Here is a 95,286-nt window from a genome sequence, read left to right as displayed (position 1 = left end):
CCACACCCCCGCAATCGCTATTTCTGCGGGTCTGGTGGGCTCTTATTTGTTTAAACTACACCGCCCCTGGCCGGCTGGCCGGAATCGTTTTACACACGATGCCTGCCAGCCGTCCAGGGAGACCTCCGATCCGTTGTTCAAGTAGTGACGGAGAGCGCTGGCTGTGGTGTCGACGAACGCGTTGGGTACGGCGCTGGCATCGACCCACCGGACCTGGGAGTGCTTGCGGGGTTCGCGGTTTTCGGGTTCGCCGGTCCATTCGTGGGCGGCAAAGACGACGGTGAGGAAGCCGTTGGGGGCTTCGACGCCCCAGGCGCCGTGGATGATGTGGGCGACCTTGAGGGACTCGGGCTTCACCGTGAGGCCGGTCTCCTCGTAGAGCTCGCGGACCGCGGTTTCGGTGATGGGCTCGCCCGGCTCGCTCTTGCCGACCGGGAGGTCCCACATTCCCTGGGCGAACTTGGCGTTCTCGCTGCGTTGGAGAAGGACTACGCGGTTGGTGGCCTTGTCGTGGACGATGACGGCGGCGACCAGCAGGGTCATCGATTCGAGTGCCGGCTTGAGGGCCTTCGGCTGGTCGTCAGTCTGCTGGGCCACGGTGTTCCCTTCGTCGGGCGGGTTGTTGGGCATGTTAGGCGAGGGCTTCGCGGGCGCGGCGGGCGAGATCGGCGGCGCCGGGCACTTTGCGACGCTGGTAGACCGCGAGGGTGGAGCGGATCGAGGTGATCGCCTTGCGGGTGCGGTCGGAGGTCATGCCTTCCATGAGGACCAGGGCCTGGGTCCAGGCGGCGACGGCCTCGTCGGCGCGGGCCTGAGCGGCGAGGCTGTCTCCGAGGTCGGCGTGGGTTAGGGCGTGGACGCGCTTGTACTTCACAGGGTCCCAGCGGGTGAGCGCGTCCCGGTGCTGTTGCTCGGTGCCGATGTGGTCGGCGAGGTCGGTCAGCGTGCGGGCGGTGTGGCTGGCCACGGTGCCGGCGGCGGGGCCGCTCACGCGGGAGTAGCTGGGCTGGGGGCCATCGTCCCGGAGAAGGGCGTCTTCGGCAGCGAGTAGGGCGCGCGCGGCCAAGGAGTGCTCGTCGGTGGCGGCGTAGGCGCGGGCGTGGGTGATGTGGAGCAGGGCCTCGGTCTGGCCGTCGACGTGGCCGAGACCTGCGCGTAGGGCGCCTTCGACGAGGTCGACGCAGTGATGGGGCTGCTTGAGGCTGAGGGCCTGGTGGGCGAGGGCGCGCATCATCCAGGCGGCGTGGCCGTGGGGGTCGGCTTCGCAGGCGAGCTTGTAGCCGACCTGGTAGTAGCGCTGGGCGGCGCCTTCCTGGCCGAGGTCGTGGTGCTTCCATCCTGCGAGGTAGGCAAGTTCGGCGACGGCGCCGAACGCGGCTCGGCGTAAGCCTTCGCTGGGGAAACGTCCACGCAGCATGGGGGCGGCGGTGTCGGCGAGGTACGCGGTGACGGTGGTCAGGCCGTGCCCGCCGCCGAGGCGCTCGTCGGCCGCGCTGAAGGCCGCGGTGATCTGGCGTACGACGTCCACATCCTCCGCCCCCACCAGGGACGTGCCGGTGCGGGCACGGAGCATGCGGGCAGCGGCTTCGTGGTCGTATCCGAGCGGCATGGCGACGCCGGCGGTGGTGAAGGCCGCGATGGCGAGGAAGCGGCGGCGCTCGACGTCGGCGCGGCCCAGGTCGGAAGCCGCGAGGACGGGGTCGGATTCCGCCGGCGCTTCGTCATCGCTGGCCTGGAGTCCGATCTCGGTCTGGGTAATCGTGCGCCCCGCTCGACGGGACAGCGCTTCGGCGAGGTACTGGCCTACTCGGCCCGACGGGGCACGGGTGCCGTTCACCCAGTGGGAGATAGCCGACTTGTTGGTCTGGAGCATCTCGCCGTTCTCGGCGGCGATGCGCCGCACGTCTCGGGCGAGCGCCTCGTAAGTGCAATCGGCCGCGTTGATGACGTCGCGCAGACGAGTGTTGGGATCTCTCTGCGCCGCCAAGATCGCCTCCACTCCGGAGCTGTAAACCGCGTATACCGCTTCAACTGCCTTCCACCGTACCCACTGAGCGTGACCAACGGTTCACTTATCAGCAGCCGCCCGGAACGGCCCGACCGTGATCCAGGCTCCCCCTTGGTCCGGGCGGCACCCCGAAGTTCCGTACGCCCACACCAGGCTCGGGCATTCCTGTGCCCGGACCCGGCCGATCAGAGACGGAGACACGGTGACCACCATCGACACCACGGCCATCACGGTCGAGCTGCCCGAGGCGTTCGACCCGCGCTGGAGCCGCCTGCCCGGCTTCCTGGTCGACGGCCGGCACATCACGATCGACCCGGCCGAGTACTTCTTCCGCTTCGAGTCGAACACCTGGCTCGTCGCTGACTGGGAGCTGGTCAAGGCCCAGCTCCTGGGACTGGACGAGACGACCGAGAGCGCGGTCGAGCAGCTCGCGCTCGACTTCATCAAGCAGCACAGCGAGTCCACGTCCGACGCGGCCCGCGTCCTGGCCACCGCGTACGAGGTGTACGCGTACCTCTTCCGCGAGGAGCACCTGGCCAGCCTCGGCCTGCCGCAGATCACCGTCGACCACCTGCGCATGCTGCGCGAAGCGGCCACGCTGATGGCGCTCAACAAGGTGGAGCTGGACGGGCACATCTCCAACGTCGGCCCGTGCTGGTTCTTCCCCGCCGCCACGTCCGTCGTCTTCGACCTGGACGACGAGACGGGCGGAATGCTGGACGAGGTCTACCACGGCGGCTGGTTCAACGAGCACCGACGGATCGAGTCCATCAAGGCCCACGCCGCGCTCGGCGGCCGACTCGTGCACGGATGCCAGTCCGTGCCGGACCAGTCCGGTGGCGTGGTCGCGCCCTACGGTGCCTCGATGGCCAACTTCCGTGATGACCTGGCCCAGTTCAAGGCGGGCTGGATCGAGCAGGTCTACGCCCACCGCGTGACCGAAGACGAGTAGCCCTGCCCCCAGTACGGCTCCGGGGCGGGCCAGCTCGCGCGCGCCCGCCCCGGAGTCCACCAGCCCCTGGAGACCTCATGGACCAGAGCCTGTCCGCCACCCTGCTCGCCGACTTGTGCGCTCTCGTCGGCAAGCCCCTCCCCGAACGTACCGAGATTCGCGTCTGGGGCATGTCCGGCGTCGAACGCGTCGCCTTCCCCGACAGCACCACGGCCGTCTTCAAATACGCCAAGGAACCCTTCGACCGCGAGGCCCAGGCCCTGCGATTGGCCTACCAGCGACGGCTCCCGGTCCCCGCGCTCCACGCAACCGCCATGCAGGACAAGTGGCTCGGGATGCTCATGGACGACCTCGGCACCCCCGTACGGGACGCAGACGACCTCGACGGCGTCGCCGCCGCCGTGATGCTCCATGCCGCCCGCCCGGCGGGCGGTCTGCCCCTCCTCGACGGTGCCAGCCTCGCAGCCCTGCCCGGCCGAGCCCTCGATCACCTCCAGCGGCTGCGAAAAGCCGACCGATGGACGGACTGCGACGACATCGAGACCGCGCTGGGGAAGATCTCCGCAGCGGCCGAGACCCGCGTCCAGGGGGCGACGCTCGACCCGTTCGGCTGGGTCCACTCCGAGTTCCACCCCACGAGCGTCCACATCGGGGAACACGGCTGGCACCTCCTCGACTTCGCACGCGCCTTCACCGGACCCGGCCTTATCGACCTCGCCTCCTACCACGGCACCACCGACGTACCGAGCCCCTTCCGCATGCGGATGCTCCTGGAGCAATACGTCACCGCAGGCGGTCATGAGGACGCCCTCGCCGCCCGGGGCGGCCTGACCGCCGAGGCGTGGGCCTTGGGCTGGCACCGCATGTGGGCCGTGGAGTGGTTCATGGAACAGGCCATCCGCTGGATCAACGACCCGGCCAAGGACCCCGCGTACATCCCCGTCGTCCGCCGCCACCTCAATGACGTGGTCCGACTCCTGGAGGTCTAGGTGCTCGCCCAGGTCTCCCCCTGGTACGCCCACGCAGCCCAGCGCACAGCCGCCGCTCCCGCGCACGCCCTCACCGCACCGACCCGGATGGAATGGAGCACCCACGCCGGCATCGGTCCCGGCGCCGAGATCCTGGGACGGAACCTGTGCGGAAAACGCGTCCTGGAGCTGGGCTGCGGCCCCGGCCACAACGTGGCCCACCTCGCGAAGCACCACCAGGCCCGCGTCACCGGCGTGGACCTGGTCGGTCTCCAGGTACGCCGCGCCCGCTCCCACTACGGCCACATCGACGGCGCCACGTTCGCTGCCGGCCACGCACTGCACCACCTGCAGGCCACCGGCCAGACCTTCGACGCGATCTACTCCGTCTTCGGCGCCGTCGGCCTCGTCGCCCCCGAGCTGCTCCTTGCCGCCATTTCACGACGCCTGAAACCGGGCGGTGTGCTGGCCTTCTCCGTCCCTCACCCGGCACGGGCCGGAAGACATCCATCCACGGACGACTGTCCGCGTGAGGACTACGTCACCATGCCTGACCGCACCCGACTGCCCCTCGCTCGATGGGAGTTCGACGCCCGCCGCTGGGGAGCCCACCTCTCCCGGACCGGCCTGCGCATCACATCGGCGCTGGAGCTGCGGCACCCGCGTCGCGACCCGTGGCCCACCACGCTCCTGATCACCGCCTGTAAACGCTGACCGATGGAGGCAACGATGCCCCTGCCCTACCTACTCCTGGACATCGACGGCGTCCTGATCCCGTTCCCGGCCGCCGGCGGCAGCACCCCGCCCACCCACGTCCGCCACACCGTCCTGCCCACCGGCCGGCACCTCGACGACCCCGTGCCCATCTGGCTCGACCCGAGCCAGGGCGGCATTCTCACCGACCTCCTGACCAGCGGACTCGTCACCCCCGTGTGGTGCACGAGCTGGCGCAGGGACGCCACCACGATCATCGGCCCTCTCCTGGGGCTGCCCGACTTCCCTTACATCGACCTGCCTCGCCCTCAGATCACCACCAGCCACCCCGACGGCTACCTCTGGAAACGAGACCACGTCGACGTCTGGCTGGCAGACGCCCCCGCCGTCTGGATGGACGACGACTTCACCGGCCTCGACCATGACTGGGCGATGGAGCGCACTACGAAGGGAACAGCTACCCTCCTCATTCAGCCCGACCCGCACCTCGGTCTACAGCCCGAGCACCTGACTGAGGTCACGAGGTGGCTCACACAGGTACCCACAGCTCGCGCAGCCTGACGACCGATGCCCTCGCCGCCACGGACGGGGAGGGAAAGCGAGTCTCGTTGTTGGGGAGTTCTTCCCCCGAAGGCCGGTCAAGGCCCCCCCTGCACCGGCCGGGATAGCGTCCTCGGATGAATCTTCATCTCATCAACGATGTGCCCGACGGTCTGACCCGACGAGCGCGAACCTTTGTCGGCACGCATGGCGTCAAAGTAGACGTTCGCCCCGTTGAGGGGCACCGGGAGTGGTGGCTCGAACGAGACGTTCCACCAGCGGTGATTGATCGGATGGCCTCCTACCAGAACCGATGGGGCGGTCTGCTCCTGCCACCCGCACCGAAGTACGACGGAGGCCCGAAGTACTTCGATCCGGACTCGCCGGAGGAGGGCTCCGCAGGATGGTGGTTCGAAGCCGGAATGCAGCGGACCGCGGTCCCCTACTCGTTCATGATCAGTCCGTCCGGCGAGTTCGGCATTCAGGCAGAAGAGTGGGCGCCCCTCCACGCAACCATCGAGGGTTGGGTGGAGTCGGTGGCCCTGGCCCACCACGCGTCCGGGTGGGCGAAACAGGTCACCAAGCTCGTCGGAGATGACGTCTCCAGCATCGACTTGACGGGTTACGTGCAAGTACGCGAGGTGACGGGCCTGACGGACACCTGGTGGCGAGGGCAAGATACGTTGATCGCTCTCTACAGCGGTGAGGCCGCTGCGCTGAACTTCCCCAGAGGCCGCACTGCCGTGATCTACTCCGGCCTCGACGATTGGGGGCTGCGAGGAGGTGTGGATGACGACGGCTGACGTGCCGTCCACCTCATCTCGGTTGCGGTTTAAGCGAGGTAGGCACGGTGTCCGTCAAGAGGCGATCGATAGTCTCTTCGTGTGACCGCCAACGAAGATCGCCAGTTTCCCGACGCCCTTGCCGCTGCGATGGCAGTTCGGATTGAGTGCATCGGCGAGGACGGGGTCGACTTCGAGCCCTATGAGTACTTCCTGTCTGCCGATGAGACCACTGACTGGTTTCGCGCGTGGACAGGCAACACCGAGGTGAACGGAGCCGAGTTCCGTGTCTTCGGCCAGGACGGCACCGGCGGTTACGCGGCGTTCTGGCTGGTTCGGCCGGGTAGGGGGCTCGCACAGCAGCCCATCGTTTTCCTGGGCTCCGAAGGGGAGACAGGCGTCGTCGCCAGCAACCTGGCTGCCTTCCTGTGGCTTCTGGCTGACGGCTTCGGCCCGTGGGAGGCTGCCACTTCGGACGAGCCCGAGCCCGATTGGGCTCCCCAGGTCAATCGTGACCTGGCGGCTGTTGCGGAGCGTTTTGCTCCGGGCCACCGTGCATCGGCCGCAGCGATCATCGCTCAGGCCGCGCACGAGTTCCCTGACTTCGAGGACACCATCGAGAAGCACTGCCGTTGAACCCGAACCGATGCCCCTGCCGCGATGGCCAGCGAGGGCATCAGGTCGGCGTCAGCGGCGTCGACCGCGGTCTTCAGCCCTCCTCGCTACTGGGGCGGCCGAAGTGACTTGCGCGGAAGGAACCAATGACGCCTGCTTGAAGGTGCTTCGGCTGCGAGCCGCCTGTGTCCGTCGATTCGGCTGGGCGGTGACACGCCAGTTCAGGACCTCGGCGGGGTGCTCGGCGCTGTCGAGTTCCCGCTCGGTGCCCACCTCAGCCAGGAGGCGGCCGGCGTTGTGGCCCTCGGCTTCGGCACGGGCGAGGGTCGTGGTCAGCGCAGGCCAGGAAGGGTCGGCCATGATGCGGTCGGCGTGGTCGGGGAGGGTCGCGCGCAGGTCCTGCTCGAAGCGGCGGGAGGTCTCGGCTCGTGGGGCGCGGCGGGTCAGGTCTGCCAGGACGGGTGTGGCGGCCTGCTGGTAGCCGGCTTGGAGGTGGCGGAAGGCTTCGTCGGCTGCTGCCGCTTGCTGTTGGTGGCCGCGCTGCTCGTGCCACTTGGCGGCGGCGCGGGCCAAGTGCACGGTGGCGAAGAGCAGGGCGATGGCGAGTCCGCCGGGTTCGTTAGAGGTGTAGGCGAGTTCCTTGGCGGCTTGGCGTAGTGCGGTGGCTGCTTGGTGGTCGGCGCGGGTGGCGGAGCGACGGGCGCGGTTGAAGGCCGAGGCGGCTGCGCGCAGCTCCGTGCGGTGCGGGCCGGGTGTGGCGGTGGCGATGTTGTAGAGGACGTCGCCGAAGTCGGCGAGGTGGGCCTGGGCGGCGGCATCGTCGTCGGAGTCGAGGACGGTGTGCGCCGTCTGCATCACGGCGATGGTGTGCTGCCAGGGCTCGGCGGGATCTGCCGCGAACCTAGGGCGGTCGACGACCTCCTGGTCGGGGAGACGCTCGCGGAGGCGGTTGATGGAGAGGTCGGGGGCGAGTTTCGAGCCGCCGTACCAGACGGGCTCGCCGGCGCTGTTGGTGTCGCCGGGTGCGGCGAGGCTGTAGCCGATCACGTCGCCGCTCTCGGGGCCGAGGCGTGTCTTGATTTTAACGACTTGGTACGCGATAGCCGGGGCCGTCAGAGCGATTCGATGGGCCTTGGCGATCCTGCGAGACTGCTGGCATGACTGGCACGATCGTGGTCGGCGACTATGACCCCCGATGGCCCGAGCGGTTTGAGGACCTGCGGGAGCGGCTTGCACCTCACGTCGCGGACCTGGCTGTATCCATCGAGCATGTCGGAAGCACAGCCGTGCCCGGATGTGCTGCCAAGCCGATCATCGACCTCGACATTGTGGTGGCCGAGGACGCCACCATGCCTGCGCTGATCTCCCGGCTTTCCGAGCAGGGCTACCGGCACGAAGGCGATTTGGGGATTCCGGGGCGGGAGGCCTTTCAAGCCCCTCCTGCGGCTCCCGAACATCACCTGTACAGCGTGGTCGCAGGCTCCAGACCCCACCTTGATCACGTCTTGCTCCGTGACTACCTACGTCAGCGGCCCGATGAAGTCCGGCGCTACAGCGCGTTGAAGGTGGCCCTCGCACAGCGGTTCCGTGCCGACAGCCAGGGCAGGCGGGACTACTCGAGGGCGAAGAGCGCTCTGGTAGAGGAACTGGTCGCGAAGTCCTACGTCGCTCGGGCCGCCGGAGAACCGTGACGTGACGGTGGCCGCACGGGTTGGTGATGTCGTGATGCATTACCGAGCCCGTGCGGCCTTGTCTCATCCTGCCTTCTGCGGCCTTGAGCGTGCACATCTGGGCGTTCTGATCGAGGAGTTGGCCGACCCCTGGCTGGGGCGGTGCGAGTCCGAGTTGCGTGAGCGTCGTGGCGGAGAGCGCAAGCGGGCCGCCGGAGCCGGGCCGGATCACAAGCTGGTCTTCACCGACAGGGTCCTGGTCACCGTGGTCCACCTGCGTCTGCAGCTGCCGCATGCAGCTCTGGCCGGGCTCTACGGTGTCTCCCGCCCAACCGTCACCCGCGCCATCCACGAGATCCGCCCGCTGCTGGCTGTCCGCGGCTTCGCCGTCCCCGACCGGCCCGGCATCCGCCTGCGCACCCTGGCCGATGTCTTCGCCTACGCCGAGGCCGAGGGTGTCGAGCTGCGCATCGACGGCACCGAGACCCAGGTCCGCCGCCCCCAGGCCGGCCGCCCCGGCCGCAAGGCGTTCGTATCCGGCAAGAAGAAGCAGAACACCGCCAAGACCACCACCATCAGCGACGGCTCGGGACGCCTACTGTGGTCCGGGGCCGACCGGCCCGGCAGAATGCACGACCAGACCGCGATGCGCACCGAAGGCATCGCCGAGCAGCTGTGTCTGCATCCGCAGGTCAAGGCGAAGGTCGACGAGGGATACAGAGGCCTGGCCAACGACTTCCCCAACCAGGTCCAGGCACCGCCACGCAAGCCGAAGGACAAAGTGCCGCTGGGCGAGAACTACGCCTGGCGCGAGGCGCGCCGACGGCAATCCTCCGCGCGGATCTGCGTGGAGCACACCATCGGCGAGGAGAAGAAGTGGCGGCCGCTCCAGCGGTACCTCGGCCGGCGCGATTCCTACGCCGAAACCCACGCCGCCATCGCCGGACTGGTCTCCGACCGCGCGGCCCGCAGGCCCACCCGGCGGCACACGAGCACCGAACTCGTGCTCGCCTGGAAGGCCGCCTGCTGATCACCCACCAGCCGACCCGCCAGGCCAGCACGCCCCGACCTCAATCGCGTACCGAGTCGTAATCCCGAGGGACTGCAGCACGGTGAAGTAGTCGGCCTCGGTGTGTACGGCGGCGGCGACCGCGTACGCCCGCTCGCGCAGCCACTGCCGTGCGGTAACGGTCTGGCCTTGGCGCGCGGCCTTGGCGCGTTCGGCGCCGGTGGGGGTGCGGGGGGCCGTGAGATCGCCGGACTTCAGGCGGCGTAGGAAGAACTCGGTCTCGATCCTGCGGCACTCGGCCTGGGCCCGTCGGCCGTCCTGGTGGGTGCGTGGGCGGCGTCCGTCGGCGCGGACGGTGGTGGCCATGATGTGGATGTGGTCGTCGGCGTGGCGTACCGCGATCCATCGGCATGCCCTCTCGTCGCCGTCGGGGGCGATGCCCGTGGCGTGCACGACGCGGCGGGCGACCTCGGCCCACTCGGTGTCTGTGAGGTAGCGGTCGCCGGGGGCGGTGCGGACCGGGCAGTGCCAGACGTGCTGCGGTGGCTTCTTGCCGCCCAGCTCGCGGGTGCGGAGGTCGACGTGGTGGTCGAGTCGCCTGGCGAGCTGGGAGTAGGTGGCTGCCGGGTCGCGGCCGGGGTCGGGAGCGCCGGTCATGTCCCAGGCGGCGACGATGTGGGGGTTGGTGTGCTCGTCGCGGCGCCCAGGGCCGAAGAGGTAGGCGATCAGTCCGCGGCTGTCGGAGCCGGTGGAGACGTCAGGAACCATGAGCCGTGCCGTTCGTCAGGAGCTGGTCGATGAGGTGGAAGCTGCTCCGTACTGCTTGCTCGACACGGTCGAGAACCGCCTCGGCGCGCTCGGGCGCGGTTCCTCGGTTGATGGCTGCGGTGATCTGGTTGAGGTTGCCGCCGATGCGGTTCAGCGCGACGGTGTGCGCCTCGACGGCCTCGATCAGCGGGCGGAGAGGATCGTCCTCCGGGCTGCCGACCATCCCCGCTTTGCCCTGCGCGACGGCCAGGGCCGCGTCTCCGACGAATCCGGCGAACCTCTGACCGCGCTGGTGAGCGGCGGCGCTGATCACCTGGACCGCGGTGCGCGTGAAGCGGATGGTCTTCTCCTGGTCGCGCTTCTCCACGGTGCGCTTGCGGTTCAGCTGCGCGGGCAGGGCGGGGGCGTCGAGATCCCGCCAGGAGGGCTGCTCGACGAGCGGTTGGGCATCGGTAGGCGTACGGGGAGGAGCGGAGTCGGCTGCGGGCCGGAAGGAGTCCTCGGCCACCCCCTGCTCCGGCTCGGGCGCCCCCTGGCGCTCGGCCTTGTCCTCCGCCACCCCTGAGGCGGGGGCAAGCGCGGACGAAGCCTCGTTAGAGGCTCGTTCGCTCCAGCTTGCTGCTGGTCGTCGGGTGAGCCTGAACAACTTCCTGCGGCGGCGGGAGGTGGTGTCGTCGGTGCTTGATTCGGGCATGGTGGTGCTCCGTCAGTAGTGGGGTGGGGCTTCGTCGCATCCGTCGCATCCGTCGCGTGGCTGGTCAGCGCAGGTACGGAGAGGGCCGCAGGTACGGATCGATCCGTAACGGCGAGGAGATCCGTCCCCGCGCTGACCTGCGCGGGGACGGATGCGACGGATCGATGCGGACCTGGAGTCAGCGAGCGGGCCTGGGGCCTGCGGTCCCGCTCGGCGGCCCTGTGGGCAGCGTCCCGGACGGAGGGGCGGGTGGCCTGCCCGGGGTCGGACGTGCCGGGACCCCGGCGGTGGGTACCGATGGGGCGGGGGCAGGGCAGTAGCGAGCCCATGCGTCCACGAACTGGTTACGGGCGTACGCCTTGGCCTGCCGGCCGTTCTCGAACCGGTAGTTAGCCGGGCTGATACCGAAATCGCGCAGCAGATTCGCCAGGTGGTAGGCGTTCAACCCCTTCGTGCCGTACTCCGCCCACGGGGCCTCGGCGTCCTGGATGAGCACGGCGAGCAGGTCCTGGCTGCGCAGAGCCTCCCGACCGCCCTCCTGGTCGAAGACGCGGCGGATGTCACGCAGCAGCCGCGTCTTCAGCGTTGTCTGCTCGTCCTGGACCACCTCGTTGCGCGTCATCGCCAGACAGGCGGCACGTGCTTGCGCGGGCCAGTGACCGCCGGCGAGGTCGGCGACGATGACGAGCGGCTCCCATGTGTCGGCGGCGCGGTCCTCGACGGGCATCTCCGGCACCGAGCCCGCGACGGTGCCGCGCAACGGGATCAGCCAGTCGGCCAGCCGGTCGCGCAGCGCGTGGAGTTCCGGTACGGAGTAGCGCGATCGGAACGGGGTGATCCGCTCGCCCGGCTTGCGCTTCTGCATGCGGATGACGATCGCGCGGTCCATGATCGTGTCCGGCAGGTCACCGATACCGGCCAGCGCCGCCATCGCGAAGGTGGGGAACGCGGTCGGCTTGTGCTCCGGCCCGGAGATCCGCCAGGCGGGCCGGTTGCGCTGGTGCCCGGCGTTCAGCAGGCCGCGCAGGTCTTCTTTGTCGCCCGCTTTGGGGCCGAAGATGGTGTCGGCCTCGTCCACCAGCAGCGTCGGCGGGTTCTTGCCGATGACGCGGAAGGCGACCGCGGGGGAGGTGTTCACCGTCATCATCGGCTGGTGGACGGTCTCGTAGAGGACATCCAGGAGACGGGACTTGCCGCACCCCTTGGTCGGCCCGACCACCGCCAGCCGTGGCGCGTGCTGGAGGCCGGGTTGGATGTGGGAGGCCGCGACCCAGAGGGTGACGGCGGTCAGGGCCTCGTCGCTCGGAAGAACGACGTACCGCCCGATCGCTGCACGGAGGTCGTCCAGCAGCGCGCTGCCTTCGCCTGCGGCCCCGCCGCCGTCTTGGGCTTCTGGTCCGCCTGGAGCAGGATCGCCTGCGCTGTCCGACGCGGTCGTCGGGGCACTGACCTCGGCAGGTCGCGAATCGCGCGAACTCCGGTGCGGAGCATCGGCGGTCGGGCCTCCGATGTCGGGGCGTGCTTCCCGGTCGCGAGGCAGGCCCTGGCCCGGGACCGCGATCGGTGGCCAGGCAACACCGGATGCCTTCGAGGTGGCGGGGGACGTAGGGTCCTTCATAGACGTTCCTCTCGGGTGGAGGACGAGACAGGCAAGGTCTCGCCCTCCACCGGTTCGTTCGTTCAGGGGTGGGCGACGTGCAGGGGAATCTCCGGCCCTCGGCGTAGGCGCGCCGAGGGCCGTTCCCTTGTCTGAGCGGGCCGGTGACTCATGAGGCCAGGCCCCAGTCGCCCCCGCCGTCGATCAGCGCGCGCTCGTAACGCAGCAGTTCGGCCTCGGGGTAGAGGACTCGCTTGCCGACCTTGATGCCGCGGGGTCCCTTCTGGAGATGGCGCCAGTAACGGACGGTGCTCTCGGCGGTGCGGTAGCGCTCGGCGACCTCGGCAATGGTCAGGCATCGCATGCGTTCCCATTCGGCTAGGCGGCGATTCGATCTGCATAAGGAGTACCTCACGATCGGCGGTTAGCCAAACCGGGAAGCCCATGTTTCAATTCGGATAGCGATGGTCGCGATGGAGGTTCGATGGGCGACGACATGACGGGGGGCGGCGAGGTGCCGCTGCTCTACAGCGAGGGCAACGTGGCGGGCCGCGTGGCACTGGAGCGCGAGGTCAGAGGGTGGAGCACGACCGAGCTGGCCGAGCGGGTGACCAGAGCGGGCGTGAAGATGAACCAGACGGCCGTGTGGCGCATCGAGAACGGGTCGCCCCGCCGCCGGATCAATCTCGATGAAGCGCTCGCCTTCTCCCGCGTCTTCGAACTCCCCCTCGAAGAGCTGATGTCCCCGCCCCTCGAAGGGCTCGACATCGACAGCCGACGGCTCGTCCAGGAAGCCGTCGAAGCGTTCTACGAAGCTCGCGACGCCCGCGACCGCCTGCACCGCGCCGTGGTCGCCGTCGCCGGCCACATCAAGGCCCACCCCGACAGCTCGCGCGCGATCAACGAGCAATGCCTCCGCCTCATGGGCGACGAGCGGGACGCCCGTGTCCTCAGCGGCGACATCGAGGACGGCGGCCACTACTGAAAACCAGCACCAAGGAGAAGCCACTTGGCGAACATCCAGAAGCGCCCCAACCGCAAATGGCGTGCCCGATACCGCGACCTCGACGGCAAGGAACACGCCCGCCACTTCGACCGCAAGATCGACGCCCAGCGCTGGCTCGACGAAGTCACGACCAGCGTGGTCACCGGTCAATACGTCGACCCGCGCTCGGCAAAGAAGCCCTTCAAGGAGTACGCGGAGGAGTGGCGGGCCAGCCAGCCGCACCGGCCGTCGACGGCCAAGGCCGTAGCCCAGCACCTGCGTTGCTACACCTACCCCGTCTGGGAGAAGCGGGCACTCGGCGCGATCAAGCCTGGTGACGTGCAGAGCTGGATCACCAGCCTGACGACCACCCACAAGCTCGCCGCGAGCACGTCCCGCACCGTCTTCAACACGGTCAACGCCGTCTTCCGGGCAGCAGTCCGCGACTGCATGATTCCGCACAACCCCTGCACCGACGCGAAGCTGCCCACAGTCCCGAGGAAAAAGGTCGTACCCCTGGCCGTCGAGCAGGTGCGGACGCTGGCCGAGGAGATACCCGGACGCTACAAGGGCCTGGTCCTACTGGGCGCTTGCACAGGGCTCCGCCCCGGCGAACTCTTCGGCCTCCAGCTCCGGCACGTGGACCTGCTGCACGCCACCGTCTCGGTCGAGCAGCAGGTCCAGCAGACCGCCAAGCACGGCGTGTACGTCTGCCCGCCCAAGACCGCTCGATCACACCACACGGTCCCGCTCCCCCGCATAGCGGTGGATGCGATGAAGGCCCACCTGCGGGACTTCCCCGCCGATGGGCCCGAGAGTTGGATCTTCACGGCGCCGCAGGGCGGGCCCGTGGTCTACACGCACTTCATGGACGGGTCCTGGCGGCCCGCCTGCGCGAAGGCCGGCATACCGAAGGGCACCGGACCCCACGCCCTCCGGCACCACTACGCCAGCCTGCTGATCAAGCACGGCGAGTCCGTGAAGACGGTCTCCGAACGCCTCGGCCACACCAACGCGGCCATGACGCTGAACATCTACACCCACCTGTGGCCCGACTCCGAAGAGCGGACCCGGGCTGCGGTCGACAAGGCGTATGCGGACCGCCCTGCCGACGGCGAGGCGCCTGCCGCCGAAGCGGTGTAGCGGCTACCCCCGCCGCTGGCTGGAGCCGTTGGCGTACGGCAACAGGGCCGGCCGGTCGATGAGACTGCCAGGGCTCCGGCGCCTCTAGTAGTACTCCCGGATGTATCCCAGTGCCCTCCCAAAGACATCTTGGTCGCGGATCTTGAACTTGATATAGAGCGCCTTGCGGAGTGCCTGCTGGACGAGGCGATCGCCCTCGTTAGTGCCCTGCCAACCGTCAAAGCGGACGGTACGGACGACGGAGTCGACCTCGTCGACGACCTTCTCAGCAATGATCGGGGCCCCCTCGCCTTTGAGCGACTCGAAGAGTTCGGTCAACGCAGCCTTTCCGCGCTCCTCGCGGGGCACCTCGGCAGCGGCCTTCTCCGCTGCGACCGTGTCCCGCGCCAGCGCGAAAAGCTCTTTGAGGAAATCCAGTGATGCCTGCTGAGAGTGGGCGTACTTCTCCCGCAGAGCATTCAACCGCTGGCCGAGCTCGATAAAGGCTGGGTTACCGACGTGCTTGGCAATGCGGGCGGTGATCCACTTCTCGACCTCACCGGGGTCGATGTCCTTGCGGTTTCCGGTCATCAGGTCCTCGATCACCTGCGCATCGAGGACGATGGTCTCCAGGTCGGTGCGGGGGACCTCGACGGCAACGTGCTCGTTTATGAGCTCAAGGGTCTTGGCGCCCAGTGTGTGCCAGACCAGCCGGCCGGTGACGTCGGTGGGTTGTACAGACTGGTAGACGTCGGTCAGCCAGCGGTAATCCGACTCATGCTCGGACAGGATCGGGTCCGGGGAGAGGGTCTCCCACAGCTGGGCGACGACGCTGTACGCGGCTCCGAAGGCATCGCGGGACTCGTCGGAGTCGATCGCGGTCTGTGCCTGGATCAGCCCCTCGTAGCCGCCGACGGTGCGGTCGACGCCCGTGAAGAACGCCAGAGCAGCCTCGATCGCCAGCCCGAGCTGGTCGCGGAGGACCGCGATGTTGGAGATGACCTGCTGGACGGACTTGTCGTCGAACTCGAAGGCCTTGGCGACGTCGTCGAAGATGCCGAGGTAGTCCACTATCAGGCCGTGGGTCTTCGCGGGCGGGTAGACCCGATTGGTGCGGCAGATCGCCTGGAGCAGGGTGTGCTCGCGCAGCGGCTTGTCGATGTACTGGGCGTAGAGGATCGGGGCGTCGAAGCCGGTGAGCAGCTTCGCGGTCACGATGATGATCTTCAGCGGGTCGGCCGGGTCGTTGAAGCGGGCGGTGATCCGCTCCAGCTCCTCACGGCCCGGGGTCCACTGCTTCCACGTCGGCTTGTCGCTGCGGCCGGTGGACATCACGATCGTGGACACGTCCGGGCCGAGCAGGCCGTCGAGCTCTTTCTTGTACGCCACGCAGGTGGCCTTGTCGTAGACCACGACCTGCGCCTTGAAGCCCTGCGGGGCGACCTTGGCGGTGAAGTGCTCGGCAATGTCGGCGGCGATCTTGCAGACCCGGGCGGGGGCCTTGATCAGGGCCTCCAAGGAGGCGGCCTTCTTCGACAGGGTGGTGCGGTCCTCCTCGGTGAGCCCGTGGCGGTTGGCGAGCTCGGCAAAGGCCGTGGTGATCGCCTCCTCGTCCAGGTGAATCTCCGAGAGGCGTGGCTCGAAGTGCAGCGGCAGGGTGGCGCCGTCGCGGATGGAGTCGGAGAAGGAGTAGCGCGAGAGATACCCGTGCTCGTCGGCCCCGGAGCCGAACCACATGAACGTGTTGTGGTCGCGCTTGTTGATCGGCGTCCCGGTCAGCCCGAACAGGAACGCGTTGGGCAGCGCCTCGCGCATCTTGCGGCCGTAGTCGCCCTCCTGGGAGCGGTGGGCCTCGTCGACCATCACGATGATGTTGTCGCGTGCGTCCAGCACACCGGATGCTTCACCGAACTTGTGGATCGTGGTGATGATGATCTTCCGCGCCCCCGTGCCCAGGAGCTCCTGCAGCTCCCTGCGGGACTCGGTGGAGACCAGGTTGGGGACGTCGGAGGCGTTGAACGTCGCGGTGATCTGGGTATCCAGGTCGATCCGGTCGACCACGATGATCACCGTCGGCGAGGTCAGCCCCGCCATTGCGCGCAGCTTCTGCGCGGTGAACACCATCAGCAGCGACTTCCCCGACCCCTGGAAGTGCCAAATCAGCCCCTGCTTGATCCGCCCGTGCAGCGCCCGCTCCACGATCAGGTTGGTCGCCTGGAGCTGTTGGAACCGCGCGATCACCTTGATCTTGCGGTGCTGCTTGTCAGACGCGAACAGCGTGAAGAACCGCAGGAAGTCCAAGATCGAATCCGGATCCAGAACGCCCTCGACCGCCCCCTTGACCGCCACGAGGCCCACCTTCACCGGCGTGTGGTCGTCACCGGACTCGTCCTCCCGCCACGGCCCCCACAGCTCCACCGGCATCCCGACCGAGCCGTAGCGGAAGTCCTTGCCCTCGGTGGCGAAGTTGAGCACGTTCGGCACGAAGAACGCCGGCACGTTGACCTCGTAGTCCTCCTTGACCTGCGCGGCAGCATCGATCCAGGAGTACGCCGGCCGCACCGGCGACTTCGCCTCCCCCACGACGAGGGGAAACCCGTTGCACCAGATCACCAGGTCGAAGCGCCGCTCCAGTCGCCCGACCCCGTAGGGCACCTCGGTGGAGACGATCCAATTGTTCGTACTGTGCTCGCCGGGGTGGTCGAAGTCGATCAGCTTGACGGTTACATGCTCGCCGTCGGGCCCGAACGGCATCGACTTCTGCCCCGTGAGCCATGCCGCGAACTCCTCGTTCGCCACCACCGGATTCGGCATGTTGCGCGCGGAGACCAGGATCGCGCGCAGCCGGTAGATCACCTCATTGGCCAGACGCGGATCCGCCTCGATGGTCGGGTTGAGGCGGAGTAACGCGTCTCTCACCTGCTGCTCCAGCAACACCTCATCGGTGCGGCGCGGTAGACGGCTCCCCTGCACGAACTGCACATCGACCGACTCCACCAAATCCCGAACGAAGTCCCGGACGGTGTTCGCCTCGTTGAAGGTCATTTGGCACCTCCAAATATCTCAGCAGTAAGTCCACTTCGGAATCTTGCGAGTCGAGATGCCTCAGCATTGGCACCTACGGTTGCGATGCGTCTTGCCCGGATGGCCGCGTGCAGGGTCCTGCGATCCGCAGGCCACGGAACCTCGACCTTCATGAGATCGCTCTTGTTGAGCTTACGCACGATTGTGGTGGTCTCCCGAGCCTGCAGCGCTGCACGGCCACGTGGATGAGCCAGGATGGCCTGCAGAAGTGCAGCGTCGTCGGCCGGTAGCCCAACGATGGACGTGATTTGCTGGTTTGAGATACCCGGCTCGGTAACGACCGCGGACTTGCCAAGATCGCCACCGATACACGCGACAGCAACTGAATTCTTCGGCACCATCCGACCCACTTGCGCGCCAGCGAGACTCACCCGCTGCCTAGCGGACGCAATGAACTCACCATCGATCTCGGATGGCGTGTAGAAGGGAACCTCCTCACTATTCCAGTAGTCGGCGTTCGCCTTCGAAGGCGTCGAACCCGTAACACACTCACCGATGACTCCGATGGCGAACTTGTGTTCAGCCTCCCACGCATGACGAAGCACCACGGCCGCCGCATCCCAGGTACGTTCAGCTCGTTCCCGGATGCTCAACCTGTACCTCTCCAGCGCCCAGAGGAGGTCAGCAAGGCGCTGCTGTTCGTCGAGGGGAGGGAGGTCGAACTCGTACCGCTGCATCTGACCCCAGAGCAAGCGCGGGTTCATCGAGCCGGTGGCCTCGGCGGTCGCGTAGGCGATGAAGTGGTCCGCGGCAAGGACGAAGGGCAGGAACTCCTGCAGCAGCCCGTTCTCGGGGACAGCGTCAAGGACGTAGGTCTTGTCGGCGACGACGCCGGAGAAGTTGACGGCGACGCCCGACTTACGAAGGTAGGGACGTGCTGAGACGAAGAGGATCTGGCCAGGCTGAAAGAGGTAAGTGAAAGTCGACCCCATCTGACCGTCGTTGACGTCACCGAATCGCTCGATGGTGAGACTGTCACCGTCGATGTGCCCCCCGCCGACGTAGCGGTCAACATCGCCGTTCGCCGGGTCGGCCTGACTACGGGAGCGACGGATGACGTCGCCGAGTCGCACTCGCTTCCAGGCGCTCTTGTCCAGGTTGAGACTCATCGGGCAACCTCCGTGCGCAGCAAGCCAAGAACGTCCTCGACGGCGACGTCCGCTGCTGTCGCAGCGTTGCGCCACCCTGCGAGCGTCGCTGCGACCGAGTCAGCCGGTGTCGAACCACCACCTGGCGCAGGCGTGACGTACTGCGGGATAGCCATGTTGCCATTGTTGGCGCGGATCTCGTCGAGGGTGGCGACTCGGGCGAAGCCCGGCACGTCATCGAAGTCCCGGAACACGCGCAGGATCTTCTGCTGATGCGTCTCGGAGAGGAAGGACTGGACGCCCGCTCGGTAGAACTCCTTCTTCGCGTCGATGAAGAGCACCTTGTGCCTGCGGTCAAGTGGCTTCTGCTTTCGGAGAACCAGGACCACTGCCTCCATGCCCGAGTTGTAGAAGAGCCCGTGGGCGAGGCCGATCACCGCCTCGACGGCGTCGGCATCGATCATTGCCTTGCGAACTGTCGCCTCACCGATCCGGTTCAGGACGCCGTGAGGCAGCAGGATTGCGGCACGGCCGGTCTTGGGATCGAGGCTCGCCTCGATGTGCTGGATGAACGCGTAGTCCGCAGCGTTCTGGGGCGGTACGCCCCACATGCTGCGGCCGTAGGGGTCTTTGGTGAAAGCGGCCCGGTTCCAGGTCTTGATGGAGTACGGCGGGTTGGCCAGGACGACGTCGAAGGTCCGCAGCCGGCCGTGGGCGTCGAGGAAGGCCGGCTGGGCGAGGGTGTCGCCGTGGGCGGTGTTGCCGTCGGCGATGCCGTGAAGGAAGAGGTTCATCTTCGCGATCGCCGAGGTGCCGTAGTTGAGCTCCTGGCCATACAAACGCAGGTTGCGCCACTCCTTACCCTGGCGCTTGAGCTCGGCGACCGTAGAGATGAGCATGCCGCCGGTGCCGCAGGTGGGGTCGTAGACCGACTCACCCGGCTCGGGCTGGAGCATCATCGTCATCAGGTGGACCAGGGTGCGGTTGGTGTAGAACTCCTGGGCGGTGTGGCCGGAGTCGTCGGCGAACTTTTTGATCAGGTACTCATAGCCCTGCCCGAGCTCGTCCTCGGGCAGGTTCGCCACCGACAGCGTCTTGGTCGAGAAGTGCTCGATCAGGTCCGAGAGCGTCGAGTCGGGAAGCAGGTTCTTGTTGGTCCACTCGCCGTCGCCGAAGACGCCGGTGAGGGTGTCGGGGTTAGCGGACTCGATGGCCCGCATCGCGGCCTTGAGTGCGGTGCCGACGTTGCTGGTGACCTTGCGCAGGTCGGCCCAGTGGACGCCTTCGGGGATGGCGAAGCGGTGGTTCTCCGGGAGGTCGGCGAGCTCCTCGTCGCCGTACACCTCCAGGGCAGCGGCGTGCTCCTCGTCGTAGACGTCGGAGAGACGCTTGAGGAAGACCAGCGGAAAGATGTACTGCTTGTAGTCGCCGGCGTCGATCAGCCCCCTCAGCAGCACTGCGGCGCCCCACAAGTAGGACTCCAGTTCCCGCTGGGTGATCCACTTCGGGCTCGTCGCGGTCATGCGCCCAGCCCCCAGTTCGCCAGCTCGGCCTCCAGCGCTGCGCGGGTCTCGCGAGCCTTCGCGTGCGCGGTCTCCAGGTCGACCAAGGCCTGCTCCAGGGTGATCTGCTCGCCGGCCTCGGTCGGCTCGACGTACAAGGGGATGTTCAGGCTCCAGCCGTTGGCCTTGATGTCGTCCAAGGTCGCGACCGCGGCCAGGCCGGGCTGCTCGGCGTACTCCTGATACGCCTTCAGTAGGGTCTCGGCGTGGTCGGGCTCAAGAGTGTTCTGGTTGCGGCCACGCTTGAAGCGCGACTCTCCGTTGACGAAGAGCACCTTGTCCTGCTGCTCGGCGGGGCGCTGGCGACGCAGGATCAGCACGCAGGCAGCCAGGCCGGTGCCGTAGAACAGGTTGGGCGCCAGGCCGATGACGGCCTCCACGAAGCCAGCCTTGAGGACGTGCTCGCGAACGCGGCCCTCGGCGCCCTGGCGGAACAGGGCTCCCTGCGGGAGGACGACCGCGACCCTTCCTCCGGTGGGTGCAGCGGAGGTGAGCATGTGCTGGGCCCAGGCCCAGTCGGCGTACCCCTTCGGCGGCACCCCGCCCAACTCGTTACGGCCCCACGGATCGGAGGCCCACTGCTCGTGGCCCCAGTTCTTCAACGAGAACGGCGGGTTGGCGATCACACAGTCGAACCTCGCCAACCGGCCGTGGTCGAAGTAGGCCGGGTCGCGCAGCGTGTCGCCGCGCTCGACGTGGAAGTCCTCCATGCCGTGCAGCAGCAGGTTCATCCGGGCGATCGCGGAGGTTGTGAGCACCTTCTCCTGGCCGTACAGCCTTCCGAGCACGGTCTTCGGGTCACCGCCGCGGGCCTTGATGTGCTGGATGACCTCGATCAGCATGCCGCCAGTGCCACAGGCCGGGTCGTAGACCGTCTCCCCCTCCTGGGGGTCGAGGATCTTGACCAGTAGGGCGACCACCTCGCGCGGGGTGTAGTACTCGCCAGCCTTCTTGTTGGACTGGTCAGCGAACCGCTTGATCAGGTACTCGTACGCCTGCCCCAGCACGTCAGGAACGGCTTGGGAGATCGAAAGGGTCTTGATCGAGAAGTGCTCGATCAGATCAATCAGCTTGCTGTCCGGCAGCTTGTCCTTGTTGGTCCAGGTCGCGCCGCCGAAGATGCCGTACAGCGTGCCCTGGTTGGCCTGCTCGATACCGCGGAAGGCGGTTTTGAGGGCCCCACCGACGTTCTCGGTGCGTTCGCGTACGTCTGCCCAGTGGCAGCCATCAGGGATGGTGAACCGGTGGTTCTCCTCGAACGCCGCATACGTGTGGTCGCCACCGGACTCGTCCAGCGCGTGGGCATACTCCTCGTCGTACACATCGCTAATCCGCTTGAAGAACATCAACGGGAAGATGTACGCCTTGAAGTCCGCCTGATCGATGCTGCCCCGCAGTAGATCAGCCGCCTTCGCCAGATACGACTCCAGTTCCCCCAGTGTCAACGGCATCGGAAGCTCCTGCTCCCCCGCACCGACCGCACTCGACCCCACTCGATCACTACTCGTTTCCATACTCTGCCTGGTCGGCTCGCCGTCCCGGCGACCACGTGTCGGAGCGTAACGGGATCCGCCAGGGCTGTATCACATACACGTCAAACGCTGCGGACTCCGTGCGGACCACAAAGGCCGCCCAACCCGCTCCGTCGCAGGTCAGACGGCCTTTCGCCGAACGTGTTAGACGTTGAAGCGGAACTCCACCACGTCGCCGTCCTGCATCACGTAGTCCTTGCCCTCCATACGGGCCTTGCCCTTGGCGCGGGCCTCGGCGACCGAGCCCGTTTCGACCAGGTCCTCGAAGGAGACGATCTCCGCCTTGATGAAGCCCTTCTGGAAGTCGGTGTGAATGACACCGGCCGCCTCGGGGGCCGTGGCGCCCTTCTTGATCGTCCAGGCTCGCGCTTCCTTCGGGCCTGCGGTGAGGTAGGTCTGCAGGCCCAGGGTGTCGAAGCCGACGCGGCCGAGGGTGGCGAGGCCGGGCTCCTCCTGACCCATGGACTGGAGGAGTTCCAGGGCCTCGTCGTCGTCGAGCTCGATCAGCTCGGACTCGATCTTGGCGTTGAGGAAGATCGCCTCGGCCGGGGCGACCAGGGCGCGCTGCTCGTTCTTGAAGTCCTCGTCGACCAGCTCGTCCTCGTCGACGTTGAAGACGTAGAGGAAGGGCTTGGTGGTGAGGAGGTGCAGCTCGTGGAGGAGCTTGCCCTTCTCCGTGCCCGCGGTGATGCCGGCGGAGAAGAGGGTCTGGCCGGACTCCAGGATCTTCTGGGCCTCCTCGACCGCGGCGAGGACCGCGACCTTCTCCTTCTGGAGGCGGGACTCCTTCGTGAGGCGCGGGACGGCCTTCTCGACGGACTGGAGGTCGGCGAGGATCAGCTCGGTGTTGATCGTCTCGATGTCGTCCTTGGGCGAGACCTTGCCGTCCACGTGGACGACGTTCTCGTCCTTGAAGGCGCGGATGACCTGGCAGATCGCGTCGGACTCGCGGATGTTCGCGAGGAACTTGTTGCCCAGGCCCTCGCCCTCCGAAGCGCCTCGGACGATGCCGGCGATGTCGACGAAGTCGACCGTCGCGGGAAGCAGGCGCTGCGAGCCGAAGATCTCGGCCAGCTTGTTCAGGCGGGCGTCCGGGACGCCGACGACGCCCACATTCGGCTCGATCGTGGCGAACGGGTAGTTGGCCGCCAGCACGTCGTTCTTGGTCAGGGCGTTGAACAGGGTCGACTTGCCGACATTCGGCAGACCGACGATTCCGATCGTGAGCGACACGTTGGCGACTTCCTGAGGAGTGAGGAGGTGAGGGGAGCAGTGGGAAGGAGGGCGGACACGCATGGGGCCGGGTGGGCCGAATCTCCAGTTTACGGGCGGGGGCAACCGGGTAGCCACGGGTCCGGCCGGGTACCGGTCCGGTCGCCGTTCGGCCGTGTGGCATCGAACTCATCCCCAAGGTCACCCAAAGCGCGTGTCCCGCACCGGTTTCCTCCCGCCCGGCGACCTACGTTGTCCCGGTGGAGCAGCACAGGACACGTCCCCCGCAGCGCAGGCAGCCTCAGCAGGCCCCGCTGTCCCCGCAGGGCACCATCGACGAAGCAGCCACCGTCTACCGGGTGGTGGACGCACAGCCGGAGGGCCGGTCCCGGCCGGTGCCGCCCGTCGTTCTCGCACTGCGCAGGCTGCCGAATCCCCGGCTGACCGGCATCGGTGCGGGGCTCTTCGCCGCCGCCTCGATGTTCGTACTGGCATGCCTTGACGAACTGTTGTTCGAGGGTTCGTCGGCGGTGTTCGGCGCGCTGTTCCTGCCCGTCAGCGCACTGACCGCGCTGTGGGTACGGCCCGCGGACCTGGTCACCGCCCCGATCATCGTGCCGATCGCGTTCGCCGTCGGGGTCATCCCGATCTCCGGCGGCACCAGCGGTTTCGCGGGCCAGACCATGGCACTCGTCACCGCGCTCGCCGTGCACGCCGGGTGGCTGTACGGCGGAACGCTCATCGCCGGGCTCATCGCGACCGTGCGGAAGGTACGGCTCATGCGGCAGCGGCAACGTCAGCGCCGGATGCTGCTCGCCGCGGAGACGGCCCGTGCCGCACAGCCGCCCCGTCGCCCCCAGCGCTGACCGGGGGCGGGGCGGGGCACGCCGACCGGGGGGCGGGGCGGGAGCGGGGCCGCGCGGCCCTACGCCTTGTCCGCCGCCGCCATCGCCGCTCCCACGATGCCCGCGTTGTTCTGCAGCTCCGCCGGCACCATCTCGGCCCGTACGTGCTCGATCAGCGGCAGGAACTTGTCGGCCTTGCGGCTGACTCCGCCGCCGATGACGAAGAGTTCGGGCGAGAACAGCATCTCCACGTGGGCCAGATACTTCTGCAGCCGGTGCGCCCAGTGGTGCCAGCTCAGCTCCTCGTCCTCCTTGGCCTTGGTGGAGGCGTGCTTCTCGGCGTCCTGGCCGCTCAGCTCCAGATGGCCCAGCTCGGTGTTGGGGACGAGCTTGCCGTCGATGAAGAGGGCGCTGCCGATCCCCGTACCGAGCGTCAGCACGATCACCGTCCCCTTGCGGCCGCGCCCTGCGCCGAACGCCATCTCCGCGATGCCCGCCGCGTCCGCGTCGTTCAGGACGGTGACGGGAAGGCCGAGCCTGTCCCCGAGCAGTCCGCGGGCGTCCGTGTCGATCCAGGACTTGTCGACATTGGCCGCGGTACGGGTGCAGCCATTGGTGACGACGCCCGGGAAGGTGATGCCCACCGGGCCCGACCAGTCGAAGTGACCGACCACCTCGGCCACGCACCCGGCCACGTCCTTGGGCGTGGCCGGGTGCGGTGTCAGTACTTTGTGGCGCTCCTGCGCCAGGTCTCCGCGGTCCAGGTCCACGGGAGCGCCCTTGATCCCGGATCCGCCGATGTCCACGCCGAAGATCTGCATGCAATCCACGGTACGGGCAGGTGGCCCGGCCCACTTCCCGGAACGGGAAGCCGGCGTCGTACGGCCGTCACTTCTCCATGAGCGTCGCGGCCTCGGCACGCAGGTCGCGGCGGAGCTCCTTGGGAAGCGAGAACGTGATGGACTCCTCGGCCGCCTTGACGATCTCCACGTCCTCGAAACCGCGCTCCGAGAGCCATGCCAGGACCCCGTCGACCAGGACCTCGGGGACGGAGGCGCCCGAGGTGACGCCGACCGTGGAGACACCCTCCAGCCAGGCCTCGTCGATCTCGTCGGCGAAGTCGACCAAATGGGCGTCACCGGCGCCGGCGCCGAGGGCGACCTCGACCAGGCGGACGGAGTTGGAGGAGTTCTTGGAGCCGACGACGATCACGAGGTCGGCGTCCGTGCCCATCTGCTTCACAGCGATCTGGCGGTTCTGCGTGGCGTAGCAGATGTCGTCGCTGGGCGGCGAGATCAGCAGCGGGAACTTCTCCTTGAGCGCGCCGACCGTCTCCATCGTCTCGTCGACGGAGAGCGTGGTCTGGGAGAGCCAGACGACCTTCGACGGGTCGCGCACCTCGACGCCCGCGACATCCTCGGGGCCGTCGACCAGCGTGATGTGGTCGGGGGCCTCGCCGGAGGTGCCGATGACCTCCTCGTGGCCCTCGTGGCCGATCAGGAGGATGTCGAAGTCCTCCTGCGCGAAGCGGACGGCTTCCTTGTGGACCTTGGTGACCAGGGGGCAGGTCGCGTCGATCGTGGCGAGCTTCCGCTCTGCCGCCTCCTCGTGCACGGTCGGCGCGACGCCGTGCGCGGAGAACATCACGATCGAGCCCTCGGGGACCTCCGCCGTGTCCTCGACGAAGATCGCGCCCTTCTTCTCCAGGGTCTGTACGACGTACTTGTTGTGGACGATCTCATGGCGCACGTACACCGGGGAGCCGTACTGCTCCAGGGCTTTCTCCACGGCGATCACGGCACGGTCCACGCCCGCGCAGTAGCCACGGGGAGCGGCGAGCAGGACGCGGCGGGGTGTCGTAGCAGTCATGCGCCCCATCGTAAGGCCGCGTCGGACGCGCGGAAGATCGGCGGGGTCGCGAGACTGATCCGTACGCGATCGACGGAGGGCTCATGTCGGGGACCGGCAGCGGCAACGGGGGCAGCGGCGGGAGCAGCGGGGCGCGGGGGGCGGCGCACCAGGAGGAGGGCAGGCTGCGGCGGACGCTCGGCTTCCGGGATCTGGTGGTCTACGGGCTCCTCTTCATCGCGCCGATGGCGCCCGTCGGCGTCTTCGGCACACTCGACGCGAAAGCGGGCGGCGCGGTCGCGCTGGTCTATGTCGCGGCGACCGTCGTGATGGCGTTCACGGCCTTCAGTTACGCCCAGATGGTGCGCGTCGCCCCGTTGGCGGGCTCGGTCTTCGCGTACGCGCGCAAGGGGCTCGGCGAGGGGCCGGGGTTCATCGCCGGATGGATGGCGATGCTCGACTACCTGCTGATCCCGGCGGTCGCCTATCTCTTCTCCGGCATCGCGCTCCACGCGCTCGTGCCGTCGGTGTCGCCGTGGGTGTGGACGGCGCTGGCGGTCGTCGTCACCACGTTCCTCAATCTCTGGGGTGTGCGGGCCGCCGCCCGCGTCGGCTTCGCGGTGCTCGCGATGGAGATCGTGGTGCTGCTGGTGTTCCTGGTGTCGGCGGTGGTGGTTCTCGTACGGGACGGGGCGCAGCGCGGCTGGCTGACCCCGTTCACCGGTGATTCCGGCTTCTCCGCGGCGGCGGTGCTGGGGGCGGTGTCGGTGGCCGTGCTGTCGTATCTGGGCTTCGACGCGATCGCCTCGTTCGCCGAGGAGGTGACGGGGGGCCCGTCGAAAGTGGCGCGGGCGGTGCTGTTCTGCCTGGTGCTCGCGGGTGCGCTGTTCGTGGCGCAGGGGTATCTGGCGGCGCTGCTGGAACCGATGACGTCGGCGGAGCTGGCCGCCGATCCGGCCGCGCAGGGGTCGGCGTTCTACTACACGGTGGACTCCGCGGTCGGGACCTGGCTGCACGATCTGGTGGCGGTCAGCAAGGCGATCGGGGCGGCCTTCGCGGCGCTTGCCGGGCAGGCCGCCGCGGGGCGGCTGCTGTTCGCGATGGCCAGGGAGCGGCGGCTGCCCGCGCTGCTCTCCAAGGTCGATCCGCGGTCCGGGGTGCCGCGGCTCGCGATCCTGCTGGCCGCCGTGGTGACGCTGGTGGCGGCGGTGTGGGCGGCCCGGCGCGCCGACGGTCTCGACCGTCTGGTCTCGGTCGTCGACATCGGTGCGCTGACGGCGTTCGTGCTGCTGCACGCGTCGGTGGTCGGCTGGTTCGCCGTACGCCGGATGGAGGGGCCGCCGAGCTGGTGGCGGCATGTGCTGGTGCCGGTGGTGGGCGCGGGCGTGCTGATCGCGGTGATCGTGGAGGCGACCGCGAGCGCCCAGGTGGTCGGGGTGTGCTGGCTGGGGGTGGGGCTGGTGGTGCTCGCGTTGCAGTGGGGGCGACGCGCGGCCTGAGGCGGGAGAGCGGCGCACACCTTGGGGGAGGGACACGCGGCCTGGGCCGGATGCACGGCTTGCGGCGTGAGAGCGGGAGCGCGGGGTGGCGTTCAGCCGTGGGGCCTTCGCGCGCGGGCGTCGGTGTGGGCGCGGGTTTCGGGCGCCGGCGTCGACACGGACGCGGGTTTCGGGCAGCGGGAGCGGGTCGCGGGAGCGGGTTTCGGGCAGCGGGAGCGGGTTTCGGGCTTGGCTTCTCCGCGGCGGCTGATTGTCGGTGGGGGCGGATACGCTCGCTCGCATGGCTCTCCAAACGTCCGCGGAAGCTCCGCTGCCCGTCGGTGATGTGTCGCGGCTCATCGGGGGATGGATCGACCGGCTCGGGGCGGTCTGGGTCGAGGGGCAGATCACCCAGCTGTCGCGGCGGCCGGGCGCCGGTGTGGTGTTCCTGACGCTGCGCGACCCGTCGCAGGACATCTCGGTGAGCGTGACGTGCTTCCGCCAGGTCTTCGACCGGATCGCGGATGTGGTGACGGAGGGGGCGCGGGTCGTCGTCCTCGCCAAGCCCGAGTGGTACGCGCCCCGCGGTCAGCTGTCCCTGCGGGCCACGGAGATACGGCCGGTCGGCATCGGTGAGCTGCTGGTCCGCCTTGAGCGGCTGAAGAAGTCGCTGGCCTTGGAGGGGCTCTTCGCGCTCGACCGGAAGAAGCTGCTGCCGTTCCTGCCGCAGCTGATCGGACTCGTCTGCGGGCGGGCCTCGGCGGCCGAGCGCGACGTCCTGGAGAACGCGCGGCGTCGGTGGCCCGCGGTGCGGTTCGAGGTGCGCAACACCGCGGTGCAGGGGGTGCACGCGGTGAATCAGGTGGTCCAGGCCGTGAAGGAGCTGGACGACCTCCCGGAGGTCGACGTGATCGTCGTGGCGCGGGGTGGCGGCAGCGTGGAGGATCTGCTGCCGTTCTCGGACGAGCAGCTGATCCGTACGGTCGCCGCGTGCCGTACACCGGTGGTGTCGGCGATCGGCCATGAGCCCGACTCCCCCCTGCTCGACCTGGTCGCGGACCTGCGCGCCTCCACGCCGACGGATGCGGCGAAGAAGGTCGTGCCCGATGTGGGCGAGGAGCTCGACCGGGTACAGCAGCTGCGGGACCGTGCGCTGCGGACCGTACGGGGGCTGCTGGACCGGGAGGAGCGTGGGCTGGCGCATGCGCTGGGCCGGCCCTCGATGGAGCGCCCCCTGCGCATGGTGGACGAGCGGGCGTCGGAGATCGACGCGCTGATCGGGCGGGGGCGGCGGGTACTGGGTCACCTGCTGGACCGGGCGGACTCGGAGCTCGCCCACACCCGGGCGCGGGTGGTCGCGCTGTCGCCCGCGGCGACCCTGGAGCGCGGGTACGCCGTGCTGCAACGGGCGGACGGCCATGTGGTGCGGGCTCCCGCGGACGCGGGGGCGGCGGGCGATGTGCTCCGTGCGCGGGTCTCGGGGGGCGAGTTCGCGGTGCGGGTGAGCGAATGAGCGGGGATTCGGGGAGCGGGGGTCCGGGGAGCGGGGGTCCGGCGCGCGGGGGTTCTCCGCGCGGGGCTTGCGTACCCGGGAGTGCCGTGCGCGGGCGGACGGGCCCGGGGCGCGGGGCCGACAGTGACGACGGACGAGATCGAAGGCTCCTGGCGGGGCGGAACGTAGGGTGGAGCGCATGACGGACGACGGGACCACGGCGGCTGGTGCCACGGGCACGCTCGGCTACGAGCAGGCCCGTGACGAGCTGATCGAGGTGGTGCGCCGCCTGGAGGCGGGCGGTACGACGCTGGAGGAGTCCCTCGCGCTGTGGGAGCGGGGCGAGGAGCTGGCGAAGGTCTGCCGGCACTGGCTCGAAGGCGCGCGCGCACGGCTCGACGCGGCCCTGGCGGGGCCTGCCGACCCGGCGGAGAACGGCGCCGGCCCGGCGGCCGACAACAGCTGAGACCTCCCCGGACACGAACGGCTCGCGTCGGCGCACGAGGGCGCACTGTGGAACGGATCACTCCGGCCCAGCTTTAGTTGAAAGTTAACCAACCTCTCCCGTACGGTGATCGTCGTTGCTTGATCCCCCTGTATGCCCGGAAGGTAATACGCACGATGTCGCTCGCTCTTGACCCCGCCGCCCAGGACCTCCTCTTCCGCGAGGCCCGCACCGCCAACACCTTCACCGACGAGCCGGTGACCGAGGAGCAGGTCCAGGCGATCTACGACCTGGTCAAGTACGGCCCCACCGCGTTCAACCAGTCGCCGCTGCGCGTCGTCCTGGTCCGCTCCGACGAGGGCCGCGAGCGCCTCGTCCAGCACATGGCCGAGGGCAACCGGCCCAAGACCTCGACCGCCCCGCTGGTCGCCATCCTGGTCGCGGACAACGAGTTCCACGAGGAGCTCCCGGCCCTGATGCCGCACTTCCCGCAGGCCAAGGACGCGTTCTTCTCCGAGCGCCCGGTCCGCGAGTCGTCCGCCGCGCTCAACGGTGCGCTGCAGGCCGCGTACTTCATCATCGGCGTCCGCGCCGCCGGCCTGGCCGCCGGCCCGATGACCGGCTACGACGCCGCGGGCATCGAGAAGGAGTTCCTGGACGGCGACCACAAGGTGCTGATGGTCGTCAACATCGGCAAGCCGGGCGAGGACGCCTGGTTCCCGCGTCTGCCGCGCCTCGCCTACGACGAGGTCGTCACGACCGTCTGATCGCCTCCGCGCGTACGGAGAAGGCCCTGGAACGGCACACCGCCGCGCCCCAGGGCCTTCTCCGTTCCTCCGCTTCCCCGTACGCCGCCTTCTCCGCTTCCCCTTACGTCACCGCACGGCGTCACGTCGCCGCACGGCGTCACCCCACGCTCGGCGTCACCCCACACCCGGCGTCAGGACGACTTGAGCGCGGCCGCCATCTCCGCCAGCCGCTCCGGCGAGGCGGAACCCGTGACCACCGTGGTCGCACCCTTGTCCTGGCGCACGAGGGCGTCGTACTTCTCGCCCTTCCAGTGCTGCCAGGTCTCGCCCGCGACCTGCTGCGTACGCCCGGTGTCCCTGGCGTCCTGACTGACCTCGGTCACGTACTTCTTCGCCGTGGAGGTGGACTGCTCCACCGCGACGTACTTGCCCTCCGGGTCGAGGAAGCCCAGATGCCAGCTGTTGTCGGCCTTGCGGTCGTAACTGACCGAGGTCGGCTTCCAGTCCTTGGCCAGTCCGTCCGGTGCGACCACCGGATAGGGCGCCGCGCGCCGCGCCGTCAGCAGCTCTACCCGGTAGTCGACCGGCTTGACCGGGTTGGCGTTCTCGTCGTGCGGAACGAAGATGTAAACAACCCCCGCCGCGGCGGAGATCACCGCCATCGACAGGAACATGTCCCGCACCGTCTGCTTGCCTCGCTTGCTAGCCACGGGTCCATGGTCGCATCAGACCCGCTGGGTCCGATTCGGGGGGCAGCCGCTCATAAGTGACCCGGTCTGCTCATTTTGTCGACCTGACGATAGAGTCACAGCACCCTCTTCCGGTCGTCGTCGTACAGAAAGGTGCGCTCCGATGTCCGAGCATCATCTGCCGTCTCAGCTTGAGGTCTCCCCGGAGGCCCCCGACCGCAACCTCGCCCTGGAGCTGGTCCGGGTCACCGAAGCCGCCGCCATGGCAGCGGGGCGCTGGGTCGGCCGTGGCGACAAGATCGGCGCCGACGGCGCCGCCGTGAAGGCCATGCGGACCCTCGTCTCCACCGTCTCGATGAACGGCGTCGTCGTCATCGGCGAGGGTGAGAAGGACGAAGCCCCCATGCTGTTCAACGGCGAGCGCGTCGGCGACGGCACCGGCCCCGAGGTCGACATCGCCGTGGACCCGATCGACGGCACGACCCTGAACGCCAAGGGCATGCCGAACGCGATCGCCGTGCTGGCCGCCGCCGACCGCGGCGCCATGTTCGACCCGTCCGCGGTCTTCTACATGGACAAGCTGGTCACCGGGCCCGAGGCCGCCGAATTCGTCGACATCAACGCGCCCGTCTCGGTGAACATCCGCCGTGTCGCGAGGGCGAAGAACTCCGCCCCCGAGGACGTCACCGTCGTCGTCCTCGACCGCCCCCGCCACGACGGCATCGTCAAGGAGATCCGGGAGACCGGCGCGCGGATCAAGTTCATCTCCGACGGCGACGTCGCGGGTTCGATCATGGCCGCCCGCGAAGGGACCGGCGTCGACCTGCTGATGGGCATCGGCGGCACCCCCGAGGGCATCATCTCGGCCTGCGCCATAAAGTGCCTCGGCGGTGTCATCCAGGGCAAGCTCTGGCCGAAGGACGAGGCCGAGCGGCAGCGCGCGCTGGACGCCGGGCACGACCTGGACCGGGTGCTGTCCACCGACGACCTGGTCAGCGGCGACAACGTGTTCTTCGTCGCGACCGGCATCACGGACGGCGAACTGATGCGCGGCGTGCGGTACCGCGCGGAGACGGCGACCACCGAGTCGATCGTCATGCGGTCCAAGTCCGGCACCATCCGGAAGATCGACTCGACGCACCGGCTGTCGAAGCTGCGCGCCTACAGCGCGATCGACTTCGACCGCGCGAAGTAACTCCCGTCCCCGGGGTCCGGGGAGAGGAAAGCGAAGAGGCGCCCCCGTGTGCGGTGGGGGCGCCTCTTCGCGTGGTAACGGATGTGCGCGGAAACGTACGGAACCATGCGGGCACCTACGGAAACGCACGGGCGCGTAAGGAAACGTGCGGGCACGTACCGAAACGCACGGGCGCGTAAGGAAACGTGCGGGCACGTACCGAAACGCACGGGCACACAAGGAAACGTGCAGGCGCGTACCGAAACGTACGGGCCCAGACAGACCCGTACCGACACACATGGACACGGAACGACCGGTTCGGCATCCCGGCGCCCGCCCGAGATGCCGAGATCCGGCCCGTCAGCCCGCCCAGGGTGCCGGGGTCCGGCCGGTCAGCCCGCCGCCGCGATCCGGCCCGCCGCGCCGGAGGACGCGGATGATGCCTTGAGCTCCATCTCGCGTCGTCTGCGCCGGGCGAGCACCACGCGGCGTTCGGCGGCGGTGAGGCCGCCCCACACCCCGTACGGCTCCGGCTGTATGAGGGCGTGTTCCTGGCATTCGACCATCACCGGACAGCGCGCGCAGACCCGCTTCGCGGACTCCTCGCGCGCGAGTCTGGCAGCAGTCGGCTCCTTCGACGGGGCGAAGAACAGCCCGGCCTCGTCCCGGCGGCACACCGCCTCCGAGTGCCAGGGGCCGGCCTGGTCCTCCCGAGCAGGGGTGCGCTGGGGAGGGACGGCGGCGACCTGCAGGGGCTGATGCGGCAGTTGCAGCACGGTCTACTCCTGACGACGGCTTCGGCTTCGCGAGCGAGAGACGATGCAGCACTCCCTACCCGCTGTGCGTACGCCTATGCACTGAGTGCTTCCGGTTCCGGGCCGCGGAATTGCCGTTGGTCAGAAATATGGCTTGTTTTCGAAGGAGTTCGAAGCCGTGGAGAAGCGGAGTGGAACGCGTGAGCCCTTAGCCGAGGTATTTACGCAGCCGGTCCTGGAGGTCCGCGATGAACTTCCCTCGCTTGGGCTTCGCCTCGACGCTGCCGAACACCGAATAGCCATTGACGACGACCACGGGCGCTTCGGGGTCGACGGATTCCAGCGTGGCGACTTCGAAATTGCCGAAGACGCCGGTGCCGCTGCCGCGCAGGGAGATGTTCTCGGGGACCTTGATCTCGATGCTCCCGAAGATGGACGTCGCGTTGATCACCGTGAGCCTCTGACCGAAAAGCGCCTCGGTCAGATCGATCTCCACACTACCGAAGAGCGCGAAGGCGTTCGTACGGCCGCCGACCCGCCAACGCCCCCTGCGGGTGGAGCTGCTGAAGATCGCCACCAGGTTCTCGGCGGGGCCCGTCGGGCCCTCCTGGCCGGACGCGCCCATGGCGGTCGCGGCGGCCGGGCGCGAGGCGCCCGACGGTGCGGGCAGATCCCGTACCAGCGGTTCGAGTTCACCGACGGTCTTGGCGCGGTAGACCGCGTCGACCCGCTCGGCGTGCTCCTCGGCGGTGAGCCGGCCCTCGGCCATGGCCTCGCGCAGGATGTCCGCGATCCGGTCGCGGTCCGCGTCGGAGGCGCGGATACCGGCCGGCTCCGCCGGGGCTACGGGCTGCTGGGGGTGCTTTTCGAGGTCCACCGACCCAGGGTACCCAAACGCGATAGATCGCGACTAGCCCCCGCCCCGCCCCGGCCGTGTCGCCGCCCCCGTGCCGCCGTGTCGCCGCCCCCCGTGCCGCCGCCGTGCCGCCCCCGGTCCGCACCCGCGCCGCCGCCACGCGGACGCCCGACTGAGCCTTACCTCACAACCTCGGCACCCGCGGGGCGTTCTACCCTGGTGGATGCGCTGTCCAAGGGAGGCCAGCCGCTGTCTGCCGAGTGAGGAATGGCCGTAATGCCAGAGTTTGCGTACTCCGATCTGCTCCCTCTGGGAGAGGACACCACGCCCTACCGTCTGGTGACCTCCGAAGGTGTCTCCACCTTCGAGGCCGACGGTCGTACGTTCCTCAAGGTCTCCCCGGAGGCGCTGCGCACGCTGGCCGCCGAGGCCATGCACGACATCTCCCACTACCTGCGCCCCGCCCACCTGGCGCAGCTGCGGCGGATCGTGGACGACCCCGAGGCGTCGTCCAACGACAAGTTCGTCGCGCTCGACCTGCTGAAGAACGCGAACATCGCCGCCGCGGGTGTCCTGCCGATGTGCCAGGACACCGGCACCGCGATCGTCATGGGAAAGCGCGGGCAGAACGTACTCACCGAGGGCGGTGACGAGGAGGCCCTGTCGCACGGCATCTTCGACGCGTACACCAAGCTCAACCTCCGCTATTCGCAGATGGCTCCGCTCACCATGTGGGAGGAGAAGAACACCGGCTCGAATCTTCCGGCGCAGGTCGAGCTGTACGCCACGGACGGCGGCGCGTACAAGTTCCTCTTCATGGCGAAGGGCGGCGGCTCGGCCAACAAGTCGTTCCTCTTCCAGGAGACGAAGGCCGTGCTGAACGAGGCCTCAATGATGAAGTTCCTGGAGGCGAAGATCCGTTCGCTGGGTACGGCCGCCTGCCCGCCGTACCACCTGGCGATCGTCGTCGGCGGTACGTCGGCCGAGTTCGCGCTGAAGACCGCGAAGTACGCCTCCGCGCACTACCTGGACGAGCTGCCCGCCGAGGGCTCCCCCACGGGGCACGGCTTCCGGGACAAGGAGCTGGAGGAGAAGGTCTTCGAGCTGACGCAGAAGATCGGCATCGGCGCCCAGTTCGGCGGCAAGTACTTCTGTCACGACGTGCGTGTCGTCCGGCTCCCCCGCCACGGCGCCTCGCTGCCCGTGGCCATCGCCGTCTCCTGCTCGGCGGACCGCCAGGCCACCGCGAAGATCACCGCCGAAGGTGTCTTCCTGGAGCAGCTGGAGAAGGACCCGGCGCGCTTCCTGCCGGACACCACCGACGACCACCTCGACGAGGCGGGTGACGTCGTGGAGATCGACCTCAACCGGCCGATGGACGAGATCCTCGCCGAGCTGACCAAGTACCCCGTGAAGACCCGGCTCTCGCTGACCGGCCCGCTGGTCGTGGCGCGCGACATCGCGCACGCCAAGATCAAGGAGCGGCTGGACGCGGGCGAGGAGATGCCGCAGTACCTGAAGGACCACCCGGTCTACTACGCGGGCCCGGCGAAGACGCCCGAGGGGTACGCCTCCGGCTCCTTCGGTCCGACGACGGCCGGCCGCATGGACAGCTACGTCGCGCAGTTCCAGGCGGCCGGCGGCTCGAAGGTGATGCTCGCCAAGGGCAACCGGTCCCAGCAGGTCACCGACGCGTGCGACGCCCACGGCGGTTTCTACCTGGGCTCGATCGGCGGTCCGGCGGCGCGTCTCGCGCAGGACTGCATCAAGAAGGTCGAGGTCGTCGAGTACGAGGAGCTCGGCATGGAAGCGGTGTGGCGGATCGAGGTCGAGGACTTCCCCGCGTTCATCGTCGTCGACGACAAGGGCAACGACTTCTTCACCGAGCCCGCCCCGGCACCGACGTTCACCAGCATTCCGGTACGGGGCCCGGGTCTCGCCTGACGGGTTGAGGCACCCCCGAGCCGCCTTCCCGCGGAGGCGTTCCGGCCGTATCGCACCGGCTGGGACGCCCCCGCGGGCCGTTCACGCCCGCCGGAGCGCGCCCGCGGGCCCGTTTCTCGCCGCGTGGCTCCGGCGCCCCGCGGGCCGTTCTCACCCCCGCCGCGCCGGCAGCCCCGGTTCCCCCGCGGCCCCGGCTCGCCCGTGATCACGCCTCCAGCAGCCCCGACGTCGCGATCAGATAACCGAGTTGGGCGCGGCTGTTGCTGCCCAGCTGTTCGGAGACCCTCCGCACGTGTTCGGCGACGCTGCGGCGGCTCATGCCGAGCCTGCGGGCGATCGAGTCGTCGGTCTCGCCACCCACGACCGCCTGCAGGATGGTCCGTTGCAGGTCGGAGGTGACGACCGGGGTGCGCAGCGGTACGCGTTCCGGGCGGACCGGGACCGCGCGGGCCCAGGCCTCGTCGAAGTGACGGACCAGGAAGCGGATCAGGGGCGGGTGCTGGATGCGCAGGGCGCTGTGCGGCTCGTCGGAGTAGGGGACGAACGCGAGGTTCCGGTCGAAGACGATGATCCGGTCGACGACCTCGGCGAGTGTCCTGACCTCGGCGCCCTCGGTGGTCACCTGCTCGATGTAGGCGAGCGTCGTACGGTCCGAACGGACGGTGTGCTGATAGATCGTCCGCTGCCGGATGCCCCGCCGCAGATTACGCAGGTCCCGGGGGAGCGACTCCTCCAGTGTGTGCGCGGGACGGCCCCCGCCGGGGTGGGCGGTGCGGACCTCCTCGCGGCAGCCGGCGACGCCGGCTTCGAGCGCCTTGCCGATCACGGCCGCGCCGGAGAGCCGGGCGAGGGCGGGCTGTTCGAGCCGGTGCACCTCGGCGTACAGACCCTCGAACACGGCCAGCGCGGCACGGGCCGAACGCAGTGTGCGACGCTGCCGGGCGATCGCCTCCTCGATGGGCCCGAGCGCGTCGAACGAGGCGGTCTCGGGCGGCACGGGGATCAGATACCCGGGCGAGTCGCGGTCCTCCATCATCAGGTGAAGGGCGCTCAGGCAGCGGGGCACGTCGCTCGCCGGAAGGCTGCCTTCCGTGAGCGCACGCCGATAGGCCGCGAGGGCCGTGCCACAGGCGCGTTCCGGTGACGATTCGCGGCAATCACACGCCCGTGGGCCGGAATGATCGTCCTTCACAACCATGCAGATTACATTCGTGCAATCCGAAGGCCGCGGGCGAGCGCGGCCGCTCGGTGAGTATGGGCCGGTGACGCACGACATCGAACAGGCGGACGAACGGCCGGAACGCGCACCGGATGCCCATCCGGCCCGGACCGCGCGCGGCGAGCACCGATTTCGGATTCTCGTCGCCGGATACTCGCTCTCTTCGTACGGCACCTTCCTGAATATGGTGGCGCTCAATCTGTTCGTCTACGAGACGACGGGCAGAGCGCTCGCGATGGGCCTGTTCATGGCCGTGCGCCTGGCGTCCGGATTTGTCGCCGGACTGGCCGCCGGTGGCCTTCTCACCCGTTTCACGGCCAAGAGCCTCATGTTGTGGACGAATGTGGCACAGGCGGCGGTGATGCTGTCGCTGGTCTTCGCGCCGCAGGGGGCGCGGACGGCCGCGCTGATGGCCGTTTCCGTGGTGGTCGGCTCGTGCGGAACGCTTTTCATGGTGTCGCTGCGCAGTTCCATTCCCGAGATGGTCGGCGACGACCGCCGATCGTGGGCGAACTCCCTCTCCATCACCGGGCGTTCACTGGCCATGGTGGCCGGTTTCGCCTCGGCGGGCGTGGTGGTCTCGCTCGTCGGCTACACCACCGCGTTCGTGGTGGACATGGCCACCTTCGCGGTCTGTGCCGTGACGGTGGCTCTGCTGCCGATCGCGGGCGGTGGCAGGGGGAAGGGCGCCCGGCCGGAATCGGAGAGGGATTCCGGCGGGCGTACGAGCGCCGGGACGCGGAAGGGGAAGAGGAAGGCCGAGACCGGGAAGGCCGGCACCGGGGCAGCCGGGACCGGGACGGCCGGAGGGGGCGGCGCCGGGACGCGGCGGTGGCGGGTGCCGGGCGCGTTCCTCGCGTCGGCCGCCGCGCCCGGTCTCGGTCTGATGGTGGTGCTGCGATGCGTGGACGCCTTCGGTTCGTCCTCGCACAACGCCGCGCTGCCGGTCTACTCCGCCGGACTCGACACCTCGCACCCCGCCGTGTTCGTCAGCGCGTTCTGGTGTCTGTGGGCGCTGGGCAACGTCGTCGCCCAGCAACTGATCCAGCGGTACGCCAAGCGCACCGGCCGGGCGGTGGGCGCAGCGGGTTTCGGGTACGGCACGTGTCTGATGTCCGGGGCCTTCATCCTGGCGTTCGCCGGGTTCCCGTCGGCGGCGACCGCCGTGATCGCGCTGGGCGCGGGTGCGGCCGACGGGCTCACCGAGGTCTCGTACACCTCGCATCTGCAGACGCTCCCCGCCGAGTCGCGCGGTCACGCCTTCGGGCTCTCCGCGACCGTCGAGAACCTCGGCTTCGGCGTCGGCATGATCCTGGTCGCGGCGTCGCTCGACAGCTACCGGCCGCTGACCGTGGTCGCCTGGTCGCACGGGGTGGCCATCGTGGTCGCCGTGATGTTCCTGATCCGGGTGGCGGGGTTGCGCAGAGGTGATCGCGCCCCCGCTCCCCGCTCCGGCACCGCTCGCGACGGGCAGGTGCCGTGAGGGTTCGCCTACGGCGGTATTCAGCCAATCTTCAACCGCTCAGGGCGCGACCGCCCGCCCGGCCCCGTGCGGGTGCGCCCGGCGCGGAAGCGCGGTCGGCGCCGGGGGCCCGCATCCGGTCCGGGCCGCAGGCGTCCGGCGCGGCGGGAGGGCGGGTACGGGCGGCGGTCGCGGACGGCGGGCGCGGGCGGTGTCCCGGAACGCGGTGCCGCGCGTCCACACCCTTCGGAACGCCTTTCCTGGACGCCCTCGGTACGGACCCCGTACACCTCCGCCGCCTCGGACCCCGACACCGCGGCGGCCGATCCGGCACCGCAGCTTTCACGCAGCGGGCCGCTCCGCGGACTTGCACCGCGCCGGGCCGCTGCGGTGGATTGTCGAACGCTCCTGAAGTACTCCCCCGACGCGGGAAACAGCCCGGGGGATCCAGGAATCGGCCGTCACCCCCCACACCTCGAAAACCCTCATTCGCTCACCGTCGAACATCGGAAAGGCGGACGCCGTATGACGCCGCTTCCCCACCGCAGCCACGCCGACGACCTGCTGTCGTTCATCAGGGCCAGCCCTTCCCCGTACCACGCGGTGGCGATCGCCGCCCAGCGTCTGGAGAAGGCCGGCTTCCGTGAACTGCACGGCACGGACGACTGGACGGGCACGACCGGCGGCGGCTTCGTCGCCCGCGGCGGCGCCCTGATCGCCTGGTACGTCCCCGAGGGCGCGCCCGCCCACACCCCGTTCCGGATCGTCGGCTGCCACACCGACTCCCCGAACCTCCGGGTCAAGCCCACCCCCGACACCGGGTCCGCGGGCTGGCGGCAGATCGCCGTGGAGGTCTACGGCGGCGTTCCGCTGAACACCTGGCTCGACCGCGATCTGGGCATCTCCGGACGGCTCGCACTGCGCGGTCCGGGCGGGGGCGTCGAGTCCCGGCTCGTCCAGATCGACGAACCGCTGCTGCGGGTGCCCCAGTTGGCCATCCACCTGGACCGCACGGTCAATGAGGGGCTCGCCCTGGACCGGCAGCGCCATCTCGCCCCGCTGTGGGCGCTCGGGGCGCCCGAGGAGGGCGCGCTGCTGCGCCGGGTCGCGGCGGCCGCGGAGATGGAGCGGGGCGACGTCCTCGGCTGGGACCTGATGCTCCATGACGTCCAGCCGCCCGGTTATCTCGGCGCGGACCAGGAGTTCGTGGTGTCCGCGCGGCTGGACAACCTGGTGTCGGTGCACGCGGGCGTCACGGCCCTGGTGGCCGCGGCGACCGCGGCCGAGGAGCCCTCGTACATCCCCGTTGTGGCGGCCTTCGACCACGAGGAGGTCGGCAGCGGTTCGGACACCGGTGCGCAGAGCCCGCTGCTGGAACGCGTCCTCGGCCGCTCGGTCGCCGCGCGCGGCGGCAGCTCCGAGGACTGGTCCCGCGCCCTGTCCGGTGCCTTCTGCGTCTCCGCCGACATGGCACACGCGGTCCACCCCAACTACGCGGAACGCCACGACCCGGGCCACCATCCGCTGCCCAACGGCGGTCCCACGGTCAAGGTCAACGCCAATCAGCGGTACGCCACCGACAGCACCGGCATGGCGGTGTTCGCGGCGGCGTGCGAGCGGGCGGACGCGCCGTGGCAGCCGTTCGTCTCCAACAACGCGATGCCGTGCGGCACGTCGATCGGCCCGCTCACCGCGGCCCGGCTGGGTGTCGCGACGGTCGACGTGGGGGTGCCGGGACTGTCCATGCACTCGGCGCGTGAGCTGTGCGGGGCCGCGGACCCCGGTCATCTGGCCGCCGTCCTGGTCGCGTTCATGACGTCCGGCTGACGCACCGGCCGGGGCGGCGGGCCGGGGCGGCGGGCCGGGGCGGTCCGGGCCGCCACGCCCGGTGCGGAGGGGAAGGGCGGGGCGGTCCGGGCCACCCGGGCCGGGGCCGGCCCGCCCCTCCCCCGCCGCAGGACGCGGTCGCGCGAACGCCGCGGGACGCGGTTACGCGAACCGCTGCTTCGCGCTGCCGTCGCAGGTCTGCAGCTTCAGCGGGTCCTTGGCCGCCGCGAGCGTGAGGCACAGCCCGGTCGAGGCCGCCGGACGCACGGTGCCCGACTCCTTGACGAACTGCTGGTTGGCCGCGCCGGAGCAGTTCCACAGGATGAGCGTGGCGCCCGCCTTGTAGTCGGCGCCCGGCACGTCGAGGCACCGGTCGTGGCTCAGCTCCGTACGGAGGTTCTTCGTGCCGGAGTCGTACCACCAGCCCTGGTTGCGGCCGCCGTGGCAGTCCCAGCCGCCGATCTCGGTGTCGTTGCGGGTCACCGAGGCGGGAACGTCCACGCAGGTGCCCGTGGCCTCGTTCTTCAGGGGCTTGAAGACGTCGTCCCACGCCGCGGCCTGCAGCACCGGCTGCCCGGTGCTCGCCGGGTCGGCGCAGCTCGCCTCGCGCAGGTTCGAGCGGTAGATCTGGGTCAGGCAGGACGCGAAGGCGCCGTGGCCCCGCTCGTTCGGGTGGAAGGACTGCCGGACGGAGTTGGAGTCCGGCGGGAAGTGCGACAGGTCGATGTAGAGGCCGCGGGCCCAGGTGGACTCGCTGCAGACCTCGTGGCCGTGGAAGAGCCGGGAGTTGTCGAGGTAGACGGCCCCCGATTCGGCTGCGGCCTTGCGCATACCGCGTTCGAAGGCGGGAACGGCGACGTTGCGGCCCCAGGCGGCGTCGGAGTCGTAGCCTGCGCAGCCGCCGGGAAGCTTGCCGGGGAAGTCCGGGTTGTCGTAGAAGTCCGGACCGATGGGGCTCGGGTAGCCCATGACCACGAGCTTGTAGTCGCTGTTGGTGTATCCGGCGCCGGACATGACGGTCTTCAGATCGCGCACCGTCTTCTCGACCTTGGGGACGAGTCCGTCGACGCGCGCCTGCCAGCCGCCGTCGTACTTCGGCTGGCAGGTCCCCTGCGAGAGCACCCAGCGCTGGACGCAGTCCGTCATGACCGGGCCGAACTGGAGGTCGTCATTGGCGCCGGCGACCAGGACGACCATCTTGATGCGGGTGTTGCGTGCCTTGATGGCGAGGTTGTCGCTCTGTACGAGTTCGTCGGCGTACTGCTTCGAGCCGCCGATCACGATGTTGCCGGTGTACGCGCCGGAGCAGGAGACGTTGTACGTGACGTCGGCCGGGATGCCGGTGCGGTGGATGGCGGAGTCGGGCGAGCGGTGGCACCAGTTGTCGGGGCCGTTGGTGCCCGCCTCGTACGTGCCGACGCCCTCGCCGGAGATCTCGCTGTCGCCGAGCGAGATCAGCCCGGTCTTGCGGTCGGCGAGCGGGCGCTCGGCCGGGTCGCCGTACAGCTGGGTGGCTTCGGCGGCGCGGATGGCCTCCAGCTCGGGCGACAGGGGGGTGGATGCGGTAGTGGTGGTACCGGACCGGTCCGCCGCGCCCGCCGGTCCTGCGGCGGCCGCCATGCCGCCGCATGCCGCCGCCATGGCCGCGGCGGCCGCGACCGTACTGCGAAGTCTGTGCCTGGTGCGCCTCATTGCGCCTCCCCGGGTTGTGGTTACCCCCGGTATTTACTGGTCGGTAGGCAACTTGGGAATACACAGAACGAGACAAGTGCTCAACTTTTTCAGGAGGTTGAACCCATGGACGACGCACAGGCCACCGCGCAGACCCCCGCGGACGGCACGGATTTCCGCATCGAGCACGATTCGATGGGCGAGGTGAGGGTGCCCGCGAACGCCAGGTGGCGGGCCCAGACGCAGCGCGCGGTGGAGAACTTCCCGATCTCCGGGCAGCGCCTGGAGCGGGCCCACATCGAGGCCCTGGCCCGGATCAAGGCGGCCGCGGCCAAGGTGAACGCCGAACTGGGGGTGCTGGCCCCGGACATCGCCCTGGCCGTCCAGGAGGCCGCCGAGGAGGTCGCCGGGGGCCGCTGGGACGCCCACTTCCCCATCGACGTCTTCCAGACCGGCTCCGGCACCTCGTCCAACATGAACACCAATGAGGTCGTGGCCACCCTCGCCACCGAACGCCTGGGCCGCGAGGTCCATCCCAACGACCACGTCAACGCCTCGCAGTCGTCCAACGACGTCTTCCCGTCCTCCATCCACATCGCCGCCACCGCCGCCGTCACCGGCGACCTGATCCCGGCACTGGACCACCTGGCTGCCGCGCTGGAGCGCAAGTCCGCCGAGTTCGCGACGGTCGTGAAGTCGGGCCGTACGCATCTGATGGACGCCACGCCCGTCACCCTGGGCCAGGAGTTCGGCGGCTACGCGGCGCAGATCAGGTACGGGATCGAGCGGCTGCGCGCCTCCCTCCCCCGCCTCGCCGAGCTGCCGCTGGGCGGCACGGCCGTCGGTACCGGCATCAACACCCCGCCCGGCTTCTCCGCCGCCGTCATCGCCGAGGTCGCCCGCGCCACCGGCCTGCCGCTCACCGAGGCCAGGGACCACTTCGAGGCGCAGGGCGCGCGGGACGGGCTCGTGGAGACGTCCGGCCAGCTCCGCACCCTCGCCGTCTCGCTCACCAAGATCTCCAACGATCTGCGCTGGATGGCGTCCGGGCCGCGCACCGGCCTGGCCGAGATCAACCTGCCCGACCTCCAGCCCGGCTCCTCGATCATGCCGGGGAAGGTGAATCCGGTCATTCCCGAGGCCGTCCTGATGGTGGCGGCCCAGGTGATGGGGAACGACGCGACGGTCGCCGTCGCGGGCGCGGCGGGCAACTTCGAACTGAATGTGATGCTGCCGGTCATCGCGAAGAACCTGCTGGAGTCGGTACGGCTGCTGGCCAACGCCTCCCGGCTGCTCGCGGACCGCACGGTGGACGGCATCACGGCGAACGCGGAGCGGGCCAGGGAGTACGCGGAGTCCTCGCCGTCCGTCGTCACCCCGCTGAACAAGTACATCGGCTACGAGGAGGCGGCGAAGGTCGCCAAGAAGTCCCTGGCCGAGCGCCGGACGATCCGCGAGGTGGTACTGGACTCGGGATACGTCGAGCGCGGCGATCTCACGGTGGAGCAGCTCGACGAGGCGCTGGACGTGCTGCGTATGACCCGCCCGTGACACGCATCGCAGCAAGGGGGCCCCGGCATCTCTAAGATCTGCCCATGGCAGATCTGGAGTACATCGAGCACTGGGCGCCGGGTGATCAGATCCTGTGGCGCTACCGCGGCAACGGCCCGCTGCCCGAGGGGGCGCGGGACCCCGTCCCGGCCCCGGTGCACATCTGTCGCCCCGTCACCGTCGTGCAGGACACGGACGAGTTGCTCGCCGTGTGGGTGGCGCCCGGCACCGAGTGCGTGAAGCCGGTGCTGGCGAACGGCACCGAGGTGCACGACGAGCCGCTCGCCACCCGCTACACCGCCCCGCGCACCACCGCCCGCTCGCCCTGGCTCGGCAACGGCGTGCTGAAGCTCGCCCGTCCTGGTGAACCCTGGTCGGTGTGGCTGTTCTGGGGGCCCGGCTGGAAGTTCCGCAACTGGTACGTGAACCTGGAGGAGCCGCGCACCCGCTGGGCGGGCGGCATGGACTCCGAGGACCACTTTCTCGACATCTCCGTCCACCCGGACCGCAGCTGGGCCTGGCACGACGAGGACGAGTTCGCCCAGGCGCAGCGGGTCGGTCTGATGACTCCGCGGACCGCCGGGCGGGTACGGGAGGCGGGCCGCGCGGCCGTCGAGGTGATCCGGGCGTGGGGAGCGCCGTTCCGGGACGGCTGGGAGGACTGGCGGCCCGATCCGCACTGGCGCGTCCCCGCCCTCCCGGATGACTGGGACCGTACCCCCTCCCCCATGGCATCGTGAGACCCTTGATGCACCCCAGGGGGGCAAACGTAGGATCGCCCTCCGGAGCGCCGCACCGCCCCAACCGGCAGACGCGGCACCGAACCTGACCGCAAGTCATCGCACGAGCACCACGCACTGCATGAGCTGGACGAGCCACATCAGTCGGATGAATCGCATGAGCCACTACGAGGGGGTGGAGACGTGCTCGCTGTCGCCCGCCCCGTCACCGGAAACGTTGTCGGCGAACCACCCTGCGGGCATCCGGTTTCGGCCCCTCTTTCGGGGGCATCCGGTGACAGCCGTTGTTATCACCGCTCTTGCCGGGGCACAGTGGCGCCCCACGAGGTGATTGCCTCATACAACCGGCCCGGACGGACGGAACCCCACGCGTGACGGAGCATCCCACCTCCCACGAAGGCCGGCAGCCTCTCGCCGCCCGGTCGCAGGAACGCACCCGGCCGCGGCAGCAGGATGCCGCGCCGGCTGCTTCCCCTGCCACCGCCGCGATCCCCGGACCCGCCGCGGCGCCGGGCGCCGGGGCGAATCCGGCGGCTCCCGCCGCTGCCGCGGTGAATCCCGGCCCCGCAGGACTCGACCCCCAGGCCGCGGCCCGTCGCGAGGGCGACCGGCTGCGTTTCGTGGGGGCCGCCACCCGGCGGATCGCCCGCGGCATAGACCTCGACGAGATCGTGCTGGGCCTGTGCCGGGCCAGCGTGCCGACGTTCTCCGACGCCATACTGGTCTACCTCCGCGACCCGCTCCCGGTCGGTGACGAGCGGCCGGTCTCCCCGTTCGTGCTGCGGCTGCGCCGGTCGGACCGGCTGCGGCTGAACGAGGAGGAGACCGAGACCTCCTCGGAGATCGAGCGCCTGCGGCTGCCCGTCATCGACCCGCACGGCGACCTGCCGCCCGCGGCCGAGCTGTGCGAGGTCCGCTCGGGTGGCGCGCTCGCCGAGGTGCTGCGTGGGGTGCGGCCCGTTTTCGGGGACTCCGCGGCGGCCCGTGCCGCACTGCCGGAACTGCTCGGCTCCGGCCGAACCGTACCCACCGGGCACCGGGCGATCCTCGCCCCGCTGCGCGGCCGGCGGCGGGTGATCGGCGCCGCCGTCTTCCTGCGCGGGACCGAGCGGCCGCCCTTCGAGGCCAATGACCTGCTGGTCGCGGCCCAGCTGGCGACGCACACCGCGCTGGGCATCGACAAGGCCGTGCTGTACGGGCGCGAGGCGTACATCGCCGACGAGCTCCAGCGCACCATGCTGCCCGACTCGCTGCCCCAGCCGACCGGTGTCCGGCTCGCCTCCCGCTATCTCCCGGCGGCCGAGACGGCCCGGGTCGGCGGCGACTGGTACGACGCGATCCCGCTGCCCGGCAGCAGGGTCGCCCTTGTCGTCGGGGACGTCATGGGCCACTCCATGACGTCGGCGGCGATCATGGGCCAGCTGCGCACCACGGCGCAGACCCTGGCCGGGCTCGACCTGCCGCCGCAGGAGGTCCTGCACCACCTCGACGAGCAGGCGCAGCGGCTGGGCAGCGATCGCATGGCGACGTGCCTGTACGCGGTGTACGACCCGGTCGCGCACCGCATCACGATCGCCAACGCCGGGCACCCGCCGCCCGTCCTGCTCCACCTGGGCGGCCGCGCGGAGGTGCTGCGGGTACCGCCCGGCGCCCCGATCGGCGTCGGCGGGGTGGACTTCGAGGCCGTCGAACTGGACGCGCCCGCGGGCGCCACGCTGCTGCTGTACACCGACGGTCTGGTGGAGTCCCGGCTGCGGGACGTCTGGACCGGGATCGAGCAGCTGCGCGAACGGCTCGCCACCACCGCCCGGCTGACCGGCCCGGACCACTCGCCGCCGCTGGAGGCGTTGTGCGACGACGTCCTGGACATGCTCGGTCCCGGCGACCGGGACGACGACATCGCGCTGCTCGCCGCCCGGTTCGACGGGATCGCGCCGAGCGACGTCGCGTACTGGCACCTCGAACCGGAGGAGACCGCCCCGGGACGGGCCCGCAGGCTGGCCCGCCGGGCACTGAACCGCTGGGGGCTCGACGATCTCTCCGACTCGGTCGAGCTGCTGGTCAGCGAGGTGGTGACCAACGCCGTGCGCTACGCGGAGCGACCGGTGACGCTGCGGCTGCTGCGCACCGACACGCTGCGCTGCGAGGTCGGTGACGACGCTCCGCAACTGCCCCGGCAGCGCCGGGCCCGGGACATGGACGAGGGCGGCCGCGGCCTGTTCCTGGTGAACCGGCTGGCCCGGCGGTGGGGGGCGACGCGTCTTTCGACGGGCAAGGTGGTCTGGTTCGAGATGCCGACCCGGGGCCAGTAGGGGGCCCGGACCGGGCACGGGGAAGAGCCCTGCACGGACGGTAGCCAAATGTTGCCGTCCTCCTGTCGGCGGAGTTGACTTCAGTCGTGAACGAGACGACCTGACCGAAACCCCCACCGACGGGAGGACGCTCGTGCCCGAGGAATCGAAGACCAGGAACACCCCCTACACCACGAACAACGCCGGAATCCCGGTGGAGAGCGACGAACACTCGCTCACTGTCGGATCCGACGGACCGATCCTGCTCCAGGACCACTACCTCATCGAGAAGATGGCCCAGTTCAACCGTGAACGGGTCCCCGAACGAGTGGTCCACGCCAAGGGCTCCGGTGCCTACGGCTTCTTCAAGGTGACCAACGACGTCAGCCAGTTCACCAAGGCGGACCTCTTCCAACCGGGCAAGCAGACCGCCATGCTCGCCCGCTTCTCCACGGTCGCCGGTGAGCAGGGCTCCCCCGACACCTGGCGCGACCCCCGTGGTTTCGCCCTGAAGTTCTACACCGAGCACGGCAACTACGACATGGTCGGCAACAACACGCCGGTCTTCTTCGTGCGCGACCCGATGAAGTTCCAGGACTTCATCCGCTCGCAGAAGCGCCGGCCGGACAGCGCGGTGCGCGACCACGACATGCAGTGGGACTTCTGGACGCTCTCCCCCGAGTCCGCGCACATGGTGACGTGGCTGATGGGCGACCGGGGCATCCCCAGGACGTACCGCCACATGAACGGCTACAGCTCGCACACCTACATGTGGGTGAATGCCGGCGGCGAGAGGTTCTGGGTCAAGTACCGCTTCAAGACCGACCAGGGCATCGACTTCTACCCGCAGGCCGAGGCGGACGAGATGGCCGGCGTCGACGGCGACGTGCACCGCCGCGACCTCTTCGAGTCGATCAAGCGCGGCGACCACCCGAGCTGGACGCTGTACGTCCAGATCATGCCGTTCGACGACGCGCCGGACTACCGGTTCAACCCGTTCGACCTCACGAAGGTGTGGCCGCACGGCGACTATCCGGAGATCGAAGTCGGCCGGATGACGCTCGACGAGAACCCCGAGGACTTCTTCGTCCACATCGAGCAGGCGTCCTTCGAGCCGTCGAACCTGGTGCCCGGCATCGGTCCGTCGCCGGACAAGATGCTGCTCGGCCGGCTCTTCTCGTACCCGGACACCCACCGGTACCGGATCGGACCGAACTACGCGCAGCTGCCCCCGAACCGTCCGAGGTTCGGCCGGAACTCGTACGCGAAGGACGGCCCCATGCGGTACGAGCCGACCCGTACGGGAGCGGTCTACGCACCGAACTCGTACGGCGGTCCCGCGGCGGACACCCAGCGCTTCGGCGACCCGGCGGGCTGGGCCACGGCGGGCGAGATGGTGCACGAGGCGTACAAGCTGCACCGCGAGGACGACGACTGGGGCCAGGCGGGCACCATGGTGCGCAAGGTCCTCGACGAAGCGGCCCGCGAGCGGCTGGTGTCGAACATTTCCGGCCATCTGCTGGACGGTGTGAGCGCCCCGGTCCTGGAGCGCGCGCTGCAGTACTGGCGCAATGTGGACAAGGACCTCGGCGACCGGGTCGCCAAGAAGGTCAACGGCGGCTGAGAACGTCGCGAAGACCGCACAGGAGAGGGGCGGTGGCGGGCGGCCCCCCCCCACGCCCACCCGCGCCCCAAGTCAACCGCGCATCGACGAACACCCACCTCGACGCGGCGGCGTATCGGTGGCGGGGGGGTTGACGTTGTTGCCCGGCCGCCCGGGGTCCGTCCCGCCGTCCGGCGGATCCGGCGACTCGCTGACCGGCGGATCCGGCGACTCGCTGGCCGGCGGATCCGGCGTCTCGCTGGCCGGCGGGCTGGAGGGCGTGCTCGGGTGCTGGTCCGGCGAGCCGGACGACTGGGACGGATCCGGGTCGGGGGTCTCCGACGGCGAGGTGGTCGCCGGCGGGCTGCTCGGCAGGGTGACCTCGCCGCGCTCGACGTCCTGGAGGTCGAACCGCGCCCCGGAACCGCCGTTCAGCGCGCCGAGGGTGTAGTCCGCCCAGATCTCCGCCGGGAAGCCACCGCCGTTGGCCCGGCCGGAGTTGGCGGTACCGGTCAGGGTGACCTGGCCGCCGCCCTCCTTGGGGGATTCACCGAAGAGCGCCACCACCGTGGTGAGGTCCGGGGTGTACGCGGCGAACCAGGCCGACTTGTTGTTCTCGGACGTACCCGTCTTGCCCGCCGCCTGGTACGCCGAGGCGTTGGCCGCCTTGCTGCCGGAGCCGCTCTCCACGACGTCCTTCAGGACGGAGGTCACGGTGTCGGCGGACTTGCGGCTGATCACCTGGTCGCCGACGCCCTTGACCGGCTCGACCGTCCGGTCGCGGTGCTTGGCGGACTTCACGATGAACGGGGTGACCTTCTTGCCGTGGTTGTCGAGGGTGGCGTACGCCCCGGCCATGTCCCACGTCGAGGCGTTCATCGTGCCGAGCGTGATGGCGGGACGCTCGGGGAAGTTCTTGTCGGGGAGGCCGAGGGCCAGCGCGGTCTTCTTCACCGCGGGCGGGCCGACATCGACCACCATCTGCGCGAAGACCGAGTTGATCGACTTGTTCATCGCGTTCTGCACGGTGACGTCGCCGTAGCTGACGTTGTCCTCGTTCTGCGGGGCGAACGGGGTGTCGCTGCCCACGACGGGCCGCTTGCTGGTGCCGTCGTAGCGGGTGTTGACGCCGATCAGGTCGCCGCCCTGGGTCTTCGATTCGTTCTCCAGCGCGGAAGCGAGCACCAGCGGCTTGAAGGTGGAGGCGGGCTGGTAGTCCTGGCGCGTGGCGTTGGATATGTAGTGCTTGACGTAGTCCACCCCGCCGTAGAGCGCGACGACGGCACCGGTCTTCGGATCGACGGAGGTGGCGCCCGCCTGGACGGTCGCGTCGACCTTGCTGTCCTTGCGGTCCAGCTTGGACTCCAGCTGGCGGTCGACCGCCTTCTCCAGTTCCTTCTGGCGCTTCTTGTCGATGTTGAGGGTGAAGGTCCAGCCGCCGGCCTGCCGCATGTCGCCGGTGATGCCCTGCTTGTCCAGCTCCTTGTTGGCCGCCTCCACGAGGTAGCCGGTCTGGCCCTCCATGCCGCGGGCGGGCTTGGGCTTGTCCGGGACGGGGAACTTCAGGGTGTCGCGCTCGGACTTGTCGAGCCAGTGCATCTCGACCATGTTGTCGAGCGTGTAACCCCAGCGGTCCTTGACGAGCTTCTTGCCGGTCGGCGACGCGATCGCCCAGTCGTACTGGCTGGGGGCCTGGAGCAGCGCGGCCAGATAGGCGCCCTGGGAGACGTTGAGGTCCTTGGCGTCGACGCCGTAGTAGGCCTGCGCCGCGGCCTGAATCCCGCTCGCGCCGCGTCCGTAGTAGGCGGTGTTGATGTACCCGGCAAGGATGAAGCTCTTGTCCTTCTTCTGGTCGACCTTGAGGGAGATCACCAGTTCCTTGAGCTTCCGGCTGATCGTCGGGTCCTGCGTCAGGTAGTAGTTCTTCACGTACTGCTGGGTGATGGTCGAGCCACCCTGCTTGCCCTTGCCGGTGAGCGTGCTGAGGATGCCGCGCGCGGTGCCCTTCAGGTCGACGCCCTTGTCCTGGTAGAACGTCTTGTTCTCGGCGGCGACGAAGGTGTGCTGCACCTCCTTGGGGACCTCGGCCAGGTCCACGATCTGGCGGTTGACCCCGTCACCGGTCCGGGTCAGCACGGTGCCGTCGCTGTACTGGTAGACGTTGCTCTGCCGCTCGGCCAGGGCGTTGGCCTTGGGCACGTCCACGTACACGTACAGCGCCACGAAGGCGCCCATGATCAACAGGCAGAACCCGAAGAACGTGCCCAGCATCTTCCGCCAGGTGAAGAGTCTGCGTATGCCGCCGCTCTTCGCAGCCCGCCGCGACCCGCGCCGCTGGGCTCGTCGCGCATCCGCTCGACCCATCTCTGTGTTGCTCCCGTTTCTCTGCTCGACCAGATCAGCTCAGCCCAGCCAGCTAACACCGTCGGCGAGGACAAAAAGCAAGCGATGCGGTCTTTTCCGGACGTGACAATCAGCACCCGTTCTCTAGGGAACCGACTCACGAGAGGGGCCCAGGGTTGCGAACCCGAGTAATGTGTAATCACATTGCTAGCACCGAGTACCGCTCTGTCAGTCTTTCGAAACGGGGGATCCCATGCCCGACCAAGGCAATCCGCACGCCGCGTCCACCCTGACCGCCGACCTCACGCCCGACGCCCCCGAGATGCCCGAACCACAGGTGAGAGAGGTGACGGCGCACAGCATCCCCGGCGGCCTCGGCCTGCTGCTGACCGTGATCGGGGTGATCGCCGGCATCGGCCTGGCCATCATCGGCGGCGTCATCGGCTCGAACGGGAACAACGGCGTAGGCATCCCGGTGTGCATATTCGGGGTCCTGCTCGTCATCGCCTCGTTCTTCTGCATGACGGGTGTGAAGATGGTCGCACCGGGCGAGGCACGGGTGATCCAGCTCTTCGGCCGGTACGTCGGCACGATCCGCACCGACGGGCTGCGCTGGATCAATCCGCTCACCAGCAGCCGGAAGATCTCCACCCGGGTCCGCAACCACGAGACCGCAGTCCTGAAGGTCAACGACGCCTACGGCAACCCGATCGAACTCGCCGCGATCGTCGTCTGGAAGGTCGAGGACACCGCGCAGGCGCTCTTCGAGGTCGACGACTTCCTGGAGTTCGTCGCCACCCAGACCGAGGCGGCCGTCCGGCACATCGCCATCGAGTACCCGTACGACGCCCACGAGGAGGGCGGCCTCTCCCTGCGCGGCAACGCGGAGGAGATCACCGAGAAGCTGGCCGTGGAGCTCACCGCCCGGGTGCAGGCCGCCGGTGTGCGGATCATCGAATCGCGCTTCAGTCATCTCGCGTACGCCCCCGAGATCGCCTCCGCGATGCTTCAGCGCCAGCAGGCCGGCGCGGTGGTCGCGGCCCGGCAGCAGATCGTCGAGGGCGCGGTCGGCATGGTCGAGATGGCGCTGACCCGGATCGCCGAGCAGGACATCGTCGAGCTCGACTCCGAGCGGAAGGCCGCCATGGTCAGCAATCTGATGGTGGTGCTCTGCGGTGACCGCGCGGCGCAGCCGGTCCTCAACACGGGCACTCTTTACCAGTGACGGAAGACCAGTGACGGAAGAGACCCCCGGACGCGGGCCGCAGCAGCGCAAGCAGATGCTGCTGCGGCTGGACCCCGCGGTGCACGACGCACTCGCCCGCTGGGCCGCCGACGAACTGCGCAGCGCGAACGCCCAGATCGAGTTCCTGCTGCGCAGGGCGCTGGCCGAGGCGGGCCGCCTGCCCGGCACGGCCCGTCCGATCCCCCGCCGGGGGCGGCCGCCGAAGTCCCCGCCCTCCGAGTGACTCCGAGGGGCCAGGGAGGGAGGCATCCGGTATACACCGGAGGTATACATGCCGTGTACAGTGCTGCGCATGTCTATCGGCCACACCCTGCTCGGACTCCTGGAGTCCGGCCCCCGCCACGGCTACGACCTCAAGCGCACCTTCGACGAGAAGTTCGGCCACGACCGCCCCCTGCACTACGGGCAGGTCTACTCGACGATGTCCCGGCTCCTCAAGAACGGCCTCGTCGAGGTCGACGGCGTCGAGAGCGGGGGCGGCCCCGAGCGCAAGCGGTACGCCATCACCGAGGCGGGCATCACCGACGTCGGCACCTGGCTCGCGCAGCCGGAGAAGCCCGAGCCGTACCTCCAGTCGACGCTCTACACCAAGGTCGTCCTGGCCCTGCTCACCGGCCGCAGCGCCGAGGCGCTGCTGGACACCCAGCGCGCGGAGCACCTGCGCCTCATGCGCATCCTCACCGACCGCAAGCGCAAGGGCGACCTCGCCGACCAGCTGATCTGCGACCACGCGCTCTTCCATCTCGAAGCCGATCTGCGCTGGCTCGAACTGACCGCCGCCCGGCTCGACCGGCTCGCCACGGAGGTGGGCGCATGACCCCCGCCGGCTCCCTGCTCAGCGCCGACGGCCTGTACAAGTCGTACGGCCCGACGCCCGCGCTCGACGGCGCGTCGTTCTCCATCCACCCCGGCGAGGTCGTCGCCGTGATGGGCCCGTCGGGCTCCGGCAAGTCCACCCTGCTGCACTGCCTCGCCGGAATCGTCACCCCCGACCAGGGCACGATCACCTACGCGGGCCGCGAGCTCTCCGCGATGTCCGACGCCGAACGCAGCGCTCTGCGCCGCACCGAGTTCGGCTTCGTCTTCCAGTTCGGCCAGCTCGTCCCGGAGCTGACCTGTGTGGAGAACGTCGCCCTGCCACTCCGGCTGAGCGGTACCAAGCGCAAGGACGCCGAAGCCACCGCCCGCCACTGGCTGGAGCGCCTGGAGGTCGACACCGTCGGCGGCAAGCGCCCCGGCGAGGTCTCCGGCGGCCAGGGCCAGCGCGTCGCGGTGGCCCGTGCGCTCGCCGCCTCCCCCAAGGTGATCTTCGCCGACGAGCCGACCGGCGCCCTGGACTCCTTCAACGGCGAGCGGGTCATGCAGCTGCTCACCGAGGCGGCCCGCTCCACCCATGTCGCCGTGGTCCTGGTGACCCACGAGGCCCGGGTCGCCGCGTACTCCGACCGCGACGTCACCGTGCGCGACGGCCGGGCCCACAATCTGGAGCACGCCGGATGACCCTGCTCGACCACAAGGACGCCCCGGCCGACGCACCGCCGCGGCCCGCCCGGCCCACCGGTTTCGCCGGCCTGCTGCGCGATCTCGCCCTCGGCGTCCGGTTCGCCGCGTCCGGCGGGCGCGAGGGCTGGATCCGCACCCTGCTGACGGCCGTCGGCGTCGGCCTCGGCGTGGCACTGCTGCTGGCCGCCGCCTCCGCGCCGCACCTGATGAATGAACGTTCCGCCCGTGGTCAGGCCCGCGCCGAGTCCACGGTCGCGGATTCGCCCGACATCGCAGCCGAGAAGTCGGACTCCTCGGTGCTCCGGGTCAACGCGGAGACCGAGTACCGCGGCCGCTCCGTCGGGGGCCATCTGATGCGCGCGGACGGCACGCATCCGATCGTCCCGCCGGGCGTCGCGCGGTTCCCCGGCGCGGACGAGATGGTGGTCTCGCCCGCCCTGAGGAAGCTGCTGGACTCCTCGGAAGGCCGCCTCCTCAAGGAGCGGCTGCCGTACCGGATCACCGGCACGATCGCCGACCCCGGCCTGCTCGCGCCGGGAGAGCTGCTCTACTACGCGGGCAGCGACACGCTGACTCCCGCCAACGGCGGCCACCGGGTCGCCGGCTACGGCGACCCGGCCCCGCCCCGGCCCATGTCGCCGATCCTCATCGTGCTGATCATCATGATCTGCGTCGTCCTGCTGATGCCGGTCGCGATCTTCATCGCGACGGCCGTGCGGTTCGGCGGCGACCGGCGCGACCGCAGGCTCGCCGCGCTGCGTCTGGTCGGTGCGGACATCCGGACGACCCGGCGGATCGCGGCCGGTGAGGCGTTCTTCGGGGCGGTGCTCGGCCTGCTGGCCGGCCTGGCCTTCTTCCTGGTGGGGCGTCAGTTCATGGGCTCCGTCGAGGTGTGGGGGGCCAGCGCCTTCCCGGCGGACCTGGTCCCCGAACTCTGGCTGGCGGCCCTGGTCGTGGTCGTGGTTCCGGTGGCGGCGGTGCTCGTCACGCTGATCGCCCTGCGTTCGGTGGTCATCGAACCGCTCGGCGTCGTACGCGGCAACCGCAACCGCAAGCGCCGCCTCTGGTGGCGCCTGCTGGTCCCGGTCGCGGGCCTGGCGGTGCTCGTGCTGGCCGGCAAGGTGGATCAGTACGCCGAGGTGGACCCGTATCCGATCGCGGGCGGCGCCGTGCTCGTGCTGGTCGGGCTCGCCCTGCTGCTGCCGTGGCTGGTCGAGGCGTGTGTGAACCGGCTGCGCGGCGGCCCGGTGCCCTGGCAGCTCGCCACCCGCAGGCTCCAGCTGAGCAGCGGGGCGGCCTCCCGCGCGGTCAGCGGCATCACGGTCGCGGTCGCGGGCGCGGTGGCCCTGCAAATGCTGTTCGCCGCGGTGGGCGACGATTTCGACCGGGTGACCGGTCAGGATCCGAAGCGCGCCCAGTTCTACACGTTCTCCGAGACCGTCACCGGTGACGCGGCCGCGCAGACCATCAAGAAGTTCCGGGCCACCAAGGGCGTCACGGCGGTCATCGGCATGGTCGAGACGTACGTCGTGAAGCCGGGCACGTACAAGGGCGACGACATCCAGCCCACCACCTCGCTGACCGTCGGGGACTGCGCGACCCTGCGCGAGATCGCCCGGATCGGCTCCTGCAAGGAGGGCGACGCATTCGTCGTCCACCCCAGCAAGGACAAAAACATGGCCGACTGGATGGACAAGACGGCCCGCAAGGGCAAGCCGGTCGAGCTCAACTACCAGGCGGGATCGGTGCCCGGCGAGAAGTCGAGGCTGTGGACCCTGCCCGCCGACGCTCCGACCGTCACCGCCCGCCTTGACCCGATGGGCGAGGAGCACTGGGGCATCATGGCCACGGTCGGCGCGATCGACCCGCGCACGTTGCTGCACGCCCAGACCAACGCGCAGATCCGGGTGGACCAGAGCGTCGAGGACGTCTCCGAGTACGTACGGAACACGGCGGCCGAGCTCGACCGGGCGATGCGGGTCGTCGCCCTGAACTCGGTGGTCCGCGACCAGCAGTACGCCAGTGTGCAGAAGGGTCTCCGGGTCGGCGCGACCGCGACGCTGCTGCTGATCGCCGCCGCGATGCTGGTCTCCCAGCTGGAGCAGTTGCGGGAGCGCAAGCGCCTGCTGTCGGTCCTGGTCGCCTTCGGTACCCGTCGGACCACGCTCGGCTGGTCGGTGCTCTGGCAGACCGCCGTCCCCGTGCTCATCGGCCTGGTGGTCGCGATCGCCGGTGGTCTCGGCCTGGGGGCCGTGATGATCCGCATGATCGGCAAGAAGGTGACCGACTGGTGGCTCTTCCTGCCGATGGCGGGAGCGGGCGCGGCACTGATCCTGCTCGTCACCCTGCTGTCGCTGCCACCGCTGTGGCGCATGATGCGCCCGGACGGCCTGCGCACGGAGTGACGGCGCGGCAGCCGGACGGAGGGGGTGCGGTCCTCAGAGGGACCGCACCCCCTCCCCGCGCTCCGCGCCCGCCGCCACCCGGACCGGCAGCCCCCTCATCGCCACCCGCAGCGCCGCCGCGAACTCCTCGAACTCCTCGTGCCGCGCCGCCCCCGTCCGCATCGCCAGCGCCACCCGCCGCGACGGTGCGGGTTCCCCGAAGTACCCGGTGGCCAGCGCGTCGTTGCGGCCGGTCTCGACCGTCACCGCGGTACGCGGCAGCAGCGTCACCCCGAGTCCGCCGGCCACCAGTTGCACCAGTGTCGAGAGCCCGGCCGCGGTCGTGGTGACCGGCGCGCCCTCCGTACGCCCCGCCTCCCGGCATATGTCGAGCGCCTGGTCGCGCAGGCAGTGGCCCTCGTCGAGCAGCAGCAACGGCAGCTCGCGCAGGGCCTCGCGCGGGATGTCGGTGCGCCCGCCCAGCCAGTGGTCCCGCTCCATCACCAGCACGAAGTCCTCGTCGAAGAGCGGAAGCTCGGTCACGCCCGGCACGCCGAGCGGCACGGCGAGCAGGAGCAGGTCCAGCCTTCCCGCGGCCAGCCCCTCCAGCAGGGAGGAGGTCTGCTCCTCGTGCACCTGGAGGTCCAGCTCCGGGTAGCGCTCGTGGACCAGCCGCAGCACGGTCGGCAGCAGGTACGGCGCGACGGTCGGGATCACGCCGAGCCTGAGCACTCCGGTGAACGGCGCCCGGACCGCCTCGGCCTCCTCCATCAGCTCACCGACGGCCTCCAGCACCGCCCGCGCCCGCACCGCCAGCCGCTCCCCGGCCGGTGAGAGCAGCACCTTGCGCGTCGTACGCTCGATGAGCTGGACGCCCAGGGCCTCCTCCAGCGCCGACACGGCCCCGGAGAGTGCCGGCTGACTCATCCCGATGGCTGCCGCCGCGTCCCGGAAATGCAGGCATTCGGCGACGGCCGCGAAGGCGCGCAGCTGCGACAGACTGGGCTGTTTGGTCCGATTGCCCTGGTTACCCTGCGCCACTGATAGGCACCTCCGATCATCACGACCGAGTATAGCTATTTCCGCGATCAATGAAGTCTGTGCCAAGGTGGGGACCGTCCAACCCTCAGGAACTCCCCCAAAAAGGGAATTCCAACGCTGCAAGGAGAGCGCGTGCTCACTGTCGGTGACAAGTTCCCCGAGTTCGACCTGACTGCTTGTGTTTCGCTGGAGAGCGGCAAGGAGTTCGAGCAGATCAACCACAAGACCTACGAGGGCAAGTGGAAGATCGTCTTCGCGTGGCCGAAGGACTTCACCTTCGTGTGCCCCACCGAGATCGCCGCCTTCGGCAAGCTGAACGACGAGTTCGCCGACCGTGACGCCCAGGTCCTCGGCTTCTCCGGTGACTCCGAGTTCGTGCACCACGCCTGGCGCAAGGACCACCCGGACCTGACCGACCTGCCCTTCCCGATGATGGCCGACTCGAAGCACGAGCTCATGCGTGAGCTCGGCATCGAGGGCGAGGACGGCTTCGCCCAGCGCGCCGTCTTCATCGTCGACCAGAACAACGAGATCCAGTTCACGATGGTGACCGCCGGTTCCGTGGGCCGTAACCCCAAGGAGGTCCTGCGGGTCCTGGACGCCCTGCAGACCGACGAGCTGTGCCCGTGCAACTGGACCAAGGGCGAGAACACCCTCGACCCGGTCGCGCTCCTCTCGGGCGAGTGAGCTGACAGCGACATGGCACTCGACGAACTGAAGGCCGCCGTTCCGGACTTCGCCAAGGACCTGAAGCTGAACCTCGGTTCGGTCATCGGGAACAGCGAGCTCCCGCAGCAGCAGCTGTGGGGCACCGTCCTCGCCTGCGCGATCGCCTCGCGCTCGCCGAAGGTGCTGCGCGAGCTGGAGCCGGAGGCGAAGGCCAATCTCTCCGCGGAGGCGTACACCGCCGCGAAGTCGGCCGCTGCCATCATGGCGATGAACAACGTCTTCTACCGGACCCGGCACCTGCTGTCGGACCCCGAGTACGGGACGCTCCGCGCGGGCCTGCGGATGAACGTCATCGGCAAGCCCGGCGTGGAGAAGATCGACTTCGAACTGTGGTCGCTCGCGGTCTCCGCGATCAACGGCTGCGGCCAGTGCCTGGACTCCCACGAGCAGGTGCTGCGCAAGGCCGGCGTGGACCGTGAGACCATTCAGGAGGCCGTCAAGATCGCCTCGGTGATCCAGGCGGTCGGCGTGACCCTCGAAGCCGAGGCCGTGCTCGCCGAGTAGGACCAGCACCACCCCTGATACGAGAAGGGCCCCGAGGACGACCGACCGTCCACGGGGCCCTTCTTCTGTCCTCGTTCAGGTGGTCTTCCTGCCGCCGCCGCGGCCGATGTCCTCCGGCGGCGATCCCGGCGCGGGTGTCGGAGCGACATCGAGCGCGGACGCCCCGTGCGGAGGCGGTGCGTGCCGCAGCGCCTCCTCCTGCCCGTACGAGCGCAGATATCCGACCACCGTGTTGGTGACCGCCACCAGCGGCACCGCGACGACCGCTCCCCCGATGCCCGCGATCATGCCGCCCGCGGCCACCGAGAGGACGACGGCGAGCGGATGCACCCGTACCGCGCGTCCCAGGATGAACGGCTGCAGCACATGGCCCTCGATCTGCTGCACGGCGAGCACCACGGCCAGCACCATCAGCGCGGCGAACACCCCCTCGGTGACCAGCGCGACGACCACCGCGAGCGCGCCGGAGACCACCGCGCCGACCAGCGGGATGAAGGCGAAGAGGAAGATGAAGACGGCGAGCGGCACCGCCATCGGCACGTTCAGGAACCAGATCCCGAGCCCGATGAAGATCGCGTCGATCAGCGCCACGACGACCGTGCCCCGCACATAGGCGGTCAGCGTCCGCCAGGCGCGCGGCCCGGCACCCGCGACGCCCGGCCGGGCCTGCGCCGGCACCAGCTTCAGCACCCAGTGCCAGATGCGCTTCCCGTCGTACAGCAGGAAGAGCGTCGAGAACATCGCCAGCAGCATCCCGGTGAGGAACTCCACCATCACGGTGACGCCCTGCAGTCCGGCGGAGGTTATCTGCTCGGTGTTGGTGCCGATGGTGTCGCTGAGGTTCTTCGCGACGTCGCTGATCTGCTGCTCGGTGACGTGGAAGGGGCTGTCGAGCAGCCAGTTCTTCAGGTCGTCGATCCCCGTCCGCACCTTGTCGGAGAGGGTGTCGATGTTGTCCATGACCTGCCAGACCACGAACCAGCCGACCAGCCCGATGATGACGAAGCCCAGAATCGCGGTGACCGCGGTGGCCAGTCCGCGCGGCAGGCCGTACCGCTTCAGCCGGGCGACGGTCGGTTGCAGCATCGCGGTGACGAGCAGCGCGGCGACGAAGGCCAGCACCACCAACTGCACGGCGCTGATGACCCGCATCAGCACCCAGAGCGTGCCTGCCAGGACGAGCAGCCGCCAGGACGCCTCGGCCGCGACCCGCATGCCCCAGGGGATCGCCGCGACCGGATCGGGCCGGGCGGCCACGGAGGGCGCGTACGCGGGCGGCGGCGGCACATGTTCGGCGGCCGCGGCCTCGTGCCGGGCCCTGTCGTCCGGACCGGCCCCGGCGGGCACCGCTCCGGCGGGCACGGGCGGCTCGACGGGCTCGGCCCTGCCCCCCTCGACTTCGGCCCTGCCCCCCTCGGCCTCGGCCCTGCGCTGTTCCAGCCGCTCACCCAGCTCGGTCAGTTCGGCGCCCAGGCGGCCGAGCCACCCCGGAAGTTTCGACATGATCGTTTCCTCTTCCCCCGTCTTTCTCTCCCCACCGCTCCCCCGCCGCTCCCCCGCCGAGCCGTGCGGACCCGACCGTACACGCGCGAAGCCCCTCACCGTAGGACGGCGAGGGGCTTCGTGTGGTTGAGACCAGAACCTCCGAAGGTTCTAGTACCAGTGGTTGGCCTGCCAGAAGGACCAGGCACCGCACGGACTCTGGTACTTGCCGTTCATGTAGCTGAGGCCCCACTTGATCTGGGTGGCCGGGTTGGTCTGCCAGTCCGCTCCGGCGGTCGACATCTTCGAACCGGGCAGCGCCTGGACGAGGCCGTAGGCACCCGAGGACGGATTAGACGCCCGGTAGTTCCAGGTCGACTCGTGGTTCACGATGTTGCTGAAGCACTGGAACTGGTCGGCGGGAACGATCTGCCGCGCCATCGCCTGAATCTCGGCCACGGTGTACGAGCCCTGCTGGGCGAACGTGGAGGCGCTGCGCATCTCGGAACGGCTGGCACGCTCGGCGTCCTTCTTGGCCTTGCGCTCCTTCTCCAGCTTGTCCTCGGCCGCCTGCTTCTTCGACTTGGCGTCCTTGGCGGCCTGGATACGGGCCGCTTCCTCCACGGACTTCTTCGCCGCCGCGTCGGCCGCGGATGCCTGGGCGTCGGCCTGCTGCGTGAGCGAGGCAGTCTGCACCTGGGCCTGCTGGCCGGCAGGGATGTCGGCGAGAAGCGTGGTGTCGGCTGCGGTCGCCTCGAAGTTGTTGTCGTCGACAGCGGGAGTGCTGCCCGAGGCAACGCCTACGACGGCGCCGACGGTGGTGACCGCGGTGGCTGACGCCACGGCGAACCCCCGGACCGAGATCCGGCTCACACGGTGTCCTTCCAGCATCGCCCGCTTAGGTGACCTCGCGGACGCAATCGTGCCCCTGGCGCTGGCCTCCCTACTGCTTGGGTCACGGGAGGCACGGACCCGGTGGGCAACTCCCCGGAGGGAGCGCCGCGTGGTGCTCGCGGGCGGCATACGGACGGCGATTGTTGAGTTGTGTGGTGCCTGGCACCTCTGGAGGTGCGGGTGTGCCGTATGCGGGGCCTGACGGAAGCAAGACTCTGCCGGACCGGCACACCGGGAGGCAATTCTCCGTTGCGTGTGAAAGCTCACACCTCGTTCGGAGCAAGTGATGTACGGAAAAGCCACCGCAGCACGATGCCGCCCGGCTAAGCTGCTTCGCTCGCCGGGCGGCACCAACTGTCCTATCCCGTATCAGATCTGGCCGTCCTCCAGCATTTCGGTCACCAGCGCGGCGATCTGCGAGCGCTCGGAGCGGGTGAGCGTGACGTGCGCGAAGAGCGGATGGCCCTTCAGTTTCTCGACCACGGCCACCACTCCGTCGTACCGGCCGACCCTGAGGTTGTCCCGCTGCGCCACGTCATGCGTGAGCACCACCCGGGAATTCGCCCCGATCCGGGACAACACGGTCAGCAGGACGTTCCGTTCGAGGGACTGCGCCTCGTCGACGATCACGAAGGCGTCGTGGAGCGAGCGGCCCCGGATGTGGGTGAGCGGCAGGATCTCCAGCATGCCGCGCCCCAGCACCTCCTCGATCACCTCGCGTCCGGCGACCGCCGAGAGCGTGTCGAAGACGGCCTGCGCCCAGGGGCTCATCTTCTCGGCCTCGGTGCCGGGGAGATAGCCCAGTTCCTGCCCGCCGACCGCGTACAGCGGGCGGAAGACCATCACCTTCTGGTGCTGCCTGCGCTCCAGGACGGCTTCGAGACCGGCGCAGAGTGCCAGCGCCGACTTGCCGGTGCCGGCCCGGCCGCCCAGCGACACGATGCCGACGTCCTGGTCGAGCAGGAGGTCGAGCGCGATGCGCTGTTCGGCGCTGCGGCCGTGGATGCCGAAGACCTCCCGGTCACCGCGCACCAGGCGCACACTGCCCTCGGCGGTGACCCGGCCGAGCGCCTTGCCACGCTCGGACCGGAGGACCAGTCCGGTGTGCACGGGCAGTTCGGCGGCCTCGGGTACGTACAGCGTTTCCTCTCCGTAGAGCAGGTCCACCTGGTCGGCGGCGAGGGGGATTTCCGACATCCCGGTCCAGCCCGAGTCGGTGATGGCGAGTTCGGCGCGGTACTCCTCGGCGAGGAGGCCGACCGAGGACGCCTTGATGCGCAGCGGGAGGTCCTTGGAGACGACCGTGACGTCGTACCCCTCGGCCTGGAGGTTGCGCGCGACCGCGAGGATCCGTGAGTCGTTGTCCCCCAACCGGTAGCCGGCGGGCAGTACGCCGGGGTCGGAGTGGTTGAGTTCGACGCGCAGGGTCCCGCCCAGGTCCCCGAGCGGGATCGGGGCGTCCAGCCGGCCGTAGCGGGTGCGGAAGTCGTCCAGCAGGCGCAGGGCCTTCCGGGCGAAGTACCCCAGCTCCGGGTGATGCCGTTTGGCCTCCAGTTCCGTGACCACGACGATCGGGAGCACGACTTCGTGCTCGTCGAACCGGGCCATGGCGTTCGGATCGGCCAGCAGGACGCTGGTGTCGAGAACGTAGGTGCGCCTGTCGAGCAAGCGGCGCTTTGTGCTGGTCACCACGGAAGGACGTACCCCCTCGGACGAGGTTGGGGTGCGACGGCGTCGCGGAGCATCCCAATGGGAGAGGACGGACCGGGCTGCGGCCCCGATGCACGGGCCGAGCGCCGGCCCTCCGCGTCGGCCGCACTGTATGTACGGTCCTTCGTGTGCAAAGGGCCTCCCGGGCGAGCGGACTCCATGCCGCTCACTTGGACACGACGTCCGCCTGGTTGGCGACCGGACGTCGACCTGTCAGGGGTATTCCCTCGAACACGCGAAGCCATGCCGCCCGGGACGGGCGGGTGAGCTGGGAGTGGCGCCCCGAGCACACAGGGCCGGGCGCGGGTCCCGGCGCACGGGGCCGGGCGCACCCACGGGTCCGGGCACGGGTCCGGGCACACAGGGGCCTGGCACGCCCATGGGTCCTGGCGCACGGGTCCTGGCACACCCACGGGTCCGGGCGCATCACCCGAACGGCTCCGTCCTCGAACGCAGGACGGGCCGGAAAGGGCCGGGGAGCGGCACCGTTCGAGCCCGTCGTGAGAAGGCGGTGTCAGCCGCCGTAGCGGCGGTGGCGGGCCGCGTAGTCGCGCAGGGCGCGGAGGAAGTCGACGCGGCGGAAGGCCGGCCAGAAGACCTCGCAGAAGTAGTACTCGGAGTGCGCGCTCTGCCAGAGCATGAAACCGGACAGCCGCTGCTCGCCGCTGGTGCGGATGACCAGGTCCGGGTCGGGCTGGCCCCGGGTGTAGAGGTGCTCGGAGATCAGGTCGGTGGAGACGATCTCCGCCAGTTCCTCGAAGGACGTCCCCTTGTCGGAGTGGTCCAGCAGGAGCGAGCGGACCGCGTCCGCGATCTCCTGGCGGCCGCCGTAGCCGACGGCGACGTTGACCAGTATCCCGTCGACACCGGCCGTGGCCTGCTCGGCCTCCTTGAGGACGGTCTGGGTGTGGGCGGGCAGCAGGTCGAGCGTGCCGACGTGGTGGACCCGCCAGCGTCCGTCCGCCGCGAGGTCGCGCACGGTGTTCTCGATGATGCCGAGGAGCGGCGTCAGCTCGGACTCGGGCCGGTCGAAGTTGTCCGTGGAGAGCAGCCAGAGGGTGACGACCTCCACGTCGGTCTCACTGCACCAGCTGAGCAGTTCCTGGATCTTGACCGCGCCGGCCTGGTGCCCCTGCGCGGCCGTACCGCCGGACGCCTTCGCCCAGCGCCGGTTGCCGTCGAGGATGACACCGATGTGCTTGGGCACCTGGGTGTGGTCGAGGCGGGCCTCCACCCGGCGCGCGTAGAGCCCGTACACCAGGTCGCGCAAGTTCACTGAGTTCACCTCTCGGTTCTGTGCGGGCCCGCCCGCCCCAACGCCCGGGGGCCGGGGTCGCCCCCTGGGGATCGCCGCACTGTTCCGCAGAGTCCATCGCCCCGCCGTGCCGTGGCAGTCCCCGAAGCCGCCACACTACTGCGCGGGCGGCGCACCGGCCCAACCCGGCCTGTCACAAGTCCGTGATAAGGAGAGAAACGTGACTGATTCTCCTCTCTCCTACCGGGCCGCCGGTTCGCGCTACGACTCCATGGAGTACCGCCGCACCGGCCGCAGCGGCCTCAAGCTCCCGGCCGTTTCCCTCGGCCTCTGGCACAACTTCGGCGACGACCGCACGCTGGACTCCCAGCGGGCGATCCTGCGCCGCGCCTTCGACCTCGGGGTGACCCACTTCGATCTGGCCAACAACTACGGGCCGCCACCCGGCTCCGCCGAGCTCAACTTCGGCACGATGTTCCGGCAGGACTTCGCCCCGTACCGGGACGAGCTGATCATCTCCACCAAGGCCGGCTACGACATGCACCCCGGCCCCTACGGTGAGTGGGGCTCCCGCAAATACCTGCTCTCGTCGCTCGACGCCTCACTGAGGCGGATGGGGCTCGACTACGTCGACATCTTCTACTCCCACCGCTTCGACCCGGACACTCCGCTGGAGGAGACGATGGGGGCGCTGGCCTCCGCCGTGCGGCAGGGCAAGGCGCTGTACGTGGGGGTCTCCTCGTACAACGCGGAGCAGACCGCCGAGGCGGCCCGGCTGCTCAGGGAGATGGGTGTACCGGCCCTGATCCACCAGCCCTCCTACTCGATGATCAACCGCTGGATCGAGGACGACGGGCTGCTCGACACCCTGGAGGCGGCCGGCATGGGCTGCATCTCCTTCGTGCCGCTCGCCCAGGGGCTGCTCACGAACAAGTACCTGACGGGCATCCCGGCGGGGTCGCGCGCCACCCAGGGCAAGTCCCTGGACCCGGGCCTGCTCTCCGAAGAGGTGCTCCGCCGGCTGAACGGGCTGAACGACATCGCTCGGCGGCGCGGCCAGTCACTCGCCCAGCTGGCACTGGACTGGGTGCTTCGCGACAGCCGTATGACGTCGGCGCTGATCGGCGCTTCGAGCGTGAAGCAGCTGGAGGAGAACGTCGCGGCGCTCGCCGGACCGCCGCTGTCCGACGAGGAGTTGAAGGAGATCGACACCTTCGCCGTGGACACCGCGGGAACCAACATCTGGGCCGGACGGAGCTGACGGGAAGGGCCTGCGCGAGGCCGGTACGCGGCCGGCGCTCGGGCCTCACCCGGGCCGGAACAGCCCGGCCACAAAAAACGGGCCGGTCCGTGGGGGGGGGATACGGACCGGCCCGAGGGGGGGTTTCCACCATAACCCTTCGTAAGTGATGCTGCGTGCCACGCCACTCCACAATTACTCTCCGAATTCGCCGGACTCCGGTGCGAGCACGGCGCGCGGTCGGCGGTCAGTGGCCCCGGCCGGCTGCACACAGCCGGTTCCTTCGAGGTATCAGCCGTACGCCTCGGCCTTGACGAGCCCGTTGACCACGCCGTCCGGGGTTCCCCGCACCGGGGTGCGCGAGGCGCCGCGGAGGGGCCCCGCCCGGCCGGGATGCACGGGCCGGGCAGGGCAGGGCTGCGGACCGAGCCGGGCAGGGCGGTGCCTGCCGCGGGCTCCTACGTGGTCGCCGGTGCGCCGCGGTGGCCGCGGGTGAAGCGGATGGTCACGGTCTCGCCGCCGACGACCACGAAGCGTCCCCCCTCGCAGCGGATGACGGCCTCGCGCACCTCGCCCCGCCCGTCCCTGCGTTCCTCGGTGCGGGTGACGGTCCAGCCGCCGTCGGGGGGCTGCGGCAGGTTCGACACGGTGGTGAACTCCCACTGCCCCGCCGGTACGCACCAGTCGGGCAGCCGGGGCCAGGCCCCGGGGCCGACCCGCAGGGTTCCGCCGGAGGCGCAGGTCAGAAGCACCGACTGGCCGTCCGCCAGCAGGAATTCGACCGCCTCCGGCTCACCCACCCGCCCCTCCGGCCGGTAGAAGACGCCGAGCACTCCGACGATCCGTGCGCCTCTGAGCCAGTCGGCCCTGCCCTGCCGCGGGACACGCGGCGCCTCGTCTTCGTTCCCCACCCTCATGGCCGGTTCCCTCCCCATGCGCTCACCGTCCAGGGTCGCACCCTTCGGACGAAAGCAGGGGGCATGTCCTACTCCGGTTTGCGGGCCTCGACCAGAAATCGGGTGGTGTGGGCGACGAACGGCCCCTCGGTCTCGATCCGGTGGTGCAGCTCGGCCAGTCGCGGCCGGTACTCCTCGACGGTGAAGCCCGGCACCATCCAGATCACCTTCCGCAGGAAGTAGACGACGGCCCCGATGTCGAAGAATTCGGTGCGCAGCCGCTCCATCCGCAGATCGACCACGTCGAGTCCGGCCGCCTCGGCGGCGGCGCGCGCCTGCTCCGGGTCGCGGCCGCCGCGCACCTCGGGCGGCTGCGGGCCGAGGAAGTACTCAACGAGCTCGAAGACGCTGGCCGGGCCGACCTGCTGCGAGAAGTACGTGCCGCCGGGGGTGAGCACCCTCGCGATCTCCGCCCACCAGGTGGTCACCGGATGCCGGCTGACCACCAGGTCGAAGGCGTTGTCGCCGAACGGCAGCGGCGGCTCGTCGGCGTCGGCGACCACGGCCGCGCCGAGCGGGTGCAGGAGGGCGGTGGCGCGGGCGATGTTCGGCGGCCAGGACTCGGTGGCGACCGTGAGCGGCGGGAGCTTCGGTACGGAGGCGAGGACCTCGCCGCCGCCGGTCTGGATGTCGAGCGCGGCCCTCGCCCGCCCCATCCGGTCCGCCATGGCGCGGGCGTAGCCCCAGGAGGGGCGCTGTTCGGTGGCCCGGCCGTCGAGCCAGGAGAAGTCCCAGCCGTCGACGGAAACGGTGGCGGCCTCCTCGACGAGTGCGTCGAACCGTGCGCGCTCTGCTGTCTCTGCGGGTGCTCCGGGCATACGGGAATGGTGTCAGCCGGGCGGTGCCCCGCGCGACCTCAATACGGGCGCGGGCGTACGGGTACGGGCGCGGGGCGGGTGCCGTCCGTCCTCCGCCCGGTGGCCGGGCAGGCAGCCGGTCAGGCGGTCAGGCCGCCGAGCAGCAGGCCCAGCAGCGCGCCCGAGATCATGAACGGTCCGAACGGGATGCCGGTCTTGCGCCCGGCCCTCTTCAGGACCATCAGCCCGAACCCGTACACCGCACCGAGCAGGAACCCGGCGAATCCGCCGGCGAACACCACGGCCCAGCCGTACCAGCCGAGGGCTACGCCCAGCGACAGGGCGAGCTTGACGTCTCCGAAGCCCATTCCGTTCGGGTTGATGAGGAAGAGCAGGAAGTAGAAGGCGCCGAGGGCCGCTCCGCCGAGCAGCGCGGACAGCCAGGATCCGCCGTGCTCCGGGAGCAGCGCCGCGACGCCCAGCAGTACGGTGACCGCCCCGGCGGCGGGCAGGGTCAGCCGGTCGGGCAGGCGGTGGACCCGGCGGTCGATGGTCGCGAGGAGTACGCCGACGGGGGCCAGCAGCAGCCACACCACGAGCTCGGGCCGGAGACCGGTGCCCGCCGCGAGGACAGCACAGGCGAGCGCGGTGACGACCGGGACGAGGACGCCGGGGGCGTACCGCGCCGCGGGCCGCGCGAGGTCCTCCCCGGCCTCCGGGCCTCCCGGTTCGCCGCCCGCGGGGACCGGTACCGCCGCGCACGGGGCGCACCGGGTGGAGCCGAGCCAGCCGCGTGCGGCCCCGGTCAGGGCGTGGCCCGCGGGGCAGGTGTCCCGCCAGGCGTCCTCCGGATCGACGGAGAACCGGTAGGCGGCGCGCGGGACCAGTAGTCCGGCCGCTGCGCCCCAGAGTGCGGCGAACACTGTCAGCATGGCGTACACGGAGCAGACCCTAGGCGGGTGCCGGGACACGGGTCCATGGGTCCTGGGGCCCACCGCGCACCGTTCCGGACCCAGCGGCCGTCACCGGACGCTACCGTCTGGGCCATGGCTCAATGGCGTAATGGGAATGGGACGTTGACGGTCACCGATCCGCAGGGAGGGCAGGAGCCGGAGATACCGCTGCGGATCGCGGCCACGTACCGGGCCAGGAGCCGGGGGCTGCTCGGGCAGGACGGGATCGACGGCGCCCTGCTGATCACCCCGTGCGGGAGTGTGCACACCTTCCGGATGCGGTTCACCATCGATGTGGCGTACCTGGACCGGAAGTTCAAGGTGGTCGCCGTCCACACGATGAAGCCGGGCCGGCTCGGGATGCCCCGGCTGCGGGCCCGCCATGTGATCGAGTCGGAGGCCGGGGCGATGGCGAAGTGGGGGCTGCGGCCCGGGGCGAGGGTGCGGATCGCCCAGGCGGGGGAGGACCGGGGCTGAGGTGCGGGCGGCGGTGCGGCATCCTCCGCGTGGTTTCCTCCTCCGCCGTTCTGTTGTGCGCGGCGGCTGTCAGGCGGTGTCGGTGCCGGCCGTCAGCCACTGCGCGGCGGCCGCCAGCAGCGACGTCACGCCGACTTCGACGGTGGGATCGACGGCCGGGGCGAACAGCGGCGAGTGGTTGCCGGGGACCTCGGCGGGGATCCCGTTCTCCAGCAGGACGTCGGGGTCGACGTCCTTGAACGCGGCGAGGCCGACGCCGCCGAAGTACCAGAAGACCGAGGGGACTTGGAGCGCGGTGCCGAAGATCCCGAAGTCTTCGCTGCCGGTGAGCGTATGGGGCAGGGTGAAGACGTACCCCTCTCCCAGGGCCTGGGCGAGTGCCGCCTGGACGGTGGCGGTGGCCTCGTGGTCGTTGACGGTCACCGGGAAGGCGTTGAAGTCCGTGATCTCGGGTTCCGCGGGGGCGCCGGAGGCCGCGGCCTCGGCGCGGACGATCCGCTTGACGGCCGCAGGACCCGTTCGCGTACCGCCGGAGTCGTGCTGCGGATGTTGATCCTGAGGTCGGCGGTGGCCGGGATGATGTTCTCCTTGGTGCCGCTGTGGATCGAGCCCACGGTCACCACCGCCTGCTGCTCCGCCCCCACTTCCCGGGAGACCACCGTCTGCAACCGCATCACGATCGCGGCGGCCATCACGACCGGGTCCACGGTCGTCTCGGGCATCGACCCGTGACCGCCCCGCCCGAACAGCCGCACCCGCACGCTGTCGGAGGCGGCCATCACCGGACCGGGCCGGGTGCCGACGAAGCCCGCGGGGATGGGCCCCACGTGCTGGCCCAGGCACACCTCGGCGTGCGGGAAGCGCTCCAGGAAGCCGTCGTCGATCATGGCCGGGGCTCCGCCGATCTCCTCGGCGGGCTGGAACACCGCGACGACCGTGCCGCGCCAGGCGTGCCGGTTGGCGGCCAGCAGGGCGGTCGCGCCGAGCAGGCAGGTCACGTGCATGTCGTGGCCGCAGGCGTGCATCACCGGGACCTCGTTGCCCTCCGCGTCCACCGCGGTCCTCGTGGACGCGTACGGGAGTCCCGTCTCCTCCCTCACGGGCAGTGCGTCCATGTCGGCACGGAGCAGCACCACCGGGCCGTCGCCCGCGCTGAGGACGCCGACGACGCCGGTTCCGCCCACCCCCTCGGTGACGTCCCAGCCCTGCTCCCGGAGCCGGGCGGCGACGATCCCCGCCGTGCGGACCTCCTGGAAGGAGAGCTCCGGGTGGGCGTGCAGATCCTTGTACAGGGCGCGCAGTCCGGGCAGTTGGCCGTTCAGTCCGGAAAGCAGCGAAGTGGCCGAGGTGGTCATGAGAGCTCCAGTACGGGAGGGGTACGGCGTGCGGTGGAAGCGAGGAAGGCCGGGGTGTCCTGAGGGGTCGCGGCGGCCGTGGCCGCTGCCATGACCGCGACCGGCGCGAGGAAGACGAAGGCGACCTGGAAGGAGGGGGCGTCCGCAAGGACGCCCCTGACGAGCGGGGCGGGGGCGGTCATGACGAGCGGGGCGGGGGCGGCCATGACGGCGACCTGTCCGCCGAAGACGGTCACCTCGCCGACCGTGTGGTTCGCGGCCTCGGGGCGCGGGATTCGCGGGCGCGGAGCAGGCACGGCACTCCTCTCTCCAGTGGCCGATACTGGGTGTCGGCCGGAAGTGCCCCTACCATCCGGCCTGCGCGTGAGGGAGGACCGAAAATGCCGGAAAGCATCGTCGGCCCACCGGAAGCACCGGATTCCGGCGCGCGGTTCTCGGAGCTGGATCTCGCCCTCGTCGACGCGCTCCAGGCGGCGCCCCGCGCCCCGTGGACCCGTATCGGCCGGGCGCTCGGTGTGGACGCGACGACCGCGGCCCGCCGCTGGGAGCGCCTGCGCGCCCACCGCCTGGCGTGGGTCACCGCCTACGACGCCCCGAAATCGGCCACGGTCGCCTATGTCGAGGTGCGGTGCCGGCCCCGCTCCCTCGAAGCGGTCAGCGCCGCCCTGTCCGAACTGCCGTGGGTCTTCAGCATCGACGAGACCGCCGGGGACTTCGACCTCTTCCTGTCCGTCGCCGCCACCGACCTGCCCGCGCTCGGCCGGTCGGTCCACCGCACCATCGGCGGGCTGCCGGGGTTGCGCTCCACCCGCACCCGGCTCGGGATCACGCTCTACGGGGAAGGCGGCCACTGGCGGATCAGGGCCATGGAACCGGCCGGCCGCGCCACGCTCTCGGCTCCGCGCGCCGCACGGCAGGCCACGTACAGCACGGACATGCACGACAGGCCGTCCCCCGAGGACCGGGCGCTGATGACCGCGCTCGGCGGCAATGGGCGGCTCGGCTACACCGAGCTCGGCGCCGCGACGGGGATGAGCGAGCACACCGCCCGGCGCCGGCTCCAGCGTCTGATCCACCACGGCGACGTCAGTTTCCGCTGCGACATCGCCCATCCCCTGGCCGGTCTGCCGGCCATGGTGATCTACCGGGCCGCCGTCCCACACGCCCACCTCGCACACACCGGAAACGCGCTGGCGCGCATGGAGCAGGTCCGTATGTGCGTCTCCGTCAGCGGACCGCACAACCTCCTGGTCGTCGTCTGGCTCCACGGCCTGAACGCCATCGGCCCGTTCGAGACGCTGCTGGCGGAGCGCTTCCCGGCGCTGGAGGTCAAGGACCGCACGGTGGCACTGCACTCCCCCAAGCGGATGGGCTGGCTCCTCGACACCCGGGGCCGCGCGATCCGCCGCGTCCCGCTGGACGTGCCCCGGTCCTGACCCGGACCGCCTGCCCCGCCCCGGACCGACCACCGAGCGGCGTCCACTTCTACGGCGGGCCGGAGCCGAGCAGCGTCCACGCCCCGTAGGCCGCCGAAGCCAGCGCGAGCACGGCGACCACCGTCACCGTGCGGGCCGTGGTGCGCAGCCGCAGCAGCGCGACGGCGGGCGGGAGGAGCAGGGGGAACGCGGGCATCATCAGCCGCGGCCTGGACCCGAAGTACCCGGAGCCGATCAGCGAGATGACGACGACGGCGACGCAGTAGGCGAGCACGGGGAGCGGCTGGCGCTGCCGTACGCACAGGAACACCACCCACCCCAGGCCCGCCAGCGCCGCGCACAGTCCGAGCGCGGCGGGCAGCGGCAGCCCGAGGATGAACGAGGCGAGCGCCACGCCTCCGTCGATGCTGTTGCCCCACTGCGCCTGGACGTCGAAGTACGCGAACGGGCTGCCCTGCCGTACGGCGACGAACACCACGTACGCGAGCCAGCCGAGCGGCGCGAGCGCGGTACCGATCAGCATCCGCGCGTTGCGGCGGACGAGGCCGTCCGTCCGGCCTGCCCGGTACTCCCGTACGAGCGCGACCGCGGCGGTGATCGCGAGGGCGGCGATCAGTGCCGCGGCGGAGGGCCTGGTCAGCCCGGCGAGCACGCACAGGGTGCCTGCCACGATCCAGCGCCGGGTCAGTACGGCGTACAGCGCCCAGGCCGCGAACGCGGTGAACAGGGTTTCGGTGTACGCCATCGACTGGACGAACGCCGTCGGGTACACGCCCCACAGCGCGGCCAGCACCACCCCGGTCCGGCGCCCGTGCAGACGCGCCCCGACGGCGAAGATCCCCCAGGCGGCGAGGAGCGCGGCGACCCAGGCGACCAGCAGTCCGGCGCCCGCGAGGGAGAGCGGGGTCAGTTCGGCGACCCCGCGTTCCAACGCCGGCAGCAGGGGGAAGAAGGCCAGGTCGGGGTGGACGCCGCCGTTCGGGAGGACGGCGGTGTGGCCGTAGCCGTTCTCGGCGATCCGCTGGTACCAGACGGAGTCCCAGCGCTCGGCGAGGAGGTGGAAGGCGCTCTTCCCGGCGCCGGACGCCGCGGCGGCGAAGACGGCGAGACCGATCAGGCGTACGGCCGCGTACGCCCCGAGGGCCGGGGCCGCCGCCGCGAGAGCCGCGGTGAGGCGACCGCGGGCGGAGGGCCGCGAGGGCCGGGGCGGCTGCGTTCGGGGGCCGCGCTGCCGCACGAGCCGCTGTGCGGGGGCGGTGGCCTGGGCGGCCGGTACGTCGTCGGGCATGCTGCCGATTATCTCCGCGGCGGACGGCCTGCCGCCACGGGCGGCGGAGCGTACGGGCTGCGAAGCCACGGGCGACGGGGTCACCGGCGGCGGGACCACCGCCTGCGAGGCCACCGGTGGGCTGAGCTACGGGCGGGCTGAGCTACGGGCGGAGTTTGGTGCGGGAGAGCGGCAGGGCGGGGGCGATCGACCAGAGGACCTCGGCCTCGTCCTCCCCCGGGTTGTCCCAGGCGTGCGCGGCGCGGGCCGAGAAGGTCGTCGAGTCGCCGGCCTCCAGGAACCGGGGCTCACCGTCCACGCTCAGCCGCAGCGTGCCGCGGACCAGGTAGGCGAAGACGGTCTCCGCCTCCAGGCTGTACGCCCCGCCCGAGCCGCCGCCGGGCCGCAGGATCGTCCGCATGACCTGGACGTGCCGTTCCTCGGCCGGTGTGAGGAGGAACTCCTCGATCCCGTGCCCGCCCATCTCCAGCTTGGCGCCCAGGCCGCCCTTGACGACGTCCTGGTCCGGGTAGTCGAAGAGCGCGGCGATGCCGGTGCCCAGCGCCTCGCAGATACGGATCAGGGTCGGGACGGAGACCGAGGTCTTGCCGCGCTCGGCGAGGCTGACGAACCCCTTGGTCACGCCCGCGGACTCGGCGACCTGAGCGAGTGTCAGCCCCTGTGCCAGGCGGAGCTCGCGCAGCCGCGGACCGATCGTGGACATGTGGCTGTCAGGGGCTTCGGACATGGCGGACACGCTACCTGCCGGGGAAGTCACGGTCAGTGGCCGGGGACAAACGCAGGTCGGAAGGGTCTTTACCCATCGAGTTTAGTGCTGTAAAACATTGACGAAAGTTTAATGGCGCTAAACAAGGCGCCCTGGTGGACCGCTGATCCGCCCGCCCCGGTGGACCGCCGTGCCGTCCGCCCCGGTGGACCGCCGATCCTCCCTCCCCCTCCCCTGCCCGTCCCGCACCACCCGAGGAGTAAGCCGATGAGCTCCCCGTCTTCCCATCCGAGCACCGCACGCACCGTGCGCGGCGTCGTCTTCCGCTCCCCCGGGCAGGAGGTGACCGTCACCGACGTCACCCTGGCCCCGCCCGGCCCCGGAGAGGTCGAGGTCGCCGTCGCGGCGGCCGGTGTCTGCCACTCCGACCTGCACGTCATTCGCGGCGAGTGGGACCACCCCACCCCGGTCGTGCTCGGACACGAGGGCTCGGGTGTGGTCACCGCGCTCGGCGAGGGCGTCACCGGTCTGGAACCCGGCGACCACGTCGTCCTGTCCTGGGTTCCGTCCTGCGGCACCTGCCGCTTCTGTGTCTCCGGGCGCCCGGCCGCGTGCAGCCTGGTCGCGGAGGTCGTGGCGCCCGGCGGGGTGCTGTACGACGGCACCAGCCGGCTCTCGGTCGACGGCGAGCGGGCCCACCACTACCTGGGCGTCTCCTCGTTCGCCGAGCGCGTCGTGGTCCCCGCCTCCGGCGCGGTCAAGGTGCGCAAGGACGCGCCCCTCGATGTGATCGCCCTGGTCGGCTGTGCCATCGCCACCGGTGTCGGCGCGGTCCGCAACACCGCGGGGGTCGAGGCCGGGGCCACCGTCGCCGTCATCGGCTGCGGCGGTGTGGGCCTCTCCTGTGTGCAGGGCGCCCGGCTGGCGAAGGCCGGCCGCATCGTCGCCGTCGACGTCGTCCCCGAGAAGCTGGAGCTGGCCCGCAGGCTCGGCGCGACGGACGCGGTCGACGCCCGGGACGGCCATGTCGTCGAGGCACTGCGGGCCCTGGTCCCGGAGGGCCTGGACTACGTGTTCGACGCCATCGGCAAGATCGAGACCACCGAGCAGTCCATCGCGGCGCTCGGCCAGGGCGGCGCCGCCGTCATCGTCGGACTGCCGCCGACCGGCCGTACCGCACGCTTCGACCCGCTCGCGCTCGCCGAGGCGGACCAGCGCATCCTCGGCTCCAACTACGGCTCGGTCGACGCCGCCCGCGACATCCCGGATCTGGTGGACCTCGTGGTGTCCGGTGAGCTCGACGTGGAATCGATGATCTCGGCGCGGCGCCCGCTGGACGAGGCGGGCGACGCGCTGGCCGACCTCGCCGCCGGCCACGCCCTGCGTCAGCTGCTGATGATGGAGGACCGGACATGAGCACCGCCGGAAAGCAGGCCGCGCCGGGGAAGCCGGCCGACGGGCTGGCCCACCGCTCCGTCTCCACGTTCGAGGTCGGCGCGCAGAGCGTCGCGAACGTCGCGCCCAGCGCCGTCATCGCGTTCGCCCCCGCCAGCATGGCCGCGTCCGCGGGCAACGGCGCCTGGTTCTCGTTCTTCCTGGCCATGGCCGCCGTCCTCGCGATCGCGTACTGCATCTGCGTCTTCGCCCGCAGGCGCGCCGGGGTCGGTTCGCTGTACGCCTTCTCCCGGCTCTCGCTCGGGGCGCCCGGCTCCTTCGTGACCGGCTGGGCGCTGCTCATCGGGGCGGTGTGCATCGGTTCGGGTTCGCTCGCGGGCGCCGGCTACTACACGGCGCGCGCCCTCGACCAGATCGGCATCGGCCTCTTCACCGGCGTCCCCGGGCAGATCCTGCTCGATGTGCTGCTGGCCGCCGTCGCGATCCGGCTGACAATCGCCAGTGTGCGGACGGCGGCGCGCGTCGCCTCCGTGCTGGAGGTCGTGTCGATCGTCCTCATCGTCGTCGTGCTGGTCCCCGCGTTCTTCAAGAGCGGAAACATCATCGACACCGACCAGCTGAGCCTGAGCGGCTCCACCCTCGACGGTGTCGTCTTCGCCGTGGTGCTGGGCGTGCTGGGCTTCGTCGGCTTCGAGGGCGCCGCCTCGCTGGGCGCCGAGGCCACCGATCCGTACAGGGCGATTCCCCGCTCGGTGATGGGCAGTGCGGTGCTGGCCGGGGTGCTCTACATGTTCGCGACGTACGCGCAGGTCGCCGGGTTCGGCGGGGCGGACGCGCTGGCGAGGAGCTCCGACCCGATGGACCAATTGGCGGAGCTGTCGGGCCTCGGCTTCCTGAAGTTCTTCCTGCACGTGGGCTTCGCGGCGTCGTTCGTGGCCGTGGTGATGGCCTGCGTCACCGTCGCCGCCCGCCTGCTGTTCGGGATGGCGAAGGAGGGGGTGATGCCGGCCCGGCTCGGGGTCGCCCACCCCCGCCACCGGACCCCGTCCGCGGCCATCTGGGCCGTCGCCCCGTTCGTCGCCGTCCCCGCGGTGCTCGTGGTCGGCGCCGGGACCGCGCCGCTGGACGCGACGTCGTACATCGACACCATCGGTGTCTTCGGCTACATGCTCAGCTACACCCTGGTGTGTCTGGCCGCGCCGCTGTTCGTACGCCGGATCGGGGCCCGCGGTCTGATCGTCACCTGGGGCCTGGGGCTGATCGGTGCCGCCGCGATGGTCTACGTCTTCTACCGCAATCTGTGGCCCGCCCCGGCGTGGCCGCTGAATGTGCTGCCGTACGTGTTCGTCGGCGCGCTGGTCGTCGGCATCGCCGGCTTCGCGGTGCTGCGGGCCCGGAGGCCGGAAGTCGCCCAACGCGCGGGGACGTTCGCGGACGACCTGGACTGACTCCCCGGCCGCCGCTCCCCGATGCCCGGCCCCGCACGCGCACCCGCGCGTACGGGGCCGGGCACCGTGCGTCGTTGGGCCCGACTTTGGGGCCAAGGGCCCAGGTCACCCGGCTCGTACACCCGTACGCTCACCCTCACGCCCGCATCGCTGAACTGCGGGCGCAGGCATGTCGAGCGGGCGTCGGAGAGGGAGAGCCGTGACTGGTGGCGGGGGCTGGGAAAGCGGAGGTGCGGGCCACATACCGCCGGGAAGCGGGGGTGGTTCCCGTACGAGCGGTGGCGTGTTCTTCGCCCTGACCCGCAGTTGGGCCGCCGGTGCCCTGGTCTACATCGCCGCCGGCTATCTGGTGTCGCGCGGGCTCGTCGAGATGCTCGCCACCGACGACCGGCTCGCCAGCTTCGGCTGGCGCCTCGGGCTGCTGCACGTGCCGAACGTCATCACGACCGTGCTCACGGTCCTGGCGTCGGCCCGCGTCCTGCCCGCCGAGCAGCGCGAGTCCCGGCCGCTGACCCTGCTCGCCTCCCTGGGCGTGCCGCTGGCCGCGCTCGCCTACGGATTCGCCGTGTCCTGGCATCTCGTGTCCCTGGAGGGCGCGTTGATGCCGGTTGTCACACTGGTGACCGGTTCGGCCGCGGGACTGGCCGTCGACCGGCTGCTGGACGACCGCGACGACGAGCCGGCCGCGGCGCCGTACCACCCGTACTCCTGGCGGGACGGCGGAGCCACCGCCCTGGAGTACCTCGGGGTGATCGTCCTCGTCGTCACGATGATCGGCGCCATGGCCATGGCGGGGGTCGGCGGGCAGATCGGCGAACGCATCCGCTGTGCGATCAACTCCCTGGGCGGCGGCGGTGGCAGCTGCTCCACCGGCGGCGGGGACACCACCGCGAAGCCGAAGACGGACGCCGACTACGAGCCCAAGATGTGCCAGGTCTCCAGCATCTCCGACACCGTCGGCGACAAGGTCAAGATCGGCTGGTTCGAGTGGGGCAACGAGTACGGCTTCCAGCAGAAGGTCAGCCAGGCCAAGACGGATGTGAACAACGACGGCAAGGTCGACGAGAACGACAAGCTGGTCTACATGACGTTCACCGACGCGGCCTCGGCCGGTGCCACCGCCAGCACCCCCGGCATCAAGCTCGGCAAACTGGGCAAGGCCGACGTGGACGTCGGCGGCGGCATCAAGATCACCAACGGTGACACCTGGGTCTTCAAGAGCGAGGAGGACGCCAAGAAGATGCGGGACGACATCGAGGAAATGAAGATGTGGGAGACCTCCACCAAGTACAGCGGAGGTTACGGCGGCGGCTGGTACTCCGGGATGAAGTGGGCCGACAAGAAGAAGGACGTCGAGAGCAAGATCGGCGACAAGAAGATCTCGTACTCGACCATCGGCCTCAACGCCTACGCGGACGGCGGCCTCTCCATCAGCGCGGGTGACGAGACGAAGCTCGGTGCCAAGCTCGGCGGCAAGGCCAAGTTCTCCCCCGAGGTGACCGTCACCAAGGACGACGTCAACGGCAACGAGTCCTACACGTACACCGCCAAGCTCGAACTGGAGGGCAAGGTCAGCGGTTCGGCCGGTCCGCTCGGCGGCGCGGCCGCAGCGAAGGACAACCGGACCGGGGCGATCACCGTCACCCGCGACCAGAAGACCGGCAAGATCGTCCGCATCGACATGACCCAGACCGTCGAGAACGGCTCGGCCTCCCACAAGGGCGACATCAGCGGCGACAACGGCGAGAAGGGCAAGGACAAGCGCGGCGGCAAGGTCAGCGGCTCCGACTCCTCCGGCGAGACCGGCATCGAGGTCCTGACGAACTCGATCGTCTTCGGCAAGGACACCGACAAGGCCACCGAGGACAAGCGGGCCGTGGCCGAGCAGTGGCTGAACGGCTCCGGCGACAACACCGCCCCGTTCGAGTACATGTTCGGCGACCACTCCATGCAGCAGAAGCCCGCCGGCACCGACCCGTTCGACCAGCTGATGTTCCAGGACGGGCTGTCGAGCACCATGAAGTACCACGGCGAGACGGACGCCCAGGAGTTCGGGTTCGAGGTGTCGCTCGGCATGAGTCTGGGGTTCTCCATCTCCGACGAGCACAAGAAGGAGACACTGACGGACGCGCAGTTCCTCGGTGCTCCGCAGGGCGACAAGCGGGCGTACCTTCCGTACAGCTACTGCGCGAAGTAGCCGCACGGACGGGTACGGCTATGGCACACGGCACGGCACGCGGCAACCACGCACGACGAAGAGGCGACAGGCGATGACGACGACGATGAAGATGTCCCGGGCAATCGGCGCAGCTGCTGCCGCCGCCATCGGCCTCACCCTGCTCACCGGCTGCGGCGGCGACGCCGCCGCGGTTCCGGAGGGCTGGGGCACGCTCGACACCAAGAGCCTCTCCGTCGGCTACCCCGAGAACAAGGGCTACAAGGAGCAGTCGGCGGCCGACCGTACCAAGGCCAATGCCGCCGTCTCGCTCAAGGAGGAGGGCGGGCTGCGCACCGGCATGGTCTCCGTGCAGCTCGATTTCGCCACGGGGGTGGACGACGCCGGCGAGGCGGCGGCCGCGGCGGGCGCCGGTATCGGTCTGGGGGCGACCCGGAAGGAGACCTCGGACGTGCGGCTGGCCGGTGCGGAGAGTGCCCGCGAGGCGCGCAGGATCGACTACGAGTTCACGTCGAGCGGCAAGGAGCGGACCCCGGCGCCGGGTACCCCGATGACGGGCGTCGTGGTGGCGGGCGTCGATTCGAAGCACGTGCCGTTCGCGGTCCGGATCAATGCGGTGAAGGGCTCGCTGAGCTCGCGGGACCTCGACGCGTTCGTCGATTCGATCACGGTCAAGTAGCGGTCGGACGCTCCAGCGACTTCAAGGGCCCCAGCGGCTTCCACGGGCTTCACGGCTTCACGGCTTCAGCCAGTTTCGAGTAGCTTCACACAGCGGATCAGAGGCGCGCGTTCATGCAGATCCTGCCCGGTGGCACGGCCACGTTCCTGCTCCTGTTCGGCCTGTTCTGCGGCGCGTTCGCCCTCCGGTCGGCGCTGCGGCTGAACCGGGTGCTGCGGCTGGTCCGGCACGGCGAACACGCCGAGGGCCGGTGCGCGGACCGCCGGACGGTCGACCGGGGGCCGGGCACGGACCGGAGTCACGTCACCGAGTACGTCTTCGCGTTCCGTACCCGCGACGGCCGCCACATCGAGTTCACCGACCATGCCCCGGGCCCGTTCGGCTTCGAGGTCGGGAGGCCGGTCCGGGTCAGCTACGACCCGGCGGACCCGGCGAAGCGCGCCACGGTGGCCGGGCCGGGGGCGTGGGGGCCGGTGGTGATGCCCGTGGTGTTCGCTGCCGTGCTGGGAGTGTTCGCGGCCGGACTGCTGCTGGGGTTCGCGGCGATGCGGGGGTGGCTCTGAGCGGGAGGTACCGGTGCCCGTGTGCGGTGTGTGCGGTGCGCTCGTGTGACGTGTGCGTGTGTGCCGTGCACCGGCGGCCGTCGCGGAGGCCGGGGAGCCGGCCGGGAGACCGGGAAGCCGGAGGCCGGGAGACCGGGAAGCCGGGCGCCCTTCCCGCCACCGGTTGCAGGGGGCCGCGCCGCTACCGGCTGGGGACCTCGCTCCCGAACAGCATCCACGGCGATTCGTCGAACGATGCCACCCCGGCCAACTGCGGCTGTGTCGCGGCGATTTCGTGGCGCACGGCGAGCGTGTCCGGCCAACTGTCGAAGTACGTCGTCCCGTTGATGACGACACCGCTCCAGTCGGTCGCCGCGGAAGCGCCCTCCCGGTCGACCACGAAGCCGATACAGAGCACGGAAGCCCGCCCTATCGCCTCCCTGATCGCCCGCGCGGCCACCTCCTGCTCGTCCCGCGTCAGCCGCCCGAATCCGAATTCGAGCGCGACGACTCCGTCCCCCATCCGCCGGACGCGCGCGGGAACATCGGTCCCGCTGTTCACCCACAGCAGGAAGTCGACCTTGTCGATCCGCTGCAGGCCGGCCAGGAGCACGAGCTGCTCCCTGGTCACCCACGAGGGAGTTCCCCAGGGGTCCGGGCCGGGGCCGAGAAGCGTGACCCGTCGCGTGACGGGGTGGCTGAGCCGCAGCCCCGCCGCGTCGAGATCGCCGAAGAGCGACTCTGCGTCCGGGCGGCTCCAGCCGAGGTGGTACGAGTAGAAGAAACCGTCACTCATCGATACATCACCCCATGGAACGGATACAGGTGGAGCGTGCAGATCAACGTGCGTATGGGCGCGCCGGACAGACGCCCGTGACGGGCGCCGGGTCAGGGGTGCTCACGGTTGGTCACGTACGAGCGTAATGAGCCCGGCCTGTCCGGGCTTGGGCCCACGGGCCCAGGCGCGGGCCCCAATGAGCGGTGCCCGTGGGCCGGGCGCCGGGGCGGCCGCAGGATTCACCGGCTTCGGCCGCAGCACAGGGTTTATGCGATGGACAGGCGTGGGCCCATCGCCCAAGGTGTACGTCGATGACACGCACCGATTCGCCTCCCGCATGGGACGAGCGCACCCAGCTGACCACTTTCCTCGACTACGTACGCGACACCGCACGCGCGAAGTGCGAGGGCATCTCACCGGAAGACGCCCGCCGGGCCCCGCTGCCCGGCTCGCCCCTGATGACGATCGCCGGGCTGATCAACCACCTCAGCTGGGTCGAGTACTACTGGTTCGAGGTGGCCTTCCTCGGCTGCGAGGACGAAGGCCCGTGGACGGACGAGGACCCCGACCGCGAGATGCGCATCGCGGTGGACATGCCGCTCGCCGATGTACTGTCCCAATATGAGGAACGGACCGTCCGCTACCGCGAGCTGGTCGCCTCCCGCGACCTGGACACCCCGGCCGAACAACCCCGCAGGGACGGCCGTCACCCCGATCTGCGCTGGATCCTCCTGCACCTGATCGAGGAGACCTCCCGGCACAACGGTCACCTCGACGTGATCCGCGAGATCGTCGACGGCACCACCGGCATCTAGTGCTGTGACCAAGGGCCCCCGGGTCGACGGGAAGGTGGCGGCGGCAAGGGGCTGGGTGGTCCGCACGGACGACGCCGAACTCGCCCCGCTCCTGACCGGATGCGCCGGCTGCCCGTACCCCGGCGCCCGGCAGGACGCCCCTTCCGCGGAGCGCACGGCCCCCGGCAGTCACCGTGACCGCCGGGGCTCTTCCCTGCCCGCAGCGGAGCGTCCACGGCTTACCGAGGGGGACCGGGCATCACCCGATCGGTGTGACGTCAGAGGCGTCCCGGCCGTGTCCGTGTCACGGTGGCCGAGGACCGATCCCCTCCAGAAACGGAGTGCCCCTGATGGGCATCAAGGACGAGATGCAGGCCAAGGCTCAGCAGGCCAAACAGAAGATGCAGGGCAAGCAGGACGAGGCATCCCAGCGCGGTCAGAGTGAGCAGGAGCGCTTGCGTCAGCGCGCCGAGAGGCCCGGCAGCAGGGTCAGCAGAGCTTCGACGACGTCCAGGACGACCTCGACGACCGCACCTGATCAGGCCCGCCCTGCGTGGTGATGGGCCGGGCCCGGCCCATCACCACGAGGTTGAGCTGTTCGCCGTTGCGACTGCCGGGGTTCCGGCAGTAACGGCAAGCGTTCTACCCCCTGGCCCGACGGCAGGCCATGAAAGCAACCGCCCGACCGCGGTACGGCCGACGAACACGCTGCGGACAACAACAGCAGGGGCCTCAGGAAGTGCCGCCACGCGGGAAGGAGACCTCCACGCGTCGGTTCTTCTTGCGGCCCTCTTCCGTGCTGTTGTCGGCGATCGGGTACTGCTCTCCGTAGCCGCGGATGTCGAAGGTGACTGTCGAGCCCAGCTCCTTGACCAGCACCGACTGCACCGCGTTGGCGCGCTGCTTGGACAGCACATCGCCGTGGGCCGAGGTGCCGAGGTTATCGGTGAAGCCGAAGACGCGCACCTTGACGGCCTTCTGCTTCTTGATCTCGGCGGCGATGGCAGCGATACGGGAGTTGGCGGCGGAGCTCAGCTTCGCGCTGTCCTTGCCGAAGAGGACCTCGGCCTGGAGCGCGAACTTGATGTCCGCGTTGCTGTCCTCGCGGCGTTCGTCGCCGCCCTCGTCCTCGACGACCTGGATGATGTCGAGAACCTTGCCCGGTGCGAGAGTGCCGCCTTCGGGCATCTTCAGGTCGGGGTCGTTGGGGTCGAGCTTCACTGGCGGCACCGATGTCGCCTCAGTGCCGGGCGGTACGCTCGGGCCGTCGTCGGCGAGCGCCGACGAAGCTCCGAACAAGGTGGCCGTGGCCACGACCATGACTGACGCAACGGAGAGTCCGGCGACGCCGATCGGCTTCAACCGGGTTCGGTTGTGGCTCATGTCGGCCGTCACCCTGAGATCTTCAGGGAAGTCGTGGCGAACGTCGGCAGGGTGAAGTCGACCTCGGTCGTCGTGCTGGGGGGTGCCGGGAACTGCATGAAGATGGGGGTCGACTCCCCTACCGGCAAAGGTGCGATGCCGGTGGTGCAAAGGCAACGGTTCTCCGTGTCCCGAAGGACGTAGTAGCGCTTCTTGCTCGCTTTGTCCACCAGTGTTGCACCGGCGACGGAGTTCGGATTGCCGTTGACAATCGCGGTTTCCGCGCCTTCCCACCCACTGGAGTTCCGCACCCTGTCGCTCACGTTCTTGATCTCGCCCTGAACCGTGACAAAACCTCCGGAGTCACGCTTCACCTGGTTGATCACGAGAGTCAGCCCATTCCCCCTGACCTCGGCGAGTTTCACATTCGGGTCCACGTTCTCCCCGGTGGCGGTGTCCTCCTGTTTCGTCCCCTTGTCCTCTTCGGAGGGCGTGGAGGACTGCGACGAACCGGTGTCGTTCGTCTTTCCGCCGTCATCAGCACCGCAGCCGCTGATCGCCAGGGCGAGCGCCGCCGTCAGGGAGACGGTCAGCACCGCCCGCCGGGACGTGGTGGAGCACCGAATGCTCATGGGTTCTGATTCCTTTACTCGTCGTTCGCTGTCACTTGTCGACCAGGTGCACGTCGTAGAGAATCTTGCTCACCTTGGACCAGGGCGGGGGGTTGCTCGGCTCTATTTCGAGCATCTCGCCACCTCTGCAGGTGAAGAAGTACATGTCCTGGACTCCGTCGTCGTTGAAGTCCACGGACTCCCAGTCAGGGCAGCGGAACTCGATGACCACAGTCGCCTTGGTCTCCGCGAAGATCTTCTTCGTATCCGGAACCACCGGCGAGTCCACCGGGTCATGGCCCTTGACCTCAACCCTGATCCGGTCTCGAAGGCCGCCAGGAATCGGGTAACAGTCCGTGACACGCGCCCGGTTCGAGTCAGCCAGTCCCTGGGCCGCAGTGCACCCTTGAACCGGGTGGGCCTGCAGAAAGGGATCCAGCATCTTCCCGGGAAGTGACGCGAGGAAAGGTGCCTCGAAGTTCTCACGAGCCTGCTGGCCGGCAGCCAGGGCCGCGGCGTCGGCCGCCCCCTGGGCTCCATTGCGCAGGGCCGCAGCCTTGCCGACGGCAAAGAAGACGAACGCGAGGAAGAGCAGGCCCACCACCATCACTACGTAGATGGGGAAGGCCTGCCCTGCATCGGTTCGGGTGCGACGCCGCATTACTGGGTCTTGATGGTGTTCACCAGGCCCTTGATCTTCTCGCTGATCGCGCTGCCGATACCCGTCGCCACGATCGCGCCGATGATCGCCACAACCACCAGGATGATGCCCAGGTACTCGAACGCCGTCTGGCCGCGGTCCATGTTCTCGTAACGCTTCTGGATGCGGCTCACGGCAGTGTTGGCCCAGCCCTGGACGCGAACGACGGTCTTCAGGGTCATGTCCGACATGGTTTTCCCCTCCGGGTTCGGCCGACCGACAGCCGGCCGACTCGCACGTTTCCTTGGTGTCGCCCGCGGTACCGGCTTCCTCCTGGCCGGTGCCGCTGGCGACATGAGAAACATATGGCCGGGCGCCCTGGCCGCCGGAGGGCCCCAGGACCCATTCCCGGGCCCAAACAGTCGGTTGGGCCTGTGCCGTGATGTGCCGGACCCCACGTCCCGCACGCACGGCCGCGGTATCCCCATCGCTTGTGCTTCCCCGCTCAGCCACGGTGACCACCGGCCCCACGTACCCCTGGTCCCGCAGCGGGAGCTGTTCCGAGCCAGCGTGCGATTGCCTCGCTCCGGGTGGCGCTGTGCAGCTTGGTGAAGATGCGGTTGATGTGGTTCTTGACCGTCTTCTCGCTGATGAAGCAGGTGGCGGCGATCTGCTGATTGCTCATGCCGGACGCGATCAGTTCCATGACCTCCACCTCCCGCGAACTCAACCCGTACTGCCGCCCGTTGGGAGACACGCCCGGCCTCCCGGTCACGGAAGACTGTGCCACAACTGGTTGCAGATGCGAAAGACCCTGTGCGGGAAAGACCGGTCGTGCCGCAGGTGGAGACGGTTCGGACGTGGGCACACGGGCGGGTGCACCATGTTGCTGAAGGGAACTCGGGTCCTGCCCGTCGTACCCGGGCCCCTGGTAGGGAACACCTGTGGTCAGGGCCGCGCCCAGGCCTTCCGGGAGCGGTCGCCCCTGCGGTCCGGGGCCCTGACGCATGTGGGCCAGGAGCGCGTTGGCCGCGGTGGCGGTGAAGTGGGCCCGGCCGTTCTTGGTGTCGCGTACGGCCTGCACCAGCTGACCGGCCGTGAACTCACCGTGGACCAGGTAGCCGCTCGCGCCGAGACGCAGTGCCTCGTGCACGATCTCGCTCTCGCGGCTGTAGGTCAGCATCATGACCGGTGCGACCCGTACGAGGTGCGGCAGCGCGGAGATGCCGTCGACGCCGGGCATGCGGACGTCGAGCAGGACGACGTCCGGGCGGTGCAGAACCGCCATGTCATAGGCCTGGCGGCCGTCCGTGGCCTCGGCCACGACGTCGATGTCGTCGCGGCCCGAGAGCAGGACGCCCAGGCCTGCCCGGACCACCGGGTTGTCGTCGGCGACGACGACTCGCAGGGCGCCGGGAACGGGCGCGGACGCCGCTGCGGGGAAGGGAGGCATGGACTCGGATGCCGCGGACTGCTGGGGGACGGGGAGCGCTGGGGAGCTGGGCTCCGAATTGAGCGGGGTGACGTGCGAGGACGTGTGCTGGGAGGCGTGGTTCTGTGCTACCCAGTTCTGGCCCGACGCGCGGGAGACGTCGTCCGGCATCTGCGACCTCCTCTCAGGGTTCTATGGGGGGTGAGGGTGGAGTTTGAACTGCTCGGTTCGGCTGCTGTTCAGTCGGGTTGTTCTGCTTCCGGTGCGGTGCTGAGAGCGGCGATCGGGAGCTCCAGGCGTACCTCGGTGCCCTTGGCCGCCTGGCCCTTCCCGATGCGGATGCGGGCACCGATGGATGCGGCGCGTTCGACCATGCCGACAAGACCGAAGTGCCCGGCGTGCCGGAGGTCGTCGAGCGTGATGCCCGCGGGCAGACCGCGCCCGTCGTCGTACACGCTGACGCGCAGGACATCGCACTTCACGCCTGCGAGCACGACGAGGTAGGTGGGCTGGGCGTGTCGGTGGGCGTTCTCCATCGCTTCGGACGCGACAGTGAGCAGCTGACGCGCGACCGCCTGGGGGACGTTGGGGACAGGGGTGTCGTTGAGCAGTCGGAAGGTGGCTGTGAGCGGGTGGCGTCGGGTGAAGTCCTCCGCGCGGGCCCGGAGTTCTCGTACGACGTCCACGCCGCCATCGAGTCCCGACTCGCGGCGCAGGTCAGAGAGGAGTTCGCGGGACTCGGCGGCGGCCCGGCGGGCGGCGCGAGCCACCAGTTCGGCCCGGTGTCTGACGGTGAGCGGGTCCATGCGGTCGGAGGAACCGGCCAGGCCGTCGGCGGCCAGGGCCAGGCCGTGCAAGGTCTTGGCCACCGAGTCGTGCATCTCTCGTGCGAGCCGGGTCCGTTCGCCCTCCACGGCCTCGTTGACGGCGAGACGGGCCCGTGTCTCGGTAAGAGCTTGGCTGGCTGTACCGAAGCGCAGAAGCAGATTGCGCAGGGTGACGCCCACCGCCCCGGCGATGATGCAGAAGCCGGGGAGGAGAAGCGCCGTGGCGTCGGCGGGCTGCAGCTTCGGGTCGGTGCCGTACACGCCGAGGACGATCACTATCTGGAGTGCGGCGAAGACCGCCGCCCCACGCCAGCCGTAGACGAGACCGGCCAGCAGCGGAGTGCACACGGTGACGTACGCGAGGGTGGACTCGGGGCTGGCCGTGATCAGCAGCAGGGCGCCGAAGAAGGCGTCTATGCCGAGCAGCCAGGGGTGGCGCAGGAGTACGGGTCCGAAGCGCTCCCAGTCGCGGAAGAGGACGTACGAGCCCATGAAGGTGACGAGGATGGCCGAGCCGATCAGCCAGGAGGCCGGGCCCGAGGCAGTGTGGCCGATCGCGAACGGGGTGGCGATGGCGATCATCGCGAGCCGGAAGCCGAAGACCTGTCGGCACATCGCCTGGAGCGCGTTGACCTGGATCGTGAACGCCGGACGCGAACCGGGATCGGCGATCGCCCGACGCACCTCCGCATTCAGTCCGGTCTGGATGCCGCCGAGTTGGAACGACATGAGCCTGTCACCTCCGTCCGACCCTCCTGCCCACCGTGCGCGTTGTTCACGTCATCCGCCCGTGAGGAAGCTGAAGTCGACGTTGGCCCCGTAGACGAAGCCGACCGTCAGCAGCACCAGGGTTCCGGGGAGCAGGAAGGTCGTGACCGCGAAGGTCGCCTTGGGAACGGCCCTGGCGGCCTTCCGACGGGCGTTCTGGGCGTCGGTGCGCCGCATGTCGTTGGCGATCTGGATCAGCGTCTCGACGATCGGCGCACCGAGCTCCTCGCCCTGCTGAAGCGTGGTCACGAACATCGCGACCTGCTCCGAGTCGTTGCGCTTGCGCAGCTGCTCGAACGCCTCACGGCGGCTGACGCCCATGTCCATCTGGCGCAGGGTGATCCGCAGTTCGTCGGCCCAGGGGCCCTCGTACTTCTCGGCGACGCGGGCCAGGGCCTGACGGAATCCGAGGCCCGCGGAGACTACGACGGCGAGGACATCGAGGAAGTCGGGGAGGGTTCGGTCGATGTGGTCGCGGCGGACGCGGACCGCCGACCAGAGGCCGACCTCGACCCAGAACAGTCCGAAGGCGATCAGCACCAGGGAGAGGAAGATCTGCCCGCGGATGATCATCGTGAACGCGCCAAGCAGACCGAGGCCCCCGTAGACGGCCCGGCGGGCGGCGTAGCGGTCGATGGTCAGACCGCCCGGGTTGCCCGCCAGGTCGATCTGGTGGCGCTTCTTGTTGACGGCCTTGGGGCCCATCATCCGCAGGACCGAAGGAGCCCAGCGCATGCCGAGACGGTCGATGCCGGAGCCGACCGCGCTGGTGCGGGTGGAACCGACCTCCAGGGCGATGGCGAGGTCGACGGGGAGCTTGGCATCGCGCCGGTACATCCGGATTCCGGCGATGACTCCGTACACCGCGAGTCCCATGACGCCCGCGAGCAGCAGGTCCATGTGCGCCCCGCCCATCAGACGTCGATCCGGGACATGCGGCGGATCACGATGAATCCGATCGTGTACAGGGTGATGGCGATGACCACCGCGACCTGGCCGATGAAGGCACCGGTCATGCGGTCGAGCGCGCCGGGCATGACCGCGTTCATCAGGAGCATGGCGCCCAGGCCGAAGATGGGGACGGCATAGGCGGTGACAGTGACCTGGGAGAGCTGGGTCTTGACCTCGCGCCGGGTCTCCTTGCGCTCTTCCAGTGTCTCGGTGAGGTTGCGCAGCGAGCTGACGACCGTACCGCCGGCCCGGTTGGACAGGACGAGAGTGGTGACGAGGACGACGAGTTCGCGGGAGGGCAGCCGGTCGGTCAGCTCGCTCAGTGCGTCGTCGAGCGGTTCACCGACGGCGAGGCGGCGGGAGACCCGGGCCAGTTCCTCGCCCGCCGGGTCCTCCATCTCGTCCGCCGCCATGCTGATGGAGGTACGCAGCGCGAGGCCGGCCTGGGTGGCGTTGGCGAGGATACGGGCGAGCTCCGGGAGCTGGTTGATGAAGCGTTCGGTGCGCTTGGTCCGCTGCCAGTTCAGAAAGGCGTTGGTGCCCCACAGGCCGATCAGGGCGGCCACCGGGCCGAAGAAGCTGGCGAGGATCGACGAGGCGATCATCCACAGTCCGGCCATGGCGGCCAGCGCGTAGACGAAGAACTCACCCGGGGTGATGTCCAGGCCGGTGGCGGCCAGCTTCAGTTCGAGCTTCCGGCCCAGGGCGGTCTTGCGCAGCCTGGTGTCGAGGCCCCGGAAGCGGCGGTGCCGTCCGGTCTCCGGGATGTGACCGGTGTGCGAAAGGCGGTCCACCAGGGCGTCCCGGTCGGCCTTGCCGCCCGAGTAGGCGTGCAGGCCCGCGACGCCCGTAATGCCGCAGAGCAGCGTCACGCCGATCGTGAGAAGAGGGAGATTCGTCATGGCACGTTACCTAGTTGGCCTCTCGGGTGGCGAGCTGTTCGGCGGAATCGGCGACCCCGAAGGCCTGCGGGATGGGCTGGCTGGCCATGTAGAGGCGCTCGGCGATCTTGCGCGGGATCGGGAGGTAGGTGAACTCGCCGTTGATCCGCCCTTCGGCGTCCATCGGCTGGGCATCGAACCGGGCGACGGTCACGATGCGGTACGGATCGCGGCCGTGCGAGTCGAGGACGGCGATCTCGGTGATCTTGCGGGAGCCGTCGGCGTGCCGGGTGAGCTGGACAATGACGTCGACGGCGCTGTTGATCTGGTCGTGCAGCGCCTCGAACGGGATCTTGATCTCCGACATCGAGGCCAGGGTCTGCAGACGCATGAGCGCGTCCTCGGCGTTGTTGGCGTGGACGGTGGCGAGCGAGCCGTCGTGACCGGTCGACATCGCCTGGAGCATGTCGAGCGATTCACCGCCACGGACCTCACCGACGACGATGCGGTCGGGGCGCATACGCAGGGAGTTGCGGACCAGGTCGCGGATGGTGATCTGGCCCTTGCCCTCGACATTCGCCGGCCGGGACTCCAGCCGGATCACGTGGCTCTGCTGGAGCTGGAGCTCGGCAGAGTCCTCAATGGTGACAATGCGCTCGCTGTTGGGAATGAGGCCGGAGAGCGCGTTGAGGAGCGTCGTCTTCCCGGTGCCGGTGGCACCGGAGACGATGACGTTGAGCTTGGCCTGGACGAACCCGGACAGCAGAATCAGCATCTGCTCGTCAAGCGAGCCGACATTGATCATTTCCTGGAGCGTGAAGGCCCTCGGGAACCGTCGGATGGTGAGCGTCGCACCGGTCAGCGAGAGCGGTGGGATGATCACGTTGACACGCTCACCACTGGGTAGACGCGCGTCGACCATGGGGTTCTGCTCGTCCACGCGCCGGTTGACGGTCGACACGATGCGCTCGATGGTCTGCATCAGCTGTTCGTGAGAACTGAAGCGCATCGGCAGTTGTTCGACCCTGCCGCTGCGCTCGACGAATATCTGGTCCGGTCCGTTCACCATGATCTCGGTGATGGACGCGTCTTCGAGGAGCGGTTCCAGGATGCCCAGACCGAGGGCCTCGTCGACGACCCGGCGGATCAGCTGGGTGCGTTCGACGGTCGAGAGAACTGGTCCTTCGCGGCTGATGATGTGGCTGAGCACGCGCTCCAGCCGGGCCCGCCGGTCTGCGGCGGCGAGCGAGGACATCTCGGCCAGGTCGATCTCTTCGAGCAGCTTGGCGCGGTAGGACGCCACCATGTGGCTGTCCTCCCGCCCCCCGCCGTTCTTCTCGGGGGCGGTCATGCGTGCCCGCAGACTCATTGCGTAACTCCTCGCTCGGAAAAACTGTGGTGCCCCGGTCGTGCGGTGCGGGCGCCGGTCACCCTCGCGGCATGGTGGAACTGCGCTCGGCCCAGCCCCAGTTGTCGATTCCGGGTACGACGGAGGGGATCTTCACGCGAGCCGTGTAGGTCACTTCGCCGGTCCCGACATCGCGGATGAACCGCGAATTCTTGTAGCGGCCGAGCCAGTCGCTCATCGCCTCGCGGCCGGCCCTCACGGGGTCTCCCTGCGACACGTCCTGGCTGGCGGTACGCGCCGCCGCGCGGGCGCCGGTGCCCGCCTGGTTCACGGCGTACGCCGCGACCCCCAGCTGGATCGCGAGAAGACCCACCAGAAGCAACAGCGGAATGAAACCCATGTACTCGATGGCGACTTGGCCGCGGTCCCGGCGGGACGCAACGGCCGTACCGCCCGGTGTGTGGATCGGCATGTTCATCGCTCAGCCTCCAGCGGTGCCGCGGCATTGCCCTCGACGCCGAACGGCCAGTTGAGTACGCCGGGCACCAGGACGGGCACCTGCAGCCTGACCTCGGCCTTGTACAACCCGCCCGAAGCGCTGCACTTCGTCGTCTTCATCGCACGCCGCCAGGCCTTCGGCAGCTCCCTGTCGGCCGCGTCCCTGCACGCGCCCTTGCGCGAGCCCTCCGTGATGGCCCCCTGGTGCGCCGCCTCGTCCGCCGCGTTCCCCGCCAGGGAGAACGTGTAGCCGATCAGCGCGCACTGCCAGAGCGCGACCGCCAGCAGGATGATCAGCGGCGTGACGCCCAGGAACTCGATCGCGGTCTGGCCGCGGTCCCGCTCGCGGCCCAGCAGTCGGCCGTGCATCCGGCCCCGGACCGTTCCCCGGCCCGTTCCCCGGCCCGTTCCCCGGGCCGAGGAAGGATCAACGCAGCGCCTTCCCCGTATCTCCACGTCTGTCGTCTCGGTAACTGCCATTGGTCAACTTGCCCCCTTGGTCGTCGCCCGGTTCCGGGCATCGCCGTCGCGTCTGCCGAGGCGTGGGCGCCCGATCGAGCCCCGGTCGTTCTTGAGTGCTCCGCCGCTCTTCGCGCCACTCTTCTCCGCCTTGTCAGGAACCTTCACGATGCCCAGCTCACCCGCAAGGGCCCAGAGGGCCTGTTTGACGGTGCTCTTGGAGTCGAGGTCGTGCAGCCGGCCCGCATCGACGACGCTCTGCAGTTCCTTGAAGTTCGCGGGAACGGCCGTGTTCGCCGTCCGGGTTCCGGTGATCTTCTCGATCAGCTGCGGCTGGATCTCGGTGTTGCGGATGAACCGGTTGACCACGGTGACGGTCTCCTCCGCCTTGCGGATCTGGAGCCGGTCCCACATGCGTACGAGGCGTTTGGCACCGCGCACCGCGATCACATCGGGGGTGGTGACCAGCAGCGCCTTGTCGGCCATCTCGATGGCCGCGGCGCTGGCGCCCTGGAGCTGGCTGCCGCAGTCGATCACCACCACCTCGTAGCGCGAGCGCAGGGCGCTGACAATCTGCCGGGCCGAGCGGTCGCTGACCTCCTCGGCGCTCTCGCCCTCCCCCGGCGCCAGGAGCAGCGCGAGGCCGGAGCCGTGGGTGAACACAGCGTCGGACAGGACGCGCGGCGAGATGTCGGTGATGGTCGACAGGTCGACGATGGAGCGCCGGAACTGCACATCGAGGTACGAGCCGATGTCGCCGGCCTGGAGGTCCATGTCGACGAGGGCGACGTTGCGCCCGGATGCCTGGGCCGCCAGGGCCAGTTGGACGGCGGTGACGGTGGCGCCGACCCCGCCCTTGGCGCCGCTGACCGTGATGACCGTGCCGCCGGGGCCGGTGAAGACATCGGCACCGGCGCTCAGGTGACGGCGGACGCCGACGGACCACTGGGCGGCGGACTGGACCCGGTTGGCCAGTTCCTCGTAGCTCAGGGGCAGGGTGATGACACCTCGCGCGCCCGACTCCATGGCGGAGGCGAACAGGCCGGGGGTGACGTCGGCGGTGATCAGCACGACCCCGATGGCGGGGAAGCGCAGGGAGACCTCCCGGATCAGCTCCAGCGCCGGCACCGGGCCGATCCGCTCGTGGACCAGCACGACCTCGGGCAGATCGTCGAGCGACTCGCCCGCGAGCCGGGCGAGGGTGTCGATGAGCTGGGTCGAGTCATTGACCGGAGTCGCCGGATCCGCGTCGGGGAGCTGGCTGAGCAGGGTGGTGACGGATCTGGCCGCGTCGAGGTCACCGACGGCCGGGAGGATCCTGGTGGTCATCCGATCCTCACTTGTCCTTGTCGAGCGTGTAGGTGCGGTCGCCCGGACGGATGGTGCTGTCGCTGCCGGAGGCCAGGAGCGCGAGGCGTACGTGCTCCGCGAAGGACTCGGCGTAGGCGATGCGCTGGGTGTCGAGCGTGTTGAGCGCGAAGGTGATCGGGACGGCCTCGGTGCCCATGTTGGACTTGCCGTCGTGGCTCGGCTCCAGGGCGGTGAGCTTGCCGACGTCCAGCACCTTGGCGTTGGAGACGATGACCTTCGACTGGGAGGGGTCGCGATCGCGTTCACCGGCGAAGGTGGCGTAGATGTTGACCGTGGCACCGGGGGTGATCTTGCCCGCGACGCCGGTCGCGGCGTCGATCATGATGGCGATCTCCTGCTCCCCGGGCTGCAGTTCGGGGCGCTTCTGCATCATGTCGGACTGGAGGAGTGAGCCCTTGCGCAGCTGGGTGACCGCGATCTTGCCGTTCACCTCGGAGAGGTCGGTCACCGCGTTGGTGGAGAGCCAGCGCTTCGGCATCGAGATCTTCTCGAACTGCCCGGACGACAGGGCTGTGTAGGGCGCCACGTCGGACCTCAGCTGGTAGGCCGAGACTTCGGGGCCGACCTTGGAGTTGACGTCGCTGATCACCGAGAGCACGCCGGCGAAGGCGCCGAAGGCGCACAGAACCGACAAAAGCAGGAGTATCACGCCGCGGCGCTGGCGGGAGTTCATGGGCCGGACAACCTCGTTCGGATCGGATGCGTGGGGCAGCGGACAGGAGGGCGTCTACGGAGGAAAGCGGAAGCGCTAGGACTGCGGTGGTGCGGGCGCTCCATGGCTGAGGACACCGGCGGGGTGCATTCGGCTCTCGGCTGCGGGTAGCGGGGAGGAGCAGAACCCGCAGCGGTCACCGATGAGCTCCATTCCGCACCAGTGGCAGTTCTCACGGCGTACGGAGGACACCAATTGGTACAGGACGGAGATGTCTGGAAGATAGGCGGCGAATTCCACCAGTTTCCCGGTTCCCCACCAAGCCGGGGAATCGGACGGGAGTGCGGCCTCGTGAATGGACTGGACCTGCCACGCGGGGGCGAGAGTCTGCTTGACCCACTCGGATTGCGACTGCCCCTTGGCGGTCATCAGGTGGGTGGCGAACTCCGGGCCGGTCGGCAGGTCCGCCTTCGGGCCGACCTTGACGAGCTGCGGGTTCGGCCCCGCGACCACGGCGAACTGGGAGCCCGGGACCCAGGACTGCGCGTGCGTCCTGAGGTCGACCGGGACCCGGTCGAACTTGGTGACCGAGTTCAGCAGGGCACCGGCGTGGATGTAGTGGGACAGCAGCCGGGCGGCGGAGGCGACCACTCCCGGGCTGAAGTCACAGATGGACAACTGGCGCAGCTGCCTGACGAGCACGGCGACGCCCAAGGGGGGGAGGTCCACCTTGAGCAGAGCGATGCGGTCGCTCTCCAGTACGGACCGTACGGAGTAGAGGCGGCGCTCGTGAGCGGGCGCGATACCGGTCGGGTAGACGGCGACGACGTACCCGTGCTGTTCGAGCAGCACATGCATGTCACCGATGGCCATCTCCAGCGCCTGCGCGTCGGGCGCCTGCAGCAGAGCGGCTGTCGGTGTCTGCTGGTCGGTCGGAGGTAGTACCAAGTCAGCACTGGTCACTGCTATTGCGGTCGGCACGCTGTTCCCCGTTTCGGCTCCGGCCAAACGCCGGTCATGACGTAGGCCGCAATCGCTCCTGCTCCGCGGTTCTGCCTCAGCACTTTATCCACGTCCTACCTGGCAGAGAACACTTTTCGGGGGCCAGTACGGCAACGTGTGCGAGACGGCCGGGCAACGCCCCCGTACTAAATCGGATCAAATCGAAATCCGTTAACTCCTGTACCACTGCGGAGTGTTACGAATCCACCTTCTGATTACCTGTGGCTTCGAATTGATTTCCGCACGTCAGGCCGGATGCGGAACCTGACGCGCGCCGCCCCCGCGGGGGCCGGGTCGTCACTGTCCGGGCATCTGGGCCGCGTCACCCGCACGGGGGAACACGAGGTCAACAAAACGTCAATTCATGGGGAGTTCACGGCGGTTCCGGAACCTGCGCGGGGGTGGTCGCGGGTGCGCGACAGGGATGGCGCGGAGCGGTCCGGCGGGCACCGCCCGCACACCCGCCGCTGCCAGAGGTCTTGACAACTTGATTGGTCTGGACCAGTTTATCGGCCAGCGGTGGCCACCGTCGCTCCACTCCACTCCCCCTTCATCCCCGCGTCACTCCGAAGACAGTCCGCGATACCCGTCGGCCGACCCCACCGGCTCGTTCCCGGGTGTCCCCGGGCACCTCCGAGCACCCCCTGCCCGGCCTTCCCCGAGTACCCCCGCTCGGCATCCCAACTCCCCCACGGAGGCAGCAAGTGGAACCTTCCCCCGTCAGCGGCCACAGACTCCGCAGGCGCCACACCCGACCACTCCTCGGCGGCGCCCTGGCCGTCCTCGCGGCTGGCGCGCTGACCGCCACCGGTCTCGTCGGCAACGCCCAGGCCGCCGACATCAACGTCGCCAAGAACGCGGGCTTCGAGTCGGGGCTCGCCAACTGGACCTGTTCCGGCGGCAGCGGCACCACCGTCTCCTCGCCCGTGCACGGCGGCACCGCCGCCCTCAAGGCCACCCCGGCCGGCCAGGACAACGCGAAGTGCGCCCAGACCGTGGCCGTGAAGCCCGACTCGACGTACACGCTCAGCTCCTGGGTGCAGGGCGGGTACGCGTATCTCGGCGCGAGCGGCACCGGAACCACCGACGTGTCGACCTGGTCCCCCGGCTCCACCGGCTGGTCGCAGCTCACCACCAGCTTCAAGACCGGCCCGAACACCACCTCGGTCACGGTGTACACGCACGGCTGGTACGGGCAGGCCGCCTACCTGGTGGACGACGTCTCGGTCAGCGGTCCCGACGGCGGTGGCGGCACCGACCCCATACCGGAGGTCCCCGCCGCGCCCGCCGGCCTCTCCGTCGGCGCGACCACGTCCTCCTCCGTGGCCCTGTCCTGGAACGCGGTGTCCGGCGCGACCGGCTACACCGTCTACCGGGACGGCACGAAGGCCACCACGTCCACCGGCACCTCCACCACGATCACGGGCCTCGCCGCCGACACGGCGTACCAGTTCGCGGTGACCGCCACCAACACGGCCGGTGAATCCGTCAAGTCCGCGACGGTCGGCGGCCGTACGGCCAAGGACGGCGGCGGCAACCCCAACCCCGGCACCTCGGTGCCCAAGCACGCGGTGACCGGCTACTGGCAGAACTTCAACAACGGCGCGACCGTGCAGAAGCTCAGCGACGTGCCCGCCAACTACGACATCATCGCGGTCTCCTTCGCCGACGCCACGACCACGCCGGGTGCCGTCACCTTCAACCTGGACACGGCGGGCCTGAACGGCTACACCGTCGACCAGTTCAAGGCCGACATCAAGGCGAAGCAGGCGGCCGGGAAGAACGTCATCATCTCGGTCGGCGGTGAGAAGGGGGCGGTCTCGGTCAACAGCGACGCCTCCGCCACCAACTTCGCCAACTCGGTGTACTCGCTCATCCAGGAGTACGGCTTCAACGGCGTCGACATCGACCTGGAGAACGGCCTCAACTCCACGTACATGACGAAGGCGCTGCGCTCGCTGTCCCAGAAGGCGGGCTCCGGTCTCGTCGTCACGATGGCCCCGCAGACCATCGACATGCAGTCCACCTCGGGCGAGTACTTCAAGACGGCGCTCGGCGTCAAGGACATCCTCACCGTCGTCAACACGCAGTACTACAACAGCGGTTCGATGCTCGGCTGCGACGGCAAGGTCTACTCGCAGGGCTCGGTGGACTTCCTCACCGCACTCGCCTGCATCCAGCTGGAGGGCGGCCTCGACCCGTCCCAGGTCGGCCTCGGGGTCCCCGCCTCCGCCAGCGGCGCGGGCAGCGGCTATGTGTCCCCCTCGGTCGTGAACGCGGCCCTGGACTGCCTGGCCTCGGGCACCAATTGCGGCACCTTCAAGCCCTCGAAGACCTACCCCGGTCTCCGCGGCGCGATGACCTGGTCGACCAACTGGGACGCCAAGTCGGGCAACGCCTGGTCGAACGCGGTGGCCCCGCACGTCCACGGCCTGCCGTAGCCGGTGGCCGTACCTCCTGACCAGCAGCGCCGCCGCTCCCCCGGCGGCGCTGCTGCATGTACGGGGCCGGGCCCCGCACTGGCCGGTCCACGGGGCCGCGGCCGGGGGCGTCCGGCGGCATGGGACGGATCCACCTGGCCGGGAGCGGCGGCGGGCAGGACCCCGGCACCCGCCGTCCGGCATCCCGCATCAGGCGTCCCGCATCCGGCACCCGCCGGCCCGATCCCGCGCCGCGTACGTCAGATCACCAGGCTCAGCAGCGCCGCCACCGCGAACCCCGCCACCGACAGGACCGTCTCCAGGACCGTCCAGGACTTCAGGGTGTCGCGTTCGGAGATGCCGAAGTACTTCGACACCATCCAGAAGCCGCCGTCGTTCACGTGCGAGGCGA

Annotated in this window: 87 protein-coding genes and 3 pseudogenes (1 of these 90 only partly in view); 41 read left to right on the top strand and 49 right to left on the bottom strand. The window is 69.6% G+C overall.

The genetic code is table 11. From position 1 onward, the window contains the following. Positions 1–42 precede the first annotated feature (42 nt). A complete protein-coding gene (locus ACFVT1_RS10990; RefSeq protein ID WP_389794217.1) occupies positions 43–630 on the bottom strand; it encodes an NUDIX domain-containing protein in 588 nt (195 codons plus the stop codon). A gap of 1 nt (position 631) precedes the next feature. Then, the gene (locus ACFVT1_RS10985; protein WP_389794216.1) at positions 632–1,987 is read right to left on the bottom strand and encodes a tetratricopeptide repeat protein; all 1,356 of its coding nucleotides are present in this window, start codon (positions 1,985–1,987) and stop codon (positions 632–634) included. Positions 1,988–2,210: 223 nt separating this feature from the next. Between ACFVT1_RS10985 and ACFVT1_RS10980 the strand changes: the two genes are divergently transcribed. The 6 genes from ACFVT1_RS10980 to ACFVT1_RS10955 all read left to right on the top strand — a co-directional run bounded on the left by ACFVT1_RS10980 (position 2,211) and on the right by ACFVT1_RS10955 (position 6,600). Next, positions 2,211–2,960: a hypothetical protein gene (locus tag ACFVT1_RS10980; RefSeq protein ID WP_389794215.1), complete on the top strand. Its 750-nt coding sequence runs from the start codon at positions 2,211–2,213 to the stop codon at positions 2,958–2,960. Positions 2,961–3,037: 77 nt separating this feature from the next. Further along, the gene (locus ACFVT1_RS10975) at positions 3,038–3,949 is read left to right on the top strand and encodes an aminoglycoside phosphotransferase family protein (protein WP_389794214.1); all 912 of its coding nucleotides are present in this window, start codon (positions 3,038–3,040) and stop codon (positions 3,947–3,949) included. After that, complete coding sequence (locus ACFVT1_RS10970; protein WP_389794212.1) at positions 3,950–4,642, top strand: SAM-dependent methyltransferase; 693 nt, start codon at positions 3,950–3,952, stop codon at positions 4,640–4,642. Positions 4,643–4,657: 15 nt separating this feature from the next. Further along, positions 4,658–5,203: an HAD domain-containing protein gene (locus ACFVT1_RS10965; RefSeq protein WP_389794210.1), complete on the top strand. Its 546-nt coding sequence runs from the start codon at positions 4,658–4,660 to the stop codon at positions 5,201–5,203. 116 nt (positions 5,204–5,319) lie between these two features. Further along, a complete protein-coding gene (locus ACFVT1_RS10960) occupies positions 5,320–5,985 on the top strand; it encodes a hypothetical protein (protein ID WP_389794209.1) in 666 nt (221 codons plus the stop codon). An 81-nt stretch (positions 5,986–6,066) separates the two neighbouring features. Next, positions 6,067–6,600, top strand: coding sequence for an SMI1/KNR4 family protein (locus ACFVT1_RS10955; protein ID WP_389794207.1), 534 nt, complete (start codon positions 6,067–6,069; stop codon positions 6,598–6,600). A 51-nt stretch (positions 6,601–6,651) separates the two neighbouring features. Here ACFVT1_RS10955 and ACFVT1_RS10950 read toward each other — a convergent pair. Further along, positions 6,652–7,665: pseudogene (locus tag ACFVT1_RS10950) on the bottom strand (mobilization protein); the annotation flags it as partial. A gap of 71 nt (positions 7,666–7,736) precedes the next feature. Between ACFVT1_RS10950 and ACFVT1_RS10945 the strand changes: the two are divergent. Together ACFVT1_RS10945 and ACFVT1_RS10940 are read left to right on the top strand one after the other, a co-directional pair. Beyond that, entirely contained in the window at positions 7,737–8,270 is a 534-nt protein-coding gene (locus ACFVT1_RS10945) for a GrpB family protein (protein ID WP_389794206.1), read from the top strand. A gap of 34 nt (positions 8,271–8,304) precedes the next feature. Next, positions 8,305–9,279 carry a transposase family protein gene (locus tag ACFVT1_RS10940; protein ID WP_389794587.1) on the top strand — a complete coding sequence of 325 codons (975 nt, stop codon included), beginning with the start codon at positions 8,305–8,307 and terminating at the stop codon, positions 9,277–9,279. Between the two features lie 33 nt (positions 9,280–9,312). On the opposite strand, the pseudogene ACFVT1_RS10935 reads toward ACFVT1_RS10940, so the two are convergent. From ACFVT1_RS10935 to ACFVT1_RS10920, 4 genes and pseudogenes are all read right to left on the bottom strand, one after another. After that, positions 9,313–10,026, bottom strand: a pseudogene (locus ACFVT1_RS10935) (relaxase/mobilization nuclease domain-containing protein); the annotation flags it as partial. After that, positions 10,016–10,585, bottom strand: a complete 570-nt coding sequence (locus ACFVT1_RS10930; protein ID WP_389794585.1) for a hypothetical protein — start codon at positions 10,583–10,585, stop codon at positions 10,016–10,018. The pseudogene ACFVT1_RS10935 and the gene ACFVT1_RS10930, both read right to left, overlap by 11 nt. 313 nt (positions 10,586–10,898) lie before the next feature. Further along, complete coding sequence (locus ACFVT1_RS10925; protein WP_389794205.1) at positions 10,899–12,338, bottom strand: DUF3631 domain-containing protein; 1,440 nt, start codon at positions 12,336–12,338, stop codon at positions 10,899–10,901. Positions 12,339–12,486: 148 nt separating this feature from the next. Next, entirely contained in the window at positions 12,487–12,681 is a 195-nt protein-coding gene (locus tag ACFVT1_RS10920; protein WP_389794204.1) for a helix-turn-helix transcriptional regulator, read from the bottom strand. A gap of 120 nt (positions 12,682–12,801) precedes the next feature. On the opposite strand from ACFVT1_RS10920, the gene ACFVT1_RS10915 reads away from it, so the two are divergent. After that, the gene (locus ACFVT1_RS10915; RefSeq protein ID WP_389794203.1) at positions 12,802–13,302 is read left to right on the top strand and encodes a helix-turn-helix transcriptional regulator; all 501 of its coding nucleotides are present in this window, start codon (positions 12,802–12,804) and stop codon (positions 13,300–13,302) included. A 24-nt stretch (positions 13,303–13,326) separates the two neighbouring features. Further along, entirely contained in the window at positions 13,327–14,445 is a 1,119-nt protein-coding gene (locus ACFVT1_RS10910) for a tyrosine-type recombinase/integrase (RefSeq protein ID WP_389794202.1), read from the top strand. 84 nt (positions 14,446–14,529) lie between these two features. Here ACFVT1_RS10910 and ACFVT1_RS10905 read toward each other — a convergent pair whose 3' ends face one another. The 5 genes from ACFVT1_RS10905 to ychF all read right to left on the bottom strand — a co-directional run bounded on the left by ACFVT1_RS10905 (position 14,530) and on the right by ychF (position 22,923). Continuing rightward, entirely contained in the window at positions 14,530–17,469 is a 2,940-nt protein-coding gene (locus ACFVT1_RS10905; RefSeq protein WP_389794201.1) for a type I restriction endonuclease subunit R, read from the bottom strand. After that, positions 17,466–18,617 carry a restriction endonuclease subunit S gene (locus tag ACFVT1_RS10900; protein WP_389794200.1) on the bottom strand — a complete coding sequence of 384 codons (1,152 nt, stop codon included), beginning with the start codon at positions 18,615–18,617 and terminating at the stop codon, positions 17,466–17,468. Before ACFVT1_RS10900 ends, ACFVT1_RS10905 begins: the two co-directional genes overlap by 4 nt. After that, positions 18,614–20,119: an N-6 DNA methylase gene (locus ACFVT1_RS10895; RefSeq protein ID WP_389794199.1), complete on the bottom strand. Its 1,506-nt coding sequence runs from the start codon at positions 20,117–20,119 to the stop codon at positions 18,614–18,616. Before ACFVT1_RS10895 ends, ACFVT1_RS10900 begins: the two co-directional genes overlap by 4 nt. Beyond that, a complete protein-coding gene (locus tag ACFVT1_RS10890; RefSeq protein WP_389794198.1) occupies positions 20,116–21,609 on the bottom strand; it encodes an N-6 DNA methylase in 1,494 nt (497 codons plus the stop codon). Before ACFVT1_RS10890 ends, ACFVT1_RS10895 begins: the two co-directional genes overlap by 4 nt. A 225-nt stretch (positions 21,610–21,834) precedes the next feature. Further along, the gene (gene ychF, locus ACFVT1_RS10885; RefSeq protein WP_376314558.1) at positions 21,835–22,923 is read right to left on the bottom strand and encodes a redox-regulated ATPase YchF; all 1,089 of its coding nucleotides are present in this window, start codon (positions 22,921–22,923) and stop codon (positions 21,835–21,837) included. Between the two features lie 239 nt (positions 22,924–23,162). Between ychF and ACFVT1_RS10880 the strand changes: the two genes are divergently transcribed. Further along, a complete protein-coding gene (locus tag ACFVT1_RS10880; protein WP_389794197.1) occupies positions 23,163–23,768 on the top strand; it encodes a DUF6542 domain-containing protein in 606 nt (201 codons plus the stop codon). A 59-nt stretch (positions 23,769–23,827) separates the two neighbouring features. On the opposite strand, the gene ppgK is transcribed toward ACFVT1_RS10880, so the two are convergent. Next, on the bottom strand, positions 23,828–24,568 hold the full coding sequence (gene ppgK, locus ACFVT1_RS10875) for a polyphosphate--glucose phosphotransferase (RefSeq protein ID WP_389794196.1): 741 nt from the start codon (positions 24,566–24,568) through the stop codon (positions 23,828–23,830). Positions 24,569–24,635: 67 nt separating this feature from the next. Further along, positions 24,636–25,625 (bottom strand): 4-hydroxy-3-methylbut-2-enyl diphosphate reductase, encoded by a 990-nt coding sequence (locus tag ACFVT1_RS10870; protein WP_389794195.1) that lies wholly within the window; start codon positions 25,623–25,625, stop codon positions 24,636–24,638. Positions 25,626–25,699: 74 nt separating this feature from the next. Here ACFVT1_RS10870 and ACFVT1_RS10865 point away from each other — a divergent pair, with 74 nt between their 5' ends. From ACFVT1_RS10865 to ACFVT1_RS10850, 4 genes are all read left to right on the top strand, one after another. Continuing rightward, entirely contained in the window at positions 25,700–27,094 is a 1,395-nt protein-coding gene (locus ACFVT1_RS10865; protein ID WP_389794193.1) for an APC family permease, read from the top strand. Positions 27,095–27,374: 280 nt separating this feature from the next. Beyond that, positions 27,375–28,586 carry an exodeoxyribonuclease VII large subunit gene (gene xseA, locus ACFVT1_RS10860; RefSeq protein ID WP_389794192.1) on the top strand — a complete coding sequence of 404 codons (1,212 nt, stop codon included), beginning with the start codon at positions 27,375–27,377 and terminating at the stop codon, positions 28,584–28,586. A 178-nt stretch (positions 28,587–28,764) separates the two neighbouring features. Then, positions 28,765–29,031, top strand: coding sequence for an exodeoxyribonuclease VII small subunit (locus ACFVT1_RS10855; RefSeq protein WP_389794191.1), 267 nt, complete (start codon positions 28,765–28,767; stop codon positions 29,029–29,031). Positions 29,032–29,186: 155 nt separating this feature from the next. Further along, positions 29,187–29,777 carry a malonic semialdehyde reductase gene (locus ACFVT1_RS10850; RefSeq protein ID WP_389794190.1) on the top strand — a complete coding sequence of 197 codons (591 nt, stop codon included), beginning with the start codon at positions 29,187–29,189 and terminating at the stop codon, positions 29,775–29,777. Between the two features lie 173 nt (positions 29,778–29,950). On the opposite strand, the gene ACFVT1_RS10845 is transcribed toward ACFVT1_RS10850, so the two are convergent. Continuing rightward, positions 29,951–30,469 (bottom strand): DUF4245 domain-containing protein, encoded by a 519-nt coding sequence (locus tag ACFVT1_RS10845; RefSeq protein ID WP_389794189.1) that lies wholly within the window; start codon positions 30,467–30,469, stop codon positions 29,951–29,953. Between the two features lie 142 nt (positions 30,470–30,611). Here ACFVT1_RS10845 and glpX point away from each other — a divergent pair, with 142 nt between their 5' ends. Beyond that, a complete protein-coding gene (gene glpX, locus ACFVT1_RS10840; protein ID WP_389794188.1) occupies positions 30,612–31,643 on the top strand; it encodes a class II fructose-bisphosphatase in 1,032 nt (343 codons plus the stop codon). Between the two features lie 371 nt (positions 31,644–32,014). On the opposite strand, the gene ACFVT1_RS10835 is transcribed toward glpX, so the two are convergent. Then, the gene (locus ACFVT1_RS10835; protein ID WP_362200184.1) at positions 32,015–32,398 is read right to left on the bottom strand and encodes a WhiB family transcriptional regulator; all 384 of its coding nucleotides are present in this window, start codon (positions 32,396–32,398) and stop codon (positions 32,015–32,017) included. Positions 32,399–32,585: 187 nt separating this feature from the next. Beyond that, positions 32,586–33,254 (bottom strand): DUF1707 domain-containing protein, encoded by a 669-nt coding sequence (locus tag ACFVT1_RS10830; protein ID WP_389794187.1) that lies wholly within the window; start codon positions 33,252–33,254, stop codon positions 32,586–32,588. A 255-nt stretch (positions 33,255–33,509) separates the two neighbouring features. Between ACFVT1_RS10830 and ACFVT1_RS10825 the strand changes: the two genes are divergently transcribed. After that, positions 33,510–35,177, top strand: a complete 1,668-nt coding sequence (locus ACFVT1_RS10825) for a fumarate hydratase (protein ID WP_389794186.1) — start codon at positions 33,510–33,512, stop codon at positions 35,175–35,177. Between the two features lie 205 nt (positions 35,178–35,382). On the opposite strand, the gene ACFVT1_RS10820 is transcribed toward ACFVT1_RS10825, so the two are convergent. Beyond that, entirely contained in the window at positions 35,383–36,369 is a 987-nt protein-coding gene (locus ACFVT1_RS10820) for a LuxR C-terminal-related transcriptional regulator (protein ID WP_389794185.1), read from the bottom strand. Positions 36,370–36,439: 70 nt separating this feature from the next. Between ACFVT1_RS10820 and ACFVT1_RS10815 the strand changes: the two genes are divergently transcribed. Continuing rightward, on the top strand, positions 36,440–37,879 hold the full coding sequence (locus ACFVT1_RS10815; protein WP_389794184.1) for an MFS transporter: 1,440 nt from the start codon (positions 36,440–36,442) through the stop codon (positions 37,877–37,879). A gap of 504 nt (positions 37,880–38,383) precedes the next feature. Continuing rightward, positions 38,384–39,685 (top strand): M18 family aminopeptidase, encoded by a 1,302-nt coding sequence (locus ACFVT1_RS10810; RefSeq protein WP_389794183.1) that lies wholly within the window; start codon positions 38,384–38,386, stop codon positions 39,683–39,685. A gap of 162 nt (positions 39,686–39,847) precedes the next feature. Here the strand turns inward: ACFVT1_RS10810 and ACFVT1_RS10805 are convergent, their stop codons facing one another. Beyond that, complete coding sequence (locus ACFVT1_RS10805; RefSeq protein WP_389794182.1) at positions 39,848–41,377, bottom strand: ricin-type beta-trefoil lectin domain protein; 1,530 nt, start codon at positions 41,375–41,377, stop codon at positions 39,848–39,850. 105 nt (positions 41,378–41,482) lie between these two features. Between ACFVT1_RS10805 and ACFVT1_RS10800 the strand changes: the two genes are divergently transcribed. The 4 genes from ACFVT1_RS10800 (at position 41,483) to ACFVT1_RS10785 (ending at position 47,562) form a co-directional block, all read left to right on the top strand. Then, entirely contained in the window at positions 41,483–42,907 is a 1,425-nt protein-coding gene (locus ACFVT1_RS10800) for a class II fumarate hydratase (protein ID WP_389794181.1), read from the top strand. A 44-nt stretch (positions 42,908–42,951) separates the two neighbouring features. Continuing rightward, positions 42,952–43,647: a DUF402 domain-containing protein gene (locus ACFVT1_RS10795; protein ID WP_389794180.1), complete on the top strand. Its 696-nt coding sequence runs from the start codon at positions 42,952–42,954 to the stop codon at positions 43,645–43,647. A 371-nt stretch (positions 43,648–44,018) separates the two neighbouring features. After that, the gene (locus tag ACFVT1_RS10790; protein ID WP_389794179.1) at positions 44,019–45,959 is read left to right on the top strand and encodes a SpoIIE family protein phosphatase; all 1,941 of its coding nucleotides are present in this window, start codon (positions 44,019–44,021) and stop codon (positions 45,957–45,959) included. Between the two features lie 133 nt (positions 45,960–46,092). Next, entirely contained in the window at positions 46,093–47,562 is a 1,470-nt protein-coding gene (locus tag ACFVT1_RS10785) for a catalase (protein ID WP_362200154.1), read from the top strand. A gap of 72 nt (positions 47,563–47,634) precedes the next feature. On the opposite strand, the gene ACFVT1_RS10780 is transcribed toward ACFVT1_RS10785, so the two are convergent. After that, entirely contained in the window at positions 47,635–49,905 is a 2,271-nt protein-coding gene (locus ACFVT1_RS10780) for a transglycosylase domain-containing protein (protein ID WP_389794178.1), read from the bottom strand. Positions 49,906–50,137: 232 nt separating this feature from the next. Here ACFVT1_RS10780 and ACFVT1_RS10775 point away from each other — a divergent pair, with 232 nt between their 5' ends. The 5 genes from ACFVT1_RS10775 (at position 50,138) to ACFVT1_RS10755 (ending at position 55,038) form a co-directional block, all read left to right on the top strand. Next, positions 50,138–51,109 carry an SPFH domain-containing protein gene (locus ACFVT1_RS10775; protein ID WP_389794177.1) on the top strand — a complete coding sequence of 324 codons (972 nt, stop codon included), beginning with the start codon at positions 50,138–50,140 and terminating at the stop codon, positions 51,107–51,109. Positions 51,110–51,164: 55 nt separating this feature from the next. Then, positions 51,165–51,353, top strand: a complete 189-nt coding sequence (locus ACFVT1_RS10770; protein WP_389794583.1) for a hypothetical protein — start codon at positions 51,165–51,167, stop codon at positions 51,351–51,353. Positions 51,354–51,422: 69 nt separating this feature from the next. Then, a complete protein-coding gene (locus ACFVT1_RS10765; protein ID WP_389794176.1) occupies positions 51,423–51,947 on the top strand; it encodes a helix-turn-helix transcriptional regulator in 525 nt (174 codons plus the stop codon). After that, positions 51,944–52,630 (top strand): ABC transporter ATP-binding protein, encoded by a 687-nt coding sequence (locus ACFVT1_RS10760; protein ID WP_389794175.1) that lies wholly within the window; start codon positions 51,944–51,946, stop codon positions 52,628–52,630. Before ACFVT1_RS10765 ends, ACFVT1_RS10760 begins: the two co-directional genes overlap by 4 nt. Continuing rightward, positions 52,627–55,038 carry an ABC transporter permease gene (locus tag ACFVT1_RS10755; RefSeq protein ID WP_389794174.1) on the top strand — a complete coding sequence of 804 codons (2,412 nt, stop codon included), beginning with the start codon at positions 52,627–52,629 and terminating at the stop codon, positions 55,036–55,038. Before ACFVT1_RS10760 ends, ACFVT1_RS10755 begins: the two co-directional genes overlap by 4 nt. 33 nt (positions 55,039–55,071) lie before the next feature. On the opposite strand, the gene ACFVT1_RS10750 is transcribed toward ACFVT1_RS10755, so the two are convergent. Further along, complete coding sequence (locus tag ACFVT1_RS10750; protein WP_389794173.1) at positions 55,072–56,058, bottom strand: hydrogen peroxide-inducible genes activator; 987 nt, start codon at positions 56,056–56,058, stop codon at positions 55,072–55,074. 132 nt (positions 56,059–56,190) lie between these two features. On the opposite strand from ACFVT1_RS10750, the gene ACFVT1_RS10745 reads away from it, so the two are divergent. Then, positions 56,191–56,745: a peroxiredoxin gene (locus tag ACFVT1_RS10745; protein WP_362200130.1), complete on the top strand. Its 555-nt coding sequence runs from the start codon at positions 56,191–56,193 to the stop codon at positions 56,743–56,745. A 12-nt stretch (positions 56,746–56,757) separates the two neighbouring features. Beyond that, the gene (locus tag ACFVT1_RS10740; protein ID WP_361442585.1) at positions 56,758–57,291 is read left to right on the top strand and encodes an alkyl hydroperoxide reductase; all 534 of its coding nucleotides are present in this window, start codon (positions 56,758–56,760) and stop codon (positions 57,289–57,291) included. A 75-nt stretch (positions 57,292–57,366) separates the two neighbouring features. Here the strand turns inward: ACFVT1_RS10740 and ACFVT1_RS10735 are convergent, their stop codons facing one another. From ACFVT1_RS10735 to ACFVT1_RS10720, 4 genes are all read right to left on the bottom strand, one after another. Then, positions 57,367–58,794 carry an AI-2E family transporter gene (locus tag ACFVT1_RS10735; RefSeq protein WP_389794172.1) on the bottom strand — a complete coding sequence of 476 codons (1,428 nt, stop codon included), beginning with the start codon at positions 58,792–58,794 and terminating at the stop codon, positions 57,367–57,369. 150 nt (positions 58,795–58,944) lie between these two features. Further along, complete coding sequence (locus tag ACFVT1_RS10730; RefSeq protein WP_389794171.1) at positions 58,945–59,646, bottom strand: lytic transglycosylase domain-containing protein; 702 nt, start codon at positions 59,644–59,646, stop codon at positions 58,945–58,947. Between the two features lie 390 nt (positions 59,647–60,036). Beyond that, positions 60,037–61,359, bottom strand: coding sequence for a PhoH family protein (locus tag ACFVT1_RS10725; RefSeq protein ID WP_389794170.1), 1,323 nt, complete (start codon positions 61,357–61,359; stop codon positions 60,037–60,039). Positions 61,360–61,891: 532 nt separating this feature from the next. Continuing rightward, positions 61,892–62,653 carry an isoprenyl transferase gene (locus tag ACFVT1_RS10720; protein WP_389794169.1) on the bottom strand — a complete coding sequence of 254 codons (762 nt, stop codon included), beginning with the start codon at positions 62,651–62,653 and terminating at the stop codon, positions 61,892–61,894. Positions 62,654–62,852: 199 nt separating this feature from the next. Between ACFVT1_RS10720 and mgrA the strand changes: the two genes are divergently transcribed. After that, entirely contained in the window at positions 62,853–63,893 is a 1,041-nt protein-coding gene (mgrA, locus tag ACFVT1_RS10715) for an L-glyceraldehyde 3-phosphate reductase (RefSeq protein ID WP_389794168.1), read from the top strand. A gap of 437 nt (positions 63,894–64,330) precedes the next feature. On the opposite strand, the gene ACFVT1_RS10710 is transcribed toward mgrA, so the two are convergent. From ACFVT1_RS10710 to ACFVT1_RS10700, 3 genes are all read right to left on the bottom strand, one after another. After that, positions 64,331–64,789 carry a hypothetical protein gene (locus tag ACFVT1_RS10710; protein WP_389794167.1) on the bottom strand — a complete coding sequence of 153 codons (459 nt, stop codon included), beginning with the start codon at positions 64,787–64,789 and terminating at the stop codon, positions 64,331–64,333. Between the two features lie 68 nt (positions 64,790–64,857). After that, entirely contained in the window at positions 64,858–65,646 is a 789-nt protein-coding gene (locus tag ACFVT1_RS10705; protein WP_389794166.1) for a class I SAM-dependent methyltransferase, read from the bottom strand. A 119-nt stretch (positions 65,647–65,765) separates the two neighbouring features. Continuing rightward, positions 65,766–66,566 carry a prepilin peptidase gene (locus tag ACFVT1_RS10700; protein ID WP_389794165.1) on the bottom strand — a complete coding sequence of 267 codons (801 nt, stop codon included), beginning with the start codon at positions 66,564–66,566 and terminating at the stop codon, positions 65,766–65,768. Positions 66,567–66,671: 105 nt separating this feature from the next. Here ACFVT1_RS10700 and ACFVT1_RS10695 point away from each other — a divergent pair, with 105 nt between their 5' ends. Beyond that, positions 66,672–67,055, top strand: a complete 384-nt coding sequence (locus tag ACFVT1_RS10695) for a DUF192 domain-containing protein (protein ID WP_389794164.1) — start codon at positions 66,672–66,674, stop codon at positions 67,053–67,055. A 69-nt stretch (positions 67,056–67,124) separates the two neighbouring features. Here the strand turns inward: ACFVT1_RS10695 and ACFVT1_RS10690 are convergent. The 3 genes and pseudogenes from ACFVT1_RS10690 to ACFVT1_RS10680 form a co-directional block, all read right to left on the bottom strand. Then, positions 67,125–67,583, bottom strand: a pseudogene (locus tag ACFVT1_RS10690) (M20/M25/M40 family metallo-hydrolase); the annotation flags it as partial. Further along, on the bottom strand, positions 67,475–68,410 hold the full coding sequence (locus tag ACFVT1_RS10685; RefSeq protein ID WP_389794163.1) for an amidohydrolase: 936 nt from the start codon (positions 68,408–68,410) through the stop codon (positions 67,475–67,477). The pseudogene ACFVT1_RS10690 and the gene ACFVT1_RS10685, both read right to left, overlap by 109 nt. Further along, the gene (locus tag ACFVT1_RS10680) at positions 68,407–68,706 is read right to left on the bottom strand and encodes a hypothetical protein (RefSeq protein WP_389794162.1); all 300 of its coding nucleotides are present in this window, start codon (positions 68,704–68,706) and stop codon (positions 68,407–68,409) included. Before ACFVT1_RS10680 ends, ACFVT1_RS10685 begins: the two co-directional genes overlap by 4 nt. A gap of 84 nt (positions 68,707–68,790) precedes the next feature. Between ACFVT1_RS10680 and ACFVT1_RS10675 the strand changes: the two genes are divergently transcribed. Next, positions 68,791–69,846: an Lrp/AsnC family transcriptional regulator gene (locus ACFVT1_RS10675; RefSeq protein ID WP_389794161.1), complete on the top strand. Its 1,056-nt coding sequence runs from the start codon at positions 68,791–68,793 to the stop codon at positions 69,844–69,846. 49 nt (positions 69,847–69,895) lie between these two features. Here ACFVT1_RS10675 and ACFVT1_RS10670 read toward each other — a convergent pair whose 3' ends face one another. Further along, a complete protein-coding gene (locus ACFVT1_RS10670) occupies positions 69,896–71,134 on the bottom strand; it encodes a hypothetical protein (RefSeq protein ID WP_389794160.1) in 1,239 nt (412 codons plus the stop codon). A gap of 142 nt (positions 71,135–71,276) precedes the next feature. Continuing rightward, the gene (locus ACFVT1_RS10665) at positions 71,277–71,861 is read right to left on the bottom strand and encodes a helix-turn-helix domain-containing protein (protein ID WP_389794159.1); all 585 of its coding nucleotides are present in this window, start codon (positions 71,859–71,861) and stop codon (positions 71,277–71,279) included. 246 nt (positions 71,862–72,107) lie between these two features. Between ACFVT1_RS10665 and ACFVT1_RS10660 the strand changes: the two genes are divergently transcribed. The 5 genes from ACFVT1_RS10660 (at position 72,108) to ACFVT1_RS10640 (ending at position 78,101) form a co-directional block, all read left to right on the top strand. Continuing rightward, complete coding sequence (locus ACFVT1_RS10660; RefSeq protein ID WP_389794158.1) at positions 72,108–73,256, top strand: Zn-dependent alcohol dehydrogenase; 1,149 nt, start codon at positions 72,108–72,110, stop codon at positions 73,254–73,256. After that, the gene (locus ACFVT1_RS10655) at positions 73,253–74,683 is read left to right on the top strand and encodes an APC family permease (protein ID WP_389794157.1); all 1,431 of its coding nucleotides are present in this window, start codon (positions 73,253–73,255) and stop codon (positions 74,681–74,683) included. The genes ACFVT1_RS10660 and ACFVT1_RS10655 overlap by 4 nt, the downstream gene beginning before the upstream one ends. A gap of 199 nt (positions 74,684–74,882) precedes the next feature. Then, positions 74,883–76,880: a hypothetical protein gene (locus ACFVT1_RS10650; protein WP_389794156.1), complete on the top strand. Its 1,998-nt coding sequence runs from the start codon at positions 74,883–74,885 to the stop codon at positions 76,878–76,880. Positions 76,881–76,953: 73 nt separating this feature from the next. Next, positions 76,954–77,538, top strand: a complete 585-nt coding sequence (locus ACFVT1_RS10645; protein WP_389794155.1) for a hypothetical protein — start codon at positions 76,954–76,956, stop codon at positions 77,536–77,538. 113 nt (positions 77,539–77,651) lie between these two features. Next, entirely contained in the window at positions 77,652–78,101 is a 450-nt protein-coding gene (locus ACFVT1_RS10640) for a DUF3592 domain-containing protein (protein WP_389794154.1), read from the top strand. Between the two features lie 181 nt (positions 78,102–78,282). Here ACFVT1_RS10640 and ACFVT1_RS10635 read toward each other — a convergent pair whose 3' ends face one another. After that, positions 78,283–78,876, bottom strand: a complete 594-nt coding sequence (locus ACFVT1_RS10635; RefSeq protein ID WP_389794153.1) for a hypothetical protein — start codon at positions 78,874–78,876, stop codon at positions 78,283–78,285. A gap of 293 nt (positions 78,877–79,169) precedes the next feature. Here ACFVT1_RS10635 and ACFVT1_RS10630 point away from each other — a divergent pair, with 293 nt between their 5' ends. Continuing rightward, positions 79,170–79,673, top strand: coding sequence for a DinB family protein (locus ACFVT1_RS10630; RefSeq protein ID WP_389794152.1), 504 nt, complete (start codon positions 79,170–79,172; stop codon positions 79,671–79,673). A gap of 329 nt (positions 79,674–80,002) precedes the next feature. Then, positions 80,003–80,212 carry a hypothetical protein gene (locus ACFVT1_RS10625; protein WP_389794151.1) on the top strand — a complete coding sequence of 70 codons (210 nt, stop codon included), beginning with the start codon at positions 80,003–80,005 and terminating at the stop codon, positions 80,210–80,212. Between the two features lie 172 nt (positions 80,213–80,384). Here ACFVT1_RS10625 and ACFVT1_RS10620 read toward each other — a convergent pair whose 3' ends face one another. The 14 genes from ACFVT1_RS10620 to ACFVT1_RS10555 all read right to left on the bottom strand — a co-directional run bounded on the left by ACFVT1_RS10620 (position 80,385) and on the right by ACFVT1_RS10555 (position 92,415). Further along, positions 80,385–80,972 carry an OmpA family protein gene (locus tag ACFVT1_RS10620; protein ID WP_389794581.1) on the bottom strand — a complete coding sequence of 196 codons (588 nt, stop codon included), beginning with the start codon at positions 80,970–80,972 and terminating at the stop codon, positions 80,385–80,387. Positions 80,973–81,043: 71 nt separating this feature from the next. Beyond that, positions 81,044–81,646, bottom strand: a complete 603-nt coding sequence (locus ACFVT1_RS10615) for a hypothetical protein (protein ID WP_389794150.1) — start codon at positions 81,644–81,646, stop codon at positions 81,044–81,046. A 31-nt stretch (positions 81,647–81,677) separates the two neighbouring features. After that, complete coding sequence (locus ACFVT1_RS10610; protein WP_389794149.1) at positions 81,678–82,286, bottom strand: pilus assembly protein TadG-related protein; 609 nt, start codon at positions 82,284–82,286, stop codon at positions 81,678–81,680. After that, positions 82,286–82,516: a hypothetical protein gene (locus ACFVT1_RS10605; RefSeq protein ID WP_362206920.1), complete on the bottom strand. Its 231-nt coding sequence runs from the start codon at positions 82,514–82,516 to the stop codon at positions 82,286–82,288. The genes ACFVT1_RS10610 and ACFVT1_RS10605 overlap by 1 nt, the downstream gene beginning before the upstream one ends. Before the next feature lie 254 nt (positions 82,517–82,770). Further along, positions 82,771–83,868 (bottom strand): response regulator, encoded by a 1,098-nt coding sequence (locus tag ACFVT1_RS10600; RefSeq protein ID WP_389794148.1) that lies wholly within the window; start codon positions 83,866–83,868, stop codon positions 82,771–82,773. Positions 83,869–83,936: 68 nt separating this feature from the next. Beyond that, the gene (locus ACFVT1_RS10595; RefSeq protein ID WP_389794147.1) at positions 83,937–85,253 is read right to left on the bottom strand and encodes a sensor histidine kinase; all 1,317 of its coding nucleotides are present in this window, start codon (positions 85,251–85,253) and stop codon (positions 83,937–83,939) included. Positions 85,254–85,304: 51 nt separating this feature from the next. Further along, positions 85,305–86,192, bottom strand: coding sequence for a DUF5936 domain-containing protein (locus ACFVT1_RS10590; protein WP_389794578.1), 888 nt, complete (start codon positions 86,190–86,192; stop codon positions 85,305–85,307). 14 nt (positions 86,193–86,206) lie between these two features. Further along, on the bottom strand, positions 86,207–87,145 hold the full coding sequence (locus ACFVT1_RS10585; protein ID WP_362206917.1) for a type II secretion system F family protein: 939 nt from the start codon (positions 87,143–87,145) through the stop codon (positions 86,207–86,209). Positions 87,146–87,155: 10 nt separating this feature from the next. Further along, on the bottom strand, positions 87,156–88,493 hold the full coding sequence (locus ACFVT1_RS10580) for a CpaF family protein (protein ID WP_389794146.1): 1,338 nt from the start codon (positions 88,491–88,493) through the stop codon (positions 87,156–87,158). Between the two features lie 58 nt (positions 88,494–88,551). Beyond that, positions 88,552–88,950, bottom strand: a complete 399-nt coding sequence (locus ACFVT1_RS10575) for a TadE/TadG family type IV pilus assembly protein (RefSeq protein ID WP_362206915.1) — start codon at positions 88,948–88,950, stop codon at positions 88,552–88,554. Further along, positions 88,947–89,339: a TadE family protein gene (locus ACFVT1_RS10570; RefSeq protein WP_389794144.1), complete on the bottom strand. Its 393-nt coding sequence runs from the start codon at positions 89,337–89,339 to the stop codon at positions 88,947–88,949. Before ACFVT1_RS10570 ends, ACFVT1_RS10575 begins: the two co-directional genes overlap by 4 nt. Positions 89,340–89,453: 114 nt before the next feature. Next, a complete protein-coding gene (locus ACFVT1_RS10565) occupies positions 89,454–90,758 on the bottom strand; it encodes a CpaE family protein (protein WP_389794143.1) in 1,305 nt (434 codons plus the stop codon). 7 nt (positions 90,759–90,765) lie between these two features. Continuing rightward, positions 90,766–91,473, bottom strand: a complete 708-nt coding sequence (gene cpaB, locus ACFVT1_RS10560) for a Flp pilus assembly protein CpaB (RefSeq protein ID WP_389794142.1) — start codon at positions 91,471–91,473, stop codon at positions 90,766–90,768. A 75-nt stretch (positions 91,474–91,548) separates the two neighbouring features. Beyond that, positions 91,549–92,415, bottom strand: a complete 867-nt coding sequence (locus tag ACFVT1_RS10555) for a hypothetical protein (RefSeq protein ID WP_362206911.1) — start codon at positions 92,413–92,415, stop codon at positions 91,549–91,551. A 743-nt stretch (positions 92,416–93,158) separates the two neighbouring features. On the opposite strand from ACFVT1_RS10555, the gene ACFVT1_RS10550 reads away from it, so the two are divergent. Then, entirely contained in the window at positions 93,159–94,895 is a 1,737-nt protein-coding gene (locus ACFVT1_RS10550; protein WP_389794141.1) for a chitinase, read from the top strand. A 239-nt stretch (positions 94,896–95,134) separates the two neighbouring features. Here ACFVT1_RS10550 and ACFVT1_RS10545 read toward each other — a convergent pair whose 3' ends face one another. Further along, positions 95,135–95,286, bottom strand: partial view of a GntP family permease gene (locus ACFVT1_RS10545; RefSeq protein ID WP_389794140.1) — the final stretch only. It continues 1,324 nt past the right edge of the window; 152 of the gene's 1,476 nt are visible here — the last part of the coding sequence; its start codon lies beyond the right edge, outside the window — the gene reads right to left on this strand; it ends in the stop codon at positions 95,135–95,137.

The organism is Streptomyces sp. NPDC057963 (assembly GCF_042887155.1).
Classification (GTDB): Bacteria; Actinomycetota; Actinomycetes; order Streptomycetales; family Streptomycetaceae; genus Streptomyces.
Note: the sequence above shows the minus strand (reverse complement) of the source record. Positions and strands in the feature narration are given on the sequence as shown.

Bases quoted from the DNA above. Each gene is read 5' to 3' on its own strand.
- ACFVT1_RS10990 (WP_389794217.1), bottom strand. From the start codon at position 630: ATGCCCAACAACCCGCCCGACGAAGGGAACACCGTGGCCCAGCAGACT.
- ACFVT1_RS10975 (WP_389794214.1), top strand. From the start codon at position 3,038: ATGGACCAGAGCCTGTCCGCCACCCTGCTCGCCGACTTGTGCGCTCTC.
- ACFVT1_RS10965 (WP_389794210.1), top strand. From the start codon at position 4,658: ATGCCCCTGCCCTACCTACTCCTGGACATCGACGGCGTCCTGATCCCG.
- ACFVT1_RS10960 (WP_389794209.1), top strand. From the start codon at position 5,320: ATGAATCTTCATCTCATCAACGATGTGCCCGACGGTCTGACCCGACGA.
- ACFVT1_RS10945 (WP_389794206.1), top strand. From the start codon at position 7,737: ATGACTGGCACGATCGTGGTCGGCGACTATGACCCCCGATGGCCCGAG.
- ACFVT1_RS10940 (WP_389794587.1), top strand. From the start codon at position 8,305: ATGCATTACCGAGCCCGTGCGGCCTTGTCTCATCCTGCCTTCTGCGGC.
- ACFVT1_RS10925 (WP_389794205.1), bottom strand. From the start codon at position 12,338: ATGAAGGACCCTACGTCCCCCGCCACCTCGAAGGCATCCGGTGTTGCC.
- ACFVT1_RS10920 (WP_389794204.1), bottom strand. From the start codon at position 12,681: ATGCGATGCCTGACCATTGCCGAGGTCGCCGAGCGCTACCGCACCGCC.
- ACFVT1_RS10915 (WP_389794203.1), top strand. From the start codon at position 12,802: ATGGGCGACGACATGACGGGGGGCGGCGAGGTGCCGCTGCTCTACAGC.
- ACFVT1_RS10905 (WP_389794201.1), bottom strand. From the start codon at position 17,469: ATGACCTTCAACGAGGCGAACACCGTCCGGGACTTCGTTCGGGATTTG.
- ACFVT1_RS10900 (WP_389794200.1), bottom strand. From the start codon at position 18,617: ATGAGTCTCAACCTGGACAAGAGCGCCTGGAAGCGAGTGCGACTCGGC.
- ACFVT1_RS10895 (WP_389794199.1), bottom strand. From the start codon at position 20,119: ATGACCGCGACGAGCCCGAAGTGGATCACCCAGCGGGAACTGGAGTCC.
- ACFVT1_RS10890 (WP_389794198.1), bottom strand. From the start codon at position 21,609: ATGCCGTTGACACTGGGGGAACTGGAGTCGTATCTGGCGAAGGCGGCT.
- ppgK (WP_389794196.1), bottom strand. From the start codon at position 24,568: ATGCAGATCTTCGGCGTGGACATCGGCGGATCCGGGATCAAGGGCGCT.
- ACFVT1_RS10870 (WP_389794195.1), bottom strand. From the start codon at position 25,625: ATGGGGCGCATGACTGCTACGACACCCCGCCGCGTCCTGCTCGCCGCT.
- ACFVT1_RS10865 (WP_389794193.1), top strand. From the start codon at position 25,700: ATGTCGGGGACCGGCAGCGGCAACGGGGGCAGCGGCGGGAGCAGCGGG.
- xseA (WP_389794192.1), top strand. From the start codon at position 27,375: ATGGCTCTCCAAACGTCCGCGGAAGCTCCGCTGCCCGTCGGTGATGTG.
- ACFVT1_RS10855 (WP_389794191.1), top strand. From the start codon at position 28,765: ATGACGGACGACGGGACCACGGCGGCTGGTGCCACGGGCACGCTCGGC.
- ACFVT1_RS10850 (WP_389794190.1), top strand. From the start codon at position 29,187: ATGTCGCTCGCTCTTGACCCCGCCGCCCAGGACCTCCTCTTCCGCGAG.
- glpX (WP_389794188.1), top strand. From the start codon at position 30,612: ATGTCCGAGCATCATCTGCCGTCTCAGCTTGAGGTCTCCCCGGAGGCC.
- ACFVT1_RS10825 (WP_389794186.1), top strand. From the start codon at position 33,510: ATGCCAGAGTTTGCGTACTCCGATCTGCTCCCTCTGGGAGAGGACACC.
- ACFVT1_RS10810 (WP_389794183.1), top strand. From the start codon at position 38,384: ATGACGCCGCTTCCCCACCGCAGCCACGCCGACGACCTGCTGTCGTTC.
- ACFVT1_RS10805 (WP_389794182.1), bottom strand. From the start codon at position 41,377: ATGAGGCGCACCAGGCACAGACTTCGCAGTACGGTCGCGGCCGCCGCG.
- ACFVT1_RS10800 (WP_389794181.1), top strand. From the start codon at position 41,483: ATGGACGACGCACAGGCCACCGCGCAGACCCCCGCGGACGGCACGGAT.
- ACFVT1_RS10795 (WP_389794180.1), top strand. From the start codon at position 42,952: ATGGCAGATCTGGAGTACATCGAGCACTGGGCGCCGGGTGATCAGATC.
- ACFVT1_RS10780 (WP_389794178.1), bottom strand. From the start codon at position 49,905: ATGGGTCGAGCGGATGCGCGACGAGCCCAGCGGCGCGGGTCGCGGCGG.
- ACFVT1_RS10775 (WP_389794177.1), top strand. From the start codon at position 50,138: ATGCCCGACCAAGGCAATCCGCACGCCGCGTCCACCCTGACCGCCGAC.
- ACFVT1_RS10770 (WP_389794583.1), top strand. From the start codon at position 51,165: ATGCTGCTGCGGCTGGACCCCGCGGTGCACGACGCACTCGCCCGCTGG.
- ACFVT1_RS10765 (WP_389794176.1), top strand. From the start codon at position 51,423: ATGTCTATCGGCCACACCCTGCTCGGACTCCTGGAGTCCGGCCCCCGC.
- ACFVT1_RS10760 (WP_389794175.1), top strand. From the start codon at position 51,944: ATGACCCCCGCCGGCTCCCTGCTCAGCGCCGACGGCCTGTACAAGTCG.
- ACFVT1_RS10755 (WP_389794174.1), top strand. From the start codon at position 52,627: ATGACCCTGCTCGACCACAAGGACGCCCCGGCCGACGCACCGCCGCGG.
- ACFVT1_RS10740 (WP_361442585.1), top strand. From the start codon at position 56,758: ATGGCACTCGACGAACTGAAGGCCGCCGTTCCGGACTTCGCCAAGGAC.
- ACFVT1_RS10735 (WP_389794172.1), bottom strand. From the start codon at position 58,794: ATGTCGAAACTTCCGGGGTGGCTCGGCCGCCTGGGCGCCGAACTGACC.
- ACFVT1_RS10710 (WP_389794167.1), bottom strand. From the start codon at position 64,789: ATGAGGGTGGGGAACGAAGACGAGGCGCCGCGTGTCCCGCGGCAGGGC.
- ACFVT1_RS10705 (WP_389794166.1), bottom strand. From the start codon at position 65,646: ATGCCCGGAGCACCCGCAGAGACAGCAGAGCGCGCACGGTTCGACGCA.
- ACFVT1_RS10695 (WP_389794164.1), top strand. From the start codon at position 66,672: ATGGCTCAATGGCGTAATGGGAATGGGACGTTGACGGTCACCGATCCG.
- ACFVT1_RS10685 (WP_389794163.1), bottom strand. From the start codon at position 68,410: ATGACCACCTCGGCCACTTCGCTGCTTTCCGGACTGAACGGCCAACTG.
- ACFVT1_RS10675 (WP_389794161.1), top strand. From the start codon at position 68,791: ATGCCGGAAAGCATCGTCGGCCCACCGGAAGCACCGGATTCCGGCGCG.
- ACFVT1_RS10670 (WP_389794160.1), bottom strand. From the start codon at position 71,134: ATGCCCGACGACGTACCGGCCGCCCAGGCCACCGCCCCCGCACAGCGG.
- ACFVT1_RS10665 (WP_389794159.1), bottom strand. From the start codon at position 71,861: ATGTCCGAAGCCCCTGACAGCCACATGTCCACGATCGGTCCGCGGCTG.
- ACFVT1_RS10660 (WP_389794158.1), top strand. From the start codon at position 72,108: ATGAGCTCCCCGTCTTCCCATCCGAGCACCGCACGCACCGTGCGCGGC.
- ACFVT1_RS10655 (WP_389794157.1), top strand. From the start codon at position 73,253: ATGAGCACCGCCGGAAAGCAGGCCGCGCCGGGGAAGCCGGCCGACGGG.
- ACFVT1_RS10645 (WP_389794155.1), top strand. From the start codon at position 76,954: ATGACGACGACGATGAAGATGTCCCGGGCAATCGGCGCAGCTGCTGCC.
- ACFVT1_RS10640 (WP_389794154.1), top strand. From the start codon at position 77,652: ATGCAGATCCTGCCCGGTGGCACGGCCACGTTCCTGCTCCTGTTCGGC.
- ACFVT1_RS10635 (WP_389794153.1), bottom strand. From the start codon at position 78,876: ATGAGTGACGGTTTCTTCTACTCGTACCACCTCGGCTGGAGCCGCCCG.
- ACFVT1_RS10630 (WP_389794152.1), top strand. From the start codon at position 79,170: ATGACACGCACCGATTCGCCTCCCGCATGGGACGAGCGCACCCAGCTG.
- ACFVT1_RS10625 (WP_389794151.1), top strand. From the start codon at position 80,003: ATGGGCATCAAGGACGAGATGCAGGCCAAGGCTCAGCAGGCCAAACAG.
- ACFVT1_RS10620 (WP_389794581.1), bottom strand. From the start codon at position 80,972: ATGGTCGTGGCCACGGCCACCTTGTTCGGAGCTTCGTCGGCGCTCGCC.
- ACFVT1_RS10615 (WP_389794150.1), bottom strand. From the start codon at position 81,646: ATGAGCATTCGGTGCTCCACCACGTCCCGGCGGGCGGTGCTGACCGTC.
- ACFVT1_RS10610 (WP_389794149.1), bottom strand. From the start codon at position 82,286: ATGCGGCGTCGCACCCGAACCGATGCAGGGCAGGCCTTCCCCATCTAC.
- ACFVT1_RS10605 (WP_362206920.1), bottom strand. From the start codon at position 82,516: ATGTCGGACATGACCCTGAAGACCGTCGTTCGCGTCCAGGGCTGGGCC.
- ACFVT1_RS10600 (WP_389794148.1), bottom strand. From the start codon at position 83,868: ATGCCGGACGACGTCTCCCGCGCGTCGGGCCAGAACTGGGTAGCACAG.
- ACFVT1_RS10595 (WP_389794147.1), bottom strand. From the start codon at position 85,253: ATGTCGTTCCAACTCGGCGGCATCCAGACCGGACTGAATGCGGAGGTG.
- ACFVT1_RS10590 (WP_389794578.1), bottom strand. From the start codon at position 86,192: ATGGACCTGCTGCTCGCGGGCGTCATGGGACTCGCGGTGTACGGAGTC.
- ACFVT1_RS10585 (WP_362206917.1), bottom strand. From the start codon at position 87,145: ATGACGAATCTCCCTCTTCTCACGATCGGCGTGACGCTGCTCTGCGGC.
- ACFVT1_RS10580 (WP_389794146.1), bottom strand. From the start codon at position 88,493: ATGAGTCTGCGGGCACGCATGACCGCCCCCGAGAAGAACGGCGGGGGG.
- ACFVT1_RS10575 (WP_362206915.1), bottom strand. From the start codon at position 88,950: ATGAACATGCCGATCCACACACCGGGCGGTACGGCCGTTGCGTCCCGC.
- ACFVT1_RS10570 (WP_389794144.1), bottom strand. From the start codon at position 89,339: ATGCACGGCCGACTGCTGGGCCGCGAGCGGGACCGCGGCCAGACCGCG.
- ACFVT1_RS10565 (WP_389794143.1), bottom strand. From the start codon at position 90,758: ATGACCACCAGGATCCTCCCGGCCGTCGGTGACCTCGACGCGGCCAGA.
- cpaB (WP_389794142.1), bottom strand. From the start codon at position 91,473: ATGAACTCCCGCCAGCGCCGCGGCGTGATACTCCTGCTTTTGTCGGTT.